The sequence below is a fragment of the Mycobacterium asiaticum DSM 44297 genome (genome assembly GCF_000613245.1).
Lineage (GTDB): Bacteria > Actinomycetota > Actinomycetes > Mycobacteriales > Mycobacteriaceae > Mycobacterium > Mycobacterium asiaticum.
This window is the reverse complement of sequence record NZ_HG964937.1, coordinates 1,550,523-1,665,865: the sequence shown is the minus strand read 5'-3', so window position 1 is coordinate 1,665,865 and position 115,343 is coordinate 1,550,523. Positions and strand designations below refer to the sequence as shown.

Genomic DNA, 115,343 nt, shown 5'->3' with positions numbered 1-115,343 from the left:
CATCACTGACGCCTTCAGCCGGATCGCCGGTGAGGAGTTCGGTATCAGCGAGATGCGTTGGAGCTCGCGCTTTCTCAGTGAGCGCCGGCAAGCCAAGCGCTACCGAGTCGGAAGGGTCTTCCTCGCCGGTGATGCCGCGCACGTGCATTCGCCGATCGGGGGACAGGGCATGAACACCGGCATCGGCGACGCCATGAACCTCGGCTGGAAACTGGCTTCCGTCGTGCGCGGCGTTCTGCGCGGCCCACACGCAGAGCTGCTGCTGGACAGTTATGAATCCGAGCGGCACCCGGTGGGTGCTGACGTGCTGGCCATGACCGACATGTTCAATCAGTTGGTGCTGGGCCGCTCGGCGGTCCGCCGATTCCTGCAACGCTTCGTCGTCCGCTCGATCCTGAACTTCCCGCGCAGCCGCCGGATCGCAGCCGAACGACTCAGCGGCATCGGCATCGCCTACCCCCGCTCCCGGGGGGACCACCCGCTGGTGGGCAGGCGGATGCCCGACGTCAACTGCAACGGCGGCAGGCTCTACAAATTGCTGCGCAGCGGCCGGTTCGTCCTGCTCACCACCGGACCCGTCGGCGAGGTCGGCGACCGCCCGGGCGTGCAGCACGAAACACATTGCGACAGTTCCCTTCCGGCGGTGGTCCTAGTCCGTCCCGACGGTTACGTCGCGTGGGCACAACAGCGGCTTCCCAGCGCCGCCGAGTTGGCCTGCGCGCTGGACCGGTGGTCCGGAGAACCCGCCCATCAAACGCCGCCTACAAAATCGGTGGTTTAGCCGCGGGATAGGCGGGGTACGCGGTGCGGAACCTCGGTGCAGAAGCTCGATGGGGAGCGCGGGACATTTCGGGCCGGGGTGTTTATCGGGAAAACACGTTTTGCACGTTAACTAGTCGAGCAGGCGGCTATGGAACGATTAAGCGGACTTGATGCTTTCTTTCTCTACATGGAGACTCCGACTCAGCCGCTGAACGTGTGCTGTGTCCTGGAACTCGACCCATCCACGATGCCCGGGGGTTATTCGTACCCGCGGTTGCGGGCGATGTTGGCCAGACATGTCAAGGCGGTCCCGGAGTTCCGGATGAAGCTGGCGGACACCCAATGGAACCCCGACCACCCGGTCTGGGTGGACGACGAGGGTTTCGAACTGCGTCGGCACCTGCACCGGGTTGCGGCGCCGGATCCGGGGGGCCGGCGCGAGATTTCCGAGATCTGCGGGCATATCGCCGGCTTGCCCCTGGACCGCGACCACCCCCTGTGGGAAATGTGGGTGATCGAGGGCGGCGCTCGTGACGACCGATTGACGGTGTTGCTCAAGGTGCACCACTCGGTGGTCGACGGTGTCGCCGGTGCCAACCTGCTCGCGCAGTTGTGCAGCGCGGTGCCGGACGCGCCCGCGCCGCGCCCGGTGCCCGGCGCCGGGCGGGCCAGCCTGCTGCAGATCGCAGCGAGCGGATTCCTCAATGTGGCGAAACGACCGCTGCGACTGGCGACGGTTTTACCGGCAACGGCGGTGACGGTCGCCCAGACGCTGATCCGGGCCCGGGACGGACGAACGATGGCAGCACCTTTTTCTGCGCCACCGACTCCGTTCAACGGCCCGCTGACCCGCTATCGCAACGTCGCGTACACCGAGCTGGACATGCGCGACGTGAAGCGGGTGAAGAACCAATTCGGGGTCACCGTGAACGACGTGGTGACGGCGTTGTGCGCGGGAGTGCTGCGGCGCTTCCTGCTCCAGCAGGGCGAGCTGCCCGATGTCCCGCTGGTGGCCACAGTCCCGGTTTCGGTGCGCGACAAGTCCGATCGCCCCGGACGCAACCAGACCACCTGGATGTTCTGTCGGCTGGAAACCCAGATCAGCGATCCGGTGGAACGCATCCGTCGGATGGCCGCCGGCAATTGCGCAGCTAAGGAACATACCGCGGCAATGGGGCCCACGCTGCTACATGACTGGACGGAGTTCGGCGGCCAGACGATGTTCGGCGCGGCAATGCGGATTCTGCCCCGAATCCCGTTGTCTACCAGCCCCGTCTACAACATGATTCTGTCCAATGTCCCGGGACCGCAGGGGCAGCTGTACTTCCTCGGATGCCGTCTGGAGTCGATGTACCCGCTCGGCCCGCTGCTCGGCGGCGCCGGGCTCAACATCACCGTGATGTCGCTCAACGGGACGCTGGGCATCGGCATCATCTCCTGCCCGGATCTGCTGCCGGACCTCTGGGATATGGCCGACGCGTTCCCGGACGCCCTCAAAGAACTGCTGGAGTGCGGCGCCCGGTTGGAACGAGACGAACGGCGGCATACGGAGGACTGAGCGCTCATGACGGGCGCGGTTGTTGATGCCGCCGCGTTTGTCAGGCAGGTTAATAGCCGTGAACCACTGGCGGGCGCGGCTGCGCGGCAGAAGGTGGCCCGTTGCATGGCGTACCCGCGCCATCCTCCTGGTAGCGATCCTGTCCCCAAATGTGTTGGGCGCTGCGGTAATCGCGGTAACCACCTTCTGGGCGTTGCCCACCGCCCACGCGATCAGTGAACGGCACGTCATGGTGCTCAACATGTTGGTCGCGGCCGTTTACGTCGGTGTCGCCACCCCGATCGCGGTCGTTTGCGGAGTGCTCGCGACGACGTACCGCGCCGGCGGCGACGAGGCCGAGGCGCGAAAGCGGCTGCTGTTGGCCATTCCGTTCCGCATGGCGCTGATCCAGGGTGTGATCTGGGCGGGGGCAGCGGTGGTCATGGTGGTGGTCAACCTCGGTGCGCCGTGGTTGGCGACCACGTTGGGAATCGCGATACTGCTGGGCGGTGTCGTCACCAGCCCGGTGGCGTACTGGTTGGGCACGAGGGTGCTGCGCTCGTCGGTGGCCGAGTTGCTCACCCACAGCCCGCCGTCTCGCGCCCGCGGACCCGGACTCCGGCTACGCGCGGTCGCGGCCTGGACGCTGGGCACCGGTGTACCGCTGCTGGAGCTGCTGCTCGTCGGTGCCAGCGCACTCGTCATTGACTATTCGGCGGAACGACTGGCGATCGTGGTGCTGACGCTCGGCGGGTGTGCGGCCCTCAGCGGATTGGCTATCACGGCGTTCACCGGCGCGGTGAGCGCCGATCCCATCGACGAGGTCCGCCAGGGGATGGCGCGGGTACAGCGCGGCGACTTCGATGTCACTGTCCCGGTTTTCGACGCTTCCGAACTCGGGCTGCTGCAGGCCGGGTTCAACACAATGGCGGCGGGTCTGCGCGAGCGCGAGCAGCTGCGCGAGCTGTTCGGCCGGCACGTCGGGCATGACGTGGCGCGGCTGGCCGAGCAGAGCGCTTCACGAGACGGGCTGCAAGCAACGCTCGGCGGTGTCAGCTGTGAAGCTGCGGCGTTGTTCGTGGATCTGGTGGGCTCGTCCCGGCTGGCCGAGCGGATGTCCGCCGAAGAGTTGGTCGCGCTACTCAACGACTTCTTCGCGGTGGTGGTCGACGTCGTCGAGCGGCACCAGGGGTTGATCAACAAATTCGAAGGAGACGCCGCACTGGCGATTTTCGGCGCTCCGGTGGAGTTAGCCGACTGTGCCGGGAAGGCCCTGGCGGCCGCCCGTGAATTGGGCTGCCGGCTCAACCATTCAGCCGTCACAGCGGGCATCGGGGTGTCGGCGGGCACGGTCGTCGCCGGCAACATCGGCGAATCGCGCCGTTACGAATACACCGTCATTGGTGACCCAGTCAACGAGGCGGCCCGGCTCACCGAGGTGGCGAAGCAAGAGAGCGGCGTGGCGGCATCCGGTGCCGCGCTGCGTCGCGCTTCGGCAGCCGAGGCCCGCCACTGGCGCACGCTGACCACCACCGTGCTGCGGGGTCGGGACAGTCCCACCGATATCGTGGTGCCCCGGTCGGATGTTGAATAACTATCGGGCGCAGTTGATTCGAAAAGATCAGTATTGATACCCGGTGCTGGTGCCGAGGATCTCGACGGCTGCGTTGATGTTCGGGATCACCGTGGCGCCGTACCGCGCGACGATCTGGCTGAGCGCACGGGTGATGTGCGGGCCTACCGCGTCGGCAAGCAGGATGTCCTCGGCGATCACGATGCCGTTCACGACGTGCCCGGCCAGCAGCCGGCCGTCGCGTGCTATCTCGTAACGCCAATCACCGATCTGGATGCGTTCAGGGCTGGAGGAGAACAGGCCACGCCGCGCCGGTGTATGGATGACTCCGGGCAACCCGGCGAACACGTTCACCACCAGCGCGACCCCGCCGGGCCCCGAGAGCGCACCCGCGATCGTTCGACTGACCCGCTCGGCGTCGAACTCGACCATCAGTTATCCATCGGCAGGACGAACGTCGGCTTGATCGTCTCGCCGCTACCGGTGCGGCGCACGGCCGTTCCTGCGGTGTAGAACTCCACCGTGTGGTGTCCCCAGGCGTAGTTCGAGATGGCGAAGTGCACGCCGACCACGCCGGTGGCGCCGTCGCGCTCGGCCTCGGTCTGCATGCGGGACATCGCCAGCTCTCGGGCCTGGTAGTTGCCCTGCGTCCACTGCGGCATCTCCATGTTGCGGCCCATCTGCTTGAGCGTCTGCATGAAGCCCTGCACCGCAATGTGAAACACGCAGTTGCCCATCACGAACGCCACCGGCGTGTGGCCCGACCGCAACAGCGTCACCATGTCCTGACCCGACAGGTGGCTGGAAAACGCCTGACCGTTGGGCCGGCGGAACGCACCCGGCTTCTCGGTGTAGCGCACCGCGGTGCCGACGGCCATGAACTCCAGGTGTTCGCCGCCCTCGCCGTGATGGCGCCAGCTGAGTCGGACACCCACGATGCCGTCGGCCTGCAGCGCATCGGCTTCGGCCTGCATGCGGGCCATCGCATTCCAGCGTGCGCGGTAGGTCGCCTCGGTCAGCACGCCCAGTTCCTGTTGCTGACGCATCCCGGTGAACTGATATCCGACGTGGTACACCGATACGCCCATCACCAGCTCGATCGGTTCGAAGCCGGCCCCGTGCAGCAGCGCGAACTCGTTGATCGACAGGTCAGACGTCCATGACTTCGCGGCATGCGACAAACGTTCGCTGGCTACTGGATCGAGTGCGCTTGGCTCCATGGGCGGACATCCCTTCTCGTGATTTGCGTCAGCGTACCTAGCGAACCAGCGCGAGCTCACGAAGTCAGGGTGATCGCCTCTTCCGGACAGTTCTGCGCACCCGCCACAGCGTGCTGCTCGAGTTCTCCGGACACCTCCTCGACGCGCAGGACCGAATGCCCCACCTCGTCGGCGTCGAAGACGTCTGGAGCCAGGGAATAGCAGCGTCCATGCCCGACACAACGGTCGGCGTCGATCGAAATACGGGTCATCGCAAGGCAACCGGGAACGTCAGCGGCAGGGATTCCACGGAGCGCAGTGCGGCGGTGTACTTCAATTCGGTGCCGGGCGGAATCTCGTAATCCGGGATGCGGCGATGGAATTCACGCAAGGCCACCCGCAGTTCCATGCGGGCCAGGTGAGAACCGAGGCAGCGGTGTGGTCCGCCGCCAAAGGCGCGGTGCCGGTTCGGGTTACGGGCGAAGTCGACGAGTTCGGGCTCGGGGAACTCCGCCGGATCCGTGTTGGCAGCGCCGAGCAGTGGGCTCACCCGGTCGCCCTTGTGGATCGGGCAGCCACCGACTTCGACCTCTTGCATGGCGACCCGGGCGACGCCGGGTACCGGTGTCTCCCAGCGCAGCAGCTCCTCGATGGCGTGCGGAAGGATGTCGGGTTGCTCGACGAGCTGGTGACGGTGCTCGGGGTGGCGGGCCAAAAACACGAAGAAGCAGTCAAGGGAGTCGGTCACCGTGTCCAGTCCAGCGATGAGGAACAGGAAACAGATGTCAAGTAGCTCCTCGCGGGTCAGCTTCTTCGGCGCACCGTCCTCGTCCTTGAGGTCCGCGGCGATCATCGCCGACAACACGTCGTCGCGCGGACTCGCGATGTGATCGTCGATGGCACGGTCGAAGTATTCGTAGATCTGCAACGCGACCGGCGCTGAAGCGGCGTGGCGGTCGTCCCAATCGGTGGCGCCGTCCGGACGGATCACCCCGTCCTTCCATTCCAGGAACTTGTCCAGATCCTGCAGCGGAAGACCCAGCAGCTGCAGAAAGACGGTACAAGGCAGGGGCACCGCGAACTCGGCGTGGAAGTCGCACTCGCCCCGATCGGCGAAGCGGTCGATCATCTCGTTCACCAGCGCAGTGACCTGCGGCTCCCGTCGAGCCATCTCCCGCGGGGTGAACAGCGGATCGAGAATGCGCCGGTATTTCGCATGGTCGGGCGGGTCGACCTGCAGCGGAATCAACGGCCGCAGATTGCCGAGGTCGACGGCGTCCATGTTCGAAGAGAAAAGGTCGGTCCGCTTGAGGGCCATCTCGATGTCGGAAAGCCGGCTCAACACCACCGCTTGCGGTGAGCGCAACACTGGCGCCGATTCGCGCAACGCCTTGTACATGGGCTGAGGCTCGGCCAGGCCCACCATGGCCTGGTCGACGAACCCTTGGGCTTCTGTCATGTGGTTAGCCTGGCACCGTGCCGACCCCCGGGCAATGCCTTCTCACCAGGATTTATAGTTGCTGGAAATAACTCGCCGACCGCGCGCGTTGGTTTTTTCCGCACTTGCTTTGAACTGAGGTTGCTCTGGCAGCGTGGCCAGAGCGGGGGGCCCGCTGCTCGACGCTTACGCCACGTCGGATCCATTCCGGCTGCCCGAACCACAGAGGTCTCGATGACATCCCCTCGCGCGACTCGTGTCGCAGTTCAACTATGTCCCGGCGGTACTCCGAGCTACGCAGCTTGGCGTCAAGCGGTCCTGGACGCCGAGGCCATGGGGGCCGACGTCGTATTCGGATACGACCACTTCCACAAGCCGTTCGTCGAGAACCAAGACGGTGTTCCACGACTGCTCCCCGAGCAACACGACGTCAACCACTTCGAAGGATGGACTGCCCTGGCCACCTGGGGTGAACTGACCACGCGGGTCGAGATCGGTCTGCTGGTATCCGGCATCGGCTATCGCAACCCCGACCTGCTGGCGGATATGGCCCGCACGGTCGACCACATCAGCGGCGGCAGGCTCATCCTTGGACTCGGATCTGGTTGGTATGAAAAGGATTACACCAGCTACGGATACGCCTACCCGACCGCCGGGGACCGCTTGCGGCTGTTCGTGGATGGTCTGGCCCGCATCGAGAACCGGCTCGCCCGCCTGATCCCGCCGCCGCTGCGCGAGATCCCGATACTCATCGGTGGTCCGGGCCTGGACAACTCCCTCCCGTTGGTCGCCGGGTTCGCCGACATCTGGCACACCGTCGAGCCGATCGACGAGTTCCGTCGCCGAGACGAGCAGCTCAAGTGGTACGCGGAGGCGGCCCAGCGTGACGACGCCGCCATCGAGCGCGCCGTGCCATGGACCGGCCCGAACGAGGCCGACCTGTACCGCAAGGAAGGCGTCACCCTGTTCACTGCGGAGATCCGGCCGACCGAAAAGGGTTATGACTTAAGCACTCTCGGTGAGATGATCGCCTGGCGCGACGGAGTGCCGCTCCGTAGCTAGCCCGTCACTGTCTGCCGCCCCGCCGGCGGATCATGGTCACGCTCGCACGTGCCACCCCGCGCAGCGCATAGACGGCGGTCACCACCGTCAGCAGGATCAGCAGGATGAACGTCGGCAGCCAGTTGCTGCGGCTGTGGCTGACATCCCACCAGACGATGGTGAACAGCACTGCGCACAGCAACAGCACTATGTCGCGCCAGTTGCCGCGGTAGGACACCGCGGCCTTGCGCATGGCTCGGCCCCGATCGGAGGCTTCGATCAGCTCGTCGATCCGGGCGTCGATCGTGCGCTGCAACTCGGCCCGTCTCTCGGCGGCCTCGGGAGGCAGCCTCTCCAGTAGGTCCATGTCCTGTTTGATCAAGCCGCGAAAGTCCGGCCCACGGAACTGTCCGGCGGCAATGGCCAGCATCACGCCGCCCAGTACCGGTGCGCTGTTCAGCGCGATCTGTCCCACACCCACGTCCGACCCTCCTCGTGTTTCCGCTCTTGTCGAGGATTGCCGAAAGTGGGTGAGTGGATCAACTATGGATCAGTTTTCGTGTTGCATCAAGATCAGCGGCAAGGATCGAATTCAATGGGAAGCGTTGTAGGGCCGATTATTTCGGTAGGAGGCCGCCATGGGGCCGGACCGGTGCGCCGTACGTTGGCCATACGGCGAGTGATGACGCGGAGCGCCTCGGCGAGTTCGACCCTCGCCAGGTGCGCACCCAGGCAATAGTGCACGCCGCCGCCGAGGGTCAGCATCGGTTTCGGCTCCGGACGGGTGATGTCCAGCCGATCGGGCTGGTGGTAGACGGTCTCGTCGCGGTTCGCCGACGCGGTGTTCGCCACAACGACGGTGCCGGCGGGGATGCTGATGCCCTCGAGTGCGACGTCCTCGCTCGCCACCCGGACCACCCCGACACTGATCGGTGTGTGACGGATCAGTTCCTCGACGGCCTGCGGCGCGAGTTCGGGGTGCTCAGCGAGTAGTCGCCACTGGTCCGGGTGTTCGGACAGGGTTTGCACTGCCGCGGCCAACTGGTGACGCGTCGTATCGGTTCCGGCGTTGAGCAGGATAGCGACCAGGTTCACCAATTCCTCATGCGTGAGCCCGTCGCCCTGTGCGCGAATGAGCTCGGAGATCAGGTCATCGGTGAGCGACCTTTGGCGGCTGGCGATCAGCGCCTCGATATAGGCCTCTAATTGTTCCCAAGCTCTCAGAATCGTTGACTCCGACCCAGCGACGTTGCCCCCGAACACTTTACTGATATCGGCCGCCCATGCCGAAAAGAGCCACCAATCCTCTCGAGGAGCACCCAGCATCTGGCAGATAATCGGAATGGGGTACGACCGGGCGATATCGGTGACGATGTCGCAGCGTCCGACGTCCGCGTACCGGTCGACAAGCGACGTGATCACCTCGATACAGGCGCCGCGCATCTGCGCCGCAGCTTTTGGAGTGAACGCCCGAGAGACCAAGCGACGCAAGCGGTGATGTTCGGCGCCGTCAAGACTGATCAGCAAGCGGCAGACCCGATCCCACAGTGGCCCGGAGCTGATGCCCTGTACCACCAACGCGATCCCGCGCGGCATAGCGAATCGCGAGTCGCGCAGCACTGAACGAACCAGGTCATAGGTCAGGATCTCAGGTCCGAACGGCCCCAAGGCGATTGGTGACTGCTGTCGGGCCTCCTTGATGAGTCGATGCATCTCTTCAGGATCGCGGGCGTCGTGATAGGCGATCGGCGGCAGGTCGATGTCGAACACGCTGGGGCGGTGGGTATCAACGGTCATGCTTTCCTCCTTGGATGGGATGGCTTCGACTATCCGGCGATGGCCGCCGCGGACCATCGGCCAACGTGCCAATTTGCGGGTACGCCGGACGCGTACATACGCGTGCTTGTGCGTGAACCATTAGCTATTTGGCTGATGTTTTGCGATCCGCGTCACCGCATGCTCGCTAGCATGAGCACATCGGAGTGGAGCGATCTTGGTGTGACTGTGAATGTGACTGGGCTGCCGACCGGAACGGTGACGCTGCTGCTTGCCGACGTCGAGGGATCGACCCGGCTATGGGAGACGCAGCCCGATGTCATGGCGGCGGCGGTGGCCCGGCTGGACGAGGCGCTGGCCGAGCTGGTGGTGACCCACGATGGCGTGCGGCCGGTCGAGCAGGGTGAGGGCGATAGTTTCGTCATCGCATTCGGCCGGGCCGCGGACGCCGTCGCGTGTGCTCTTGCGTTGCAGCGGGCGCCGCTGGCGCCGATCCGGCTGCGCATCGGGATACACACCGGTGATGTGCGATTGCGCGACGAGGGCAATTACGTGGGCCCGACGATCAATCGCACGGCCAGGCTGCGCGATCTGGCGCACGGCGGACAAACCGTGCTGTCGGGAACCACGGATGATCTGGTCGCCGAGTCATTACCGGAGGGTGCCTGGCTGATGGATCTGGGTGCGCACCCGCTGCGTGATCTGGCCCGGCCGCAGCGGGTGGTGCAGCTATGTCATGGCGATCTGCGTAATCATTTCCCGCCGCTGCGAAGTGTGAGTAGCGTTGCCGCGCATAACCTTCCGGTGCAGCTGACGAGCTTCGTGGGCCGTCGGGAGCAGATCGAGAACTTGCGAGATGCGTTGGCAGGCAATCGGTTGGTCACGTTGACCGGGGCCGGCGGCGTCGGCAAGACCCGGCTGGCGGTGCAGGTTGCGACCAGCACTGCCGGCGATTTCGACGGCGGCGTTTGGTATGTCGATCTGGCACCGATCACGGCGGCCGAGGTGGTGCCGGTGACGGTGGCCCGCGCGTTGGGTTTGCCGGATCAGCCGGGGCGATCGACGATGGACACGCTGCTTCGGTTCGTGCGCGATCGGCACATGCTGATCGTGTTGGACAACTGCGAGCACCTGCTGGATGCCTGCGCCACCCTGTTGGCGACGCTGTTGGCCGGTGCTGCGCGCCTGACCGTGCTGGCAACCAGCAGGGAGCCGGTGAACCTCCCCGGTGAGGTGACCTGGCTGGTGCCGTCACTGTCACTGGCCGACGAAGCGGTCGAACTGTTCGCCGAACGCGCCCGGCTAGCCAGACCAGAATTCACCGTCACCGAAGACAACAGCGCACAGGTCGCCGAAATCTGCCGTCGTCTGGACGGCATGCCGCTGGCGATCGAACTGGCCGCCGCGCGGGTGCGGGCACTGTCCCTGAACGAAATCGTCGACAGCCTGCACGACCGCTTCCGGTTGCTGACCGGCGGATCACGCACCGCTGTCCGGCGGCAGCAGACATTGCGGGCCTCGGTGGACTGGTCGCATGCGCTGCTGACCGAAACCGAGCGCATCCTGTTCCGACGGCTGGCCGTTTTCTACGGCGGATTCGATCTTGCGGCAGCGCAATTCGTGTGCGGAGGGGATGTGATCGAGCGGTATCAGGTGCTAGATCAACTGACGCTGCTTGTCGACAAGTCCCTCGTCGTCGCCGACGACAGTAGCGGTCGCACACGGTACCGATTGCTGGAAACGGTGCGCCAGTATGCATTGGAGAAACTCGGTGAGTCGGGCGAAGCCGACACCGTGCGGTCCCGGCATTGCGATCACTACACGGCAATCGCCGCACTACTCGACGCGCCGGCCCGGCCCGATTACGAAGAACAGCTCGATCAAGCCGAACTCGAGATGGACAACCTGCGCAATGCGCTGGGCTGGGATTTGGAGAATGGTGCCACTGAACGGGCGTCTGCGCTGGCGTCGTCCCTGCAACCGGTCTGGCTGACCCGGGGGCGAATCATGGAGGGCATGGCGTGGTTTCGCGTGATACCGGCTGCCGGAAACGATGTATCACCGGCGGTGCGGGCGCGTGCACTCGCCGATGAAGCCGTGCTGAAAGTATTCGCGGGTGGCCAGCATATGGAACTTGCGCAACGCTCGGTGCAGATTGCCCGCGAACTCGACGATCCCGCTCTACTCGCCCGAGCCCTCACCGCATCTGGTTTGTCCGCCGGTGCTCAATACGATTCTCAAACGGCCGCGACGTACTACTCAGAGGCGATCGGATTGGCCCGCGCTCTGAATGAGCGTTGGACCTTGAGCCAAATCCTGGCTTGGCAGAGCAACACCGGCTTGAACACTGGTGACCTCAATGCCGCACGACTGGCGGGCGAAGAGGGGCGCGACATCGCCGACGAGATCGGCGATCGAGGAAACTCGCGACAATGCCGACTGGCGATTGCTTGGTCATTTTTGGTGCAGGGCAACTTAGTTGAGGCTATTTCTCAGTTCCGGAACGTGACCGCGGAGTGCGATCAGACTCACGACCGCGTATCCGGGCCCATCGCCGCAATGGGTCTGGGCATATCGCTCGCGTATCACGGTGACCTGGAAGAGTCAGCCGCGGCGGGCGCCGCGGCGTTAACGGCGGCCGCTGATCTTGGCGAGTACTACCTGGGTATGGCGCACGCGCAGTTATCGCAAGCGAAAGTGGCTGCCGGTGATCTGGCGGGCGCATATGAGGCTGGTGAAGCCGCCTATCAGGGCATGTACCTACACCAACGACCGGTAGCCACTGCCCAGCGCGTGTTCAATACCAGTCAAGTCGCTCTGGCCCGTGGCGATTTGGCTGAGGCCCGTGAGCAGGTGGATGCGGCGATCGCCGTGGCAAAAGGCTGGCACCGGGTGGTAGCCCTGCTGCTTCGCGCACGCGTAGACATTGCCGAAAATATGCCCGTCGAAGCCGAGCGTGACGCTCATGATGCATTGAGCTGTGCCGTCGAGACTGACGTGTATCTTCATGTGCCGGATGCCTTGGAATGCCTCGCCGGTCTGTCGGTCCGCAGTGGCAGCCTCACCGAGGCGGCACGGTTGCTGGGCGCCGCGCAGAAGCTTCGGGAACGCATGGGCGTCGTGCGCTTCAAAATCCACGAAGGCGAATACCAGGAATTGGTGGCAGCGCTGCGAAAAGCAATGGAATTCAGCGATTTTGACGCCGCCTGGGTGGAGGGCGAGGCGCTTTCCATCGAGGAAGCGATCGCCTACGCGCAGCGAGGCCGCGGCCAGCGCAGGCGGCCGGACAGCGGCTGGGGGTCCTTGACGCCGGCCGAGCGTGACGTGGCCCGACTCGTCTGCGAAGGCATGGCGAACAAGGAGATCGCGACGCGGTTGTTCGTGTCGCCGCGCACGGTTCAGGCCCACCTCACGCACATCTACACCAAGTTGGGTATCGGCTCACGCGTGCAGCTGGTGCAGGAGGCAGCCCGGCAGGGCTGAGTACTCTTCATCGGACACCTGTCCAGCACTTGCGGCATCGACGCCGGTCTGCGCGGTGGCTGCGCCAGCGAATCACGAGCTACCGTGCTGTTCTCACCCTGATCGCACCGTTCTTGCCGTACCTGGAAGCGGTGGGCTAGAGTCGAGGCATAACCAGACACCTGTCCATAATTGACGATGAACGCAGCCCTGTTCGTCGGTGTCGTTACCAAATGGTCGGCCTAGCGGCGCTGCAGACCGGAGGATTTGTCCTATGCCCAGCAGGTACGCGGCCCTCACCCGCGATCAGCTCAGCACCCTCGTGCCGGAACTGCTGCTGATCGGTCAGATGATCGATCGATCCGGGATGGCTTGGTGCATCCAGCGGTTCGGCCGCGAGGAAATGCTGCAGATCGCTATCGAGGAGTGGGCGGCCGCGAGTCCGGTGTACACGAAACGCATGCAGCGGGCGCTTCGATATGAGGGTGTCGACGTCGTCACGATATTCAAGGGCCTGCAGCTCGACATCGGCGCTCCGCCGCAGTTCATGGATTTCCGCTACACAGTTCACGACCGTTGGCACGGAGAGTTCCAGCTCGACCACTGCGGTGCCCTGTTGGATGTCGAGCCGATGGGCGAGGACTACGTGCGCGGCATGTGCCACGACATCGAGGACCCGACGTTCGACGCCACCGCCCTGGCCACTAATCGTCGGGCTCAGGTGCGTCCGATCCACCGGCCGCCGCGAGTGCCTTCCGATCGGCAGCCGCACTGTGCGTGGACGGTGATCATCGACGATTCGAACCCCGAGGTGGGATTCATCCCGGCGTCGGAAATCATCGGCCGCAGTAACGCCGCCATGACCGAGCTCGACCCCATCGATGACAGCGAGCCCGGCCTGGCCGACTATTCGGGCCCACTGCTGTCCGATTTCGACTTCGGGGCGTTCTCTCACTCCGCGCTGGTGCGTATCGCCGACGAAGTCTGCCTGCAGATGCACCTGCTGTACCTGTCGTTCGCGTTGGCGGTGGGCAAGCGCGCGGGTGACGATGCCGCACTGGCGCATTCGATCGCCACCAAGCAGCTCATCGGTCTAGCCGGCTTGGCGGCGGAGCGAATTCACCGTGCGCTCGACCTTCCCGGCGGCCCCGAGGGTGCCGTTCGAGTGATGGAGCTGCATCCGCTGTTCAATCCTGCGGTCTATGTATTCGCCGACTTCGAGCGGGACGCGGTGCACCTGCGCGCCTCCCCGGCGCATGAAGACAACGCGTGGCCTGCGCTGGTGACACCGGATGCGTCCGAACCCCTGCAGGCGATCGCGAGCGCGGTGGACCCGCACCTGCGTGTCGAATCGGAGGGCACCGCAACGGAATGGACGGCGCATGTGTTCGAATCGAGCACCGCGGCAAAAGAATTCGATGAGGTCGCGGTGACGAAGTTCAGCGGCGGCTCGACCTTCGTCTTCCAGCCACGAAAGTCGTTGCCGCTCACGCCCGTTTAGACCCTCAACCGGGCTCGTCATCCTCGGCTGCGAACAGCTTCTCTGGGTGATGGAAGGTGTTGATGCGTGGTTGGCCGTGGTCGAGGTGGGCGGGTGGGAGCCATTCGGTGTCGCCGCGGGCATTTTTGCGGGTGGTCCAACCCTTCTCAGCCAGTCTGTTATCGGGCCCACAGGCCAGGGTGAGGTCGGTGACGTCTGTGCGGCCCGTGGTGGTCCAGCCGCTGACGTGGTGGACCTCGCTGTGGTAGCCGGATTGGTCGCAGCCCGGCCGGGTGCAACCACGCTCTAGGGCGTGCAGCATGAGCCGTTGGGCGGGGTTGGCCGAGCGCTGGGCGTGATAGAGCGCCAGCGGTTTGGCGTGGTCGAAGATCGCCAGATAGTGATGCGCGCCCTGGGCGGCCATGCGGATCAGGTCGGCCATCGGCAGCAGGGAGCCGCCGGCGGTGCGGGGTGCGGGCCGTGCCGGTGCCGGCTTCGAGGTCCTTCAGCGTCGTGGTCACGATGACGGTGACCGGCAGGCCGCGATGCTGGCCCAGTTTGCCGGAGGCGAACAGGGTGCGGATCGCGGTGGCCAGGGCGTCGTGATTGCGTTGGGTGGTGCTGCGCGGGTCGCGGCGCGCCGCCGCACTGTCTGCCGGTTCCCCGTACACGGCCGCGGCGTCGTCGTCGGGGTCGGCCATGCCGGGGGCAGCGAGCTTGGCCAACATGGCTTCAACCAATGCCCGCAGTTCGGGGGTGATCAACCCGGACAGCCGTGACATGCCATTCAAACTCTTGCTCGCCCAAGACGAGGCTGCGTTTGCGGGCCCGATCCTCCTCGGAGTAGTCGCCGTCGGGGTGCAGTAGGGCCATGAGTTGGTGGGCGTAGCGGGCCACCTGATCGGGCCGGTACTGGCGGGCTTTGCCGGCCAGGTCGGCTTCGGCGGCGGCGCGGGTGAACACATCGACATGGCTGGGCAGGTGGGTGAAGAAGTCGCGGATCACTTTGACGTGCCCATCACCGATCAGGCCGCGCCAGCGGTTCTCCGGTCAACGCCCGCCGCTCACCTAGATCCTCGGCGTCGGCGATGCGTCGGCTGGCTTCGGCTTTGGTGATCCGTAACCGCTCGGCCATCGCGCACGACAGGGTGCCACCCAGTTCCTCGGTGCTGGCGCGTGCCTGCAGTTGGTTGATCAACGCATGCCGCACGCTGCGTTTGCGGCGCTCCTCGCGTTCCAACCGGTCCAGCGCCCACATCAACTCAGGCGTTGTCAACGCCTCAAAGGACAACCCACACACCCGATCCAGCTCGGCATCGAACGCGTGGAAGACCTCCACGATCTCCTCACGCGAACTCGAAACCATACCGGAATTCTACGAAGACCCACTGACAAAAAACGAAGTAGCGCAGCAGATCTCAGCTACGGATCGAGCCCCTCGGATTGCGCGGTGGTGAACATCGCCGCCGGTATAAATCGGCGAATCGCACCAGCGGTAGGCGACATCGGCGGAAATGAATCCCGCGCTACGCGACCGATGCACCAAGTATCAAATTCACCGCTTCGTCGAGTTGCCCCGCGATCTCCGGGTAGGGCAGAAACCGAGCGGTCATCAACGCACCGGCGAACGTCATTTGCAGCGTCGACTTCACCGCCCGCGGCCACCCTGGACCGAGCGCGGCGCCGATCCGGCGGGCCACCTCGTCGGCGATCTCACTCCGCAGCGGGGTAACCGCGGGATCGTCGGCCATCAACGCCGCGCCGCATCCGGCGGTCAACTCGGGTTCGTCGGTGACGATGAGCGCCATGTCCCGCAGGGTCGCGCTCACTCGGGTCTTGGTGGTGTCGTTGACGTCGGTGTGCAACGGCAACTCACGGAGCAGCCGCAAGTAGACCGCCGCAACCAGAGCGCTTTTCGACGAGAAGTAGGTGTACGCGCTGGCCGGCGAAACCCCGGCGCGCTGGGCCACCGCCCGCATCGTCAAGTGCGCGTAAGACGATTCCCGCAATTCCTCGAGTCCCGCGTCGAGGACTTTGCGGATGGTCTGTCCGGGCCGCCGATCCGACCTGCGCGACGCGCCAGGAGACGGGACTTCTCTAGACACCCGTCCAGTGTATGAAGCAGCCACCTGTGCCACAACCGCGCGCCACGGGTAGCTGCCAAAAGCGTTATCGGTTGCGGTAGCGGAGACTGAGCCGTCCCAGCCGCTTGCCAGAACCAATCCAAGCTCAGAAACTGACGCCAGAAATACAGACATCTGTCCAGAAATAGCCGCCGGTAACCTTGGCTGTGTGACCGAACAGGACCGTCGCCGCTGGGATGAACGCTATGCCCAACTGGGACCCGCCGGTGCGGTCGCTCCACCCAGTTTCCTCGCCCCACACGCCGATCTGCTACCGACGACAGGTCTGGCACTGGATATCGCCTGTGGCCAGGGGACCGGATCCGTTTGGCTGGCCTGCCGTGGGTTGGATGTCCGGGGTATCGACATTTCCGCGGTCGCCGTCGAGCAGGCACGAGAGTTGGCGCGGCGCAACCATGTTGGCGATCGTTGCCGATTCGACATCGCCGACCTCGACCAGGGTCTGCCGCCCGGACCGCCCGCAGACATGATCCTGTGCAACAAATTTCGTGACAGCCGGCTCGACGGAGCACTGATCGAGCGCCTGGCACCGGGCGGGCTGCTGGCGATCGCCGTGCTCAGCGAGGTCGGTGCCGCGCCCGGGCCGTTTCGCGCGGCCCCCGGCGAGTTACCGAGCGCCTTCGCGGCTCTTCAGCTGCTCGCGGGCGACGAAGGCGACGGGCACGCATGGCTGCTCGCCCGGCGCTGACGAGGCAGGACTACCTGGCGCTGCCCTGTGGGCGGGCAGACCGACGACGGTGCTCGACGCGGCGCGCCGCAGTGGGGCCCCGATGTTGGACGGCCGGTTCGACGCGTGTGGATTCCGACGACGCCGATCGTGCGCCGGGACCACGACCACGTCCACGCCGGGCACCCGCGCCGCTCGGCCGGCGATGCTGCTGGGGAACAGCCACCGCGACCGGTGGTGCCTGATAAGGCGCGACCTCACCGACCAGCGTCTGCACCGCGGCGCAGGACGCAGTTACCTGCGCGGGCTTGACCTTGATGCCGGCCTTTCGTAACAAAACCTGCGTCTCCGCCTGCTGCTCGGGAAGCACCAACGTCACCACGTCACCCGCGCTGCCCGCGCGGGCCGTGCGCCCCGAACGGTGCAGATACGACTTGTGCTCGCTGGGCGGATCAATGTGCACCACAAGTTCGACGTCGTCGACGTGCACGCCGCGCGCCGCGATGTCAGTGGCTACCAGAACGCGGGCGTCCCCGGCGGCGAATCGGGCAAGGTTGCGGTCACGCGCCGGCTGGGAAAGGTTGCCGTGCAGATCCACCGCGGGAACGCCCGCCTCGGTGAGCTGCTTGGCCAGTTTGCGCGCCTGATGCTTGGTGCGCAGAAACAGAATCCGGCGACCGGTGCCGGACGCCAGCCGGTGCACCAGTTCCTTCTTCGCCTCGGTACTGGCGACATGGAAGACGTGATGGGTCATCGCGGCCACCGGGGAGTTGGCCTCGTCGACCGAATGCAGCACCTCGTTGCGCAGGAACCGCTTGACGAGTTTGTCGACCCCGTTGTCCAGCGTCGCGGAGAACAACAGGCGCTGGCCGGTAGCGGGCGTGGCGGTCAGAATGCGTGTGACGCCGGGCAGAAAGCCGAGATCGGCCATGTGATCCGCTTCGTCGATGACGGTGATCGCAACGGCATCGAGATTGATCAGCCGCTGTTTCATCAGGTCCTCGAGCCGGCCCGGACACGCCACCACCACGTCGACCCCGGATTGCAGCGCGGCCACCTGACGGTTTTGCGATACGCCACCAAAGATCGTCGTCACCTTCAAACCCTGTGCGGCAGCGAGCGGTTCCAGCGTGGCGGTGATTTGGGTCGCCAATTCACGAGTCGGGGCAAGCACCAAGCCCGAAGGCCGCGACGGACGCCTGTTGCGTCGGGAAATCCTGCTGATCAACGGAATCGAGAAGGCGAGCGTCTTTCCGCTGCCGGTCTTACCCCGCCCCAGTACATCGCGCCCGGCCAGCGCGTCGGGCAGCGTCGCAACCTGGATCGGAAACGGCTGGGTAATGCCGACCCTGTTCAGCGCACTGACGAGGTTCTCGGATACGCCGAGGTCGGCGAAACTTGTGTCGGTAGTCACTATTTCGGTGCCTTTCAGGCATCGGCGTGCGCGCATCGCGATACCGCGAATCCGAGCACGAGATGGCGAGATTGCCGGTGGGCAAAATCGATCGCCGCGAGAAAAGCTCGTGCTGCTTGCACGAATCATCTGGGATGGTGGATGACGATGCGTTCCACGACGTTGTCGGCAGGTGCGCCGACATTGCTGTCCAGCATAGCGCATGCGGCGCACAAACCATGACGGCGTTACGTCGCGGTCCGGTAATGTAACGCGGATGGAGCGGCGCGTCCTGGAAGCTGTCATCTACGAGCGCGAACCCCCGATCGCGCGGATCATCCTCAACCGCGTCGACAAGGCCAATACCAAGGACGCGGTTCTGGTGACCGAGGTCGACACGTGCCTGCACGAAGCCGACCGTGACAAGGAAATCAAAGTCGTCATCCTCAAGGGCAACGGCAAGGGGTTCTGCGGCGGCCACGTCGCTCGGTGGGGACCGGATGAAAATCCCTATCCCGACTTCGGTGACACCTTTGAGGATCTCTACAAGGGCACCGCAGATCTCTTCCTGTGGCCGACCCTGTACCTCTGGGAGTTTCCGAAGCCGACGATCTCCCAGATTCACGGCTACTGCATGGGCGGCGGGATCTACCTCGGTCTGCTCACCGATTTCTGCGTCGCGTCAGAGGACGCGTATTTCCAGATGCCGCTGGCGCAGAGCCTCGGTGAGCCAGGCGGTCACACGATGATCGAGCCGTGGTTGCTGATGAATTGGCACCGCACCATGGACTGGTTGCTGCTGGCGCCAACGCTTACCGCCGAGCAAGCCCTCGAATGGGGACTGCTCAACAAGGTGGTACCGCGCGAGGACCTCGAAGACACCGTCGAGGAGATGGCTCGCAAGATCGCCCAGATTCCGCTGACCACGCTGATGGCGGTGAAGAACAATGTGAAGCGAGCCTGGGAGCTGATGGGGATGCGGGTGCACCTACAGGTCAGTCACATCCTGACCAACATGGTCGGCGCGGCATCCGACGTGCAGGCCCGCCGCGCCGAACTCATGCAATCAGGCATGAAGCCGCGCGATTTCATCGGCCGCGCCCAGGAGGGCGAGCAGACGTAGAAGCTCCCGCGGACCCGGCGTGTCGCGGGCTTTACGTTCCCCCGCAAGCGGGAGGTGCCCCCAGCTCGCGGGAGGGAGGTGCCCCCAGCTCGCCAGGTAGCCGGCGCCTTGCCGCGTGGCGGGCGGCCACGTAGCCGAACACCATCGAACTCGCGATGCTCGCCCCGGCCCCCGGATAGGTTCGGCCCATGACCGTGGCCGTGGTGTTGCCGGTCGCGTAGAGACCCTCGATCACCCGATCCTGCTGATCGAGAACCTGCGCGTATTCGTTGGTGATCACCCCACCGCACGTTCCGACATCGGCCGGGAGCACCCGTGTCGCGTAGTAGGGCGCCCGGTCCAGCGGACCGACCGCGGCGTTGGGCCGGTAACCCGGATCGCCCAGGCAGTCGTTGTAAGCCGACTGACCACGTCCGAAGTCGGGATCCAGGCCCTTGGCCGCAAACTTGTTGAACCGCTGCACTGTTCGGACCAGTTCGTCGGCGGGCAGCTCGATCTGGGCGGCGAGTTCGCGCAGTGTTCCGGCCCGCTTGACGGCACCACTTTCGATCAAGGCGGGCGGAAGGTGCTGACGGTTGAGCGGGTTGGTGCCGGCGACGTAGCGGCGCACGTACCCGTCATCGAAGATCATCCAGCACGGCACCGCCTTGTTGGCATACATGGCTTTGCCGACCTCGACGTAGGAGTTCGACTCGTTGCAGAACCGTCGGCCGGTCGAGTCGACGTAGATGGCACCGGGGCGCTGGCGCCCCGAACCCAGCGACGCGGCGGCCGCGCCGCCGTTGGCAATGAAAACCGAAGGCAGCCACCAGGCTTCGTCAAGGAGATCGGTTTTGGCACCCAGCCGCATCGCGGTCTGCAGCACCTCGCCCGTGTCACCGGCGTTGGCGATCGACCACTGGCCGTCGTTGGGCTGGTCGCCGCTGTACTGGCGTCGCATTTCCGCATTGTGGCCAAAACCACCCGCGGCCAACAGGACTCCCTTGCGGGCCTCGACATTCACCGTCACCCCGTCGCGGGTGATGCGGGCGCCCGCGACGCGGCCATCCTCGACGATCAGGTCTGCCATGGCGGCATTGATCCACAGCGGAGGCCGGCCGTCACTGAGATCGATGAGCACCTTGAGCATCTGACCGATCAACGAGGCGCCGTTGGTCAAAAGGCGCCGGCGCGCGATCCGCGCCGCCCTGGTCCGCGCGAACACTCTGGCCGCCACCGCGAATGCCCGCGCCGAGCGGTTGTAGTACTGCACCGAACGCAGCTCGTTGGTGAGCACTACGTACCCGTAGTTTTTGGCCAGCGCCGGCTGCACCTTGTCGTGCCATGCCCCGAGTTCGGCAGCATCGAACGGGATTCCCTCGACGGCGCGACCGGATTCATTGCCGCCCTTGTGATTCGGGTAGTAGTCACTCCAGCCCGCACAGCGGATCAGCCGAACCCCTCTGCGCAGCAGGAAATTGATCATCTCGTAGCCCGCCGTAAGAAACATCTCCCGGCGCGCGGGGGAGGACGGCGCGCCAATGTCGCCGACCACGTCGGCCAGGTAGGCGAGACCGTCCTCGTGCGAGTCGGCGATGCCGTCGGCCCGCATCAGCGGATTGTTCGGCAGCCAGACGATCCCGCCGGACAGCCCGGTCGAACCGCCGACCAGTGGCTGCTTCTCCACGATCAGCGGTTCCAGCCCGGCGTCCAGCGCCGCCAGGCCGGCCACCATGCCGCCCCCGCCGCTGCCGGCGATCAGCAGGTCGACCGAGTGGTCCCAGTTGGTGCTCATCGCGCGATTCCCGGCGCGGTGAAGCCGAGGTCGGCGATCGGGACGTCGATGGTGGTGTTGGTCTTCTGGATCGCCGGCACCAGAGCCTCATACGGCAGGTCGGCGAGGAAACCGTCGATGACGCGCTCAAAGTTCGAGATGAGCCCTTCGATTTGACTGGACAGTCGCATGTACTCAAAACCCTTCGAGTGCAAGCCCTTCTGTTGCCTGGGCAGGTTGGAGAGGTCTTGGGCCGGGATCGGTGGCCAGCGTGGGTCGTCGGGGGCCATGGGTTCCGGCGGGTGGGTCTGCCGGTGAGCTGGTCCGGCGGGATGCGGGTGAGCGACCAGATCTCGAACAGGGTTTCCTCCGGTCCCACCGGCCGGATCCGGTATGACGACGCGCTGCTGTACTGCGGCAACAGGAAATAATGCGGAAAGCAAAACCCGATCGCGTCGACGATGCCGCGGCGCTGCAGTTCGTTGAGGTCGGGAATGTCGCAGCCCCTGGCCCGGTGCCAGCGCACCACCGCATCGTTCAGGGTCGCTTTCCACACCGCCATCGCCTCGGCCGGGTCGGCGGGCAACTCCATGTTCTGCAGGCCTTCCGCGATGCGGATGTCGTTCTCGTGGGTCATCCCGGCCATGCCCTCGCCGAGTGTGCGCATGAAATACAGGCTGGTTTGGATCAGTCCCGGCGGCTGGCCGGTGGCCGGCTGTGACGATGGAAGCAATTGCGGGTGGGTCTGAGGAACGTGGTAGCCCTCCATGAACGCCGCGGTCGCAAGCTTCCAATTCACCGGAAGCCGGCACGACTGCCACCATTCGGTCCGTAACGACTCGACCTTCCAGGCGTCGTAGATCGTCGCGAACGGTTCGAAGCAGTCCCGCAAACCCGGTGCGCCGTCGTCGAAATTGATCCATGCGCAGCCGCCCCAGAGTTCGCACCGCACCGGAACCAGGGCCAGGTCCTGCGGGTCCAGGTTCGACTCGTCGAACGCATCGGAACGCAGCACAAAAGTGTTGCGCCCGTCGATGCCCCAGCACCAGCCGTGGAACGGGCACACAAACGTGCGGCGAGAGCCGTTGCCCTCCACCAACTTCACGCCCCGGTGCCGACAGGCGTTGTGATAGGCCCGCACGTTCTCGGCGTCCAGCCGCACAACGATGACCGACTGGTCGAGGATCTCGTACTCGACGAAGTCGCCCGGCTTCGGGATTTCCTCGAGACGGCACGCCATCTGCCACACCCGGGGCCAGAACTTCTCGTTTTCCAGCGCGTAGAACTCGGGGTCGTAGTACCGCTGCTTGGGAATGCGGTCAGCGGCCTGTACCGCCCACGGCACCGGGAGCGGTGTCCAGTTCACGTCGGTACGCATCGGGTTCACCTCGTTCGTTGGATGTTTTACAGGATCCGAGACATCCGTCCCTGCCAGTACTTTTCGCGGATGCGCCGCTTGTAGAGCTTGCCGTTCGGATCCCGCGGCAGCTCTGGGTCGAAGTCGACGGTGCGCGGGCACTTATAGGTCGCCAGGTGTGCCCGGCAGTAATCGATGAGCTCGGCTGCCAGGACGCTGTCACCCACCACGCCGGCCGCCGGCTGCACGACGGCCTTCACCTCTTCGCCGAACTCGTCGTTCGGCACGCCGAAGACCGCCGCGTCAACCAGTTTGGGATGCATGACAAGGAGGTTCTCCACCTCCTGCGGGTAGATGTTCACCCCGCCGGAGACGATCATGAACGTGGAACGGTCCGTCAAGTACAAGTACCCGTCTTCGTCGACGCGGCCCACGTCTCCCAAGGTGCGCCAACCGCGGTCGTTGTAGACGGCGGCCGTCTTGGCCGGATCCTTGAAGTACTCGAAGTCGGGACCGCCCTCGAAATAGAGCTCGCCGGATTCACCGACCGGCAGCTCGTTACCGTCCTCACCGACCACGTGCACGGCAGTCATCGGGATGCCGACCGAACCCGGGTGTGCCAGCCACTCCTGCGGCCCGATCGTGGTGCCCGCGAAGCCTTCAGTGCCGCCGTAATATTCGTGAATGATCGGCCCGAACCAACTCATCATCCGGTGCTTGACGGCGACGGGACAGGGTGCGGCCGCATGGATCACGCACTGCAGACTCGAGACGTCGTACTTGTCGCGCACGTGCTCGGGCAGCTTGAGCATCCGTACAAACATGGTCGGCACGAACTGAGCGTGCGTCACCCGATGTGTCTCAATAAGTTGCAATACCGTCTCGGCATCGAACCTGGGCATCAGGATCGCCGCGGCCCCAACCCGATTGACCGCCATGGTGTAATTCACCCCGGCAGCGTGATACATCGGCGCGGGGGACAGGTACACGCTGGACGGGCTCATGCCGTACTTGCGGGTCAGGGCCATCTCTAGAACCGCCTGCGCCCACGACCCGTTGCCATCCTCGGGCAAGGGGCGTCGCACCGCTTTGGGCCTGCCGGTGGTGCCCGAGGAGTACAACATCTCCGAGCCGTCCGATAGTGCCGGCGGCGGGCCAGCGGTCGCCAGCGCATCCTCGTATGTCCGCCAGCCTGGCCGGCCAGCGCCGACCATGAGGTGAATGTCTACCCCCCGGTTGACATGTCGGATGTGGTCGGCCAGTTCCGGCATCGAACCGTCGACAAAGACCGCCCGAGCGTCCGAGTCGTCGATGACGTAGGCAACCTCGTCCGTGGTGAAGTGGGTGTTGACGGCGGTGTAGTACAGACCGGAAAGCTGGCAGCCCCAAGTGATTTCGAAGAACTCCGGCCGGTTCGGCAGGATCAGCGCCACCCCGTCGCCGCGCAGCAGCCCCGCGTCGTGCAACGCCGCGGCGACCTGCCGGCTCCGACCATAAAGCCTTGCATACGAGACCGCGTCGCCGTCGACGATCAAGGCCGGTGAGTCCGGTGCTGTCCTTGCGTGGTCGGCGATGTTCACGGACGAACTCCGGCCGGCCTAGTCGCTGGCGGCACCATCGTTCGATGCGGCCGCCGCGGCCGCCTGACGCCGGGCGTGTTCGGACGGCAAAACCTTGTCCCGGAACACCGTCTGGATCAGCTCTTGTACGTCCTTGCTGATCGAGGCGAGGGCGACCAGGTCATTGGAGCTCTGCCAGTGCACCCGCATGCCCATCAGCTCCCAGGCCCGCTTGAGATTCGCCTTGGTCGCCAAAAGGGTGGTCATGGGCGCCTGAGCGATGTGGCGGGCGATGGCATCGACGCGCGAATCGAGTTGGTCGCGCGGCACGACTTCGTTGACCAAACCGACTTCCAGTGCCTTCTTGGCGTCGATGACCTCGGCCAGGAACAGATAATACGCGGCGCGCCGCCAGTTCATGAAAACCCATGGCTCGATGGAACATTCGCCGGATGGCATGCCGAATCCCTGTAACGGCGGATAGGAGAAGTAGGCGTCCTCGGAGGCGATGACGATATCGGTCGTCAGACCCATGTGCGTGCCGCCGCCCACGCAGTAGCCATGCACCTGCGCGATCGTGGGCTTGGAGAACTCCCACAGGTTCAGCGTCGGCTTGACGAACAGATCCGTCTGCGGCTTCCACGGGTGACCCATTCTCATGGCGCCTTCGACGAAGGCCGGATAGTCGACGGCATTGTTCCCGATCGCATGCCCGGAGCAGAAGCCCTTCCCGTTGGCCTTGAGCACCAGCACCTTGATGTCGTAATCGCGGTCGGCGTCCAGCAGTGCGGCGTCCACCTCCTCGGCCAGTTTCTGGTCCTGGGCGTTGGCCTTCTCCGGCCAGTTCAGCGTCACACGCGCGATCGGGCCTTCCTTCTCGTAGATGATTCTTTCGCGGGTCTCGTTGAGATCCATGGCTCCGCCTTTCCGTTAAGAGGTGATGACGCCGATCTGAGTGCCGATGTCGTAGGTCGTGCCGGTCTGAGCCGTCCACTGCACGGTGCCGGATGCGCCGGCTTCGATTTCCTGCTCCACCTTCTCGGTGGCGATGACGTAGATGGGTGTGCCCTCCTCGACGTACTCGCCGCCGGCCACAAGTAATTCGGTCAACTCCGCTTCCGCGACCGCCACCGATACCCGAGGTATCCGAATGATGAAGTCAGCCACCGGCGCTCACCCGGTCCGCGGCATCCAGGGTGCGCCGCGCGGCGGCCACGACACGCGCCGGCGACGGGAACACCTGAGCCTCCAGCGCCGCCGCAGCAGGGTTGGGCACGAAGCGTGCGCCCACCCGCTGCACGGGTGCGACCAACTCACCGAACAGTTCGGACTGCAGGATCGCCGCGATCTCCGCGCCCGGACCGGCGAACTGCACCGCGTCGTGCACGACCACCGCCCGGCGGGTACGACGGACCGATTCGACAACGGTGTCGACGTCCAGGGGCACCAGCGTGCGCAGGTCGACGACTTCTGCGCTGACATCCTGCTCTTGCAGCGTGGCCGCCGCGGCCAGGGCGTCGTGCACGGCGCGGCCGTAGCTGATGAGTGTGACGTCGGTGCCGGCACGCTTGATGTCGGCTTGCCCCAACGGAATTGCAAATCCGGGGTCGAGCGGGACGAGTCCCTTTCTGCTCTGCAGCCGAATCGTCTCGACGAACAGGCAGGGGTCGGGATCGAAGATCGCCGAGGTCAGTAAACCCTTGCCGTCACGCGGGGTGGACGGCACGATCACCTTCATCCCGGGGATGTGCATGAACCATGCTTCGAGGGACTGTGAGTGGGTGGCACCGGTGGCCAGGCCTGCGTACACCTGGGTACGCACGGTGATCGGCGCGGACGTCCGCCCCGCGGTCATGAAGCGCAGTTTGGCGGCGTTGTTGATCAATTGATCGGCGGCGATCCCGATGAAGTCCATGATCATGATCTCGGCCACCGGCAACAGGCCGTCTATCGCGGCGCCGATGGCTGCGCCGAGAATGCCGGCCTCGGAGATCGGGGTGTCCAGCACGCGGTCGTGCCCGTACTTGGTCGAAAGTCCTGCTGTGGGACCGGATGCGCCGGGATCGGCGATGTCCTCACCGAGCAGGAACACCCGGTCGTCGGCCTCGAGTGCCTGATCCAGCGCGAGGTTCAGCGCCTCGCGCATGGTCATCTCTTTATCCGTCTCTTTTTTCGTCGCCATCGCCCCTACCCCGGGAAATTGATCGGAGTCGCGTACACGTCCCGCTCGAGTTCCTCGACCGATGGTGAACCGGCGTCGAGCACCGAGCGCAGCGCCGCCTCGACGGCTTCCCTCGCATCGGCGTCGATGCGGTCGAGTTCTTCGGCACTGCAGGTACCCTCGTCGGCCAGCTTGGTGCGGAAGCGTGGAACCGGGTCGGCCGCCAGCGCATCGGCGAGCTGATCCTTGGGGATGTAGGGCATCCGGTCACCGAAGTAGTGACCCCGGAAGCGGAACGTGACGCACTCGACGAAGGTCGGCCCGCCGCCGCTGCGCGCGCGCGTCAGCGCCTCCTCGAGTGCGGCCCGGACCGCCAGCGGGTCATTGCCGTCGACGCGGAAGCCGGGCATTCCGTACCCGGCCGCGCGGTCGGCCACGCGCTCGATCTTCATCGTGTCCGAGGTCGGCGTCATCTCGGCGTACAGATTGTTCTGGCACACGAACACCAACGGCAGATCCCACAATGCGGCCATGTTGGCGGCCTCGTGAAAGGAGCCGGTGTTGGTGGCGCCGTCACCGAAGCTGACCACCGTAACCCGGTCCAGCCCTTTACGTTTGCCGGCCATCGCCAGACCGACGGCCACCGGCGGCCCGGCACCGACGATGCCTGTGGACAGCATCACGCCCTTGTCGGGATTGGCGATGTGCATGGTGCCGCCCTTGCCGCGGCCGGCCCCGATGCTGCGGCCCATCATCTCGCCGTAGATCTCCTCGAGCGGCACTCCCTTTCCGATCAGGTCGTGCAACCCCCGGTAGGTCGTCACCAGCTGATCGTCGGGGCGCAGCGACACCCCCATGGCCGCGGCGATGGCCTCCTGGCCGCGCGACGGCCAGTACACGCACATGAACTCCCCGGTGGCGATGCCTTTGGACAGCCGGTCGTCGGCGGTCTTCATCAGCACCATCAGTTCGTAGATACGCCGCTGCCCGTACGAATCCCGCTGCGGTGCAGAGCCGTCGGCTGTCATGATCCCGACCACGGTTTGACCTTGAGGAAGCCACCGGCGTCGACCCGCAGTTGTTGTCCGGTGACGTAGCGGGCGGCGTCGGAAGCCAGGAACAACACGGCCTCACTGATATCTTCGGGTTCCACGTAGGGGATCGGCATCGCCTGCACCAACGGGAAGATCGGCTCGGCGTCCTCGCGGGTCGGATTCGGCAGGTCGGGCCGGAACGCCCGGTACATCGGCGCGCTGTGCAGCATGTCGGTGTTGACATTCGTGGGATGCACGGCGTTCATCCGGATGCAGAACGGTGCCAGCGCGCGGGCGAAGTCGTTGACATAATGCGACGCAGCGATTTTGGCAAACGCATACCCGGCGCCGCCGGGACCGCCGTCGATGCCGGTGGTGTTCATCGACGACATGAACGCGGCGTTGGATCCGATGACGATCACCGACGCGCCCGCTTGCAGATGCTTGAGGCTGCTGTGCACGAGATTGAGCACGCCGACCAGATCCACGTCGACGGCATCGGCGAACGCCTGCGGCGGCAGGCCGGCGGTCAGCGGGCAGATGCCGGCATTGGCAATGACGACGTCCAGACGGCCCAACTCGGCGACCCCGTCATCGAGCGCGGCGGACAGCGCGGCACGGTCACGGACGTCGACGATTGCGGAGAAGACCCGCTGACCCTCCTTCTCCACCAGGCGCACGGTCTCTTCCAGATCTTCGGGCCGCGCCAGCGGATACTCGTTGGTCTCGATGTCGGCACACAGGTCCAGTGCGATGATGTCGGCGCCCTCGGCAGCCAGCAACCGGGCGTGCGATCGACCCTGCCCCCGCGCCGCCCCGCTGATCACCGCCACCTTGCCGGCTACCCGGCCCCCTGGCCGGCTCACGCTGGGCCCTGCCGATTCAGCGAACTATGTTGTGTCACAGGGTTATTAGCAATCGGACCAATGGTCGGCTCCATAGCATCTCTTTCACGACAGCCGCGCCGGACGCCCCCGCGCATGGCTGCAGTCGCGCCATCAATATGGCCTACAGTAGCTAGAATATCTAAAATAGCAAGAAATGACGCGGGCGACCGGAAGGGCGGGCGATGACGGGAATGCTCAGCGGTGTTCGAGTGGTCGAGTTGGCGTCCTGGACATACGTTCCGTCGGCCGGAGTAGCTCTCTCGGATTGGGGCGCCGACGTCATCAAGGTCGAAGGTGTCACCTCGGGAGATCCCGGTCGGGCGTTGGTGGTCGGCGGTTTCACGCGCGACGCGGCGCGTGCGGACGCCGACTTCATTCTGGAGTTGAGTAACCGGGGTAAACGCAGCATCGCCATCGACATCAAGACCGACACCGGTCGGGAGTTATTCGGCCGCCTGCTGGCATCGGCGGACGTGTTCTTGACCAATTGGCTGCCCGGCGCTTTGCAGCGGGCCAGACTGACCGTGGAAGATCTGCGCTCGTTCAACCCGAACATCATCATCGCCCGGGGCACCGGCCTGGGTGTGCGCGGACCGGACCGCGACCGCGGCGGCTTCGACGCCGCCACCTACCTGGCCCGCGGTGGAGTCGCCTACACGCTGACCCCGTTCGGCACCGAGCACCCGGCGGTTCAGGGTCCCGCCTTCGGCGACCTGCAGGGTGGCGCGACCTTGGCCGGCGGGGTGTGTGCCGCGCTGTTTAACCGGGAACGGACCGGCGAGCCCGGCATCGTCGACTCCTCGCTACTGGCTCAGGCGATGTGGGCCATCGCGCCGTCGATTTCGGTTGCCGACTTGTTCAACATCGACGGAATCCCCGGAGCCCCACCCGGATTGACGATCAATCCGCTGGTGGCCAGGTACCAGACCAAGGACGACAGGTGGATTCAGCTCGTCTTCCTGCAACCCGACAAATTCTGGGCCGGCTTCTGCCGGCGCATGGGCCTGGCCGAGCTGGTCGACGACGAGCGGTTCGTGCCTTCGGCCAATCTGATCGCCAACGCCGCGGAGGCAACGGCGATCTTCGCCAAAGCCTTTGCGCGCCATGACCTTGCGCACTGGCGGGAGGTGCTGAAGGACGAGCCGGGAGTGTGGGGTGTCCTCGCGACGCCGAAGGAGACCCTCAACGACCCGCAGGTCGAACCCAACGGATACGTGATCACCAACGTCGATGACAACGGCGAGAAATATCGGACCGTCGCAGCCCCCGTGCAATTCGACGAAACCCCGCCCGGCCCAACGCGTGCGCCCGAGCACGGCCAGCACACCGAGGAGATCCTCCTCGAGCTCGGTGTCGACTGGGATGAAATCGCCCGGGCGAAGGACGTGCAAGCGATTCTGTGAACCGACCCGCACAAATACCGGGTTGGCCGCCGCGACCGGGATACCCTTTGCCCGAAATTGATGCCGCTGGCCCCTGACCGCGCCAGCGAGTGGCAGGAGGCAAAGTGTCGTATCTCATCGCGGCGCCGGAGTTTCTGTCGGCGGCGGCCTCGGACCTGGCCAATCTCGGCTCGTCGCTCTCAGCGGCCAACGTGGCCGCCGCGGCCCCCACCACAGCACTGATCGCGGCCGGCGCAGATGAGGTATCCGCTGCCATCGCAGCGCTGTTCGGTGCGCATGCACAGGCTTACCAGTCGTTGAGCGTCCAGGTGGCGACGTTCCACCGGCAATTCGTTCAAGCCCTTACCGTCGGCGCGGACGGCTATGCGTTGGCTGAGGCCGCCAACGCAACGCCGTTGGCCGCACAGTCTGTGGCAGAAGACCTCCTCGCGCTGATCAACGCGCCCACTCAAGTGCTATTCGGTCGGCCATTGATCGGTAACGGCGCAAACGGCGGCGTCGGACAGAGCGGCGGCGACGGCGGGATCCTGTTCGGCAACGGCGGCAACGGCGGTCCCGGCGGCCCGAATCAGGGCGGTGGCAACGGCGGGAATGCGGGGCTGTTCGGCAACGGAGGAAACGGCGGGCAGGCGGGCAACGCGACCGTGCCCGGAGCCGGTCCGAACGGCGGTGCCGGGGGTAGCGGCGGGTTGCTCTGGGGTAATGGTGGTACCGGCGGCGGCGGTGGAAACGCCTTCGGCGTGCCCGCGGCCGGCCTGGTGGGCTTCTCCGGCGGAAACGGCGGAATCGGCGGCGGGGCCGGATTGCTGTACGGATTCGGTGGAGCGGGCGGCGCGGGAGGCATCGGCGGCAACGGCGCCGCGTTCGGTGCCACCGGCGGCAATGGCGGCCTCGGCGGTCTCGGCGGCGACGGCGGACCCGGTGGTCTGCTCTTCGGCAGCGGGGGTGCTGCCGGCAATGGCGCACTCGGTGGTGACGGCGGCGTCGGCGTCATCACCGGCTACGCGGGATCCGGCGGTTTTGGCGGCACCGGCGGGCAGGCTTCGCTGTTCGGCGTGGGCGGTCAGGGGGGCAACGGCGGCGGCATCGGCACCGGCACCACGGTGGCCGCACCGCCCAGCCTGCAACCAGTTGGCGGTATGGGCGGCGCGGGCGGCCGCGGCGGGGTACTGATCGGGCTGGGTGGCAACGGCGGTAACGGCGGGGCGACCAGCGCCGGCAGTGTGCTGTATGCCAGCGGCGGCAATGGCGGCAACGGCGGCTGGGTGTTCGGCTTCGGCGGCAACGGTGGCAATGGTGGCGCCGGGGCGGGCAGTGTCGCCAACGGGGTGCGGGCGGTAACTCGGCGCTGCTGTTCGGCTTCGGTGGCGCGCACCGCGGGTGCCGGCGGCATCGGCACGGGCGGTAGTGGCGGTTTGGGCGGGCTGCTGTTGGGCAACGGCGGCGCCGGCGGCAACGGCGGGCCCGGTGGCGCGGGGGCCGGTGGGTCCGGCGGCAATGCGCAGCTGATCGGCAATGGCGGCAACGGCGGGGCCGGCACCGGTGGCGCGCCCGGCGGCGCTGGTGGGTCGCGCGGATTGCTGCTTGGCCAAAATGGCGCCACCGGGCCCAGCTGAGCACGAGGGAACAGGGCAAATTGCACAGTGTTCGGTGATCCGGACGGCGAACTGCACAGACTGGTATGCATCCGCGCCGAATGCGCGGCAATCGGGGAATTGTTCAGTAAGGTGACGGCGTGAATGCCGGTCGCGAGTCGGGGCATGTCAGGCTGGATCTGCAGGGCCGGCTGCAGCGTTACGAGCAGGCCTTCGCCGACCTCGATGCACCGTTCGCGTTCTTGGACCTCGACGCGCTGTGGAGCAACGCGACACAGCTGCTTGACCGGGCGGGCGACAAGCCGATCCGGGTCGCGTCGAAATCGTTGCGCTGCAGAGCGATCCAGCGGGAGATCCTCGATTCAAATCGTCGCTTCGACGGACTGATGACCTTCACTCTGGACGAGACACTGTGGCTGGCCGGACACGGCTTCGACAATCTGCTGCTGGCCTACCCGCCGACCGATCGGGCGGCCCTGCGCGAGCTCGGCGAGTTGACGGCCGAGAACCCCGACGGCGCACCGATCGTGATGGTGGACAGCGTCGAGCATCTCGACCTGATCGAGAGCGCCACGGATCAGCCGGTCCGGCTGTGCCTCGACCTGGACGCCGGTTACTGGCCCGCCGGTGGCCGGCTGAAGATCGGGCCGAAGCGTTCGCCGCTGCACACCCCCGAGCAGGCACGCGCACTGGCGGTCGAGATCGCCCGGCGCCCGGCTTTGCAGCTGGTGGCGCTCATGTCCTATGAGGGTCATATCGCCGGTTTCGGTGACCGGGTCGCCGGCAAGCATGCGCAGAACCTCATCGTCGGATGTATGCAGCGCCAGTCGATCGCCGAGTTGCGTGAACGGCGCGCGCGGGCTGTCGAACTCGTGCGCGAGGTGGCGGATCTGCAGATCGTCAACGCCGGCGGCACCGGGGATCTGCAGCTGGTCGCCCAGGAACCGGCGATGACCGAGGCGACCGCCGGCTCGGGGTTTTATGCGCCGACGCTGTTCGACAGCTATTCGTCGTTCACCCTTCAGCCCGCGGCGATTTTCGCGTTGCCGGTATCGCGTCGCCCCGATGCCCAGACGGTGACCGCCCTCGGTGGTGGTTATCTGGCCAGCGGTGTCGGCGCCAAAGACCGGATGCCGACCCCCTATCTGCCGACCGGCTTGAAGCTCAACCCGATGGAGGGCACCGGCGAGGTGCAGACCCCGTTGACCGGCGCGGCCGCCCGGCGGCTGAAGATCGGCGACAAGGTCTACTTCCGTCACACCAAGGCAGGCGAGCTGTGTGAGCGGTTCGATCGCCTGCATTTGGTGCGCGGCGCGGCGATCGTGGGCACCGTGCCTACGTATCGGGGCGAGGGGCGCACCTTCCTGTGATTGCCAACGAACGAAAGCTGGTGCGATGAGCGATAACTGGAACAACTGGGCTGGTGACCAAATCTGCGCGCCGTCGGCCATCAAGCGACCGACGTCGGAGGCCGAACTGGTCGAGATCGTTGCCAAAGCCGCGCAGCGGGGCGAGCGGGTGCGCGCGGTCGGCTCCGGGCACTCGTTCACCGATTGCGCCTGCACCGACGGCGTGATGATCGACATGACGGGCTTGCAGCGGGTTATCGATGTCGACCGGGCCAACGGACTGGCGACTGTCGAAGGTGGGGCCAAGCTGCACACGCTGTTCGCGGAGCTGGCTCGGCACGGGTTCGGCATCGAGAACCAGGGCGATATCGACAAGCAGTCGATCACCGGCGCCACCGCGACCGCCACACACGGTACCGGCGCGCGGTTCAAAAACGTCTCGGCGCAGATTGTTTCGGCGCGACTGGTCACCGCCGCCGGCGACGTGCTGACTGTGTCCGAGGACTCCGACAAGGACGAATACCTGGCCGCCCGGGTCTCCCTCGGTGCGCTGGGGGTGGTCTCCCAGGTCACCTTCAAGGTGGTGCCGCTGTTCACCCTGCACCGCACCGACGAGCTACGTCCCCTGATCACCACGCTCGAGCGCCTCGACGCCGACGTGGACGCGAACGACCATTTCGAGTTCTTCGTCTTCCCGTACGGCGACACGGCGCTGGCGCGCACGACCCGTCGCAGCAACGAAGAACCCCGCCCGGCGCCGGCGTGGAAGAAAAGACTGGGAGAGGAAGTCGAGAACGCCGGCCTGAACGTCATCTGCCGCACCGGCCGGCGATTCCCCCGCGCAGCACCGCAACTGAACCGCCTGATGACCAGCCTGATGTCGCCGTCGACCGTTCAGGATCACGGGTGGAAGGTCTACGCCAGCGCGCGCAACGTCAAGTTCACCGAGATGGAGTACGCGATCCCGCGTCAGCACGCGCGCGAGGCGGTGCAGCGGGTCATCGACCTGGTGCGGCGGCGAAAGCTGCCGATCATGTACCCGCTCGAGGTGCGTTTCAGCGCTCCGGATGACGCGTTCCTGTCGACCGCGCACGCCCGCGACACCTGTTACATCGCGGTGCACCAGTTCATCGGTATGGAATATGAGAACTACTTCCGCGCCGTGGAAGAGATCATGAACGAATATGCGGGACGACCGCATTGGGGCAAACGGCATTACCAAACCGCGGCCACCCTCAAGGATCGCTATCCCGAATGGGGGCGCTTCACCGCGGTGCGCGACCGCCTCGACCCCGACCGGGCTTTCCTCAACGATTACACCCGGCGCGTGCTGGGAGACTGATCGAACGCAATGTCCGGCAGCACGATTCGTCCGGTCTCAACACACTTACAGGTCCATATCGATCCGGGCGGCTCTCTGGCGCAGCGGGGGTGCAGCCACAAATCATGGCACGGTGCGCACAATGCGGCGCACCCCCAGCGAGATGTCTTCACCCGCAAGATGTTTGTTCCGCTGGTGGGCGTATCGGTAGGGGGTAAGAAAGGCATGACTGCAAGCTGGGTCCCTACCCAGATATCCGGCGACCCCAACTCGGGTCGCATTCTCGACACTGCCCGGGGCATCCTGATCGGCCTGCGCCGGTGCCGTTCGGCCACCGCATTCGACGAATTGCACGGCGCTGCACAACGTCACCGGGTTCCGGTGTATGCGATGGCATGGGCACTGGTTCATCTGGCCGGTTCGGGGGAGGAGACCCCCAGTTTCATCGAGGCACAGTCCGCCGCACGTCACGAGTGGGGCGAACTGCTCGCGGAATCAGCCGTTTGATTTGCTGAATCATCGTCGGCCGCGGCAGAGGGAAGTGCCGCGGCCGGCGGTTCAGCGCGTTGTCCACGCCGGCGATTGAGCCGCGGCGCGCAGTGCGGCGACGATTTGCTGCTCTTTCTCCACGAAGCGATCCGTGGGGGCGGGCACCGAGATCGCAATCACGTTGTCCCCGATGGACCGCTGGGCGATGGCCGCCGCGGAGATTCCCGGCGTGTGCTCGTCTCGGTCGAAAGCGATTCCGCTGGAACGGATCTCGCCGATCTCCCGGCGCAGAGAGTCGGCCTCCCGGCTTCCCAGCCGGGACAGCGCGGCGTCGACGTCTTCCTGGTCGAGGACTGCGAGTGCCGCCTTGCCGTTCGCGGTCCCGATGAGAGGGAAGCGGACCCCGACGGCAGAAACCGCTCGCAAACGATGTGAGGACTCGATCTGATCGACGAACCACATTCGCTGACCACGTAGCACCGACAGGTCGACGGTCTCGTCGGTCTCCGCCGCAACCCGCTCAATGGTCGGCCGGAACACCGCGGCGATGTGCGCGCCGGTGCCGCTGCCGAAGCCCAGCAACCGCTCGCCGAGGGAGAAGCGGCCGTTGGAATCCGCGCTCACCAAGCCGACTTCGACCAAGCTGACCAGCAGCCGCCGCACGGTCGACTTGGCCAGCCCCAGGCGCTCGCCCAGATCGACCAGACGCAGCTGTCCGGGCTCGGCGGCGATCTCGTCCAGCGCGGCCGCGGCGCGACGCAGCACCTGGATTCCCTCGTCGCGATTCGTCGGTGATTTCCGTTCCGTTGAGGCCACGTATCCAATATAGTGTTCCGCATCGCGGTCCGAAAGGGACCGCATAATGAATCAAAGGAGGCGTAGATGACTGATCTGCCGGCGGGGCGGCATTTCTTTCGCAGCGACGACGGTTATGAGGAAGTGCGCCGCGGCACGGTGTGGAACCAGCGTGTTCCCGAGCGCTACCCAGAGGTGATCGTTCAAGCCGCCGATACCGACGACGTCGTCGCCGCCCTCCGTTACGCGAAAGCCAACAAGCTCAGCGTGAGCATCCGATCGGGCGGACACAGCTGGGCGGCAAACCATTTGCGCGACGGCGCCCTGTTGCTCGACATGCACCGCATCGATCACGCCCGGATCGACGCCGAGAAAGGCATCGCGGTGGTCGGTCCGGGGAAGGGCGGCAGCATCTTGATGGGCGAGCTCGAGGCGCAGAATCTGTTCTTTCCGGCCGGTCATTGCAAAGGGGTCTGCGTCGGCGGCTACCTGCTGCAGGGCGGGTACGGCTGGAACAGCCGTGTCCAGGGCCTGGCGTGCGAGAACGTCATCGGCCTCGATGTGGTCACCGCCGACGGCGAGCAGATCCACTGCGACGCGGACAATCACCCCGACTTATATTGGGCGGCAAGAGGTTCCGGACCGGGATTCTTTGCGGTGGTCACCTCCTTCTATCTCAAGCTGTATCCGCGGCCGGGAGCCTGCGGCACCAGCGTGTACGTCTACCCGATCGACTATGCCGACGAGATCTACACCTGGGCCCGCAACGTCAGCGCCGAGGTGGACCGCCGCGTGGAGATGCAGATCGTGGCGGGCCGAAGCGTGCCCAGCATGGGCATCGAGACCCCGTCGATCACCTTCGCCTCACCGGCTTTCGCCGACTCCGAGAAGGAAGCCGAGCAGGCCCTGGCAATCTTCGGCACTGTCCCGGTGCTGGACAAGGCACTCGTCTCGGTTCCCTACATGCCTACCGACATGCCCACCTGGTACACCGCCGTGATGAGCAACTACTTGGAGGAGTACCGCTACACCGCCGACAACATGTGGACCTCGGCGTCGGCGGAGGACCTGCTGCCCGGCATCCGCAACATCATCGACACGATCCCGGATCACCCGTCGCACTTCCTGTGGCTCAACTGGGGGCCGTCACCGCAGCGCCCCGATATGGCGTACAGCATCGAAGACGAGGTTTATCTGGCGCTGTACGGGGCGTGGAAAGACCCCGCCGACGATGCCAAGTACGGCGATTGGGCACGGTCGAACATGGCTGCCATGTCCCATCTGGCCACCGGTATCCAACTTGCCGACGAGAACCTCGGCCAGCGCCCGGCGCGGTTCGCCAGCGATGCGGCCATGGCCAAGCTGGACCGGGTTCGCGCCGAATACGACCCCGACGGTCTCTTCAACAGCTGGATGGGAAGGCTCTGATGACCACTGACCTCTACCTCGGTTACCGCGGCGACGACGCAGACACGCCGTGGGGCAAATACTTCAAACCCGAAATGGCGGCGCTGCCAGGGCATGTCGTGGAGGCACTGGAACACGGCACCCAGGCCGAGCAGACGCTGCTGGCCTTCGCCGACGCGGCCCGGGTGGCCGACGAGGGCTACCAGTGGACGGAGAACGGGTTCGGGGTTCTTGCCGATGGCGGCTACCAGGTTTCAGTCCGTACGGACATGCCCGGCGTGACACCGCCGATGTGGTCGTGGTGGTTCGGCTGGCACGGCAGTGACAGCCGTCGCTACAAGTTGTGGCATCCACGCGCCCACCTGTCCGCGGCCTGGAAGGATGGGGATGACGCAGGCCGGAGCGGCGCGCAACGCTACATCGGCCGCTGGTCGATGATCAACGAGTACATCGGCTCCGCAATGCTGAGTGGCGCAATCCAATTCGTCGAACCCGCCACCATGGGACTGCCCCCCGACTCCGACGACGCGATCGCCATCTGTGCGCGGCTGGGCTCCGGCGACGCGCCCGTGGATGTCGGTTGGTTCATCCATCACGTCCGTTCGACGCCGAGCGGGTCGGAGATGCGGTCACGGTTCTGGATGGGCGGCTCGCACATTGCGGTTCGAAAAGCGCCCGGCGTGGCATCGAAGGCGGTGCGTCCGATCGCAGCCCGGATGCTGGGCAACGCGGAGTCCAGCGCCCGGAATCTGTTGGTGCACTGCGCGCAGGAGATGAACCACCTGGCCGGCTTCCTGCCGGAGCTGTACGAGAAGTTCGGCAACGAGTAGTCAGCTCAACGGCTTTCGGCGAACGCCGGAGCGACGAACCGTTGGACGAGGTCTCGTTCCATCAGCTCGTTCTCGACCGGCCAATACAGCAGGGCAAGCACGACGCGCACCACCCACTGGGCTGCGCGCTGGTCGTCGGCGGCCAATCCGGCGAGTTCACCGGCGAAGCGGCTCAGTAACGGCGATGCGGTGAGCGCCGACACGGCATCGGCGCCGCGCCCCGAACCGATCAGCAGCCGGCTCAACGGATCGGCCCGAATACGCTTGAGCGCCAGGGTGATCGCCGTGACCACCCGGTCCGGGCCGGTCAGTGCGCCGACTGCCGAACGAACCGTCTCGATGATGTCGGCGGCCGCCCGGGTCAGCACAGCGTCACGAATCTCGGCCTTGCCGCCCGCGTAGCGGTAAACCGTGGCCCGTGAGCAGTGCACCTGTGCCGCCAACCGGTCGACGTCCAGCGCCTCCAGGCCCTCGCGTGCCACCAGGTCGACGGCCGCGTCGTAGATGCGTTCTGCGGCGCGAGCACGGCGATCACCGCCGACCAGCCAATCGCCCTTGCTCATCCGCACCATCGAGATCCGAGTAGCATCAATTCTCACAACTGAGACGAAGTAGTGAAGGTATCTCAGCATAACCGCACGTCCCGCCGATCGGATGAGAAATCAGTCGGCTCACCTTCCGGGCGCAGCGTATCGACTTTGCATGGACTTTTGCCTGACCCGTTGACCTGCGGATTTCCGGCACTCAACCTTGAGCCATGACCGTCCTTCACGACCCCGTCGAGTTGTTCGACGACGGGTCCATCCAGGACCCCTATCCGCTCTACGAGCGCATGCGCGGCAGGGGACCGGTGCACCGGATCGGCGAGTCCGGGTTCTACGCCGTTTGCGGCTGGGACACCGTCACTGAGGCGATCTCGCGGACAGAGGACTTCTCCTCAAACCTGACCGCGACGATGCTTTACACCCCGCAGGGCACCGTCGTGCCCTTCGAGATGGATGGGCTCGGCGGACCGACCCACGTGCTGGCCACCGCCGACGATCCCGGCCACGCCCTGCACCGCAAGCTGCTGGTGCGTTATCTGGCCGCTAAGCGCGTCGCAGCCTTGGAACGCTTCGTGACCCAGACCGCCGAACGGTTATGGCAGGACGCGCTGAGCGACGGGCGCATCGAGTGGATGGGCGCCGTCGCCAACCGGCTGCCCATGATGGTGGTGGCGGAGCTGATCGGCCTGCCCGAGGCGGACGTGGACCAGTTGGTGCGTTGGGGGTACGCGGCGACCCAACTGCTCGAAGGACTGGCGGAGCCAGAACAGCTTGCCGCTGCGGGAGTTTCGGTGATGGAGCTCAGCAAATACATCAGCGACCAGTTCGCCCGGGCAGCCAGCGACCCGCAGGACAACCTGCTCGGCGAGTTGGCAAGCGCTTGCGCCGCCGGTGAACTGGACACCGTCACCGCGCAGGTCATGATGATCACGTTGTTCGCCGCCGGGGGCGAATCCACTGCGTCGCTACTCGGCAGTGCCGCCGCGATCCTGGCCGACCGGGCCGACATCGCCGACCGGCTGCGCCAGCAACCGGCGTTACTCGGGGCATTCATCGAAGAGACGCTGCGCTTCGAACCACCGTTCCGCGGCCACTACCGACACGTCCTGCGCGACACCACTCTGGCGGGCATGAACCTCGCCGCCGGCTCACGACTGGTGCTGCTATGGGGGGCGGCCAATCGGGATCCGGACCGCTTCAAGGCACCCGGTCAGTTCCAGCTCGACCGCGCCGAAGGCAGGAATCACCTGAGTTTCGGTAGGGGAGCGCATTTTTGCGTGGGTGCGGCGCTGGCCCGGCTGGAGGCACGCATCGTGTTGCGGCTGTTGCTGGACCGCAGCTCGTCGATCCGGGCGGTCGACGTGGGTCGCTGGGTGCCCAGCATCCTGGTGCGGCGCCTGGAACGCCTCGAACTAAGCGTCTCCTGAGCCGAAAGCCGTTGCAGCGCCGGTCATCAGACCGGAGTGGGCGGCAGAGCACCCATCGACACGATGAAGGCCTCGACAGCGGTGGCCTGTTCGAAACCTTCCACCTCGACTCGCCACTCGTAGATCCCGGGTTCGAGCGGGATGCCGCCGGGGATGTTGAGGGTCAGGGGCATCCGGACCGCGGTGCCGTGGATGGCGCCCGGGAGGCGGCCCGCCTCCGCCGCCGCTTCGAACAGGATGCGCTGCGGACCCTGCGGCCCCGGCACCGTCACCGATTGGCCGTCGGTATCGAGCAACTGGCAGGTGAGCTTGTGCTGCTTATTCGTCTCGTCCCAATCGATGTCCAAGAACATCACCAAAGCGAAAGGCGGCGTGGGTGTTTGACACTGGCGCCAGCCGAGGCCCAGGGTGTGTACCTTGCCGGACTGCGCATCGGCCTGGGCGGCGTCCGCGAGGAAAAGGCTGACTTTCATGCGGCGGTCAGCGTATCGGTCGACACTGCCGGTCTCACCGTGAGTTGGTGCCCTACGACTGCTGCCGTCACGAGATCCACGTCCTGTTCCGTATGCGATTGCGAGTCGCCGCCGACCTCGACTCTTGGACCGAGTCTGACCCTGTCGGCCCGATAATACTGCTCCGCGTTATCGGCCAGGAGGCAGCTCACGCGGCCCCTCGGGCGGCCGCAGCTCGCGCGGTCCCTCCCGGCCCGCCAGCTCGCGCCGGTCGTCGTGCTGGGACCCGACCGACAGGCCGGCCAGATCCTGCGGCGGCACGTGACCCAGCGACTGCTGTTGCGGGTAGTCGCCGACCTGCCGGTAGTCCGCCGGGTGATGCGGTTGCGCGGCATGCCCCCGTGCCGAGTCGATGCGATGGGCGCCGACAGACGTGGCAGCTTCCTCGTGCACCGGTTGCGCGGCCTGTTGTCGACTGCCGCCGTCCGAGCTCTCCGAACCCACCGTCACCTTGCGGGTGCGCTTGAGCGAGAACGCGATCTCCTCGACTTCCTCGAAAACCTGCCGCGCGCTGCGCCATGGCTGAGTCGTGTTATCGATGACGCGCGCGACGAAGGGCGGTACGAGCGGGCGGATCCACCGGGCCGCTGCTTTGGTGGCGTCCGGAATCGACGGGATCATCGGGGCGCGTTCCTCACTCTGCTGGGGTTCCTCGTAGTGCTCGACGGCCGCGGCGGCCGGCTCGGCGGGAGCCGGCAGGTGCCGGGGAGCCTCGGTGGCGGAACTCCTATCCCGCTCTGCGGCAGGCAATTCGGCGACGGCGCGGCTGGCCGCCTCGGCTTCGGCGGCGATCGGCAAGTACATGTCTTCCTCCTCGGGCTGGACGGCCGGCTCCAGCGCCGGCTCGAAGCTGCGCTCCGACGCGGCGCGCACCGGCGCGTCGAGGGCCTCGACCACTCGACGGCGTTGCTGCTCCCGGTCGATCTCGGCCTGGGCTTCGATGGCAAGGCGGGTCTGGGTGAGTTGATGCTCGGCCCACATGATTTCGGCGGCCCGGCGGACCTCGGCCCGCTTGATCGCGATCGCGGTATCGGCTTCCAGTTCGGCACGTTCGCGGTCGGCACGAGCCGTCTCGTGCCGATCGTGTGTGGTCTCACCCCGCCACCTGCGCAGAATCAACGGCAGCAGATACAGCAGCGCGAAGAACGCGACCGTCATGACCCGCAACATCAGCGCACCCGGGGTGGCGAGCGTGATTCCGTTCATCGCGACCCACCTCGCGCCCAGGCCGTGTCCGGCATCGGCGACGGCGGCGTGTTGCGCGGTGGCCAGCGCCCGCTCGTCGCGTGACACCGCGGCGTCCAGTTCGGGCGCCTGTCGGTCGCGGGCGACGAGCGCGTTGCCCAGCTCCCGCTGCGCGTCGGCGAGCAACTCGTTCGCCGTCCGGGTCTCCGGCCCGCGGCCTGGAACACCGGTGATGCGGGTCTGCGGACACGCGGGCGACGGGTTGTATTCGCAACGCGCCACCACCAGGGCGGCGTCTAACTGCGCGCGCGCCTGCTCTACCGAGTTGTCCAGCGCTGTGCGGGCCGCCTTGGACTGGCGCAGGGCGATGTCGGCCTGGGCGACCGCCGGTCCCGGTTCACGCAGGGCGCGTTCGCCGAGCCGGTGGTTGATCGCCCCGGAGAATATGACCAGGGCCGCGAGCTCGCCCACCAGCACACCGACGGCAACGGCGACAGCAGCGCGCCCCGCGGTGCCACCCGGTCCCGAACCGGGGCCAGCCGCGATTCCGCGGGTAACCGCACCGACCAGCAGACCGAAAACCAGCGTCAGCCCGATGACTGCCCAGATCGGCACGGTTGCCCCGACCGACGAGTTGACGGCCAGGGCGGCTACCAGCCAGGCCAGCACGGCCCCCAGCACCACCACCGCAGGCGAGATCATCGAGCGCCGCTCCAGTGTTTCGTGCGCGCGCATGAGAGTGAATCACCTCCAATTGCCTTCCAGCGTGGCAGGCCGCCGCCCGACACACCGAATCCAGGCGACCGCTTGTGGCGTTGTTCACAAAGTCGTCGGCGCCCGTTCTGACCCCGTTTGGACCCCGATCCCAGCCACCATTGTGGGCCTCTCTTGCCGCGACGCGAGCGGATCAGCGACCGTTAGCGCGGGCGGCATGAGACGGTATGACTCTATGGAAAATTACGACTTCCTCAGCTACGAAGAGTTCGGCCGCCGATTTTTCGAAGTTGCCGTCACGCCGGACCGGGTCGCCGCGGCGTTGGCTGACATCGCCGGCAGCGAATTCGCTATGGAACCGATCGCACAGGGGCCCGGTGGCATCGCCAAGGTCAGCGCGAAGGTCAAGATTCAGGAGCCGCGGGTGACCCGCAAGCTCGGTGACCTGATCACTTTCGTCATCCACATTCCGCTGTCCATCGACTTGCTGCTGGACCTGCGGCTCGACAAGCAGAGATTCCTGGTCTCCGGTGACATCGCGCTGCGGGCGACCGCACGCGCGGCCGAGCCGCTGCTCCTGATCGTCGATGTCTCCAAGCCACGGCCCTCCGACATCACCGTCAACGTGTCCTCGAAGTCCATTCGCGGCGAAGTATTGCGCATTCTGGCCGGCGTGGACGGGGAGATCCGGCGGTTCATCGCCCAGTACGTCAAGGAAGAGATCGACTCGCCCCAATCGCAGGCCGCTCAGGTCATCGACATAGCCACCCAGGTCGACAGCGCCTGGCCCGGGGGCTGACCAGCCGGCACTAGATCGTCTGATGCCGTCCGAAAAACTTGTGGTCTTCGCTGTACCCTCCGTAGCCGCTGCCGATTTCTTTGTAATGCGCCACGAACTCGATGCCCTTGATCCACTTCACCTGCTTGAAGCCGTGCTGTAATTCGTTGCGCAGCCGCAGCGGTTTGCCGTGCAGATAGGGCAGTGGCTCACCGTTCATGTCGTAAGCAAGCATGCTCATGTGGTGCGTCATTTGCTCGATCGGGTGCGCGTTGTAATAAATTCCGCCCGTTGCGCCCAGTCCCATCGAATAAAAAACCACCCACTTTGCCTCGGGTAATGGTTTGACGATGTCCATGATCGTCTGCATCGACACACCACCCCACTTGGCGACGCCCGACCAGGCCTGAATGCAGAAGTGCTGGGTGATCTGGTCGTGATAGGGCAGTGCCCGCAAATCTTCCAGCGAGAACGCCGTCGGGTTCTCCACCAGGCCGTAGACCCGCAGCCGCCAGTCCACGAAGTCGTTCTTCTCCAGCTCTTTGTATTCGACGGTCTCGGGGAGACGGCCGTTGCGCCAGTGGTAGGGCGAGATGTCCTTCTCGGTGAAGGCGCCGGGCTTGGGGTTGAGGCGTTCCAGGGCCCGCTGGAAGGGACCGACCAGCGCGTAACCCACCCGCTGCACCACCCGCGGATGCTTGATCGTGAACGGGGTCGCGGCCACCCAGCCGACGGCCACGATCACCATTGCGACGCAAAACACGCCGAATCCGACCCAACTGTTGTCGTCGCGCGCGGCGAACATGTGGTTCAGGTTGCGCAGGGCGTCGGTGGCAAAAACCATCGTGACGTGGGTGAGGATGAAGAACAGGAAGTACACCAGCACCAGAAAGTGCAGCGATCGCGCGTGCTGGATGCTCAACCGCTTGCTCAGCCAGTGAACCCGTTGCGACAGCGCCGGTGACATGCCGAGCCCGGTAATGATGGCGGCCGGCGCGGCGAGGAACACAGTGGTGAAGTACGCCAGCAACTGCATGTCGTTGTAGGCGACCCAGCCGTTGTCCGTCGGCCAGTTCAGCGACAGGTACTGAATAGCTACCGACGCGGCGTTGGGGAGGACGTCCCAGCTCGTCGGGACCAGATGCCGCCACTGCCCGGTGGCGAACAGCAGGACGTAGAACACCGCGCCGTTGACCATCCACAGCACGTCGACGCCGAGATGCCACCAGCGGGCCAGCCCGATCGAGTGACGGAATCCGGGCAGGCCGAACTGCGGCGGCAGGGCGACGGTGTCGGCGTTGGCGGTCCACAGCGGATCGTCGGGAACCGGTGGCCCAACGCGCAGCCACTCATCCTTGCCTGGAGTGGCGTTGCGGCTGAAGTACAGGCGCGGATGGTCGCACAGGATCTGAATCCCGGAACGGATGATGAACGTCATCATGAACAGGTTGAAGAAGTGTGTCCAGCCGATCCACGCGGGCCGCCCCGGGGGGCTGCTGGAGTGCGGATCGACGCCGGGATAGCGCTCGATGAATGACTGCACGGCGGGCATGTGGTGCAGGCCTTTGCCGATCGCCACACCGGCAACCAAGAGCGCGAAGCCGATCGGGATCAGCCAGAGCAGGTTGAACCACTTGTCGCGGCCCACGCGCAGTCGCGGCGCGGTGGCACGCCGGGTCAGATCGAAACCGCCGCCATACGCCTCGACGTCGACAACGTCCTCGGCGGTATGCACCTCGCTGGCGTAGTCCACTCCCAGCTGCCGATCGAGCGTATCGACCTGGTCGGTACTGGTTGCCAGGCCCTTGTCACTGGTTCTGCTCACGCTGAGCAAATTTACACTATGGCGACTGTATAAATAAGAAACTGTGACAGACAGACCTGATTACAAACGTCGAGGTGTTTACCGGACCGCTGCGGCCGGGTATGTAACTGCGACTCTGGATCGACCTGGATCCCCGCGGGAGGAGCAGAACTTGGCACGGGTTGACGTCTCGACGACATCGGAAGTCTCGCCGGAAGCCGCGTGGAAGCTCGCGTCCGACCTGAGCCGATTCGACGAGTGGATGACGATCTTCGCCGGCTGGCGCGGTGAGGTCCCGTCGACCATCGAGAAGGGCACCTGTGTCTCGTCGTGCATCAGGGTCAAGGGTTTCCGCAACGTCGTGCACTGGGAAGTGACGAAGTACGACGAGCCCAACGCGATCGAGTTGAAGGGCCGCGGCCGCGGCGGCATCCGGCTGACCGTGGCCATGTCGGTCAAGGACAAGAGTCCGGGCTCGGATTTTCATCTCACCGCCGACCTTTCCGGCGGCGTGCTGAGCGGTCCGGTCGGCCGGCTGGTGGCCCGGGTGTTGCGCTCCGACGTCGAGAAGTCGGTGAAGAACCTCGCCGAACTGCGCTGACCCGAGTCGTCAGCGCCGGTCTTGGTAGCGGCCCCAGCAGCGCAGGTCCCGCTCGACTTGGCGAACGCGCCTACGTTCCTCCGCGAGCCAGGCCAGACCACCACCGAACACCAGCATCCCGATGGACGCCGCGGCTATCCCGGCCCCGGCATGGCCCAGCGCGAATGTCACGGCGGATACCACGAACGCCAGGACGGCACCAGCGATGACAACCAGGCCGGGGGTGCGTTCGGCCTTGGTTTCAAATTCTGCGAGTTCGTGCGTCGGTTCGTTCGTCAAGAAACGTCTCCTCTGCTGCATTCACGTGCAGTCGACCGTCCCGATCGGCCGGTTTGGAGCCCTCCACTCAACTACCCGAATCACGTTCTGAACAAACAGGTTCGGCGCTCACGGCAACTATTCGTGACCCCGCAGCCGGCGTACCGGGCGGGTCTCGATGGCGTTGATGGTCAGCGTTCGCCGGCTGATGCGCCAACCCGCGTCGGTGTGTTCGTACTCGTCGTCATAACGCAGATGCCAGACCGCGTCGACCACGTCTTCGGCACGCTGACTCCAATGGTGCGCAACGCAAGTGATGCGGCCGCGGGCCAACCCGGGCCGCTCCGCCATGTCATACACCTCGCCGACGATGGCATGCTCGGTGCGCGTGACCTGGCCGACCGCGGCCACGGCCGCGGCGATCGCCGCCCGGCCGTGGTGGGTGTGCACCGCCTGCAGCGCGGTCGGCGGGTCGGGTACCGCCAACTCGGCTTCCTCGGTGAAAAATGTTGCTACCAAATCGAATTGGTGGTCATCGACACCGGCCGCATACCGGTGCACCAGATCGCTGAGTGCCGCCCGGTCCGCGGCGGAAACCTGAATGCGGCTCACGCGGGCTCGGGTGTGATCGCGGCCCGCACCGCGTCCAGCAGAGTTGCGGCACGCGGATCGGTGAAGACGTCTTCAAGGAACATCGGCTGTCCGTCCGGGCCGGCCAGCGGCACCCGCCAGTTCGGGTACTCGTCGGTGGTGCCGGGCTGGTTCTGGGTGCGCCGGTCGCCCACCGCGTCGGTCAGTGCCACGCCCAGCAGCCGCGACGGCGTGCGGCCCAGATAGCGGTGCAGCGCCAGGATCACCCGCTCGGGGTCCTCGGCGTCCCTCGGGTCCTCGGGGCCGTCGTCGAGCAGCCCGACCCGCCGCAGCTCGGCCAGCCAGCCCTCGCGTTCGGCCGCCGCGGACCGCAGCTCGTCCTCGACCGGGCGGGCCAGCAACCCCAAGGATTCCCGCAGCCGCACATGTTCGCCCGCGAGGTAACCCGCCGTCGGCGGCAGGTCGTGGGTGGTGACCGAAGACAGGCAGTACTCCCGCCACCGCTCCGCGGGCAGCGGCGCCATCGCACCGGCCGAACCCGAGTCCCGGTCCTGTTCGAACCACAGGATCGAGGTGCCCAGCAGTCCGCGGAGAAGTAAGTAGTCGCGCACCCAGGGTTCGACGGTGCCCAGGTCCTCGCCTACCACCACCGCGCCGGCCCGATGTGCTTCCAGCGCAACGATGCCGATCATCGCCTCGTGGTCGTAGCGGACGTAGGTGCCTTCGGTCGGTGGGGCGCCGCTGGGAATCCACCACAGCCGGAACAACCCGATGATGTGGTCGATGCGGACCCCGCCGGAGTGCCGCAGCACGGCGCGAATCAGAGCCCGGAACGGCCGGTACTCCAGTTCGTTCAGCCGGTCCGGCCGCCACGGCGGCTGGGACCAGTCCTGGCCGAGCTGGTTGAACTCGTCGGGGGGCGCCCCTGCGGTCACCCCAAGCGCGAGCACGTCCTGCAGCGCCCACGCGTCCGCGCCATTCGGATGCACGCCGACGGCCAGGTCGTGCATGATGCCGAGCGTCATCCCGGCGCGGGTGGCCTGCGATTGTGCGGCGGCGAGCTGCTCGTCCAGTTGCCACTGCATCCACCGGTGAAAGTCCACCGCGTTGGCGTTCTTGGCGACGAACTCCGCGACACCGGGGGCGTAGGGGTGCCGCAACGATTTCGGCCATCGTCGCCAATTGGCGCCGTGCTTCTCGGCCAATGCGCACCAGGTCGCGAAGTCATCCAGGGCGTGTCCCTCCCGTGCGCGGTAGGCCGCGTAGGCCAACTCGCGGCCCGCCGAGCGTGGTTGGCGGTGAATCATCTTCAGCGCCGCGCGTTTCGCGGCCCAGGCGCTGTCGCGGTCGATGCTGTCGCGGTGGGCGGCACGGTGTTGGACCTCGTCACGCAGCTGGCGCACCCGGCCGCGTTTGGGCAGCTCGGCGAACTCGGGAATGGCTTCCACGCGCAGGTAGAGCGGATTGGCGAATCGCCTCGAAGTGGGTAGGTACGGTGACGGCTCCATCGGTTTCAGCGGCTCTTGGCTGCCCGAGGGAGCGGCCGCATGCAGCGGGTTGACCAATACGTAGTCGGCCCCGTGCGCGGTGGCCGACCAGAGCGCAAGGTCCGCGAGGTCGACCAGGTCGCCCACGCCCCAGGAGTGCTGGGACCGCACGCTGTACAGCTGGGTCGCCAGACCCCAGGCGCGCCGGGTGGCCAGTTTCTCGGGCAGGCCCAGCCAATCCGGCGTCACGATGAGTGCGGTGCTGCTCTGGTAGTCGCCGGAGCGCAGGTGGACGCGGTGATAGCCGAGCGGCAGGTCCGTCGGTAACACGAAGCTGGCCTCGCCCACCCAACGACCGTCCAGGTCGAAGGGCGGGGTGAAGTTGTCGACTTGTTCCACACCGCCGCGTTCGGTCCCGTCCTCGAGCTGCAGCCACACCTCGGCCGGGTCGCCGTGGGTGACATGCACCCAGAAACGCGTCTGCCCGCCGGCACGTCCCACGATGGTGGGCGGCAGTGGTCGCGCCCAATGCGCGCGGAGGTCGGCGATCAGTGCGGCGTTGCGGTCCTGTTCGGAGCTTGCCCGGACACCGAGCGCGCCCAGCACGGCCACCAGGGTGGACTCGGCGACCACCACGTGCCGGCCGCTCCAGTCTTGGTAGCTGGTCGCGACGCCGAACCGCCGGGCGAGCTCGACAAGCGATGGCGCAAGCTCAGTCATGCCGCTCATCTTCCGTGCCATGCGGCCCCGCAGCTCAGTGGGGTCTCAGCGGGCGTCTGCGTGAGGTTGATTTAACAGTCGGTTACTTGACGCGCCTTGTCGGCGTTTCGCAGCTAACATGCCCAATGAAGATACGACGAATCCGTGGGGGATCCAGCGCTTTCGCCGACGCATGGCGGGGTCTGCGCGAGTGCCTTACGGTATCGATGTGCTTTAGCGCTTATTAGACACGAGGGCTATATATCAAGGCGCTTTGACATATTCAGACGTTATTGAAAGTTCAGACGACATGACAGACCGAGAGGTGATCGAGCGTGGCCGAACATAGCCGCGGGCAGCGCGGGTCGGGGTACGGCCTTGGGTTGTCCACGCGGACCCAGGTAACCGGGTATCAGTTCCTGGCGCGCCGGACCGCGATGGCGTTGACCCGCTGGCGGGTCCGCATGGAGATCGAGCCCGGTCGCCGCCAGACGCTGGCGGTTGTCGCTTCGGTCTCCGCGGCCCTGGTGATCTGCCTGGGCGCGTTGCTGTACTCCTTCATCAGCCCGGCCGGCCAGATCAACGACGCACCGATCATCGCCGACCGCGATTCGGGCGCACTCTATGTAAAGGTGGGCGACCGCCTCTACCCGGCGCTGAACCTGGCGTCGGCGCGGCTGATCACCGGGCGGGCGGACAACCCGCACCTGGTCCGCGGCAGCCAGATCGCCAGCATGCCGCACGGGCCGCTGGTCGGTATCCCGGGTGCGCCGACGGAATTCGCGCCCAAGAATCCACCCGCATCGTCGTGGCTGGTGTGCGACACCGTCGGCGGCTCCTCGGGTGGTGTCGCGTCCATGAGCGGCGTGACCGTGACCGTGATCGACGGCACTCCGGACATGAGCGGCCACCGCCGGGTTCTGACCGGGTCGGACGCGGTGGTGCTCAGCTACGGCGGTAACGCCTGGGTGATCCGGGAGGGCCGCCGGTCGAAGATCGATGCAACGGACCGTTCGGTGCTGCTGCCACTGGGATTGACGCCGGAACAGGTCAGCCAGGCGCGGCCGATGAGTCACGCCCTGTACGACGCGCTGCCGGTCGGACCCGAGCTCCTGGTACCCGAGGTGCCGAACGCGGGCGCGGCGGCCACCTTCCCCGGCGCCCCCGGCCCGGTTGGGACGATTCTCGTCACCCCGCAGATCAGCGGGCCGCAACAGTATTCGCTTGTCCTGACGGACGGAGTGCAGACGTTGCCGCCCCTGGTGGCCCAGATCCTGCAGAACGCCGGCCGACCGGGCAATACCAAGCCGGTCACTGTGGAGCCGTCGGCGCTGGCCAGGATGCCGGTGGTCAACCGGCTGGACCTGTCGGCCTACCCCAACGACCCGCTGAACGTCCTGGACATCCGGGAGAACCCGTCCACCTGCTGGTGGTGGGAACGGACCAACGGCGAGAACCGGGCCCGCGTCCAGGTGGTGTCCGGGCCCAGCATCCCGATCAAGCCGAGCGAGATGAAGCGAGTGGTCAACCTGGTCAAGGCCGACATGACCGGTCGCGAGGCCGACCAGGTCTACTTCGGCCCGAACTATGCGAACTTCGTCGCCGTCACCGGTAACAACCCGGGCGCCCAGACCGCCGAGTCGCTGTGGTGGCTGACCAACGCCGGCGCGCGGTTCGGTGTGGACGACACCAAGGAAGCTCGCGAAGCGCTCGGCCTCACCCTGCAGCCCAGCCTGGCGCCGTGGGTGGCGCTGCGCCTGCTGCCGCAGGGCCCCACGTTGTCCCGAGCGGACGCCCTCGTGGAGCACGACACGCTACCTATGGACATGACCCCTTCAGAGTTGGTGGTACCTAAGTGAAACGCGGTTTTGCACGACCCACACCGGAGAAGCCTCCAGTAATCAAGCCGGAGAACATCGTCCTCCCGACGCCGTTGAGCATTCCGCCGCCGGAGGGCAAGCCCTGGTGGCTGATCGTGGTCGGTGTCGTCGTCATCGGTCTGCTGGGCGGCATGGTCGCCATGACCTTCGCCAGCGGTTCGCACGTGTTCGGCGGCGTCGGCTCGATCTTCCCGATCTTCATGGTCGGCGGCATGATGATGATGATGTTCGGCGGCCGGTTCGGCGGGCAGCAGCAGATGAGCCGGCCCAAGCTGGACGCCATGCGGGCCCAGTTCATGCTGATGCTGGACATGCTGCGCGAGACCGCGCAGGAGTCGGCGGACAGCATGGACGCCAACTACCGGTGGTTCCACCCGGCCCCCAACACCCTTGCCGCCGCCGTCGGCTCGCAGCGGATGTGGGAGCGCAAGCCGGACGGCAAGGACCTCAACTTCGGAGTCGTTCGCGTCGGCGTCGGTATGACGCGCCCCGAGGTGACCTGGGGTGAGCCGCAGAACATGCCGACCGACATCGAGCTGGAGCCGGTAACAGGCAAGGCGCTGCAGGAGTTCGGCCGCTACCAGAGTGTGGTCTACAACCTGCCGAAGATGATCTCGGTGCTGGTCGAGCCGTGGTACGCCCTGGTCGGCGAGCGCGAGCAGGTACTGGGCCTGATGCGCGCCATCATCTGCCAGCTGACCTTCTCCCACGGCCCTGATCACGTCCGGCTGATCGTCGTCAGTTCCGACCTGGACGAGTGGGACTGGGTGAAATGGCTGCCGCACTTCGGCGACTCGCGCCGGACCGACGCCGCTGGCAGCGCGCGGATGGTCTACAGCTCGGTGCGGGAGTTCGCCGCCGAGCAGGCCGAGCTGTTCGCCGGCCGCGGATCGTTCACCCCGCGGCACGCCAGCTCGTCGGCCCAGACGCCGACGCCGCACCACGTGATCATCGCCGACGTCGACGACCCGCAGTGGGAGTACGTGATCAGCGCCGAGGGCGTCGACGGTGTCACCTTCTTCGACCTGACCGGCTCGCCCATGTGGACCGGGGTTCCCGAGCGCAAGCTCGAGTTCGACAAGGTCGGTGTCATCGAAGCCCTGCCCCGCGACCGCGACACCTGGATGGTGATCGACGACAAGGCGTGGTTCTTTGCCCTGACCGACCAGATGAGCACCGCCGAAGCTGAGGAGTTCGCTCAGAAGCTGGCGCAGTGGCGGCTGGCGGAGGCCTACGAAGAGATCGGTCAGCGGGTGGCCCACATCGGGGCCCGCGACATCCTGTCCTACTACGGCATCGACGATCCGGCCTCGATCGACTTCGAGGACCTGTGGGGTAGCCGCACCGACACGATGGGCCGCTCCCGGCTGCGGGTGCCGTTCGGCAATCGCTCCGACAACGGCGAGCTGCTGTTCCTGGACATGAAGTCCCTGGACGAAGGCGGCGACGGTCCGCACGGTGTCATGTCGGGTACCACCGGTTCCGGTAAGTCGACGCTGGTGCGCACCGTGATCGAGTCGCTGATGCTCGGCCACCCGCCGGAGGAGCTGCAGTTCGTGCTGGCCGACCTCAAGGGTGGATCGGCCGTCAAGCCGTTCGCCGGGGTTCCACACGTTTCACGCATCATCACCGACCTGGAAGAAGACCAGGCGCTGATGGAACGGTTCCTGGACGCGCTGTGGGGCGAGATCGCGCGACGCAAGGCGATCTGCGACAGCGCCGGCGTCGATGACGCCAAGGAGTACAACGCCGTCCGGGCCAGGATGCGCGCTCGTGGCCAGGACATGGCGCCGCTGCCGATGCTGGTCGTGGTGATCGACGAGTTCTACGAGTGGTTCCGCATCATGCCGACCGCCGTCGACGTGCTGGACTCGATCGGCCGGCAGGGCCGCGCGTACTGGATCCACCTCATGATGGCCTCGCAGACGATCGAGAGTCGCGCCGAAAAGCTCATGGAGAACATGGGTTACCGCCTGGTGCTGAAGGCTCGTACCGCCGGGGCTGCGCAGGCGGCCGGTGTGCCCAACGCGGTGAACCTGCCGGCCCAGGCCGGTCTCGGTTATTTCCGGAAGAGCCTCGAGGACATCATCCGGTTCCAGGCCGAGTTCCTCTGGCGGGATTACCTGCGGATCACCTCCGTCGACGGCGAGGAGGCACCGGTGCTGGTGCACAGCATCGACTACGTGCGCCCCCAGTTGTTCACCAACTCGTTCACCCCACTCGAGGTGAGCGTCGGCGGGCCCAGCGTGGAACCGCCGCCGGTGCCCAGCTACACCAACGGCGAAGTCAACGGCGCGGCGACCGAAGAGGACGAGGAAGAGGAAGCGATCCGGACGCCCAAGGTCGGCACCGTGATCATCGACCAGCTGCGCAGGATCAACTTCGAGCCGTACCGGTTGTGGCAGCCCCCGCTGACCGAACCGGTCGCCATCGACGAGCTGGTCAACCGTTTCCTCGGCCACCCCTGGCACAAGGACTACGGCTCGGCCCGCAACCTGGTGTTCCCGATCGGCATCATCGACCGGCCGTTCAAGCACGACCAGCCGCCGTGGACCGTCGACACCTCGGGCCCCGGCTCCAACGTGCTGATCCTGGGCGCCGGTGGTTCGGGCAAGACGACGGCGTTGCAGACACTGATCTGCTCGGCCGCCCTGACCCACACTCCCGAGCAGGTGCAGTTCTACTGCCTGGCGTACAGCAGCACGGCGTTGACCACGATCGCCCGGCTGCCGCACGTGGGCGAGGTGGCCGGCCCTACCGACCCGTACGGGGTGCGGCGGACGGTCGCCGAACTGCTCGCGCTGGTGCGAGAGCGCAAGCGCAGCTTCCTCGAGTACGGCATCGCGTCAATGGAGATGTTCCGCCGCCGCAAGTTCGGCGACGAAGCCGGACCTGTTCCCAACGACGGATTCGGCGACGTCTACCTCGTCATCGACAACTACCGGGCGCTGGCCGAGGAAAACGAGGTGTTGATCGACCAGGTCAACCTGATCATCAACCAGGGTCCTTCGTTCGGCGTGCACGTGATCGTCACCGCCGACCGGGAATCGGAGCTGCGGCCGCCCGTGCGTAGCGGTTTCGGCTCCCGCGTCGAGCTGCGGCTGGCCGCGGTGGAGGACGCCAAGCTGGTGCGTTCCCGGTTCGCCAAGGACGTCCCGGTCAAGCCGGGCCGCGGCATGGTGGCCGTGAACTATGTCCGACTGGACAGCGACCCGCAGGCCGGCCTGCACACCTTGGTGGCCCGGCCGGCGCTGAGCAGCACGCCCAACAACGTGTTCGAGAGCGACAGCGTCATCGCGGCGGTCAGCCGGCTCACCACCGCAGCGGCTCCGCCGGTGCGACGGCTGCCGGCGAAGTTCGGCGTGGAGCAGGTGCGCGAGCTGGCGGCGCGGGACACCCGTCAGGGTGTCGGTGCGGGCGGAATTGCTTGGGCCATATCGGAATTGGACTTGCAGCCGGTGTATCTCAACTTCGCCGAGAACGCACACCTGATGGTGACGGGCCGTCGCGAGTGCGGGCGCACCACGACGCTGGCGACCATCATGTCCGAGATCGGGCGGTTGTATGCGCCGGGCGCCACCAGCGCTCCGCCGCCACCGGCCGGCAAGAAGTCCGCTCAGGTGTGGCTGATCGACCCGCGCCGTCAGCTGCTGACCACGCTCGGATCCGACTATGTCGAAAGGTTCGCCTACAACCTCGACGGCGTGGTGGCGATGATGGGCGAGCTTTCGGCGGCGCTGGCCGGCCGTGAGCCGCCACCCGGCTTGTCCGCCGAAGAGCTGCTGTCGCGGTCCTGGTGGAGTGGGCCCGAGATCTTCTTGATCGTGGACGACATTCAGCAGCTGCCGCCGGGCTTCGATTCGCCGTTGCACAAGGCCGTCCCGTTCGTGAACCGGGCCGCCGACGTCGGGTTGCACGTGATCGTGACCCGTACCTTCGGTGGCTGGTCCTCGGCGGGCAGCGACCCGATGCTGCGGGCCCTGCACCAGGCCAACGCGCCGTTGCTGGTGATGGATGCCGACCCGGACGAGGGTTTCATCCGCGGCAAGATGAAGGGCGGTCCGCTGCCGCGTGGTCGAGGCCTGCTGATGGCGGAGGACACCGGCGTGTTTGTCCAGGTTGCCGCCACCGAGGTGCGCCGGTAGCACCGGACTACACACAGCTACTGCCGCCGCGCGGACTTCACGCGCGGCGGCAGTAGCTTTTTGGCGTTGCCAGCTGCTCGGATCCCGCTAGAGGCACCGCAGCTTGAAGCTGTTGCTATGAGCCTTCATAGAAACAGGTCTCTCAACCGCACGTTCATAGAAAAAACATATGGTCGCCTACTGCTGGCCGCGTGGCTGTGTTGGACTGCAAATTGACCTGTTTCCGCAGCGTGCACGGCATAAGCACAACCGCTGGTTTAACGAAAGCTGAACATCGGTGTGCAGGGAGTGAATTGTTGGCGTCGTGGCCATCGGGTTAGCAGTCCGCAATCTAATGTATTTCATATGCAACAGGTCGATAACAGGCCAGCAAACCGCTGACAATGCTATCGTTCTCGACTTTTCACACGGGCTTTAGCGAATTCCACTGGGGGAGAGGCACCCGGAACGTCGCGGTTCCGGTGAGCCCGATTCGCCGTTCGACCGATGCCGATGGCGTCCGGCCCGCGAGCCAGAGTGCGAACGCGGCCGGCTGAGGAGGGGTGGTGTTGGACTTCGGGGCGTTGCCGCCCGAAATCAATTCGGGCCGGATGTACGCCGGCCCGGGATCCGGGCCGATGCTGGCCGCCGCGGCAGGCTGGGATGGGCTGGCCGCAGAATTGGGCACAGCGGCCGCCGGGTACGGCGCCGTGGTCACCGAACTCACCAGCTCACCCTGGGTGGGGCCAGCCTCGGCGGCGATGATGGCCGCGGCGGCACCTTACGTGGCTTGGCTGGGCGCCACCGCCGACCAGGCTGAGCAGGCCGGGATGCAGGCGAGGGCGGCAGCGGCGGCATACGAGACCGCGTTCGCGATGACGGTGCCGCCCGCGGTAATAGCGGCAAACCGGGCATTGCTGGCGGTGCTGGTGGCAACGAACTTCTTCGGTCAGAACACGCCGGCGATAGCGGCCACCGAAGCCGAGTACGCCGAGATGTGGGCGCAGGACGCCGTCGCGATGTACGGCTACGCCGCCTCCTCGGCGACCGCCTCGGTATTGAACCCGTTCACCGAACCGCCGAAAACTGCCGACCCGAACGGAGTTCAGGAACAGGCGGCGGCGGTCGAGCGGGCCGCTGCCATCCCGGCGGGCAACGCCGCGGCCGCGACGTCGGTCCCGGCCCCGTCGCTGACGTCGGCCATTGACGGATTCCTGACCTATTGGGGATTCACCGTCGATTCGACGGGGCAGATAACGGGCTGGCCGTCCTGGCTGGTCGGCAACGGTGGGCTGATCTCCTCCCTGCTCGGCGGCGGGACGCTTGCCGTCGGTAACCAAGGGCTCGCGAACTCGACCACCAACTGGCCCTACTTCCCGATCGGCACAATGAATTTCACGACCGCGTGGGGAGCCGGCTTGGTGCCCGGCGCGCCCGCTCCCAGCCCGGCGCTGGGCGGGGCCCTGCCACCTCCCGGCGCGATCGGCGCCTGGGGGACTCCCGTCGCGGGTTGGGGTCAGGCAGGCCTGGTCGGGAAGTTGTCGGTGCCGCCGACGTGGGCCGCGAACACAGTTTCGAACGTCACCCCGCTCCCCGGCGCACCCGCGAGCTTCGACGGCGCCAACGCCGCCCCGCATGCCGGGACGTCAAGTTTGATCCAGGGCATGCCGACCGGCTCCGGCCGCCGCGGCAGCACCTACACCGCCAAGTACGGCTTCAAATACAACGTGCTGACCCGCTCACCATCCGCCGGGTAGCCGGCGACCGAACCCAACCGTCAACCGAACCGAGGAGAAACACATGTCGTACGTGACCACACAGCCGGAAGCCCTGACAGCGGCAGCCGCCAGCCTGCAAGGGATCGGCACGGCTCTGGATGCCCAGAACGCGGCATCGGCTGCCCCGACGACGGGCGTGGTGCCGGCCGCCGCTGACGAGGTGTCGGCGCTCACCGCGGCGCAGTTCGCCGCGCACGCCCAGCTCTACCAGGCGGTCAGCGCACAGGCGGCGGCCATCCACGAGCTGTTCGTCAACACCCTGAGCACCAGCGCGGGGTCGTATGCAGCCACCGAGGCCGCCAACGCGGCCGCGAGCCGTTAAGGGCGCTGACATGGATTTTGGGTCGTTACCGCCTGAGTTCACCTCCGCGATGATGTACACCGGGCCGGGTTCGGGACCGATGATGGCCGCCGCGTCCGCATGGAATGGCCTGGCCGCGGAGCTGTCGTCGACCGCGACGGCCTACGACGCCGTCATCACCTCGCTGACCGGCGAGGAGTGGCTGGGGCCGGCGTCGGCATCGATGGCCCAAGCAGCAACGCCGTATGTGGCCTGGATGAATCAAACGGCCGCGCAGGCACAGGAGGCCGCCAGCAAGGCCAGCGCGGCGGCGGGGGCATACGAGACGGCCTTCGCCTCGACAGTGCCGCCGGCCCTGATCGCTGAGAACCGGGCCCTGCTTTCCCAAGCGCTCGCCACCAATGTGCTCGGCCAGAACAACAACGTGATCGCGACGCTGGAGGCGCAGTACGCCGAGATGTGGGCGCAGAACGCCGCGACGATGTATCAGTACGCGAGCTCATCGGCCACCGCCGCCAAGGTGACGCCGTTCGCGCAGCCGCCGCAGGTGGCGAACCCGGCCGCATCGGCGGCGCAATCCGTCGCGGTAGCCCAGGCCGCCGCGGCGCCAGCCGAATCAGCCACCGACGCCCTGAACAACCTCGTCAATCAGATCAACACCGCGCTGACGGCGCTGGCTAACCCGGCAACCGACCCGATGTTCGCCCAGTGGTTCAACCTGCTGGGGCTGCCGACGTTGTCGTCGACCTCGGCGAATTTCATGACCTTCCCGGCCAATTCGATCGCCGGTTCGCTCGCCTCGGGCCTCGGTGGGAGCAACGCCATCAACCCCTCGTGGTTCGTGGGTGTATTCCGGAACTTCGCCGGCCCGGCGTACAACATCGAGGGACTGCCTTATTTCTCCACCGGTATGGCCAACACGCTGCTATCGCTCAGCAAGGGGCTGGCACCCGCGGCAGCGTCGGCCGCCGCGGGCGGCGCCGCCCACGGGCTGGGTGGTTTGGGCGGCCTGCTCGGGAGCGGGGGCATCGGCGCCGGCATGGGCCAGGCGGCCGCCGTCGGGAAGCTGTCCGTGCCGGCCACGATCGCCTCACTGGCGCCGCCGGTCAGCCACGCGGCGCCCTTGCCGGTCAGCACGATCAGCGCAGTCCCGGAATCGGCGGCCGGGAACCTGATGGGCGGCTTGCCGCTGGCCGGGGCGGGCGCGGGCGCCAGCGCGGCCGGTGCGGGTCAAAAATACGGCTTCCGGCCCACCGTGATGGCGCGACCGCCGTTCGCCGGATGACCGCCGTGCACGTCGGGCACATATATATAGTGCGCGGGCACCGATGACCCTCGGGACGCGCCGCGGTGTTGTTGCACGGCAGATTTTTTCCGCGCCGTCGCCTGCCGGCGGACATACGCGCAGGTCAGTGGGCTTTGGACGGCTCGTCACCGGAGCGTGGCCGCGCCGGTCCTGTGAAGTCTCTGTCAGGAGCCTACGGAGCAGGTCAGACGCTGTTAATGTGTCGTTACAGCAGGTGAATTCGTATTGCCGCCGAGTGAACAATTGCGAACTGGCGGCATCGAACGCGACCGTGCACCACACAGTCATCTACTCTCTGTGGCAGAGACTGGACGTTGGGGTGATTAAGGGAGGAAATAGCATGTCATTCGTCACCACACAGCCCGAGGCGCTGGCCGCTGCGGCCGGCAACCTGCAGGGCATCGGCACCACGATGAGTGCACAGAACGCCGCCGCTGCGGCGCCGACCACCGGTGTGGTCCCGGCCGCGGCTGACGAGGTGTCGGCCCTGACCGCTGCTCAGTTCGCCGCGCACGCGCAGATGTACCAGGCCGTCAGTGCGCAGGCCGCCGCGATCCACGAGATGTTCGTGAACACCTTGACCACCAGTTCGGGTTCGTACGCGGCGACCGAAGCCGCCAACGCGGCCGCGGCCGGCTGACGAGCGCCGACAGTTCGAGATCGCACAGACTTGGGATGGACAGCCACAGAAGTGAAGTTCTTGGCGCCCTCCCACCTGGCGGTGAGTCCGAAGTTTCCGGCCTGGTCGGGGCCCGTTGCTTCGGTTCACCTGCATTCGCCGTCACTCAGACAACGGAGTCTGGGATCGACAACCTTCCGACCGCTACGAAGCCCGGTGGCCACCGGCTGACGGAAAAGGAGGACAGTCCGATTTTCTCCGGTCGGTAGTTGCACCTTGCAGCCGATCGGCCATCGCGTCTTTCAAGACATCAAGGCATCAAGTAGCAGAAGAAGGAGTTATCACGTGACTACGCGTTTTATGACCGACCCGCACGCTATGCGGGACATGGCGGGCCGCTTCGAGACCCACGCTCAGACCGTCGAGGACGAAGCTCGCCGGATGTGGGCGTCCTCGCAGAACATCGCCGGTGCGGGCTGGAGCGGTATGGCCCAGGCCACCTCGCTGGACACCATGAGCCAGATGAACCAGGCCTTCCGCAACATTGTGAACATGCTGCACGGCGTGCGTGACGGACTGATCCGCGACGCGAACAACTACGAGCAGCAAGAGCAGGCCTCCCAGCAAATCCTGTCCAGCTAGCCATCCAGCTACTCGCTGCGTACGCTTTTTCACGTTAGGAGAAAACTTCAATGACCATCAATTACCAGTTCGGGGATGTTGACGCGCACGGTGCGCTCATCCGCGCCCAGGCCGCCAACTTGGAGGCCGAGCACCAGGCCATCGTTCGCGATGTGCTGGCTGCCGGTGACTTCTGGGGCGGCGCCGGTTCGGTGGCTTGCCAGGAGTTCATCGCCCAGTTGGGCCGCAACTTCCAGGTGATCTACGAGCAGGCCAACCAGCACGGCCAGAAGGTTCAGAGCGCCGGCAGCAACATGGCGCAGACGGACAGCGCCGTCGGCTCCAGCTGGGCCTAACAACTGAAACTGCGGGCGCGGCAGCACACCAAAGCAAGACGGTGTGCTGCTGTGCCTTGCAGTCAATTGGATATCGCATGACTGAGGACCACAGAGGGTAGGGATGGATCAACAGAGCACCCGCACCGACATCACCGTCAACGTAGACGGTTTCTGGATGCTTCAGGCATTGCTGGACATTCGGCACGTCGCACCCGAACTTCGGTGCCGGCCGTATGTTTCCACCGACAACAACGACTGGCTCAACGAGCACCCCGGTATGGCGGTGATGCGCGAGCAGGGCATCGTGGTCGGCGACCAGGTCAACGAGCATGTGGCGGCCAGGATGAAAGTGCTCGCCGCGCCTGATCTCGAAGTCGTCGCACTGCTGTCCCGCGGCAAACTGCTCTACGGCGTGGTCGAGGAGGAGAACCAGGTTCCCGGTTCCCGGGACATCCCCGACAACGAGTTCCGCGTGGTCCTGGCCCGGCGTGGCCAGCACTGGGTTTCCGCGGTCCGGGTAGGCAACGACATCACGGTGGACGACGTCACCGTCTCGGACAGCGCCTCCATCGCCGCCCTGGTGATGGACGGCCTCGAGTCCATTCACCACGCGGATCCGGCGGCGATCAACGCCGTCAACGTCCCGCTCGAGGAGATGCTCGAGGCCACCAAGTCGTGGCAGGAATCGGGCTTCAACGTCTTCTCCGGTGGCGATCTGCGGCGCATGGGCATCAGTGCCTCCACGGTGGCCGCGCTCGGTCAGGCCCTGTCCGACCCCGCGGCCGAGGTTGCGGTGTACGCCCGGCAGTACCGGGACGACGCGAAGGGTCCCAGCGCCTCGGTCCTGTCCCTCAAGGACGGGTCCGGCGGGCGCATCGCGCTCTACCAGCAGGCCCGCACGGCCGGCTCCGGCGAAGCGTGGCTGGCTATCTGCCCGGCCACTCCGCAACTCGTGCAAGTGGGTGTAAAGACAGTTTTGGACACTTTGCCGTATGGCGAGTGGAAAACGCATAGCAGGGTTTAACAGCGCTGTTACGAGACGCGCAGTGCGACAACATTTTTGAACATAAAATGCGAGCTGGATGCCAACACGGCATACTGCTGTGGAGCAAGCTGCCAAAACTGAAAAACCACACGTCAACCACAACTATTGACCGCGAGGCGAGGCAAATGAAATCGGAGTCAGTCCAGCCGCAACTCCAAAAGGGTTACGGCGCCTCGGTGAATACACCGATGCAGCCGCCCGCGTTACCGACACTCATTAGCACGATTGCAAAGGCAGGGGGTGCAGGACGATGACCGCAGTAGCTGATGCGCCACAGACTGACGTTGAGGGCGTTTCGTCGCCCAGGGCCGTCGTCATCGGCATCATGGCCGGCGAAGGTGTTCAGATCGGCGTATTGCTGGACGCCAACGCCCCAGTCTCGGTGATGACCGATCCGCTGCTCAAGGTGGTCAACAGCCGGCTTCGGGAGCTCGGCGAGACTCCGCTGGAAGCGACCGGCCGGGGCCGCTGGGCGCTGTGCCTGGTAGACGGCTCGCCGCTGCGCGCCACGCAATCGCTGACCGAGCAGGACGTCTACGACGGTGACCGCCTGTGGATCCGGTTCATTCCGGACGGCGAACACCGCTCGCAGGTCATCGAGCACATCTCGACGGCGGTCTCGGCCAACCTGAGCAAGCGTTTCGCCGCGATCGACCCCGTCGTCGCCGTCCAGGTGGGTGCCGCGATGGTGGCCACCGGCGTGGTGCTGGCCTCCGGTGTGCTCGGCTGGTGGCGCTGGCACCACAACTCGTGGTTGACCACGATCTTCACCTCGATCATCGCCGTGCTGGTGCTGGCGGTCAGCATGCTGCTGCTGATGCGCGCCAAGACGGACGCCGACCGCCGTGTGGCCGACATCCTGCTGATGAGCGGGCTGGTGCCGCTCACCGTGGCGGCCGCCGCGGCACCACCCGGCCCGGTCGGGTCCCCGAACGCGGTGCTGGGCTTCGGAGTCAGCGCGGTCGCTGCGACGCTGGCGTTGAAGTTCACCGGTCGCCGACTGGCGATCTACACCGCGGTCGTCACCATCACCGCACTGGCGACGATCGCCAGCGTGGCCCGCATGGTCGCGGGCACCAGCGCGGTGACCATGCTGGCCTGCCTGCTGCTGACCAGTGTCATCCTCTACCACGCCGCGCCGGCCCTGTCCCGCCGCCTGGCCGGGATCCGGCTACCGGTGTTCCCATCGGCCACCAGCCGATGGGTCTTCGAGGCCCGGCCCGACCTGCCGACCACCGTGGTGCGCTCGGAGGGCGGTCCGCCGACCCTGGAAGGACCTGCTTCGGTCCGCGACGTGCTGCTGCAGGCCGAGCGTGCCCGTTCCTTCTTGAGCGGTCTGCTGGTGGGCCTCGGCGTGCTGGTGGTCATCTGCCTGAGCGCGCTGTGCAACCCGCACGCCAGCGAGCGTTGGCTGCCGCTGATCCTGGCAAGCTTCACCGCCGGCTTCCTGTTGCTGCGCGGTCGCTCGTACGTAGACCGCTGGCAGGCCATCACGCTGGCCGCCACCGGCGTGATCATCATCGCCGCGGTGCTGGTGCGGTACGCGTTCGTGCTGGCCTCGCCGCTGGCGGTGTCGGTTTCGGCCGCGATTCTGGTGCTGCTTCCCGCGGCGGGGATGACGGCCGCAGCGGTGGTGCCGAACACGATCTACAGCCCGCTGTTCCGGAAGTTCGTAGAGTGGCTCGAGTACATCTGCTTGATCCCGATCTTCCCGCTGGCATTGTGGTTGATGAACGTCTATGCAGCCATTCGATACCGTTAGCAGCCGATCGTGGCGGGGTCGCGCGACCAGCGCGACCGTCGCCGCGATGCTGCTGACAGTTGGTGCACTGGCCGGCATGCCGCCGGCGCACGCGATCACGCCGCCGGCGATCGACCCGGGGGCGTTGCCGCCCGACAGCCCCCCGGGCCCAATCGCGCCGACCAAGCAGAACTCCTACTGCACCGAAGTAGGGGTCATGCCGGGCACGGACTTCAAGATTCCGCCGAAGTACATGGAGATGCTCAACCTCAACGAGGCGTGGCAGTTCGGCCGGGGCGAAGGTATCAAGGTCGCGGTCATCGACACCGGCGTGACGCCACACCCGCGGCTGCCGCGGCTGATCCCCGGCGGCGACTACGTGATGGCCGGCGGTGACGGGCTGTCGGACTGCGACGCGCACGGCACCCTGGTCGCCTCGATGATCGGCGCCGCGCCCGCCAGCGGGGGCCGCGCCGCCGCCGGCGTCGCCGCGCCGGCCGGTCACCGTGCCGACAACCGAGAAGCCGCCGCCACCGCAGACCGTGACGTTGTCACCGGTGCCCGGCCCAACGATCACGGTGATCCCGGCGCCCCCGCCCCCGAGCGAGGGTGCCGGACCCGGACCGGCACCAGGTCCGGGTCAGGCTCCGTCCGGCAATCGAGGCGGCGGCACAGTGACGATTCCGGGTTACTCGGGCGGCGCCCGGGTGCAACCCGTCGACCACCCGCGCCCGCTGGCACCAACGCCGTCAACCTCGCCGACGCCGTCAACTGCGCCTTCATCGTCAGCGCCCTCGACCTCGTCGTCAGCGCCGTCGACATCGTCGCCCGCGCCGCCACCCAGTCCCACGGCGGCGCCGGCACTGCCTGCCCCGCCCGGACCGGCACCCGATGCCTTCAGTGGGGTGGCCCCCGATGTCGAGCTGATCTCGATCCGCCAGTCGAGCCAGGCCTTCGGTCTCAAGGACGCCTACACCGGCGACGAAGATCCGCAGACGGCCGCCAAGATCGACAATGTGCAGACCATGGCGCGCGCGATCGTGCATGCTGCCAACATGGGCGCGTCGATCATCAACATCTCCGACGTGACCTGCATGAGTGCTCGCAACATCATCGACCAGCGCGCCCTGGGTGCCGCGGTGCACTACGCCGCGGTCGACAAGAACGCGTTGATCGTGGCCGCGGCCGGTGACAACAGCAAGAAGGACTGCAAGCAAAATCCGATCTTCGACCCGTTGTCGCCCAATGACCCGCGGGTGTGGAATTCCGTCACCACCGTCGTGACGCCGTCGTGGTTCAGTGACTACGTGCTGACCGTCGGCGCGGTCGACACCAACGGTCAACCGCTGTCGCAGATGAGCATCGCCGGGCCCTGGGTGTCGCTGTCGGCACCGGGAACCGACGTCATGGGACTTTCGCCCCGCGACGACGGCCTGATCAACGCGATCGACGGCCCGGACAACACGTTGCTGGTGCCGGCCGGGACCAGCTTCGCCACGGCGATCGTTTCGGGTGTGGCCGCGCTGGTGCGTGCGAAGTTCCCGGACTTGTCGGCTTACCAGGTCATGCAACGCCTGATCCACACCGCCAGGGCGCCCGCGCGGGGGGTGGACAATCAGGTCGGATACGGTGTGGTTGACCCCGTAGCCGCACTGACCTGGGATGTCCCGAAGGGACCGCCCGAAGCACCCAAGCAACTTTCGGCGCCGCTGTCGCTGCCGAAGGCGCCCGCACCGCGCAATATGACGCCGGTGTGGGTGGCCACCGGGGGCCTGACTGCGGCACTATTGATAGGCGGAGCAGTGTTCGGTACAGCGACTTTGATGCGACGATCGCGGAAACAGCAATGAAGGCACAGCGGAAGTTAGGGTTGGCGTTGTCATGGCCACGTCTGACCGCGGTATTCCTGGCTGACGTGCTGATCTTGGTGCTCGCCAGCCACGCTCCCGACTCGTGGCAGGGCGAGAACCGGATTGCATGGTGGATCGGCGTCGGTATCGCCGTCCTGGTGACGCTACTGTCGCTGGTCACCTATCACGGGATCACGGTCACCAGCGGCGTCGCCAACTGGCTGTGGGATTGGTCCGCCGACCCGGGTACCGCCCTGGGTGCCGGATGCACGCCGGCCGTCGACTACAAGCGACGGTTCGGGCGCGACACGGTCGGGGTCCGGGAGTACCTCGGTCAGCTCGTGACGGTTGTCGAGGTGGGCGGCGGCGATGCCGACCCGTCCGGCCGGCACCGGCATCGCACCGGGTCGGTCCCGATACTGCCGGTAGCGGCGGTCGCAGATGGGCTGCGGCAGTTCGACATTCACCTCGACGCCATCGACATCGTTTCGGTGCAGGTGCGCGGCGGCGCGGCCGCCGCGAAGGCGTCGGCCTCGCTGGAGGAGTGGGGGCCCGAAGAGTGGGGGATGGTCGGGGATCAACCCGGCGGCAACCGCAGGCGGACCTGGCTGGTGTTGCGGATGAATCCGCTGCGCAACGTGGAGGCCGTGGTGTGCCGCGATTCGCTGGCCTCGACGATAGTGGCGGCCACCGAGCGGTTGGTCCAGGATCTCGACGGGCAGAGCTGTGCCGCCCGTCCGTTGACCGCCGATGAGCTCGCCGAGGTGGACAGCGCGGTGCTTGCCGACCTGGAACCGACCTGGAGCCGGCCGGGGTGGCGACACCTCAAGCACTTCAACGGATTCGTCACAAGCTTCTGGGTGACGCCGACGGACATCGACTCGGCGACACTGGCCGACGTGTGGCTGTCGGACGCCCCCGAAGTGGGCGCGACCGTGCTCACCTTGCGCCTGGCGACGCACGACGGACGGCCGCGGCTGTCGGCGTGGGTGCGCTACCACAGCGAATCCAGGCTGCCCAGGCAACTTTCCACGGGCCTCAACCGGCTCACCGGACGCCAGCTGGCCGCGGTGCGGGCCAGTCTGCCGGCCCCCTCCACCCGTTCGCCCCTAGTCGTGCCGGGCCGCGACTTACGAGACCACGACGAGCTGGAATTACCAGTGGGTCCTGAGCCGGAGCACGCCATCAGCTCAGCAACGCAATGACGCGCACGCAGTCGACCGCCGAAGATGCCAGAAACGCCATGGTGGCCGGCCTGCTGGCATCCGGAATTTCCGTCAACGGCCTGCAGCCCAGCCACAATCCGCAGGTTGCGGCGCAGATGTTCACGACTGCCACCACGCTGGATCCCGGGATGTGCGACGCCTGGCTGGCGCGGATACTCGCCGGTGACCAGAGCCTCGAGGTGCTCGCGGGCGCGTGGGCGGCGGTACGGACGTTCGGATGGGAGACCCGTCGCCTCGGCGTGACGGATTTGCAGTTCCGGCCGGAGGTTTCCGACGGGCTGTTCCTGCGGCTGGCGGTGACCAGTGTGGACTCGCTGGCCTGTGCTTACGCGGCGGTGCTTGCCGAGAACAAGCGGTACAAAGAGGCCGCGGACCTGCTCGACGCGACCGAACCACGGCACCCGTTCGATTCGGAACTCGTGAGCTACGTGCGAGGGGTGCTCTACTTCCGCACCAAGCGGTGGCCGGATGTGCTGGCCCAGTTCCCCGAAGCCACTCCGTGGCGTCATCCGGAACTGAAGGCGGCGGGAGCCGCGATGGCCACTACGGCGCTGGCCTCCCTCGGGGTGTTCGAGGAGGCATTCCGACGGGGGCAGGAAGCCATCGAAGGCGACCGCGTGCCCGGCGCGGCGAACATCGCCCTGTACACCCAGGGCATGTGCCTGCGCCACGTGGGCCGTGAGGAGGAAGCCGTCGAACTGCTGCGTCGGGTGTATTCCCGCGACGCGAAGTTCACCCCTGCCCGCGAAGCGCTGGACAACCCCAATTTCCGGTTGGTGCTCACCGACCCGGAAACCATTGAGGCGCGCACGGATCCATGGGATCCGGACAGTGCACCCACGCGGGCGCAGGCCGAGGCCGCCCGGCACGCCGAAGAGGCCGCGAAGTACCTGGCCGAGGGCGACGCCGAGCTCAACGCGATGCTCGGCATGGAGCAGGCCAAGAAGGAAATCAAGCTCATCAAGTCGACGACGAAGGTGAACCTCGCGCGCGCCAAGATGGGGCTGCCGGTTCCGGTGACGTCGCGGCACACCCTGCTACTGGGCCCACCGGGAACCGGAAAGACCTCGGTGGCAAGGGCTTTCACCAAGCAGCTGTGCGGGCTGACGGTGCTGCGCAAGCCGCTGGTGGTGGAGACCAGTCGTACCAAGCTGCTGGGCCGCTACATGGCCGACGCGGAGAAGAACTGCGAAGAGATGCTCGAAGGAGCGCTCGGCGGTGCGGTGTTCTTCGACGAGATGCACACGCTGCACGAGAAGGGTTACTCGCAGGGTGACCCGTACGGTAACGCCATCATCAACACGCTGCTGCTCTACATGGAGAACCATCGCGACGAACTCGTGGTGTTCGGCGCCGGGTACGCCAAGGCGATGGAAAAGATGCTCGAGGTGAACCAGGGCCTGCGGCGGCGGTTTTCGACCGTCATCGAATTCTTCAGTTACACACCGGAAGAACTCGTCGCGTTGACCATCCTGATGGGCCGGGAGAACGAGGACGTCATCACCGAGCACGAGGCCGCCATCCTGTTGCCGTCGTACACCAAGTTCTACTCCGACGAGACTTACTCCGAGGACGGCGATTTGATCCGCGGGATCGACATGCTGGGCAATGCCGGCTTCGTCCGGAACGTGGTGGAGAAGGCGCGTGACCACCGCAGCTTCCGGCTCGACGACGAAGACCTCGACGCGGTGCTCAACAGCGATTCCATGGAATTCAGCGAAGCGCAGATGCGCCGATTCCGTGAGCTGACCCGCGAAGATCTCGCCGAAGGCCTCAGCGCCGCGGTCGCGGAGAAGAAGACCAAATAACGGCGTCAGGCGCCCGGCAAAACGCCCGCGCGGCACGCTTATCTGATCTGCCTAACAACCCCCCGCTACTGCTTTGGCCCGATACGCTGTGTGCAACTCGGACCAGGACGAGCACAAGTGCGATCACGGTGGCGCTCCCGTGTGCCCCGACGGTGACGGGAGGTGGGCCCCACTGAGCCGATCAACAGCGACTGTACGAATTCGATGACCATTCCTTCCCGATCCGGTCACGGCGCTTTCCCGTCGTCGGAATCGGCTGGCGCACCTATCCGACGCGCGGCACCCACGCTTTCGGAAGCACCCCGACACCACCACAGCGGCCAAGGCCCGTAGCTGGGTCGGACCATCCCTTAGGAGAGTCCGATGCCTTTCGCTCAATATCCATGCGTCAGAACACTATTCACCTCGCACCCCGACGCCGTGGACGGGAGGTGATTGCCGTGGATTTCGGCGCGCTACCACCTGAAGTCAACTCGTTGCGCATGTACACCGGGCCCGGTTCGGCGCCCTTGCTGGCCGCGGTTGCCGCCTGGGACCGGCTGGCCGCCGAACTCCATGCAACGGCCGCCGGGTATGACACGGTGATCTCCGTGCTGACCGGTGACGGCTGGCTGGGTCCGGCATCGGAGTCGATGCTGTCCGCGATCACCCCGTATCTGACCTGGCTGAGCCTCACCGGGGTGAAGGCCGAGGAGGCCGCCAGCCAGGCGGCGGCAGCGGCGGGGGCCTATGAGGCCGCGTACGCCATGACGGTGCCCCCCGCGGCCGTCGCCGCCAACCGCGCGCAGTTGCAGATGCTCGTCGCAACCAACCTGCTCGGCCAGAACACACCCGCGATCGCGGCGAACGAGGCCGCCTACGGCGAGATGTGGGCTCAGGACGCGGCGGCGATGTACGGCTACGCCACCAGCTCGGCGGCGGCCTCGACGCTGACACCATTCACCCAGCCGGCGCAGGTCACCGACCCGGCCGGGCAGGCGGCTCAGGCGGGGGCGGTCACCCAGGCGGTCGGCAGCGCCACGGGCACCGTGGCCCAGTCGCAGCTTCCGCAGCTCATGTCGTCGGTCCCGGCTACCCTGCAGGGGCTTTCCGCACCCGCGGCGACGGCCGAAGCCTTCCCGGGAGCCGATCTGCTTGCCAACATCTTGAATTTCCTGGACGGCAACGACGGTAATCCGTACGGGATCTTCCTGAATTCCAGCTTGGTCAACGGTTTTGTGTCGGCCGGGTATATCAGCCCGGCCATCGTTGCCCCCGCGGTCTTCGCCGGCCTGGCCGATATCAACGCAGTGGCCCTGGGCGCAGAGGAAGGAGCCGGGGTGCCACCGATGGGCTCCGGCTCAGGCAACCCATCCTGGATACCAGGCGCGTCACCGGCCAGTCCCACCAACATTCCACCGTTGATGGATGTGGCCGAGGCGTCCTTCACCACGGGCGGCGGCGGCGTGACCGCCGGCGTCAACCAGTCGGCGGTGGTCGGTCGGTTGTCGGTGCCGCAGACCTGGACCGCGGCCACCTCGGTGGTCAACCATGCCGGCGCAGCCACCGCCGGTGGTGGGTGGACCAGCACCGCCGTCGCCCCGGCAGCCGCCTCCGGCGTGCCCGGTTTCCCCGGCATGCCCGCTCCGGGCATGTACGGCCACAGCTTCGGCAATCCGCCGCGCTACGGCTTCCGTCCGACAATCATGGGGCGCCCACCGGCCGCCGGCTGACAGGAGGGAGAACCGCCGTCGGTTAAGGAGGTGCTGGTATTGGATTACGGAGCACTCCCGCCTGAAGTCAACTCGCTGCGCATGTACACCGGTCCCGGCGCAGCGCCGATGCTCGCCGCGATGACGGCGTGGGACGCCGTCGCCGCGGAAATGCGTTTGACCGCAACGGCTTACGAGTCGGTGATAGCGACCCTGATCGGTGACGGGTGGCTGGGTCCGGCGTCGGCGGCAATGGCCGCGGCGGCCGCGCCGTACGTGATGTGGCTCAGCGTCACCAGCTCGCAGGCCGAGCAGACCGCCGGTCAGGCCGCGGCTGCGGCGGCGGCCTTCGAGGCCGCGTTCGCTATGACGGTGCCCCCACCGGTGGTGGCCGCCAACCGGGCCCGGTTGCTGGCACTGATCGCCACCAATTTCCTGGGTATCAACACCCCTGCCATCGCGGCGACCGAAGCCGAATACGCAGAGATGTGGGCGCAGGATGCGACCGCCATGTACGCCTATGCCGTCAGCGCCGCCGATGCCGCAACGTTGACGCCCTTCACCGAACCCGAACTGGTCACCGACCCTTCCGGACCCGCCGGGCAAGCCGCTGCAGTGGCTCACGCCACCGGGTCCGGACTCACCCAGAGCGAACTACCGCAACTGATGTCCGCGGTGCCGGCCAGCTTGCAACAACTCGCCTCGCCGGCGGAGGCATCGCCCTTCGACTCCCTACCGCAGACGGGGCTACTCGCCGACATTCTGAACTTCCTGGACGGCAACGACGGCAACCCCTACGGGATATTCCTGAACTCCGATCTGCTGAACGGGTTCGTGTCAGCCCAGTACGTGTCGCCCGCGGTGATCAGTCCCGCCATCACCGACTCGATAGCCGACGTCGAGGCGGTGGCCGATGGCGGATCCGGGGCCGCCGCGCCCGCCGCCTCCGATGCCGCGTCCGTCAGCGCCGGACTGACCGGCGCGCAATCCGGTGCCGGGGGAGTGAGTGCCGCCACCAACCAGGCAGCCTTGGTCGGGCGGTTGTCGGTGCCGCCGACGTGGACGACGGCCGTCGAGGTGCCCGGCCGCGGCGGCATCGCGGTGCCCGCCGGGATTTCAGCACCTACCGGCGCGGCGCCGGCGGCGGCGGGCACGCCGGGGCTGCCCGGCGTGCCGGCCGCCAACGCGTACGCGCGGAGTTGGGGCAACGGTCCGCGCTACGGCTTCAAGCTGACCATCATGCCCCGTCCGGTCGCGGCCGGATAATTGTGCCGATAAATTCGTGCGTGCCCCGCGAAATAAAGTTTCGTGATTGTTTTGGGTCCGAGTCGGCTTTTGTAAGTGTGCCGAGTTGACTCTTACCGACTTCAGTGCCACCATGGCCTTTGCATGCACCTCGCTAGGTGAGGCGTCTGCACGGACACAGGCCACTGACCTCGAACGTCGAAAGACGCCCAGGGTCAGGACAGCTCTTCCCGGCTTAAGGGTTGAGCCCAAGTGGCTTCCGGTACCCGCCGGATACGCCGTGTGGTGCCAAAGCTCTGTCGAGAGAGGTGCTGGCGCAGCGGGTTTGCCGCTGTTGCCTCATCTCTATGTGGCGTGCGCATGGCATCCCCGTGTGCCCTGGCCCGAAGGAGGTGAGAGCGGAGTGAGTCCCGGCGATAGTTCCTATCCGAGATCGACGACCATTTCGTTTCGATCCGACCCGGGCGCTGTATTCGCAAGCTGAATCGGCTCTGGCGTTAATCGCCGTCTGCTTTCAATTCTGTCGCAGACGCGCGTAATTGCTGTGCGCGAATTCGTCGCGTGAATTTGCGATACCGGCTGCCCAAAATCGGATTGTGGCATTAGTGGGGGAGGCCACCGATGACCGCTGTGCTGGACTTTGCAGCCTTGCCGCCGGAAATCAACTCCGCGCGCATGTACGCCGGACCGGGTTCGGGGCCGATGCTGGCCGCGGCTTCGGCCTGGAAGGGGCTCGCCACGGAACTACAGGCTTCGGCGCTGTCCTATGGGGCCGTGCTGTCGGCGCTGACGGGCGAAGAATGGTTCGGCCCGGCATCCACGGCGATGGCCGCGGCGGCCGCTCCCTACGTCGCATGGATGAGCGCGACGGCCACCGCGACTGAACTGACGGCAGCGCAAGCCGAGGCCGCCGCGGCCGCGTATGAAGCAGCATTCGCCGCAACCGTGCCGCCGCCGCTGATCGCGGCAAATCGCGCCCAGCTCGCGGCGTTGGTCGCCACGAACATCTTGGGCCAGAACACCCCGGCGATCGCGGCGACGGAGGCCCAATATGCCGAAATGTGGGCACAGGACGCCGCCGCCATGTACGGCTATGCCGCCTCGTCGGCCGTAGCTACGGAGTTGAGCCCCTTCGTCGAGCCGACGCAGACGACCAGCCCGACCGGGCCGGCAGCGCAGGCTGCGGCGGTGAACCAGGCCGGCGCCTCGGCGGCCGGCCAGCAGAGCACGCTGTCTCAACTGATCTCGGCAGTACCGGGCGCACTGCAGACACTGGCGGGCACGAACAGCCCCGGGCCAGGCGGGCTGGAGGGATTTCTCAACACCTGGGGACCGAACGCAAACATCTGGAACACGATCACTTCTACCGGAGCATTCACGCCGGGCGCCACCGTGGGCACCCTGTCTAGCCTGTTGGGAACGTCAGCGACCTCCGATGCGGCCGGCGCTGCACAGAGTGTCGCCGCCCCCGGCGCCATGGCCGCCGTTGGCCAGATCGACGCCGCGGGCGGCGGATTGCGCGGCCTTGTCTTCGCCGGCACCGGCAATGCCGGCATTGTCGGCAAACTGTCGGTGCCGCCGTCCTGGACGGCGTCCGCCCCGCTCAACGGCCCGCTGCATTCCGCACTGGGCGGTACGCCGATGGTGGCGCCGCCACCGGCAGGACCGGCCGGCGTGCCCGGCGTCCCATTGGGCACCGCCGCGAGCCAGCCATTCGGCCGCGCGGTCCCGCAGTACGGGTTCAAGCCCACCTTCGTTACCCGGCCCCCGGCTGCAGGGTAGGCAGCTGACCTGCGGAAATACGGTTCTCAGCGAACATCCAGCAATGAGGCAGGCTGGTTACAGCGCTTCTGGCATACCGTTCCTTAACCTTTTGCATATGTTTGTTAACCACCGGTAGGAGAACTCGTCGTGACACTCCGTGCGAGCGTGGTGGCATCGGCGGTGTCCGGGCAACAGGCGACAGCATGTCTCCTGACTGCTTAGGCACGAGCGAGGAGGGATGGGGGTTCGCATATCTATAGTGATTCGGCACATTGGCACCTTCCGCGGTCTCGCTGAGACCCCGACACTGCCTTAATCGGCAGCATTCACGCTTAGTTCCAGCGAGTTTCACATTCGTCTAATTATGGCGTTAATTTTGCGCGCCTCGAATTAGCGGTCAACAAATTATCGCAAACCAGGCAGGTTTGTTGTTCAGCGGTTTGACCTGCCACTTTGCCACAATTGTCATCTATTAGCGCGGGATATCACGCGCTCTAGGGAGAAAGTGAGAGTTCTTGTTCACTTCGCGATTACACGGCAGAAACGCAATGAAAATAGGGCCGATGGAAAGTGTGAACAAATACACGGAAATCATCGGATCCGTGGGGGGCAACTTCACCACAGGGGCAGCGCTGCCGTCTGAGGCCGGACGGAACAAGGGGTAAACACGCATGGACTACGGGGCGCTACCGCCTGAGATCAACTCGGGTCGTATGTACACCGGCCCAGGCGCCGGCCCGATGTTGACAGCCGCAGTGGCATGGGACGCGCTGGCCGCCGAAATGCACTCCACGGCAGCGGCTTACGCCTCTACTTTAGAGGGGCTGACGTCCGGGTCGTGGCACGGTCCCACGGCGATTGCGATGTCGGCTGCGGTCGCGCCGTTCGTGTCGTGGATCTCGGCCACCGCCACTCGCGCCGACCAGACGGCCGCGCAAGCCAAGATCGCCGCGGCGGCCTACGAAACCGCCTTTGCCGCAACGGTTCCCCCTCCCGTGATCGCGGCGAACCGGGCGCAGCTGCTGGCCCTGATCGCCACGAATTTCCTTGGCCAGAACACGCCGGCGATCGCGGCGACCGAGGCGCTGTATGCGGAGATGTGGGCCCAGGATGCGGCCGCGATGTATGCCTACGCCGGATCATCGGCAACGGCAACGCAATTGACGCCGTTCACCGAACCACCCCAGACTACTAATGACGCCGGCACGGCCGCGCAGGCGGCCGCAGTGTCACAGGCCACCGGTGCCGCCACCGGTGGGGATGTCACCACACAGTTGGGTCAACTGATCAGCTCGCTGCCGACTGCGCTGCAAGGACTCGCGTCGACGATTGCAGCGTCACCGACCACCGGGTCGACGTCGTTCCTGCCTGGACTCGCGCTCCCGCAGATCGCTTCGGCGACGTTGCCGCCGGGATTGATGACCGACCTGACGAACTTCAACTCGATATTCAGCGTCCTTACCGGGCCCTACTCGTTGCAGGGCTTCACCTCCATCCCGGGCGGCCCGTTCCTGTCGTTCGGCCAGGTATACGCCTACGGCCAAAACGGACAAGGCTTGCAGGCCTTTTTGACTCCGGCAGCACCCATCTCCGGGACGCTGGCGCCGATCGCGCAATCGCTCGCCCCGCACCTGAGCAGCGCGACTTCGGTCGGCGGCGCAGCCTCCGGTGCCATGGGCCGGGCCGCCCTGGTCGGGGGTCTGTCCGTGCCGCAAGGTTGGACCACCGCCGCCCCCGCTATCCGGACGGTCGCCCAAACCCTGTCCGCCAATCTGGCGGCGGCAGCGGCTCCGACCGCGTCACTGGGCGAGACCGGTGTGTTCGGCCAGATGGCCCTGTCCAGCCTGGCCGGACGGGCCCTGGGTGCGACCGTAGCCACTTCCGGCGGCAGCAGCGGCGCTGTCGCGAGTTCACTTGGCGGTGTCGTCGCTGAGGCCGATCCCGCGGCGGCCATGATCTTCGTGCTTCCCGCACTCGAGGAGGAGTGACGGTCATGAATAGACGGAACAGTCCGTCGCACAGAGTCATTCGACGAACGCTCCGGTCAGGGGGTAAATAAAGGTGTTTTACGCAGCGTTTCCGCCGGAGGTCAACTCGGGCCGGATGTACACCGGCCCGGGAGCGGGCCCATTGCTCGATGCCGCTGCGGCCTGGGACGGGTTGGCGACCGAGTTGCAGTCCACGGCGGCCTCATACGAGTCCGTGATCGCGGGCCTCACCAGTGGGCCGTGGGTGGGTCCGTCCTCGGTAGCCATGGCTGCGGCCGCGGCACCGTACGTAACGTGGATGAGCGCCACGGCCGCCCAGGCCGCCCAGGCCGCAACGCAGGCCAACGCGGCCGCGGCGGCGTACGAGACCGCCTTCGCTTCGCACGTGCCGCCCGTCGAAATCGCCGCCAACCGCACCCAGCTGGCCTCGCTGGTGGCAACCAATCTGTTCGGTCAGAACACCGCCGCAATCGCGGCCACCGAAGCCCAGTACAGCGAGATGTGGGCACAGGATGCGCTGGCAATGGACAGCTATGCGGGTTCGGCTGCGGCCGCAAGCCAAGTGACACCGTTCACCGAGCCGCCGCAGATCGTCAACAGCGGGGGACTGGCCAACCAGGCGCTGGCGGCCAGCCAATCCGGTGCCACCGCGGCCGGCAATGCCGTCCAATCCATCCTGGCAGCGGGAAATCCGGTGTCGGAGATGTTGCAGGTGCTGGCCAACTTGAGCACCGACTACACCGCCACCATCAACGGAATGCTGAACGGCTTGTTCGGACCGGCCGGGGCGTCGACCTTCACCGCGCTCTATTCGGCTGTCAAAGTGCCGCTTGGCTTCACCACCCAGTTCAACGACATCGGGCTGCTGATCAACTTCCCGGTATCGCAGGTCCTCAAGTTCGGCGTCAAACCGGGTTCGATACTCGGCGAGCTCCCCAAAGATGCACTGGGCGGTGGGTTGCTGGCCCCGAACTGGGGCCGTGGCTGGTTGACCGGGGCCGGGACGGCGGGCACGTCGGCCAACTTCGGCCGGGGCATGTTGGTGGGATCGCTTACCGTTCCCCCGAGTTGGACCGCCAACACTCCGGCCATCCAGACTGTGGCGGCGGCTTTGTCGGCAGCCGGACCGGAAGCGGTGCCGGCGGCCGAACTCGGCGCGGGCAGCCTACTGAGCTCGATGTCGCTAGCTGGCATGGCCGGAAGTGCCTTGGGCGCAGGGGCACCCGGCGCCTTGGCCGGCACCGGCGTGCGGGGCCGCCTCACTCCGGTCAAGGACCTCAAAGACCTCAAGTCGCCCGAGAAGCTCAAGCGACTGGTCGCGCAGATCTCTGAGAAACCGGAAAGCGTTCAGCACCACACGGTCGACCAAGAGGGTCTGGACAGCCTGCTCGAACAGCTTGCGAAGAAACCCGGTATCCATGCGGTACACCTGGCGAAGCCCGAGAAGGCGAGAGTCGTGCCACCGGACGCGCAGTTGGGCTAGTGCCTGAAATACGTTGCAGTAGAACATGAGAGGAGTGTCATGAGACTGCTACTTGTGCTGATCGGCGCCGCCGCCGTGATCGGTCTCGCCGCGCCGGCATACGCCGACCCCGACGATGGCCCGGGCGGTGACGACCCAGGGTTCCTCGCGGCCCTGCATGGCGCCGACATCGGCTACAGCAACCCAGCGGCGGCCATCGGCTCGGCCCACGCGGTGTGCACGTGCTTGAGCAACGGCGAGTCCGGCCTGGAACTGATCAACGACGTCAAAACACACAACCCGGCGTTCAATATGGACGCCGCAGCGCAGTTCGCCGTGATAGCGGCGAAATACTACTGCCCACAACACCTCTCCAAAAGCTGACGCCGGCAGGCGTCAATTAACGGTCCGGCCCGGTGCGCCCGACCGTTTTGTGACCGTGCGGTAAAGCGGTCCTCACACTTTGCTGTGAGGACCGCTTTCGCATTGCCTGGCTCAAACCGTAATTGAGTCAATTTGCACTTTTCTCGTGATCAACTTTTGCTTGGCTAAGCGGCCGTCCATCCGATTGATAAATCGGCAAAATTGTCCTGGTAAAGGCCGACGTTTCATCCAATACCGGCAGAAGTCCTGATCAGAGGATATCGGTCGGCGCTCCGCGGTTCCGCATGGCGAATTTTGCGGAGCGCCATTGGGATACCTGGTGAGTTTCATATGAGCTCCGTCAGCAATGCGGACGGAACTGTCAACCCGTGATTACGATGGCGGCCACAAGGGGACCGGAGGGGAGTAGATGGACTTCGGGGCGTTACCTCCAGAGATCAACTCTGGACGCATGTATATGGGGGCTGGCTCCGGACCCATGCTCGCCGCCGCGGCGGCGTGGGACGCCCTGGCGGCGGAACTGCATTCCAGCGCGGCGTCCTACGGCTCGACGGTGCAGGGCTTGACCGTCGGGTCGTGGCACGGGCCGGCCGCAATGGCAATGGCCACCGCCGCGACGCCTTATGTCGCCTGGCTGACCAACACCGCGACGCAGGCCGAACAGGCGGCTATGCAGGCCAAAGCGGCTGCGGCGGCTTATGAGACGGCGTTCGCAGCCACCGTGCCGCCACCCGCCGTGGCGGCCAACCGGGCCCTGCTACTGGCCCTGATCGCGACCAACATCTTCGGCCAGAACACCCCCGCCATCGCCGCCACCGAGGCGGAGTACGCCGAGATGTGGGCCCAGGACGCCGCGGCAATGTACGGCTACGCCGCCTCCTCGGCGGCGGCCACCGAACTGACGCCGTTCACCGAACCGCCGGAGACCACCGACCCGTCGGGTGTGGCCAGACAAACCGCGGCAGTCAGCGAGGCCGTCGGCGCCGCCGAAATGCAGTCGGGCCTGTCCCAGCTGATGACCGCGATTCCGAACGCGCTGCAGACGGTCGGTCCGGCCGCGGCCGCCGCACCGGCCGCGTCCACGCCGGTGGGCTCGGTGATCGAGGCCATCGCGCCGTACGCCATCGGGATTCGTCCCTTCTTCGCTGCCATCACCGGCGCCTACAGTCCCATCGTCGGGTTCGTGCTGTTCGGCGGCTGGTGGCTGTTCGCCCTGCAGATCCTTGGCCTTTCACAGAACGGGCCGGGGGTGGCCTCACTACTGAGCACCGGCGGGAAGCCGGCGGCCGGCCTGGCGCCGCTGCGGGGTGGGTATGTCGGAGCCGTGGCGCCGAGCAGCGGCGTTGCCGGATCGATGGGACATTCCACCCTGGTCGGGTCGCTGTCGGTGCCACAGGGCTGGGTGACCGCCGCTCCGGTGATGAGGACGATGGCGTCGATGCTGCCCGGCGTGAGCGCGGGCGCTGTCCCGGCGGTTCCGGCCGCCGCCGAGGGCGGCCTGTTCGGCGAGATGGCCATGGCGAGCCTGGCCGGACGCGCGCTGGCCGGCGCCAGCATCCGCACCACCAGCAGCGGGACGGCCGGCACCGGTGGCGGCGCCTCCGCTGACGAAGTCGCCACCACGGCGACCATCATCGTGATACCGGCGGACTGACCGATGACGTCAGCACAGGGAAGGCGCGGCCGATGAGTTTCGCGGTACGACCGCCGGAGATCATCTCCTGGCAGATCTACACCGGACCGGGCGCGGCGCCGATGATCGCAGCAGCCACGGCCTGGGATGCGCTCGCCGCCGAGCTGCAGTCGACCGCGGCTTCCTACGGCCTGGTCGTCGATGGATTGGCCAACGAATCGTGGACCGGCCCGTCAGCAGCGGCGATGGCGGCCGCCGCCGCTCCGTACGTGTCCTGGATGGCCGCGACCGCGGCGCAGGCCAAGGCAGCTGCAGACCAGGCGAAGGCGGCGGTGAGCGCTTACGAGGCGGTTTTCGCCGCCGTGGTGCCGCCGGCGGAAATCGCGATCAACCGCAGCCAGCTGGCCTTGCTGGTGGCCACCAACATTTTCGGGCAGAACACCGCCGCGATCGCCGCCCTCGAGGCCCAGTATGCGGAGATGTGGGCCCAGGACACGTCGGCCATGTTCACTTACACGAGCGCGTCGGCGGCCGCCGCCAGACTGACTCCGTACACCGAACCACCGCAGATCACGAACCCGGCCGGGCTCGCCGGCCAGCAAGCAGCGGTGGGGCAGGCCAGCGCCTTGGCAGCCGGCACCGCCGCTGCAACGGCCGCGCCGACCGCGGCGCCGATCTTCCCGTTCGACATCGTCCTGCAGGTCTTCGAGGCGCTCGGCAGCGGCGGCACCGCCTACATGCAGGCCATGGGCCAGCTCTTGAACGCCCTGACCGGGACCCCTGTGGCCGCCGCGACGTGGGAGAACACGTTCGGGATCTTCGCCGACATCGGCCGGTTCAGCACCGTCGCGAACGACACCATGAGCATCCCGAACCTCGCCATGACCGAATTCAAGCTGTTCTGGAAGCCCCCACTCGAGGACATCCCGAAATCAGCCTTGGGAGCGGGGCTGGGAATGGCGCCGTCTGCCGGTTTGACCAGCGCGGGATCCGCGACATCGGCAAGCGTCGGCGAAGCCAACGTGGTGGGCAAGCTGTCGGTGCCGCCCAGTTGGGCCTCGGCGACACCCGCGATCCGGATGGCCTCCACCGCGCTACCGGCCACCAGTCTGTCCGCCGCCCCTTCGGCGGCCATCCCGAGCAATTTGGTCAACGAAATGGCGTTGGGCGCCGCGACGGGCGGCGCGCTGGGCGCCGTCGGCCCCCAGGTGCTCAGCGGCAGTGGCGCCCGCGCCCGCGCCAACGGCGGAAAAGGACCCGTCGAGCCGGTCAAGCTGGACAGCGTCATTGCGAAGCTGCAAAAGGAACCCGACTCGGTCAAGCACTGGAACGTGGACAAAGAAGGCCTGGACGCCCTGCTCGACAAGTTGTCCAAGGAACCGGGCATCCACGCGGTGCATGTATCGAACAAGGACAAGCACAAGGTGACCCTGCCCGACGCGCAACTAGGCGGGAAATGAGACTGCGGCCGGCATTGCTTGCCATCGCCGCGATGGTCGGTTTCGCGGCCCCCGCGCACGGCGACCCCACCGGGGACGACGCGGCGTTTCTTGCTGCCCTGGCCAATGCCGGGATCACGGTTCCCAATCCGGCACAAGCCATCGCCTCCGCGCAGGCGGTGTGCGGATTGATGCGCAACGGTGAGACCGGTCTGCAGGTGCTGACGGATGTGAAGAACCAGAATCCCGCGCTGACGCTGGACGGAGCCGCCCTGTTCACCGCCATCGCGTCGAACACTTACTGCCCCGAGCACCTCGGACAGCCGGAGGGCGGATACTTCTAGCGGAATCCCAGGTTCTCCTGGGCTCCACCTGGTGTTCACCCGGATCTGATTGGCTGCCGTAGCCGTTTCCGTCGAGAAGAGGGGTAGCCCGGTGCAGTCACTGACCGTCGCCGATTTCGCGCTCCGGTTGGGCGTGGGCGTAGGTTGTGGCGCGCTGATCGGGATCGAGCGACAATGGCGGGCCCGGATGGCCGGCCTGCGCACCAACGCACTGGTGGCCACGGGTGCCACCCTGTTCGTTCTGTATGCCGCTGCCACCGAAGACAGCAGCCCCACTCGGGTCGCCTCCTATGTCGTCTCGGGGATTGGGTTCCTCGGCGGCGGGGTGATCCTGCGCGAAGGCTTCAACGTCCGCGGCCTCAACACCGCCGCCACACTTTGGTGCTCCGCCGCGGTCGGCGTGCTGGCCGCGTCCGGGCACCTGGTGTTCGCGCTCATCGGCACCGCAACCGTCGTCGCCATCCATCTGCTGGGCCGCCCGCTGGGAAGGTTCATCGACCACGACAATTCCGCCGACGAGGACGAGAGTCTTGAGCCCTACCAGGTGCAAGTGATCTGTCGGCCCAAGTCCGCCAAGTACGCGCGCGCCCAAATCGTGCAACACACCCGCAGCAACGACATCATCCTGCGCGGCATTCACACCGGGCACACCGAGGACAACGTCGCGCTCACCGCCCACGTGCTGATCGACGGGCATTCGCCGGCTCGGCTGGAACGCCTGGTGGCCGAATTGTCGCTGCAACCAGGCATTTACGCGGTGCACTGGTATGCCGGCGAGCCGAGCAGTCCGATCCTGCCCGCCGCTCCGGCCGACTAGGGTCGCGCCTGCAACTCCGGCGCGGCCGCGGCCAGCAGGTCGTCGCGACTGCCCGACAACGGGGGATATATCCGCCGGGTGTTGATCGTCTCCTTGGTCGCCTTGGCTTGGGCGCCCTGGGCCACCACCACCCGATCCCACCCCTCGGTGTATACCGCGTCCGCCGGGCCGAGATCGAGAACCGTTACATACCAAGGGATTCGAAGTGCCAGCAGCGGCTCGGAGAACAACTCGCTGATCACGTTGTAACCCGCGTACCGGCCCATCGGTCGCCCATGCTGGCACGACATGACCGACACGTGCTCGTCGTCCATGCGCGCCGCGGCCACATCGCCGGCGGCGAACACCGACGGCACTCCGATCACCCGCAGGTAGTCGTCGACCGCGACCCGGCCGCACCGGTCGCGAGCCACCGGCAGTTGCTCGGTCAGCACGCTGGCTCGCATGCCGGCACACCACAGCACCGTCGCGGCCTCGAGCTGCTCACCCGATGACAGCGACACCCATTCGTGGCTCACCGCCGTCACGCTGACCCCGGTTCTGACTTCAATGCCGTTGTGCGCGAGCGCCTTTTCGATCACCGGGCGCGCCGAGGAGCCCATGTCCGAGCCGACCAGGCGGTTGCGGTCGACGAGCACCACTCGGGGCGTGAGGCCGAGTTCGCGCAGCCGGGCCGGCAGCTCGGTGGCGGCCTCGATTCCGGTGAGCCCCGCCCCAACCACGACCACGGTGGCCGCCGCGCGGCTCGGTGGCCCCTCGGCCAGCCGGCGCAAATGGTGCTGCAACCGCAGTGCGCCGTCGTAGGTGTCGACGTCGAAAGCGAAGTCGAGCAGCCCCGGCAGGTCCGGTTTGCACACGCTGCTGCCGGACGCCAGCACCAGCCGGTCGTACCCAAAAGTCAGCCCGGTCGACGTGGTGAGGCGGCGGGCCTCGACATCGATACCCACCACGTCGGCGGTGACATGCCGGACACCGACGGGATCAAGCACGTCGGCGAGCGGGATCCGGCAATCGCTCAGATCGGTCTCGTAGTTGCGGACCCGGATGTCGTGGAACGGCTTCTGGCTCAGCACCGTGATCTCGACCTGCGCCGACACGGCCAGCTCGTCGGCCCGGCGGGCGGCACCCAGGGCAGCCCACAACCCAGCGAACCCCGAGCCGATCACCACCACACGCTTCACCCGGACAGCACCTGGCGGATCTGCTCCAGCGTCACCTTGGCCTTATGGCCGGGCAGCAACATCCAGGTGTGCATGCCGCCTTCGAGCTCGTACCACCCGATCTCGATGCCTTCGGCCGTCGCACGCTTGTAGAAGGCGCGGCGTCGGGGTTGAGCACGTCGTGGGTGCCGGTGAACACCGTCAACCGCGGCAACCCGTCCAGCGGGCCCACGCTCGGGCTCAGCAGGGGAGTGTCGAGCGGATCACCACCGGCGTAGCGCAGACCGGCGGCGCGCAGATCGTCGAGGTTGAGGAACGGGTCTTTCTTGGCGACCGCCAGCACTTCGGGATCCGGTAACCCGAGGTGCATCCACGGGGAGAGCAGCACCGCGTCCGTCGGTTGCGGCAAGCCGGCGTCGCGCACCGCATGGCACAGCGCGAAGGCCATTCCGCCGCCCGCCGAATCGCCCATGAAGGCAAGGGAATTGGGGTCGCGCTCAGCCAGGATTCGCCGGTAGAGCTGAAGCAAGAAGGGGAACACCTCGCGGTAGGTGTGCTCGGGGGCGATCGGGTAGATCGGCACCGTAATGGTGCGCCGAAGCAGGTTCGCCAGCTTCGCGATGGCCGGCCAGTGAAAATGTGGCAGCAGATCCAGCACGTACGCACCACCGTGCAGATAGATCAGATGGCCGGACAGCTCGCTGGGCGGCACGTGGCGGGGGTGACCTGATAGACCGGCCGGCCGTTGACGTCGTCCCGGGCGACATCGATCTTCTTCAGCAAATGCTTGGACGGGCGCCCGCAATACGGCGGGCGGGGATTGGCCTCCCAACTCGCCAGCTTCGCGGGTGGGAACAGCCGATTGCGGACACCGGAGGCACGCAGTAACCGCTGCGTCACGTGGGGCCGGTGCACCGGGCGTTTCATCGGTCTCACCAGGTTAGGCTGTGTGCTGTGAGCGGTGTGACAGGCTTCTTCTCGGCGCTGCCGGCCGAGATGCGGGATCCGGTGTTGTTTGCCATCCCCTTCTTCCTCTTCCTGTTGACCCTGGAGTGGGCGGCGGCCCGCAAGCTGGAGAAGTTCGATGCCGCCGCGGCGACCGACGATTCGCCCACGCCCAGGCCGTCATCGGGTGCGTACCTCACCCGCGATTCCATGGCGAGCATTTCGATGGGTCTGGTCTCGATCGCCACCACGGCCGCTTGGAAGGCCCTTGCGTTGTTCGGGTATGCCGCAATCTATGCCTACCTGGCTCCGTGGCACCTCCCTGCGACCAAGTGGTACACCTGGGTCATCGCGATCCTCGGTGTAGACCTGCTCTACTACACCTACCACCGCGTCGCCCACCGTATCCGGCTCATCTGGGCTACCCACCAGGCTCATCACTCAAGCCAGTACTTCAACTTCGCCACCGCGTTGCGCCAGAAGTGGAACAACAGCGGAGAGATCCTGATGTGGATCCCGTTGCCGCTGTTGGGACTTCCGCCATGGCTGGTGTTCTTCAGCTGGTCGCTGAATCTGATCTACCAATTCTGGGTTCACACCGAGCGCATCGACAAGCTGCCACGGTGGTTCGAGTTCATCTTCAACACCCCGTCGCATCACCGCGTCCACCACGGCATGGACCAGCTGTACCTGGACAAGAATTACGGCGGCATCTTCATCATCTGGGACCGGATGTTCGGCAGCTTCCAGAAGGAACTGTTTAGGCCGCACTACGGGTTGACCAAGCAGGTCGACACGTTCAACATCTGGAAACTGCAGACCCACGAGTACCTGGCCATCGCCCGGGATTGGCGCTCCGCGCGTCGGTTCCGAGACCGGCTCGGCTACGTTTTCGGCCCGCCGGGCTGGACGCCGCGCACGTCAGAGCAGGTCGACGGCACCACCCCGCTGGTCACGTCTCGGTAACGCTTCGGCAGCTGGCGGCGAAAGCTCTAATGTCGAAGTGATAACGCCGTAACCGACGGGAGCCATCGTGAGCCGCCTGGCACTGCGCACTTTCATTGCACCTGCACTTCTCGCGGCGTCGGCGTGGGGCCTGACGCCTGCGACCGGTCACGCCGACCCAATCGCCGTCTACCCCGGGATGGAGATCCACCAGGACAACCACGTCTGCACGCTGGGCTTCGTCGACCCGCGGTCGCGCGTCGCGGTGACCGCCGGGCACTGCCGCGGTAGCGGGCTGGTCTACGACAAGGACAACAACGTCATCGGGCGCATGACCACCTTCCGGGACAACACCCCCACCGGCTCGACCGTGGCGACCGACCAGGTAATCGCCGACTATGAGGCGATCGCCCTGGCCGAAGGCGTCGCCGCGAGCGACATCCTGCCGGGCGGACGTGCGCTGCGCGCCGGCGGCGGTGCGCCCACGGCCGGCCAGCCGGTGTGCCACTTCGGCATCACCACGGGCGAGACCTGCGGCACGATCGAGAGCGTCAACAACGGCTGGTTCACCATGACCAACGGTGTCCAGACGTCACAGGGCGACTCCGGCGGACCGGTCTTCTCGCCGTCGAGCGGTCAACTCGTCGGCATCTTCAACAGTGTCTGGGGAACGCTGCCCGCCGCGGTCTCCTGGCAGGCCACCTCGCAGCAGATGCGCGAGGACGGGGGAGTGAACCCCAGCTAGGCCGCGCCCAGTGCGAACACGGGTATCCGATCGGACGCGGCGCGCAGTTCGTCGTCCCCGGACTCCGGTGTCAGTCCCCCGACGAACCCCTTGACCTGCCAGTACCACCGCGCCAAGTAACGCCGCAGGATTTCGGGCTTGGCATCGTCGCCGACCTCATGGATGGTGGCGCGTCGTGATCGCCAGCGCGGGCCGGTGTCGACGACGCCCGCCGCGCGAACGTTGCGCACCCACTGGGTGTTGCCGCGCGGTGAGACGACGTAGTCCACGCCGTCCACGGTCAGCAGGTTGATCACCACGCTGCGTTGTTTCCCACTGGTGCGTCCGCGGACCCGCAACGCGCTGGTGCCGGCGATGCTGATACCGGATTCGGCCAGCCAGCGAACGACCGTATTGGCAGCGCGCATGGCCCGATTCGGTTCCTGATAGTGCGTGTTCATTACGCCTCCCGGAGGATATCCAGAGAGCACCGCTCTCGCTTGGCAATACCGTGTCACAACCGTGACCTAAAAGCAAGAGCGGTGATCTCTGAACTGCAAGACTCCGTCGTGTGGGCAAACGTCAGGAATCACGGGAGCAAATCGAGGCGAAGATCGTTGAACTAGGCCGTCGCCACCTCGTGGATCACGGCGCGGCCGGCCTGTCGCTGCGCGCGATAGCTCGGGACCTGGGCATGGTCTCCTCGGCCGTCTACCGATACGTGGCCAGTCGCGACGAGTTGTTGACACTGCTGCTCGTCGACGCCTATTCCGACCTGGCCGACGCGGTGAAGCGCGCCCGCGACGATGCCGACACGGATTCCTGGAGTGAAGACGTGCTGACCATTACCCACGCGGTGCGGGAGTGGGCGGTGGCACACCCGGCTGGGTGGGCGCTGCTCTACGGCAGCCCGGTGCCCGGGTACCACGCTCCCGCGGAGCGCACCGTCGGCGTCGGCACCCGCGTGGTCGCGGATTTGTTCGATGCCCTGGCGGCGGGGATCACCACCGGCGAGATCATGCTGACCAGTGACGCAGCGCCCCAACCGATGGCGTCGGATTTCGAGCGGATCCGGCACGATTTCGGTTTCCCCGGCGACGACCGGGTGATGGCTAAATGTTTCCTCCTATGGGCGGGCGTGCTGGGCGCGATCAGCCTCGAGGTGTTCGGGCAGTATGGCGCGGACACACTGACCGACCCGCGCAGCGTCTTCGATACCCAGGTGCGGTTGCTGATCGGCATGCTTGGGTCGAATTAGAACGTGTTCATCCGCGCGGCAAGACCCGGACTGCGGCCATCACGGCAAATTAATGCGCGGGCCTTTCTGCCCGCCGTCGCGCTGGGATATCCTGCGAGGCGATGAACCTGCTAGTTCAGTCACCCATCCAGATCGCGTGGGTGACAACGGACCTCGACGCCACCGAAACCGCTCTCACCGGGCTTTTAGGCGTCCGCAAGTGGATACGGATGCCGGAGGTGCACTTCGCGCCCGACAGCTGCACCTATCGCGGCCGGCCCGCGGACTTCGTTGCGGGCGTCTCGTTGAGCTATCTCGGCGACACGCAACTGGAGCTGCTAGCGCCGGTGCGCGGGGAGAATATCTATAGTGACTTTCTCCGCGACCACGGCCCAGGTTTGCACCACATCTGCCTGGAGGCCGAAAGCCCGGAGCGGTTCGACGCCGCGATTGCCGACGCCGCCGGCCACGGTGCGAATGTGGTGCAGGAAGGCACCATGCCCGGCGGACTGCGATTTGCCTACGTCGCGGCGCCGCAGTCAGGAGTGCCGTTTCTGGAGATCGCCTATCTGTCACCCGAGATCAGAGCGTTTTACGACTACATCAAACAGGAGCAGCGGTGAGCACCGACATCCCAGCAACAGTCCAGGCCGACACGGTGCAGTCCTGGTCGGATGAAGTCGACGTGCTGGTGCTCGGTTTCGGGATCGCCGGGGGCTGCGCGGCAGTTTCGGCAGCGGCGGGCGGCGCCCGAGTTTTGGTGGCCGAACGTGCCGCCGCGGCCGGCGGCACCACCTCGATGGCGGGGGGCCACTTTTATCTGGGCGGTGGGACGGCGGTGCAGGAGGCAACCGGTCATCCCGATTCGCCCGACGAGATGTTCAAGTACCTGGTCGCGGTGTCCCGCGAACCCGAACTCGACAAGATCCGCGCGTACTGCGACGGCAGCGTCGAGCATTTCAATTGGCTTGAGGCTCTTGGCTTTCAGTTCGAGCGCAGCTTCTACCCCGGCAAAGTGGTGGTCCCGCCGGGCACCGAGGGCCTCAGCTACACGGGCAACGAGAAGGTGTGGCCCTACTGTGAGCAGGCGGTGCCCGCGCCGCGCGGTCACTCTGTGCCGGTGCCCGGCGAATTGGGCGGTGCCGCAATGGTGGTCGACCTGTTGGTGAAGCGCGCCGCCGAGCTCGGTGTCGAAATTCGCTACGAAACCGGGGCGACCAACCTGATCGTGGCGGATGGCGCCGTGGTCGGCGTCGCCTGGAAGCACTTCGGCGAAACCGGTGCGATCAAGGCCAAAGCCGTGATCATAGCCGCGGGCGGGTTCGCGATGAACCCGGACATGGTGTCCGAGCACACGCCCGCGTTGGGACAGCCGCGGCGCACCAAACACCACGGCCTGGTGGCGCCCTACATTCTTGGCAATCCGAACGACGACGGGCTGGGCATCCGGATGGGCGTCTCGGCCGGTGGGGCCACCAAGAACATGGACGAATTGTTCATCACCGCGGCCGCATATCCGCCGGAGATTCTGTTGACCGGGGTGATCGTCAACAAGGACGGCAAGCGGTTCGTCGCCGAAGACTCCTATCATTCCCGTACCTCGGCTTTCGTGCTGGAACAGCCGGAGCAGACGGCCTATCTGATCGTCGACGAAGCGCACATGCAGATGCCCGAGATGCCGCTGATCAAATTCCTCGACGGGTACGAGACCATCGCTGAACTGGAAACCGCGCTGGGCATTCCGGCAGGCAACGTCGCCGCCACGCTTGACCGCTACAACGAGTATGCCGCCAAGGGCGAGGACCCGGACTTCCACAAGCAGCCGGAATACGTTGCCCCGCAAGACAATGGACCTTGGGCGGTATTCGATCTGTCACTGGGCCGGGCCATGTACTCGGGATTCACCATCGGCGGCTTGGCGGTGTCAGTGGACGGCGAAGTGCTGCGCGAGGACGGTTCGGTGGTCCCAGGCCTGTACGCCGCTGGGGCCTGTGCGTCCAACATCGCCCAGGACGGCAAGGGGTACGCCAGCGGGACGCAGCTGGGCGAAGGTTCGTTCTTCGGGCGCCGCGCCGGAACGCACGCGGCCGCAGCCGCTGGCGGGTAGGCGCGGAAAATCAAGCACAGCGCCGGAACGCACGCGGCTGCGGCCGCGGGCGGGTAGGCGCGGAAAATCAGCTGTCCTCACCAGACGCGGACGCGGTCCTCGGGTTTGAGGAACAGCGAGTCGCCGGGCTGCACATTGAACGCGGTGTACCACTCGTCCATGTTGCGGACGATCCCGTTCACCCGGAACTTTGCCGGGCTGTGAACGTCCGTCAGCAGTTGGTTGCGTTCGGTTTCGGGCCGGCAGATCTCCTTCCAGCTCGCCGCGAAGGCGAGGAAGAACCGCTGATCTCCGCTGAGGCCGTCGATGACAGGCGCCTCTTTCCCACCGAGGGAAAGCTTGTAGGCGTCATAAGCGATGCGCAGGCCCGCGAGATCGGCAATGTTCTCGCCGAGTGTCACCGCTCCATTGATGCGATTGCCCGGTAACGGCTCGTATCCGTTGAACTGGGCGACAAGCTTGTCCGCCTCACGTGTGTAACGGTCGGCGTCGGCCGGTGTCCACCAATCGCGTTGCAACCCAGTGCCGTCGCTCTTGCGGCCCTGGTCGTCGAACGCGTGGCTCATCTCGTGACCGATGGTGGCCCCGATCGCGCCGTAGTTCGCCGCGGCATCGGCTGCTGGATCGAAGTTCGGCGGCTGAAGGATCGCCGCGGGAAACACGATGTCGTTGAGTCGAGGAGAGTAATAGGCGTTGTTGGTCTGCGGCGTCATGCTCCATTCGCCGCGGTCGATGGGCTTGCCCAGCTTGCTGCGGTCGTCGTTCCACGACCACATCGCCAGGGCGTCGCCGTTGGCGACCAGTTCGGCCGCCGCGATCTTGACCGTCGCATACGACTTCCATCGGTCGGGGTAACCGATCTTGGCCACTAGCGCGGCGAGCTTGGCCTGAGCTTCTCTCTTCGTCTCCGGCGCCATCCAGCTGGCCGCGTCGATGCGCTTGCTGTAAGCGGAGCGGAGATTCTCGACCAGCGCCCGCGCCTTGTCTCGGGTCTGCTGACTGAAGTGGGCGTCGACATATAACTGTCCGACCGGGTCGCCGAGTCCCTTACTCACCCGAGAGACCCCGCGCTCCACCCGCGGCGCGCGCTCCTTGGCGCCGCCCAGCGTTCGGCCGTAGAAGTCGAACAGCTCATCGGCGAATGGCGTCGAAAGATCGCCGCCGTAGGCGGAGAGGACCTGGTAACGCATATACGACTTCCACGAGTCCAGCGGCTCGTTGGCGAAAAGCGCTGCGGTGCGGCTCAATACGTTGGGCATGCCGACCTGGAAGTCGGTCTGCGCCGGCAACTTCAGCTCGTCGAATATTTCATGCAACGGTGCGCCCTGCCCGAGCTGCTCGACTGCAGCTCGCGGCATGATGTTGTTCGTCTTGACGACGTCGCGCTCGTCCTCCCGCGGCACCTGCACCTCTGCCAGCTTGGTTTCCAGGGCCAGCAATCGTTCGGCCTGCTGCTGCGAATCGGCGAAACCGCCGAGACCGAGCAACCGAGCGGCATGCGCGACGAATTTGGTGCGCAGCTCAACCGATTCGGGATCGGTTTCCAGGTAGTAGTCGCGCTCACCGAGTGAGAGGCCGCCCTGCCAGATGATAGGCAAGTAACGCGTCGGGTTGTTCGGGTCCATCCCCACCGAAACGGGGAAGGGGTCGCTCACCCGAGTCCTGCCGTTGAACGACACCAGGACCCCATTGAGGGCCGCCCTGTCATTGGCAGCGTCGATCGACGCCAGCAGCGGCCGCACGGGCTCGACGCCTTTCCTGTTCAGCAGCGCCTCGTCCATGTAGGACGCGAACAGGTCGCCGATTTGCTGTGAGATGTCGCCCTCGGGCGCGTGTTTGGCGGCGGCACTCTCGACGATCGCCTTCAGGTCCGCGTTGAGCTGGTTCTGAATGTCGAGATTGACGCCAGCGCACACTTTGTCGGCCGGGATCTTCGCGTTCTTCACCCACGTGCCGACCGCGTACACGAAGAAGTCGTTACCGGGCCGGACCGACGTGTCCATCTCGGTTAAGTCGACACCCCAAGCGCCAAACTTGGGTTTGGAGCGGTGTTCGGCCGAGCTGCCACAGCCCACGAGCACCAAGGCAGTGGCAAGTAGCACTGCCACCGCACGAACCAATACGCACACCGCAGACCTCCAGTCGCCGGGCCAAGGGCAGCTTAGCTGTGCGCGCCGGCTGCAACGGTTCAGCGAGCCCTCCGCCCCATATGGCTGGTCCTTACGCGCTGGGTCCGGATCGGGTTGTGCACTAAACGGTTGCCGGTTCCTGCTGCACCGGACCCAACCGCCATCGGCCCCCGCCGAGCAATTCGAGCTGGCGGTCGTGATGCTGTTCAACCGTGGGCCGGTGACTGACGCTGACCACGACGCAATCCGGAAGTTCGTTGCGCACCAGCTGATAGAGGGCATATTCCAGGCCTGGGTCCAAGGCCGAGGTGGACTCGTCCAGGAATACCGCCTTCGGTTTGGTCAGCAGTATGCGTGCGAAGGCCACGCGCTGTTGTTCGCCCGGCGACAGCACCTTGGCCCAGTCCTGCTCTTCATCTAAATGCGCAATGTGCGGCGCGAGCGCCACCTTCGTCATCACTTCGTGCAACTCGGCATCGGTGACCCCGTCCGACGAGTTCGGGTAACACACCACTGCGCGCAGCGTCCCCAGCGGGACGTAGGGCAACTGCGACAGGAACAGCGTCTCGTTCTCGCCACCCGGCCGACGAAGGGTTCCTGAGGCGTAGGGCCACAGTTCGGCCAGGCTGCGCAACAAGGTGGTTTTACCCGCACCTGATTGTCCCGTGATGACCAGCGAGTGGCCGGCTTCGAGCCGAACGTCGAGCGGATCGATCAACCGATCGCCGTCCGGCTTGCGCACCTCGACGTTTTCTATCTCGACCGATCCGTCCTGGCTGGGTGTGGTCAGCACCGCCGGCAGCGCACGTCCGCGATCGTTGGCATCGACCAGGCCGTGCAAGCGGATGATCGCGGCCCGCAGATATGCGAAGGCGTCATATTGATTGCGGAAGAACGACAGCGAGTCTGAAATGCGGCCGAATGCGGCGGCGGTCTGGGTCACGTCACCGAACTTGATTTGGCCGACAAACAATCGTGGGGCCTGGATCAACCACGGCAACGGGACGATTACCTGAGACATCGACCAGTTCCAGCCGTTGAAGATTATGGAACGACGAACGAACGTGCGGTAGTTGTCGATGATGGGAGTGAAGCGCCGCCATAGTTGTGTCCGTTCGGCGCGCTCACCGCGATAGAACCCCACTGCCTCCGCGGCATCGCGCAGTCGCACCAATGCGTAACGGAAGGCGGCGTTGAGTTTCTCGTTGTTGAAGCTGAGCCAGATCAATGGACGGCCCAATCGGAAAGCGACCACTGAGGCGATCAGCACGAAAACCAGCACGGTCCAAAACATTGCGCGTGGCAAAACATAACCAAACACGTCCAGCGGTCCGGACAGGTTCCACAGGATCGCGGCGAACGAGATCACCGACGCGACCGCGTTGACAGCCCCGAACAACAACGTCTGTGTGGTCCCATTGGCGGGCGTGTTAGGGGTGCCCTCGGTATTGGCAGCGGTGAAGATGTCGATGTCCTGCTGAATCCGCTGGTCGGGGTTGTCGATCGTATGGTCGATGAACAGGTCTCGGTAGTAAGCCCGGCCATCCAGCCAGTCATCGGTGAGGTGGCGGGTCAGCCACATGCGCCACGAAATCACGAACCGCTGCAGCAGGTAGATATCAACGAGATAGCGAGCGATGAAAACCAGCGCTAACACGCTGAAAATTCCCATCGAAACGTAAAACCCGTGCACCCCAGATTGTTTGATGACGGCGTCGTGCTCGGCCATGCCCTCCACGGCTGTCTGCACGGAGGTGTACATGTCGTTGCTGAAGAAGCTGAACAACACATCCAAGCGCACGGACATCAGTACGGAGAGCAGCAGCACGCCCAGCATCAGCCACACTCGGACGCTATTGCGTCCGACGAAGTACCCGCGGGTTATCCGCCAGAACTGGCGGCCCCATGGGGTGAAAAACCTCATTAAGACCAGCGCAAGCAACAGACAAATGGCGCTGACCACCCACGCTATGGCGAGCCAGCGCACCGAATCCGGAAGAGCTTGCGACCAATCAATTTTCGGCGTGAACGGCTTGGGGCCCAAGGTCGTCGTCTCCTCACAGGCGTGCGGCTGCTGCGCAACGAAATACTTCGGCGAAGGTACCTGAACCGGGTGGATAGGCTGCCCCTATGAGCACCGAAGCAGCCCCCACCCAGACCGTGCACGCGGGCAGGCTCGTAGCCCGCCGCCTCAAGGCCAGCGGTATCGACACCGTATTCACGCTGTCGGGTGGCCACTTGTTTTCGATCTACGACGGCTGCCGCGACGAAGATGTCCGGCTGATCGACACCCGCCACGAGCAGACCGCAGCCTTCGCCGCGGAAGGATGGTCGAAGGTCACCAGGGTGCCGGGCGTGGCCGCACTCACCGCGGGCCCAGGCGTCACCAACGGGATGAGCGCGATGGCCGCCGCCCAGCAGAACCAGTCGCCGTTGGTGGTGCTCGGTGGCCGGGCCCCGGCCGCGCGCTGGGGGATGGGCTCGCTCCAGGAGATCGACCACGTGCCGTTCGTGGCGCCGCTTACGCGTTTCGCCGCCACCGCCCAGTCCGCCGAGGACGCGGGCCGGCTCGTCGACCAGGCACTGCAGGCGGCGGTCGGCGCGCCGTCGGGAGTCGGGTTCGTCGACTTTCCAATGGATCACGTTTTTTCGGTGTCCGACGACGACGGCCGACCCGGCGCGCTGGCCACCCGGCCCGCCGCGCCCGCCGCGGATGCCGACGCGCTGGATCGGGTGGCCGACCTGCTGGCCAAGGCGCAGCGGCCGGTGATCATGGCCGGCACCAACGTGTGGTGGGGGCGGGGGGAGACCGCGCTGCTGCGGCTTGCCGAACAGCTACGGATACCCGTGCTGATGAACGGGATGGCTCGTGGCGCGGTGCCCGCCGACCACCCGCTGGCGTTCTCCCGGGCGCGTTCAAAGGCGCTGGGCGGCGCCGACGTCGCGCTGATCGTCGGCGTGCCCATGGATTTCCGTCTCGGCTTCGGTGGGGTGTTCGGTGCGCAGACACAGCTCGTCGTGGCTGATCGGGCGCGGCCCGAACGCAACCATCCGCGCCCAGTCTCCGCCGAGCTCTACGGCGACCTGTCCGCGACGCTCTCCGCGCTCGCCGGTTCGCGCGCGGCCGACCATCAGGACTGGATCGACGAGCTGCGCGCGGTCGAAGACAGCGCCCGCGATCAGGAGAAGGCCGAGCTCGCCGAGGACCGGATCCCGCTGCATCCGATGCGCGTCTACGCCGAGCTGGCCCCACTGCTGGACCGGGACGCGATCGTCGTCATCGACGCCGGAGACTTCGGTTCCTACGCCGGCCGGGTCATCGACAGCTATCAGCCGGGCTGCTGGCTGGACAGTGGGCCGTTCGGCTGCCTGGGTTCGGGGCCCGGTTACGCCCTGGCGGCCAAGCTGGCGCGGCCCGACCGACAGGTGGTGCTGCTGCAGGGCGACGGTGCCTTCGGGTTCAGCGGGATGGAGTGGGACACCCTGGTGCGCCACAACGTGCCGGTCGTGTCGGTGGTGGGCAACAACGGAATCTGGGGCCTGGAAAAGCACCCCATGGAGGCGTTGTACGGCTATTCGGTGGTAGCCGAACTGCGCCCCGGCACCCGCTACGACGAGGTGGTGCGTGCCCTCGGTGGGCACGGTGAACTGGTTTCGGCGCCGGTCGAGCTGCGCCCGGCCCTGGAACGCGCCTTCGCCAGCGGTCTGCCGGCCGTCGTGAACGTCCTGACCGATCCGAGCGTGGCCTACCCGCGTCGATCGAACTTGGCCTGACGGCTCCCTTTCCGCTCGCGAGCGCGCGTGAAATGCCAGCTGTGGCGGCGTGTCGGTGGCACGACACGCACGCTCGCCCCGGTGTTGTGTTCGCGTACCGTGGGGCTGTGCCAAAGACCACCCGCTCTCAGCCCGGCCGGCTGAGCAGCCGATTCTGGCGGCTGCTCGGGGCCACCACCGAAAAGAACCGCAGCCGCTCGATGGCCGATGTGACCGCGGCCGAAGAGTACGAGAAGGAAGCCGCCGACCTCAGCGACGAGAAGCTGCGTAAGGCATCCGGGCTGCTCAACCTGGACGACCTGGCGGACTCCGCCGATATTCCGCAGTTTTTGGCGATTGCGCGGGAGGCCGCCGAGCGGGCGACCGGGCTGCGCCCGTTCGACGTGCAGTTGCTGGGCGCGTTGCGCATGCTGGCCGGCGACGTGATCGAGATGGCCACCGGCGAGGGCAAGACGCTGGCCGGCGCGATTGCCGCCGCCGGCTACGCGCTGGCCGGACGGCACGTGCATGTGGTGACGATCAACGACTACCTGGCCCGCCGCGACGCGGAATGGATGGGGCCGCTGCTCGAAGCAATGGGGTTGACGGTCGGCTGGATCACCGCCGAATCGACCAAAGCGGACCGCAAAGCGGCTTACGACTGCGACGTCACCTACGCGTCGGTCAACGAGATCGGCTTCGACGTGCTACGCGACCAGCTGGTCACCGACGTCGACGACCTGGTCTCACCCAACCCCGACGTCGCACTCATCGACGAAGCCGACTCGGTGCTGGTTGACGAGGCGCTGGTGCCGCTGGTGTTGGCGGGCACCACACACCGGGAGACGCCTCGGCTGGAGATCATCAAGCTGGTCGGCAACCTGGCCGCTGAGAAGGATTACGACACCGACGCCGACAGCCGCAATGTCCACCTGACCGAGGCGGGGGCGCGCAAGGTCGAGAAGGCGCTCGGCGGCATCGACCTCTACTCCGAAGAGCACGTCGGCACCACGCTGACCGAGGTCAACGTCGCTTTGCACGCGCACGTGCTGCTGCAGCGCGACGTGCACTACATCGTGCGGGACGACGCGGTGCACCTGATCAACTCCTCACGCGGGCGCATCGCGCAACTGCAACGCTGGCCGGACGGTTTGCAGGCGGCCGTGGAAGCCAAGGAGGGCATCGAGACCACCGAGACCGGTGAAGTGCTCGACACCATTACGGTGCAGGCGCTGATCAACCGCTACTCCACGGTGTGCGGCATGACCGGCACGGCGCTGGCCGCGGGCGAACAGCTGCGCCAGTTCTACAAGCTGGGGGTGTCGCCGATCCCGCCGAACACCCCCAACATCCGGGAAGACGAGCCCGACCGGGTCTACATCACCGCGGCCGCCAAGAACGACGCGATCGTCGACCACATCGCCCAGGTGCACGAGACGGGGCAGCCGGTGCTCGTCGGTACCCGCGATGTCGCGGAATCCGAGGACCTCCACGAGCGCCTGGTGCGGCGCAACGTCCCGGCCGTACTGCTGAACGCAAAGAATGACGCCGAAGAGGCGCAGGTGATCGCCGAAGCCGGCACCTACGGCTCGGTCACGGTGTCGACGCAGATGGCCGGGCGCGGCACCGACATCCGGCTCGGCGGTTCCGACGAGTCCGACCACGACCGGGTCGCCGAACTGGGCGGACTGCACGTGGTCGGCACCGGCCGGCACAACACCGAGCGGCTGGACAATCAGCTGCGCGGCCGGGCGGGACGTCAGGGGGACCCGGGGTCCTCGGTGTTCTTCTCGAGTTGGGAGGACGAGGTGGTGGCGGCCAACCTGGACAGCAACAAGCTGCCCACCGAGACCGACGAGGACGGCCGCATCCTGAGTCCCAAGGCCAGTGGCCTGCTCGACCATGCGCAGCGGGTCGCCGAGGGTCGGTTGCTGGATGTGCACGCCAACACCTGGCGCTACAACCAACTGATCGCCCAGCAACGCGCCATCATCGTGGAACGGCGAAACACGTTGCTGCGCACCCCGACCGCCCGCGAGGAGCTCGAGGATTTGGCGCCGAAGCGGTACAAGGAGTTGGCCGAGGACGTCAGCGAGGAGCGGCTGGAGAAGATCTGCCGGCTGATCATGCTGTACCACCTGGACCGCGGCTGGGCCGACCACCTGGCCTACCTGGCCGACATCCGCGAGAGCATCCACTTGCGTGCGCTGGGCCGGCAGAACCCGCTGGACGAATTCCACCGGATGGCAGTGGACGCGTTCGCATCACTGGCCGCCGACGCGATCGAGGCTGCCCAGCAGACCTTTGAAACGGCCAACATCCTCGAGGACGAGCCGGGGCCGGACCTGTCCAAGCTGGCGCGCCCGACGTCGACGTGGACCTACATGGTCAACGACAACCCGTTGTCCGACGACACGCTGTCCACGCTGAGCCTGCCCGGCGTCTTCCGCTGACGCATCGGTCCGCCGTGCGGACCGCATCGTCACCGGGCGCCACCTCAATCGCCCGGCTCCTCCTCGGTCCGCCGTGCGGACCGCATCGTCACCGGGCGCCACCTCAATCGCCCGGCTCCTCCTCGGTCCGCCGTGCGGACCGCATCGTCACCGGGCTAAGGTCACGGCTCATGGAGCCAGTGCTCGCCCAGAATCGGGTGCTGACGGTGCCCAACGTGCTGAGTGTCATCCGCCTGGCACTCATCCCGGTCTTCGTCTACCTGATGCTGGGCACCCACGCCTACGGCTGGGCCGTCGCAATCCTGATGTTCAGCGGTGTCTCGGACTGGGCCGACGGGAAGATCGCCCGGCTGCTCGACCAGTCGTCGCGCCTGGGCATGCTGCTCGACCCGGCAGTCGATCGGCTCTACATGGTCACCGTGCCGATCGTGTTCGCGATCAGTGGGATCGCCCCCTGGTGGTTCGTGCTGACGCTGCTGGCCCGCGACGCAATCCTGGCCGGGACGCTGCCGTTGTTGTGGAGCCGCGGCCTCTCGGCGCTGCCGGTGTCCTACGTCGGCAAGGCGGCAACCTTCGCGCTGATGTCCGGATTCCCGCTGGTGCTGCTCGGCCGCTGGGACGCGTTGTGGAGCCGCGTGGTCGGCGCCTGCGGATGGGCATTTCTAGGCTGGGGCCTGTACATGTATCTGTGGGCCTTCGTGCTCTACCTGGTGCAGATGGTCCTGGTGATGCGCCAACTGCCCAAGCTCAACAGACAGTCGTCGGCCCCGAAGGCGGGCGATCATGGCTGACCGGGACCACCTGCTCGGCGGGTACGACCCCAACGCCGGCTACCGCGCAGATGCCCCTCGGCCGCAACACATTCCAGTGCCGTCGCTGCTGCGCGCCCTGCTGTCCGAACATCTCGACCCCGGCTACGCGGCGGCAGCCGCCCAACGAGAGCGCCGCGCGGAACCCGAAACCGCCCGTACCCGCGCCTTCGGGTGGATGTGGCAGGCGTTGGCGGCGGCCCTGGTCGCCACCGTGTTCGCCGCCGCCGTCGCGCAGGCCCGCTCGGTGGCGCCCGGGGTGCGGACCGCACAGCAGGTCCTGGCGACCAATGTCCGCTCGACGCAGTCCGCGGCCGGTCGGCTGGCCAAGCAGCGCAGCGCGCTGGCGGCCAGGGTCGACGAAGTGCAGCGCGTCGCGCTGGCCGACGATGCGGAGGGGCAACGTCTGCTGAGCCGACTCGATGCGCTCAGCCTGGCGGCGGCCAGCACCGCGGTGACGGGCCCGGGTCTGACGGTCACGGTGACCGACCCGGGTGCCAGCCCGAATCTCTCGGACGCGTCCAAACAGCGGGTGAACGGCAGTCGGCAGATCATCCTGGACCGCGACCTGCAACTTGTCGTCAATTCCCTCTGGGCCAGTGGCGCGGAAGCGATTTCGGTCGACGGCGCCCGCATCGGCCCCAACGTCACCATCCGCCAGGCCGGCGGCGCCATCCTGGTCGACAACAACCCCACCACGAGCCCGTACGTCATCCTCGCGATTGGTCCCGCGCAGACGATGCGGGATAGCTTCGAGCGGAGTCCCGGGTTGCGGCGGCTGCGACTGCTGGAGGTCTCCTACAGCGTCGGCGTCAGCGTCAACGTCGGCGAAAAGCTGGCGCTGCCCGCTGGATCGAGCCGGGAGGTCAAGTTCGCCAACGAGATTGGGCCCAAGTGACATGATTGGAATCGCGGCGCTTGCCATCGGCATCGTGCTGGGATTGATTTTTCACCCCAGCGTCCCGGAGGTGATCCAGCCGTATCTGCCGATCGCGGTAGTCGCGGCGCTCGACGCGGTGTTCGGCGGTTTGCGGGCCTACCTGGAGCGCATCTTCGACCCCAAGGTCTTTGTGGTCTCGTTCGTGTTCAACGTCCTGGTGGCCGCGCTGATCGTCTACGTCGGCGACCAATTAGGGGTCGGCACCCAGTTGTCCACCGCGATCATCGTCGTGCTGGGAATCCGAATCTTCGGCAACGCGGCCGCGCTGCGGCGCCGGCTGTTCGGAGCGTGACCCATGAGCCAGGAACCACCGAACCCCGCCCGGCACGGCCGGCACGAACTGCCACCAGACCGCTCGCGGCCCGAAACCGAGGCAGGGGCCGGACGCGGCCGGTCCCGGTTGGCGTTCGGGACCCTGGCCGCGCTGCTGTGCCTGGTGCTGGGGGTCGCGATCGTCACCCAGGTCCGCCAGAACGATTCCGGCGACTCCCTGGAAACCGCGCGCCCGGCCGACCTGCTGGTGCTGTTGGACTCGTTGCGGCAACGAGAGGCGACGCTCAGCACCGAGGTGGCCGACCTGCAGAACACCCTCAATACGTTGCAGGCCTCGGGCAATACCGACCAGGTCGCCATCGAGAACGCCCAGGCCAGGCTGGCGGCGCTGTCCATCCTGGTCGGCGCGGTCGGAGCTAGCGGCCCAGGCGTCACGGTGAAGATCGACGACCCAGGCCCGGGAATCTCGGCGGAGGTGATGCTCGACGTGATCAACGAACTGCGCGCGGCCGGTGCCGAGGCCATCCAGATCAATGACGCACACCAGTCGGTGCGGGTCGGGGTGGACACCTGGGTCACCGGTTCGGCAGGTTCGCTGACCATCGACACCAAGGGGTTCTCGCCGCCGTATTCGATTCTGGCCATTGGGGATCCGCCCACCCTCGCGGCGGCCATGAACATTCCGGGCGGAGCGGACGACAGCGTCAAACGGGTCGGGGGACGGATGTCAGTGCAGCAGGCCGACCGGGTCGAGGTGACCACCTTGCGACAACCAAAACCACACCAATACGCTCAGCCCGGCAAGTGAACCGCCAGCGAAACCGACCAGAACAGGATCACCGTGAGCGATATCCCGTCCGATCTGCACTACACCGCCGAACACGAGTGGGTTCGCCGCAGCGCAGATGACACCGTGCGGGTCGGAATCACCGATTTCGCGCAGTCGGCCCTCGGTGACGTCGTCTTCGTGCAACTGCCCGACGTGGGCACCGAGCTCTCGGCCGGCGAGTCTTTCGGCGAGGTGGAGTCGACGAAATCGGTGTCGGATCTGTACGCCCCGGTATCGGGCAAAGTGTCTGCGGTCAACGGCGATCTAGACGGCAGTCCCCAGTTGCTGAACTCCGATCCCTACGGCGCCGGCTGGCTGCTGGAAATCCAGGTCGACGGTTCCGAGGTCAGCGCACTGGACTCGGCGATCGCCGGGCTTCTCGACGCCGAGGCCTACCGCGGCACATTGACCGAATGACGATTGCTAAGGTCCCGAAAGCGTTTCGGAACAGAACGCACCGCAGCATGGGGGATCTAGAAGAAGCCGGGGTGTGGGGCTTACGATCCTGGCAGTGGTCGGCATATACCGGACCGGAACGCGGTACGGTCGAGATATCAAATACTTGATGCGTTAGACAGCAGTAACGGCAGTACAGACGATAAATCCGAGGAGAAAGCCGGCCGACCGGCCCGGTCAGACAACGCCACAGCGGCCAGTGAGGAGCACGGGTGACGGACAAGGACGACGACCAGAACGAAGTCACCGTGGAGACGACCTCCGTCTTCCGCGCCGACTTCCTCAACGAACTGGACGCGCCCGCTCAAGCGGGTCCCGAGAGCTCGGTATCCGGGGTGGAAGGCCTTCCGGCCGGCTCGGCTTTGCTGGTCGTCAAACGCGGGCCCAATGCCGGTTCTCGCTTCCTGCTGGACCAGGCCATCACGTCGGCCGGTCGGCACCCCGACAGTGACATCTTCCTCGACGACGTCACGGTGAGCCGCCGGCACGCCGAATTCCGTTTGGAAAGCGGCGAGTTCAACGTTGTCGACGTCGGCAGCCTGAACGGAACGTACGTCAACCGCGAGCCGGTGGACTCGGCGGTGCTGGCCAATGGTGACGAGGTCCAGATCGGCAAGTTCCGCCTGGTCTTCCTGACGGGGCCCAAGGGCGATGACGACGGGGGATCCGGGGGCCAGTGACCGCACCCGATAGTCCCGGCCTGGCGGGGATGTCGATCGGGGCGGTACTGGACCTGCTGCGACCGGACTTTCCCGACGTCACCATCTCCAAGATCCGCTTCCTGGAGGCGGAGGGGCTGGTCACGCCGCAACGTGCGGCGTCGGGCTATCGGAGGTTCACCGCGTACGACTGTGCGCGGCTGCGTTTCATTCTGACCGCTCAGCGCGATCATTATCTGCCGCTGAAGGTGATCCGGGCACAGCTGGACGCCCATCCCGACGGCGAGCTGCCGGCCATCGGATCGCCTTACGGCGTACCGCGATTGGTGTCGGTGGACGGCTCGGAAGCCGCCACTGGCTCCGGGGCCGCCGCCGACCCGGGCGCCGTGGCACCCACCCAGGTCCGGCTCAGCCGCGAAGACCTGCTGAACCGTTCGGGGGTGGATGACGCGTTACTGACCGCGCTCGTGAAGGCGGGCGTGATCACCACCGGGCCGGGTGGTTTCTTCGACGAACACGCAGTGGTAATCCTCCAATGTGCGCGGGCGCTGGCCGATTACGGCGTCGAGCCGCGGCATCTGCGCGCATTTCGTTCTGCGGCCGATCGCCAGTCGGACCTGATCGCCCAGATCGCCGGCCCGCTGGTCAAGGCGGATAAGGCCGGTGCGCGCGATCGAGCTGACGACTTGGCCCGGGAGGTCGCGGCACTGGCAATTACTTTGCACACCTCGCTGATCAAGTCCGCCGTTCGCGACGTTCTGCACCGCTGAGGACTAGACTTCGTTCGAAGCTGGTGTTCGGCGAAGTGAGTCCAAGCGGCACATGCGGAGGGCAGACACAGATGGGTGAAGTTCGTGTTGTCGGCATTCGCGTAGAGCAGCCGCAGAACCAGCCGGTGCTGCTGCTGCGCGAGGCCAACGGTGACCGCTACCTGCCGATCTGGATCGGGCAGTCGGAGGCCGCCGCGATCGCGCTCGAGCAGCAAGGCGTCGAGCCGCCGCGGCCGTTGACCCATGACCTGATCCGGGATCTGATTGCCGCGCTTGGCCATTCACTCAAAGAGGTGCGCATCGTCGACCTGCAGGAAGGCACGTTCTACGCGGATCTGATCTTCGATCGCGACATCAAGGTGTCGGCCCGGCCGTCGGACTCGGTGGCGATCGCGCTGCGGGTGGGCGTGCCCATCTACGTCGAGGAGGCGGTGCTGGCCCAGGCCGGCCTGCTGATCCCCGACGAGGGCGACGAGGAGGCCAGCAGCGCCGTGCGTGAGGACGAGGTGGAGAAGTTCAAGGAGTTCCTCGACAGCGTCTCACCTGACGACTTCAAGGCGACCTAGGCCCCGCGAACGCAGGGGAGGGCATGTACCCGCTCCAGGTAACAGATGCGTCTCATATCACACAACGGATTGTCGACACGCCTGGCGGATATCACCGACTGATCGCGAAGGCGGCCATACTTTGATGACTGGTTGATGATCGACCCAGAGCACGACAGCCACCGAACAGCGTATGCTCTCAAGCACTCGGGCCTGAGCTAACGTGGCTGTCGGGGGCAGCCAAATGCCGCAGCTACCGACAATGCGCTATCGGCGAGAGGAAGCACCGTGAGCGAGCAGCCACGCCAAGAACAGCTTGATCTTGCCGAACACGCGTCCGCCACCGGCGGTCAGAGCCCAGCGGCGGTCAGCGAGCCCGTACAGCCCGGCCTGTTCCCCGACGACTCGGTGCCCGACGAATTGGTGGGTTACCGCGGACCAAGCGCCTGCCAGATCGCCGGCATCACCTACCGGCAGCTCGACTACTGGGCCCGTACCTCGCTGGTGGTGCCCTCCATTCGCAGCGCGGCCGGCTCCGGCAGCCAGCGGCTGTACTCGTTCAAAGACATCCTGGTTCTCAAGATCGTCAAACGGCTGCTCGACACCGGAATCTCGCTGCACAACATCCGGGTCGCGGTCGACCATCTCCGCCAGCGCGGCGTGCAGGACCTGGCCAACATCACGCTGTTCTCCGACGGCACCAGCGTGTACGAATGCACCTCCGCCGAAGAGGTCGTCGACCTGCTGCAGGGCGGCCAGGGGGTGTTCGGCATCGCGGTGTCCGGGGCCATGCGGGAGCTGACCGGCGTGATCGCCGACTTCCCGGGCGAGCGCGCCGACGGCGGCGAGTCGATCGCGGCTCCCGAAGACGAGCTGGCCTCGCGCCGTAAGCACCGCGACCGCAAGATCGGCTGACCCGGTCCCGGAGTAAACTGGATCCCGCATCGCACTCGCGCGGGAGAGTTCTGTAGCTGCCAGCTACAGACGCCGAAGGAGCAATACCTCTCCATCAACCTCTCAGGCACCCGGACCGCGCCGGACAACGATGCCTCTGGAAAGTGGTGACGACCGATGCGGTCGTCGCCCGCCGATGGGGAAAGGCGCCTCGGCGCGCCGAATCTCTCAGGCGCCTGACACGCAGGTGAGGACAGAGGGGGAGGGCCGCTGATCCGCTCGTCCTCTGCCCCGTCAGGAGTTTCACCGTGACCACTCAGCCCGCGTTCGCCGACCGCCACATCGGGCCGGACAGTCAGGCCATCGCGACCATGCTCGCCGTCATCGGGGTCGACTCGCTGGACGACCTCGCCGCCAAGGCCGTCCCGACCGGGATCCTGGACAAGTTGACCGCCGGCGCGGCGCCGGGGCTGGATGCCCTGCCGCCGGCCGCGACCGAGGCCGAGGCCCTGGCCGAGTTGCGCGCCCTGGCCGACAGCAACACCGTCGCCGTCTCGATGATCGGGCAGGGCTACTACGACACGCTCACCCCGCCGGTGCTGCTGCGCAACATCATGGAGAACCCGGCCTGGTACACCGCCTACACCCCGTACCAGCCCGAGATCAGCCAGGGCCGGCTCGAAGCGCTGCTCAATTTCCAGACGATGGTCATCGACCTGACCGGCCTGGAGATCGCCAATGCGTCAATGCTCGACGAGGGCACCGCCGCCCACGAGGCCATGACCCTGATGCACCGCGCGTACCGCGGGCCCGCCAACCGGTTGGCGGTCGACGTCGACGTGTTCGGCCAGACCGCCGCGATCCTGGCGACCCGGGCGCGGCCGCTGGGCATCGAGATCGTCACCGCAGATCTGCGCAACGGGCTGCCCGACGGAGATTTCTTCGGGGTCATCGCCCAGCTGCCGGGAGCCAGCGGCCGGATCACCGACTGGACGGCGCTGGTGCAACAGGCTCACGACCGCGGCGCATTGGTGGCCGTCGGTGCGGACCTGCTGGCGCTGACCCTGATCACACCGCCGGGGGAGATCGGCGCGGATGTCGCGTTCGGCACCACCCAGCGGTTCGGCGTCCCGATGGGATTCGGCGGACCGCACGCCGGATACCTGGCGGTGCACGCCAAGCACGCCCGGCAACTGCCCGGCCGGCTCGTGGGAGTGTCGGTCGACAGTGACGGCACCCCCGCCTACCGGTTGGCGCTGCAGACGCGCGAACAGCACATCCGCCGCGACAAGGCCACCAGCAACATCTGCACGGCGCAGGTGTTGCTGGCGGTGATGGCCGCCATGTATGCCAGCTACCACGGCGCCGAGGGGTTGGCCGGCATCGCGCGACGCATCCATGCCCACGCCGACGCCATCGCCGGCGCCCTGGGCGAGGCGCTGGTGCACGACCGGTACTTCGACACGGTGCTGGCCCGGGTCCCCGGCCGTGCCGACGAGGTGGTCGCCGCGGCGAAGGCCGGCGGGGTGAACCTGTGGCGCGTCGACGCCGACCACGTGTCTGTTTCCTGCGACGAGGCGACCACCGACGCGCACGTGGCGACGGTGCTGGGAGCCTTCGGTGTCGCCGCCGCGCCGGCCAGCACTGACATCGCAACGCGCACATCGGAATTCCTCACCCACCCGGCGTTCAACCAGTACCGCACCGAGACGTCGATGATGCGCTACCTGCGGACATTGGCAGACAAGGACATCGCGCTCGACCGCAGCATGATCCCGCTGGGCTCGTGCACGATGAAGCTCAACGCCGCCGCCGAGATGGAGTCGATCACCTGGCCGGAGTTCGGGCGTCAGCACCCGTTCGCGCCGGCCTCGGACACCCCGGGCCTAAGACGGCTGATCAGCGACCTGGAAAACTGGCTGGTCGCGATCACCGGCTACGACGCGGTTTCGTTGCAGCCAAACGCCGGTTCGCAGGGCGAATACGCCGGCCTGCTGGCCATCCACGGCTACCACGCCAGCCGTGGTGAGCCGCATCGCGACATCTGCCTGATCCCGTCCAGCGCACACGGCACCAACGCGGCGTCGGCCGCGCTGGCCGGGATGCGGGTGGTCGTGGTGGGCTGCCTGGAAAACGGCGACGTCGACCTGACCGATCTGCGCGCAAAGGTCAGCGAGCACGCCGACCGGCTCTCCACGCTCATGATCACCTACCCGTCCACCCACGGCGTCTACGAGCACGACATCGCTGAGATCTGCGCCGCCGTGCATGACGCCGGCGGTCAGGTCTACGTCGACGGCGCCAACCTCAACGCGCTGGTCGGTTTGGCCCGCCCGGGCAAGTTCGGCGGCGACGTCAGCCACCTGAACCTGCACAAGACGTTCTGCATCCCGCACGGCGGCGGCGGTCCGGGTGTCGGGCCGGTGGCGGTGCGCGCGCACCTGGCCCAGTTCCTGCCGGGCCACCCGTACGCGCCGGAGCTTCCCGGCGGGCATCCGGTTTCGGCGGCGCCCTACGGGTCCGCCTCGATCCTGCCGATCAGCTGGGCCTACATCCGGATGATGGGCGGTGACGGCCTACGGGCGGCGTCGCTGACCGCGATCGCGTCGGCCAACTACATCGCCCGTCGACTCGACGAGTACTTCCCGGTGCTCTACACCGGCGAGAACGGCATGGTCGCCCACGAATGCATCCTGGATCTGCGCGGCATCACCAAGGCCACCGGTGTCACCGTCGACGATGTGGCGAAGCGCTTGGCAGACTACGGCTTTCACGCTCCGACGATGAGCTTCCCGGTGGCTGGCACGCTGATGGTGGAGCCGACCGAAAGCGAGAGCCTGGCGGAGGTGGACGCGTTCTGCGAGGCCATGATCGGGATCCGCGCCGAAATCGACCGCGTCGGGTCCGGACAGTGGCCGGTGGACGACAACCCGCTGCGCGGCGCACCGCACACCGCCGAGTGCCTGCTGACGTCGGAGTGGGATCACCCTTACACCCGCGAGGAGGCCGCCTACCCGCTGGGGAAGGTGTTTCGTCCCAAGGTATGGCCGCCGGTGCGGCGCATCGACGGCGCCTACGGCGACCGCAATCTGGTCTGCTCGTGCCCGCCGGTCGAGGCGTTCGCATAACGGCCCTCAGCCGAAGCGGTCGATGATGGCCTGGGCGATGCGCTGCGGCGCGTCCTCCTGAATGAAGTGCTTGGCGGTGGGCAGTTCAACCACCACCAGATCGCGAAATGTCGCGCGCAGCCGGGGGATCGCCGGTCCGGGCCGGAACGCCACGTCCCGCATGCCCCACACCGCCAACGCGGGCTTGCCGCCGAGCAGCGCGGGCACCTCCCGGGCCAACCGGTCCAGGAGCGGACGCGCCGCCAGCAGCTCCTTGGGCAGCACCGCCACTCCCACCCGGGCCGCGGCGTCGGGCTGCACCCGGCGGTAATGGTCCAGCACCGCTTCCTTCGGCAGGATCTCGGTGCCGGCCGGAATGAGCCTCTCCACGAAAAAGTTTCGTTGCAGGATCGCCCACTGCATGAGTCGGCTGGACATCACCTTGCTGAACAGTCTGGTGCTCAATTCCTCGGTGGGCCAGAACCAGGTATTGCCCAGGACGACGCCGCGGACCCGGTCGGCCCGCTCGACCGCGACCGCCAGGCCGATCGGGCCACCCCAGTCCTGGCCCATGGTCACGTAGCCGTCCAGACCAAGGTGGTCGACGAATTCGCCTACTACCGCGGCATGTTCGGCGACGGTGTACCCGAAGCCCGCCGGCCGCTCCGAGAGGCCGAAGCCCAAGTAGTCCACGGCGATGCAGCGGAAGCGGTGCCGCAGCGCCACGACGATGTCGCGGTACAAAAAGCTCCACGTCGGATTGCCATGGCAGAACAGGATCGGCGGGCCCTCGCCCTCGTCGATGTAGTGCACCCGGCCCCGCGAGCTGTCGAACCACCGCGACTCGAATGGATAGAGCTGCGGGTCGGGCGTGAATCGCGGGCTCATCGCCTAGCTCAGAAAGGTGTTCACCGCGGTGGTGAGGTCAGGAGTCGCCGACGTGGGCAGATTCTGGTAGCTGCCGCCGCTGAGCCGGGCGACGGCCTCCCAGGTCGCCCGATCCGGATCGCCGCCGAAGTCGATGACGTTGACCGCGATCGGCTTGGCCGGGTCGGCCGCGCTCTTGATGAACTCCTGCAGTCCCGGACCGTCCAGCGTCTGGTCGGTGTGTGGCCCGGCGGTGATGACCAGGATCGAATTGTTCTGGCCGGCACGGTAATTGGCCAGCATTTCCTGGTAGATCATCCGCAGCGTGGTGAACGACACCGCCCCGCCGCCGGACGAATACTGCTTGTCCAGCGCGGCCTGCAACGCCGCCGAGCGCGGCTGGCCGTTGACTTGGTCGGCAAGCGGTCCGATCGGCACTTCCGCCCGGCCCTCGTGGCCGTCGAATGTCCATAGCCCGACGGCGGCGCTGGGCGGCAATGCCTTGATCCGGCCATTAAGCGCCGCAATGACGTTGGCGAGCCGCGTCTTGCCGCCGTCGTCGTTGGGCAGCGACTGGTCAAGCATGACGGTTGCGGCCAAGCCGGTCGACGGCGCCGCCAGGGTGTCGGCCAGGGTCACCCGGGTGGCCTCGTCGCCGACCGACAAGGTGGCGGGTAGAGCTGGGAAGCTGGTGACTGGGCTGCTTGGCGGCTTGACTCCCTCGGCCCGGAACCCCGCCTTGGCCAGCCGCTCGAGTTGCTCCGGCTTGTGCATGTACCGGGAGAAGGCGCTGGCGGCCGTTGTCTGTTCCCGCGACAACCAGGAACCGCTGAGCAGCACGGTCGGGTAATCGGCCACCGCGGCAGGCCCGGGCGGAAGCCAGGAGACCAGTTTGCCCTTGGCGTCGGAGGTCGACTGGCCGCGCTGGAACAACTGCTGTTCGGTGGTGACCACCGCGTGCACCGGCGCGGCTGCCGGGTCTCCCGGTTTGAGCAGCGCGTTCATCGCCTCGGTCAGCGAGTCGTCGGAAAGCTTGGGCTGCCCGCTCACCAGGGTGCGCACGGCGCCGATGCCCGCGGTCGGGGGAGAGCCGCCGGGTGCCGACGCGGAAGCGATCGCCTCGCCGGCCAGAAAGGAGGCGTCGCCGTTGCCGGTCTGTGGCACGGTTAGCCGCAGGGAACCCCACGCGGGGGCGTTCAGCCCGGCCATCGAGTTCGGATTCGACTGCAGCCCCGGCAGCGCCGCCCAGTTCTGCTTCGAGAGCACCTGCTCGAACTCCGGCCGGATCGCGAGCACAACCGGCGACGTCACGAGCGAACGGCTGTCGCTGATCGTCTTCTGGCCCGTCGCGCTGGACAGCCTGGCAGCCGAGATCGAGCTGCCCGGGATCCACAACCCTGGCTGGTTGCCCAGCTCGGCCGGCCACTTTCCGATGAAACCACCAATGACGGCGTCGGAATTGGCCGGCTTGACCGTGACCTCGACGCAGCGGTCACCGATCGGGCCGGCCGACGCGTTGTAGCTGTCGGCGAACTGCTTGACCTGGTCGGCGATCGTCGGGTCGGCGAGCACCGCGACCGAGTCCTTGCCGCCCACGCAACGGGCGGCGGCCGTGTGCGAGCGGTGGGACAGCGCGTCGCCGAAGAAGCGCCAAACGATAACGCCCGCCACTACTACGACGACGGCGACCAGCGCAACGATCACGCCGATGCTGACGCCACGGCGGCCACCGGCGCTGCGGTGCCCGCCCAGCCGCTCGCCGAGCCCCCGGTGCCCACCGCGAAATGGCGGAGGCGGGGGAGTTGCGGCCGACTCCACGGCGGGCGGCTCGAATTCCGACGGCCGCTGCCCGAAGTCTGGGTACTCGTCGTCGGGGTAGTCGTCATCGCGGGCAGCGGGGCCGTCGGGTTCCTCCGGACCTGCGGACCCGCTATCGGGGACATCGAAGCGCCCTTCGGCCGGCTCCCGGAGCCCGAAGTCCTCCGGGTAATCCGCGTCCTCGAACTCATTGGAAGGATCAGCGACCGGTTCCGGTTCGAAATCGGGGACCGATTCTTCCGGGTCGGGCTTGCTGTGCCTACCCACTCGCGCGTGCCTTAAATTCCCGTCGGCGGCGGTGCAGGATCGGTTCGGTGTACCCGTTAGGCTGCTGTCCGCCTTCCAGGATCAGGTCTTGGGCGGCCAGGAAGGCGATGCTGTCGTCGAAGTTGGGCGCCATCGGCCGGTAGGCGCGGTCACCTTCGTTCTGCTTGTCCACCAGCGGGGCCATCCGCTCCAGGCTGGCCCGGACATCCTCGCGGGTGATCACCCCGTGCCGCAGCCAGTTGGCCAACAACTGGCTGGAGATGCGCAGGGTGGCGCGGTCCTCCATCAGCGCGGTGTTGTGGATGTCGGGCACCTTCGAGCAGCCGACGCCCTGTTCGACCCAGCGCACCACGTAACCGAGGATGGATTGGCAGTTGTTGTCAACCTCCTCGCGAACCTCCTCGGGGGCCCAGGCCAGTTCCTTGGCCAGCGGGATCGTCAGCAGCTCGTCAATAGTGGTGCGCTTCTTGCCTTGCAACTCTTCCTGCACGGCGCCGACGTCCACCTGGTGGTAGTGCATGGCGTGCAGGGTCGCCGCCGTCGGGGACGGCACCCACGCGGTGGTGGCGCCGGCCTTGGGCTGGCCGATCTTCTGCTCAACCATGTCGGCCATCAGCTCGGTCATGGCCCACATGCCCTTGCCGATCTGGGCCTTGCCCTTGAAGCCGGCGGCCAGTCCGGTGTCGACGTTGGCGTCCTCGTAGGCCTTGATCCACGTGGTGCTCTTCATGGCACCCTTGCGGATCATCGGGCCCGCTTCCATCGAGGTGTGGATCTCGTCGCCGGTGCGGTCGAGGAACCCGGTATTGATGAACACCACCCGGTCGGCGGCCGCCTTGATGCACGCCTTCAGGTTGACCGTGGTGCGGCGCTCCTCGTCCATGATGCCGACCTTCAACGTGGCCTGCGGCAGTCCCAGCACGTCCTCGACGCGGCTGAACAGCTCGCAGGTGAACGCCACCTCTTCGGGCCCGTGCATCTTGGGCTTGACGATGTACACCGAGCCGGTGCGGCTGTTGAGCAGCGGGCCATTCTGATCGCCGGCCTTGAGCCCGTGAATCGCGGCCAGGCCGGTGAACAACGCGTCCTGAATGCCCTCCGGCACCTCTGCTTCTTCGCCGTTGGCCTCGGTTCTCACGATGGCGTCGTTGGTCATCAGGTGGCCCACGTTGCGAACGAACAGCAGGCTGCGCCCGGGCAGCGTCAGCTCGCCGCCGTCGGGCGTGGTGTAGGTGCGATCCTCGTTGAGACGGCGAGTGAAGGTCTTGCCGCCCTTGGCGACCTCCTCGGCCAGGTCGCCCTTGTTCAGGCCCAGCCAGTTGCGGTAGCCGAGCACCTTGTCGTCGGCGTCGACCGCGGTGACCGAGTCCTCGAAGTCCATGATCGTGGTGACCGCCGACTCGAGCACCACGTCCTTGATGCCGGCGGCGTCGGTCTTGCCGATCGGTGAGTCGGGGTCGATCAGGATCTCAATGTGCAGGCCGTGGTTGAGCAGCAGCACCGACCAGTCGGGGGAGCCCAGCTCGCCGCGGTACCCGACGAACTTTTCCGGGCTGGCCAGGGTAGTGGCGTCGCCATCGAGGGCGATTTGCAGCTGCCCGTCCTCGATGCTGAGGCCGGTCACATCCGCCCAGGATCCCGACGCCAGCGGGACCGCCCCGTCCAGGAACTCACGGGCGTAGGCGATGACCTTGTCACCACGCACCTTGTTGTAGCTGTCGCCCTTCTCGGCGCCGCCGTCTTCGGGGATGACGTCGGTGCCGTACAGGGCGTCGTACAGCGAGCCCCACCGCGCGTTGGACGCGTTCAGCGCGAACCGGGCGTTGAGGACGGGCACCACCAGCTGCGGGCCGGCGGTGCTGGTGATCTCGTCGTCGACGCCTGAGGTGGTGATGGTGAAGTCGTCCGGCTCGGGCAGCAGGTAGCCGATGTCGGTGAGGAACTGGCGGTAGGCGTCCGGGTCCAGCGGCTCCAGCACCCGGTGCCGGTGCCACTTGTCGATCTGGGCCTGCAGCTCGTCGCGCTTGGCCAGCAGCTCCTGGTTACGCGGGGTGAGGTCGGTGACCACCTTGTCGACGCCGGCCCAGAAGCTGTCCGGGTCGATACCGGTGCCGGGCAGCGCCTCGTTGTTCACGAAGTCGTAAAGCACCTGGGCGACGCGCAGATTGCCTTGGGTTACCCGATCAGTCATTATTCTCCTCCGTAACGGCCTTTCCGGCCCCTCAACCAGCCCGGGACCAGGCCCGACTAGCTACCATCACCCTACCGAGCAACAGCCTGACGAGCGTAGCCCGACCGGCACGCAATGCCAGGTCACGGCACGCTGACAGGCTCGCCCGCAGCAACGCGACGGGCGTCCTTGAAATCGCTTTTTGGCAACGCGGGCACGAGAAATTTCGTTCCCTGCATCAGCTTCACTGATACCCGCGGCCGCTCAGATCATACGGTCAATCGCCGGCACCATCGTCGCGCATACTGCCGACAAGGTCCTCCACCAGATCCTCCAGCGCCACCACAGCAACGATCTCGCCCTGAACGGTGCCATTGTCGGCGGTCACCAACGCCAGGTGGCTGTTGCTGCGTCGCATCCGGGACAGGGCGTCGGGTAATCCGAGCGACTGGGGCACTCGCGGCAACGCACGCACCAGGGACAGGTCGATCACCGTTTCCGGGTCGTCGCCCAGCGCCAGCACGTCCTTGATGTGCAGGTAACCCAGGAAGCTGCCATCGCGGCCCACCACCGGGAAGCGCGAATAACCGGTCTGGGCCAAAGCTTCTTCCACGGCCCCGATGGTGGGCCCGGAGCCGGGAGCTGCGACGGAAACGGCGTGCACCCGGGCCAGCGGTACCGCGACATCACCGACCACCCGGGTGCGGACGCGCAGCGCGCGAGTCAGGCGGATCTGCTCCTCGTTGTCGAGCAAACCTTCCGAAGAGGATTGGGCGATCATCTCCGACAGCTCGGCGGTGGACACCGTGATGTCAAGCTCGTCCTTGGGTTCGACGCCCACAGCCCGCAGGACCCCGTTGGCGCACCTGTTGTAGAAGGCAATGATGGGCCGCGCTGCCTGCACGTAGGGCAGATACGCCGGGACCAACAGCATCGCGGTGCGCTCCGGGCCGGCCAGTGCGATGTTCTTCGGCACCATCTCGCCCAGCAGCACGTGCAGGATCACCACCACGGCCAGCGCGATCGCGAACGCCAGCGTGTGCAGCAGCGCGGGATGCATGCCGGTAAGCCCCAGCAACGACTGCAGCAGACCGGCGACGGCAGGCTCGGCGATGCGGCCGAGCAGCAGGGAGGCGACGGTGACACCCAGTTGGGCACCGGCCAGCATCGCGGGCAGCTGTTCACCGGCCCGGATGACCGTCACCGCTCTCGTCCGGCCCTGTTCGGCCAGCGCCTCCAGCCGGTCCCGCCGCGCTGAGATCATGGCGAACTCCGCCCCGACGAAGAACGCGTTCAGGGCGATCAGCAGGACCGCCAGCAGGATCGCCACCACCGGGTTCATCGCTCGGCCCCGTCGGCAGCGCTGTCCGAGTTTTCGACGGGAGTAGCCCACTCGGACAGCTCGAGCAGGTCGAGCCGGCGGCCGTCCAGCTGGACCACCTTGGCCCGCCACCGCGTCGCCTCGTCGGGGAGCCCATCGCGGTCCAACGCGGGCAGGTCCACCGTCTCCCCGGGCTCCGGAATGTGTCCTAGCTCGCGCAACACCAAGCCGCCGATGGTCTCGTACGGCCCTTCCGGGGCCCGGTAGCCGATCGCGGTCGCCACCTCGTCAATGCGCAGTAGGCCCGACACCCGCCAACCGTTCTCGGACGCCACCACGTCCGGTGTCGCGTCGTCGTGCTCGTCGCGGACGTCGCCGACGATCTCCTCGATCAGGTCCTCGACAGTCACCATGCCGGCGGTGCCGCCATACTCGTCGACCACCATCGCGGTTTGCAGCGAGTTCGCCCGGATCTGCGCCATCACGGCATCGCCGTCCAGCGTCGACGGCACCACCGCGATCGGCTTGGCGATCGTCGTCAGCAGAGTCTTTGCGCGGTCGGCCCGGGGCACCGCGTAAACCTGCTTGACGTGCACGATCCCGACCGTCTCGTCGAGGTCGCCGCGCACCACGGGGAAGCGGGAGAACCCGGTCGCGGCGACGGTGGCAATAAGGTCGCTGATCGTGTCGTCGGTCTGCAGGGCAACGATCTTCGAGCGGGGCGTCATCAACTCCTCGGCGGTCAGTGAGCCGAATTGCAGCGAGCGGTGCATCAGCGACGCGGTGACGTCGTCCAGCGCGCCGCGGCGCGCCGAGCGGCGTACCAGCGACACAAGTTCCTGCGGGGTGCGCGCGGACCGCAACTCCTCGGCGGGCTCGATGCCGAGCCGGCGCACGATCCAGTTCGCGGCGCCGTTCGTCATCCGGATAGCAGGAGTGAACAGCACGGAGAAGAACCACTGGGGCAGTACGACTGCGCGGGCGGTCCGCAGCGGCCGGGCCACGGCGAGGTACTTGGGCACCAGTTCGCCGAACACCATGGACACCGATGTCACGACCGCCAGCGCGGCGAAACCGGTGATCGCGTCGGCCAGCCGGTCGGGCGTGCCAATGCGGTCCAGCCAGCCGTGCGGCAGGTTGGCCACCAGCGGATCGATCAGATAGCCGGTGGCCAACGTGGTGATGGAGATCCCCAGCTGCGCGCCCGACAATTGAAATGACAACCGGCGGTGGGCCCGCAGGATGAACCCGTCGCGGCTCGCGCCGCTGCGCGCGTTGGCCTCCACGGTGCTGCGGTCCAATGCCGTGAGGGAGAACTCCGCCGCGACAAACACCGCGGTGCCGAAGATCAAGGCCAGGATGGCCAGCACGCTGAACACGGTGCCGGAGTGATTCATGAGCCTTTCACCAGCCGGTGGGCAGCGGGTGCCCTTCGGCGAAGCCCGCCGTCGACTGCACGCCGACGATCGCCTGTTCGTGCAGCTCTTCCAGGTTCGCCGCACCCACATAGGTGCAGGTGCTGCGCACGCCCGCGGTGATGTGGTCGATCAGGTCCTCGACACCGCCGCGGTCGGGGTCCAGCCCCATCCGCGATGTCGAGATCCCTTCCTCGAACAACGCCTTACGGGCCCGGTCGAACGGGCTGTCCGCGCCGCTGCGCGCGACCACCGCGCGCTTGGAGGCCATGCCGTAGCTCTCTTTGTACGGCCGGTCCTCTCGGTCCCGCATCAGGTCGCCGGGGGATTCATAGGTGCCGGCGAACCAGGAGCCGATCATCACGTTGGATGCGCCGGCCGTCAGCGCCAACGCCACATCGCGCGGATGCCGGATCCCGCCGTCCGCCCACACGTGGCCGCCCAGTTCCCTTGCCGCGGAAGCACATTCGAGCACAGCGGAGAACTGCGGCCGGCCGACGCCGGTCATCATCCGGGTGGTGCACATGGCTCCGGGGCCCACGCCCACCTTGACGACGTTCGCCCCGGCTTCCAGCAAATCGCGTGTACCCGCCGCCGAGACCACATTCCCGGCCACCAGCGGCACACCGAGGCCAAGGGATGCGACAGTCTGGATTGCTTCGATGGTCTTGAGCTGGTGGCCGTGCGCGGTGTCGATCACCAGCACGTCCACACCCAATTCGGCGAGTGCCTGGGCGCGTGAGCCGACGTCGCCGTTGATGCCCACGGCCGCGCCAATCCGCAAGCGGCCCTTGGTGTCGACGGCGGGGCTGTACAGGCCGGCGCGCAGGGCTCCGGTGCGCGTGAGCACTCCGGCCAGCGACCCATCCGCACCGGTCACCACCGCGACGTCGATCGGGGCGTGTTCGAGCAGGTCGAAGATCTTGCGTGGTTCGGTGCCGACCGGGGCGGTGACGAAGTCGGTGGCGGCAATGTCACGGACCCGGGTGAAGCGGTCCACCCCCACGCAGGCCGACTCGCGCACCAGGCCGATCGGGCGCCCCTCGAAGACCACCACCGCGACGCCGTGCGCCCGCTTGTGGATCAGCGCCGTCGCGTCCGACACCGAGTCATCGGGCGCCAGCGTCACGGGGGTGTCCAGCACCAGGTCGCGGCTCTTGACGAACTCGACCGTTTCTTGCACCGCCGGGATGGGCAGGTCCTGCGGCAGTATCACCACACCGCCGCGACGCGCCACCGTCTCGGCCATCCGGCGACCGGCCACCGCGGTCATGTTGGCGACCACCACCGGGATGGTGGTCCCCGAACCGTCGACGGTGGACAGGTCCACGTCGAACCGAGACGCGACGTCGGACCGGTTCGGCACGATGAACACGTCGTTGTAGGTCAGGTCGAACCCTGGGCGGTGCCCGTCCAGAAATTTCATCTAGTGCAACTCGCTAAGCAGGTACTTCGCTCCGGTCTCCGCTCCACAGGGTGTGGAACTTCTTGCTCGGGTCCTCGTCGGTACGCCCGTAGGTGTGCGCGCCGAAGAAGTCCCGCAGGCCTTGGGTCAGGGCGGCCGGCAGGCGCTCGGTGCGCAGCGCGTCGTAGTAGGACAGCGCCGACGAGAACCCCGGAATGGGGATACCCAACTGCGTGGCGGTCACCACCACCCGGCGCCAGCCGTCGATCGCGGCCTCGATCGCGCTGCGGAAATAAGGCGCCACGATCAGCGTCGCCAGGTCCGGGTCATCGTCGTAGGCCTCTTTGATCCGGTTGAGGAACTTGGCCCGGATGATGCAACCCCCGCGCCAAATGGTGGCCAAATCGCCGGGGGTGATGCCCCAGTCGTATTCGGCGCTGCCGGCCTGGATCTGGTTGAAGCCCTGCGCGTAGGCGATGATCTTGGACGCGTAAAGGGCCTGGCGGACGTCCTCGATGAACTGTCCCGCGTTGTCCGGCTTGGTGCCCAGGTCGCCCGAGGCGAGTCCGGTGGTGGCCTTGCGCTGAGCCACCGAGCCCGACAGCGCGCGGGCGAACACCGCCTCCGCGATCCCGGTCACCGGCACGCCGAGATCCAGCGCCGACTTCACCGTCCAGCGGCCGGTGCCCTTCTGCTCGGCCTCGTCCAGGATGACGTCGACCAGCGGCTTGCCGGTCTTTGCATCGTTCTGCCGCAGCACCTGGGCGGTGATCTCGACCAGGAAGCTGTCCAGGTCGCCCTTGTTCCACTCGTCGAAGACGTCGGCAATCTCTCCGGCCGTCTTGCCGAGTCCGTCGCGCAGCAGTTGGTACGCCTCGCCGATGAGCTGCATGTCGGAGTATTCGATGCCGTTGTGCACCATCTTCACGAAGTGTCCGGCACCGTCGGGCCCGATGTGGGTGCAGCACGGCACCCCGTCGACGTGCGCGGAGATCTCCTCGAGCAGCGGCCCGAGGGAGGTATAGGACTCGGCGGGCCCGCCGGGCATGATCGACGGACCGTTCAGCGCGCCTTCCTCACCGCCGGAGATCCCGGCGCCGACGAAGTGCAGCCCGCGCTCGCGGATCGCCTTCTCCCGCCGGATGGTGTCGGTATAGAGGGCGTTGCCGCCGTCGATGATGATGTCGCCTTCTTCCATGGCGTCGGCGAGCTCGTTGATCACGGCGTCGGTGGGGTCGCCGGCTTTGACCATGATGATCACCCGACGCGGTTTTTCCAGAGCGGCAAGGAATTCGGGGATCGTTTCACTGCGCACGAAGTTGCCCTCGGAGCCGTGCTCTTTCAGCAGCGCATCGGTCTTGGCCACCGACCGGTTGTGCAGCGCCACGGTGTAGCCGTGCCGGGCGAAGTTCCGGGCCAGGTTAGAGCCATGACGGCCAGGCCGGTGACGCCGATCTGGGCTGTCGCAGTCTTCGAATCCGACGAACTCATCTGTTGCCTTTCGATCGGGCCTTCGTTGGATGGACACACTGTGGCACAACGGACTTCTGGCGGTCCAAAGGGTTTGGCTTGGCGTCAGGCGGAGACCAACCGGTGCAACTCCGTCAGCCACGGTACGGCCAGCGCGATGGTCGGCACCACCAACACCGCCGCCGCGGCCAGGTAGACCACCGCGGACAGCAGCGGGCTGTTGCCGCTGCCGTTGAGCCGTCGTACCCGCAGCACGGTGCTGGCGCCGCCAGCGGCCAGGGCACCCGACGGCGCGCGGCCGGCGGCACACGCGACCAGCGCCCGTAATAACTTCG

Annotated in this window: 92 protein-coding genes, 5 pseudogenes and 3 riboswitches (1 of these 100 only partly in view); of the genes and pseudogenes, 58 read left to right on the top strand and 39 right to left on the bottom strand. The window is 66.5% G+C overall.

All coding sequences use genetic code 11. The features are described from left to right. The 3 genes from BN972_RS18125 to BN972_RS18115 all read left to right on the top strand — a co-directional run. Positions 1-781: the 3' portion of an FAD-dependent oxidoreductase gene (locus tag BN972_RS18125; RefSeq protein WP_080696899.1), read on the top strand. The gene continues 713 nt to the left of window position 1, outside the view; the window shows 781 of its 1,494 coding nt (coding positions 714-1,494); its start codon lies off the left edge, out of view; it ends in the stop codon at positions 779-781. Positions 782-910: 129 nt separating this feature from the next. Continuing rightward, on the top strand, positions 911-2,320 hold the full coding sequence (locus BN972_RS18120; protein WP_036360402.1) for a WS/DGAT/MGAT family O-acyltransferase: 1,410 nt from the start codon (positions 911-913) through the stop codon (positions 2,318-2,320). A gap of 58 nt (positions 2,321-2,378) precedes the next feature. Further along, a complete protein-coding gene (locus BN972_RS18115; protein ID WP_200869739.1) occupies positions 2,379-3,893 on the top strand; it encodes an adenylate/guanylate cyclase domain-containing protein in 1,515 nt (504 codons plus the stop codon). Between the two features lie 27 nt (positions 3,894-3,920). Here BN972_RS18115 and BN972_RS18110 read toward each other — a convergent pair whose 3' ends face one another. From BN972_RS18110 to BN972_RS18095, 4 genes are read right to left on the bottom strand one after another with little or no spacing between them, the layout of a single operon-like run. Next, positions 3,921-4,304 (bottom strand): DUF5073 family protein, encoded by a 384-nt coding sequence (locus BN972_RS18110; protein ID WP_036360400.1) that lies wholly within the window; start codon positions 4,302-4,304, stop codon positions 3,921-3,923. Beyond that, positions 4,304-5,092: a heavy metal-binding domain-containing protein gene (locus tag BN972_RS18105; RefSeq protein ID WP_036360398.1), complete on the bottom strand. Its 789-nt coding sequence runs from the start codon at positions 5,090-5,092 to the stop codon at positions 4,304-4,306. Before BN972_RS18105 ends, BN972_RS18110 begins: the two co-directional genes overlap by 1 nt. Positions 5,093-5,148: 56 nt before the next feature. Next, positions 5,149-5,343, bottom strand: a complete 195-nt coding sequence (locus BN972_RS18100; RefSeq protein WP_036360397.1) for a ferredoxin — start codon at positions 5,341-5,343, stop codon at positions 5,149-5,151. Beyond that, complete coding sequence (locus BN972_RS18095) at positions 5,340-6,530, bottom strand: cytochrome P450 (RefSeq protein ID WP_036360395.1); 1,191 nt, start codon at positions 6,528-6,530, stop codon at positions 5,340-5,342. The genes BN972_RS18100 and BN972_RS18095 overlap by 4 nt, the downstream gene beginning before the upstream one ends. Before the next feature lie 213 nt (positions 6,531-6,743). Between BN972_RS18095 and BN972_RS18090 the strand changes: the two genes are divergently transcribed. Next, a complete protein-coding gene (locus tag BN972_RS18090) occupies positions 6,744-7,571 on the top strand; it encodes an LLM class F420-dependent oxidoreductase (protein ID WP_036360393.1) in 828 nt (275 codons plus the stop codon). Positions 7,572-7,575: 4 nt separating this feature from the next. On the opposite strand, the gene BN972_RS18085 is transcribed toward BN972_RS18090, so the two are convergent. Further along, positions 7,576-7,980, bottom strand: a complete 405-nt coding sequence (locus BN972_RS18085) for a hypothetical protein (RefSeq protein ID WP_051545664.1) — start codon at positions 7,978-7,980, stop codon at positions 7,576-7,578. A gap of 143 nt (positions 7,981-8,123) precedes the next feature. Next, a complete protein-coding gene (locus tag BN972_RS18080; protein ID WP_036361226.1) occupies positions 8,124-9,347 on the bottom strand; it encodes a cytochrome P450 in 1,224 nt (407 codons plus the stop codon). A gap of 171 nt (positions 9,348-9,518) precedes the next feature. On the opposite strand from BN972_RS18080, the gene BN972_RS18075 reads away from it, so the two are divergent. Together BN972_RS18075 and BN972_RS18070 are read left to right on the top strand one after the other, a co-directional pair. Further along, positions 9,519-12,809: a LuxR family transcriptional regulator gene (locus BN972_RS18075; protein WP_051545564.1), complete on the top strand. Its 3,291-nt coding sequence runs from the start codon at positions 9,519-9,521 to the stop codon at positions 12,807-12,809. Positions 12,810-13,062: 253 nt separating this feature from the next. After that, positions 13,063-14,289: a hypothetical protein gene (locus BN972_RS18070; RefSeq protein ID WP_036360389.1), complete on the top strand. Its 1,227-nt coding sequence runs from the start codon at positions 13,063-13,065 to the stop codon at positions 14,287-14,289. Positions 14,290-14,293: 4 nt separating this feature from the next. Here the strand turns inward: BN972_RS18070 and BN972_RS18065 are convergent. Both BN972_RS18065 and BN972_RS18060 read right to left on the bottom strand, forming a co-directional pair. Further along, positions 14,294-15,634 (bottom strand): annotated as a pseudogene (locus BN972_RS18065) (HNH endonuclease signature motif containing protein). Between the two features lie 160 nt (positions 15,635-15,794). Further along, positions 15,795-16,373, bottom strand: coding sequence for a TetR/AcrR family transcriptional regulator (locus tag BN972_RS18060; RefSeq protein ID WP_036361221.1), 579 nt, complete (start codon positions 16,371-16,373; stop codon positions 15,795-15,797). Positions 16,374-16,560: 187 nt separating this feature from the next. On the opposite strand from BN972_RS18060, the gene BN972_RS18055 reads away from it, so the two are divergent. Then, positions 16,561-17,100, top strand: a complete 540-nt coding sequence (locus tag BN972_RS18055) for a class I SAM-dependent methyltransferase (RefSeq protein ID WP_036360386.1) — start codon at positions 16,561-16,563, stop codon at positions 17,098-17,100. 10 nt (positions 17,101-17,110) lie between these two features. On the opposite strand, the gene BN972_RS18050 is transcribed toward BN972_RS18055, so the two are convergent. Beyond that, a complete protein-coding gene (locus BN972_RS18050; protein WP_036361219.1) occupies positions 17,111-18,493 on the bottom strand; it encodes a DEAD/DEAH box helicase in 1,383 nt (460 codons plus the stop codon). Positions 18,494-18,749: 256 nt separating this feature from the next. Here BN972_RS18050 and BN972_RS18045 point away from each other — a divergent pair, with 256 nt between their 5' ends. Continuing rightward, complete coding sequence (locus tag BN972_RS18045) at positions 18,750-19,595, top strand: enoyl-CoA hydratase-related protein (protein WP_036360384.1); 846 nt, start codon at positions 18,750-18,752, stop codon at positions 19,593-19,595. 31 nt (positions 19,596-19,626) lie between these two features. On the opposite strand, the gene BN972_RS18040 is transcribed toward BN972_RS18045, so the two are convergent. The 8 genes and pseudogenes from BN972_RS18040 to BN972_RS18000 form a co-directional block, all read right to left on the bottom strand. Further along, a complete protein-coding gene (locus BN972_RS18040) occupies positions 19,627-21,369 on the bottom strand; it encodes an FAD-binding protein (protein WP_051545562.1) in 1,743 nt (580 codons plus the stop codon). Next, a pseudogene (locus tag BN972_RS28385) lies at positions 21,366-22,726 on the bottom strand (aromatic ring-hydroxylating oxygenase subunit alpha). Before BN972_RS28385 ends, BN972_RS18040 begins: the two are co-directional and overlap by 4 nt. 26 nt (positions 22,727-22,752) lie before the next feature. Further along, complete coding sequence (locus BN972_RS18025) at positions 22,753-24,285, bottom strand: acyl-CoA synthetase (RefSeq protein ID WP_036360378.1); 1,533 nt, start codon at positions 24,283-24,285, stop codon at positions 22,753-22,755. A gap of 18 nt (positions 24,286-24,303) precedes the next feature. After that, positions 24,304-25,179 carry an enoyl-CoA hydratase/isomerase family protein gene (locus BN972_RS18020; RefSeq protein WP_036360376.1) on the bottom strand — a complete coding sequence of 292 codons (876 nt, stop codon included), beginning with the start codon at positions 25,177-25,179 and terminating at the stop codon, positions 24,304-24,306. 15 nt (positions 25,180-25,194) lie between these two features. Then, a complete protein-coding gene (locus tag BN972_RS18015; protein ID WP_036360374.1) occupies positions 25,195-25,431 on the bottom strand; it encodes a lipoyl domain-containing protein in 237 nt (78 codons plus the stop codon). Continuing rightward, complete coding sequence (locus BN972_RS18010) at positions 25,424-26,446, bottom strand: alpha-ketoacid dehydrogenase subunit beta (RefSeq protein ID WP_036360372.1); 1,023 nt, start codon at positions 26,444-26,446, stop codon at positions 25,424-25,426. Before BN972_RS18010 ends, BN972_RS18015 begins: the two co-directional genes overlap by 8 nt. 5 nt (positions 26,447-26,451) lie before the next feature. Beyond that, on the bottom strand, positions 26,452-27,453 hold the full coding sequence (locus tag BN972_RS18005) for a thiamine pyrophosphate-dependent dehydrogenase E1 component subunit alpha (RefSeq protein ID WP_099051153.1): 1,002 nt from the start codon (positions 27,451-27,453) through the stop codon (positions 26,452-26,454). Next, positions 27,450-28,292 (bottom strand): mycofactocin-coupled SDR family oxidoreductase, encoded by an 843-nt coding sequence (locus BN972_RS18000; protein WP_036361214.1) that lies wholly within the window; start codon positions 28,290-28,292, stop codon positions 27,450-27,452. Before BN972_RS18000 ends, BN972_RS18005 begins: the two co-directional genes overlap by 4 nt. 236 nt (positions 28,293-28,528) lie before the next feature. Between BN972_RS18000 and BN972_RS17995 the strand changes: the two genes are divergently transcribed. From BN972_RS17995 to BN972_RS17975, 5 genes are all read left to right on the top strand, one after another. Then, entirely contained in the window at positions 28,529-29,749 is a 1,221-nt protein-coding gene (locus tag BN972_RS17995) for a CaiB/BaiF CoA transferase family protein (protein WP_036360370.1), read from the top strand. Positions 29,750-29,853: 104 nt separating this feature from the next. Then, entirely contained in the window at positions 29,854-31,365 is a 1,512-nt protein-coding gene (locus BN972_RS17990; RefSeq protein ID WP_036361212.1) for a PE family protein, read from the top strand. Between the two features lie 119 nt (positions 31,366-31,484). After that, positions 31,485-32,714, top strand: coding sequence for an amino acid deaminase/aldolase (locus BN972_RS17985; RefSeq protein ID WP_036360368.1), 1,230 nt, complete (start codon positions 31,485-31,487; stop codon positions 32,712-32,714). Between the two features lie 25 nt (positions 32,715-32,739). Then, positions 32,740-34,035, top strand: a complete 1,296-nt coding sequence (locus tag BN972_RS17980; protein ID WP_036360366.1) for a D-arabinono-1,4-lactone oxidase — start codon at positions 32,740-32,742, stop codon at positions 34,033-34,035. A gap of 204 nt (positions 34,036-34,239) precedes the next feature. Further along, positions 34,240-34,521 (top strand): ANTAR domain-containing protein, encoded by a 282-nt coding sequence (locus tag BN972_RS17975; protein ID WP_036360364.1) that lies wholly within the window; start codon positions 34,240-34,242, stop codon positions 34,519-34,521. Between the two features lie 51 nt (positions 34,522-34,572). On the opposite strand, the gene BN972_RS17970 is transcribed toward BN972_RS17975, so the two are convergent. Further along, on the bottom strand, positions 34,573-35,319 hold the full coding sequence (locus BN972_RS17970) for an IclR family transcriptional regulator (protein WP_036361205.1): 747 nt from the start codon (positions 35,317-35,319) through the stop codon (positions 34,573-34,575). A 66-nt stretch (positions 35,320-35,385) separates the two neighbouring features. On the opposite strand from BN972_RS17970, the gene BN972_RS17965 reads away from it, so the two are divergent. Both BN972_RS17965 and BN972_RS17960 read left to right on the top strand, forming a co-directional pair. Continuing rightward, entirely contained in the window at positions 35,386-36,726 is a 1,341-nt protein-coding gene (locus BN972_RS17965; RefSeq protein WP_036360363.1) for an FAD-binding oxidoreductase, read from the top strand. Then, complete coding sequence (locus BN972_RS17960; protein WP_036360361.1) at positions 36,726-37,535, top strand: DAPG hydrolase family protein; 810 nt, start codon at positions 36,726-36,728, stop codon at positions 37,533-37,535. Before BN972_RS17965 ends, BN972_RS17960 begins: the two co-directional genes overlap by 1 nt. A gap of 5 nt (positions 37,536-37,540) precedes the next feature. On the opposite strand, the gene BN972_RS17955 is transcribed toward BN972_RS17960, so the two are convergent. Continuing rightward, a complete protein-coding gene (locus tag BN972_RS17955; RefSeq protein WP_036361203.1) occupies positions 37,541-38,098 on the bottom strand; it encodes a TetR/AcrR family transcriptional regulator in 558 nt (185 codons plus the stop codon). 194 nt (positions 38,099-38,292) lie between these two features. On the opposite strand from BN972_RS17955, the gene BN972_RS17950 reads away from it, so the two are divergent. Further along, the gene (locus BN972_RS17950) at positions 38,293-39,507 is read left to right on the top strand and encodes a cytochrome P450 (protein ID WP_036360359.1); all 1,215 of its coding nucleotides are present in this window, start codon (positions 38,293-38,295) and stop codon (positions 39,505-39,507) included. A 26-nt stretch (positions 39,508-39,533) separates the two neighbouring features. Here BN972_RS17950 and BN972_RS17945 read toward each other — a convergent pair whose 3' ends face one another. Further along, positions 39,534-39,980 (bottom strand): DUF6941 family protein, encoded by a 447-nt coding sequence (locus BN972_RS17945; RefSeq protein WP_036360357.1) that lies wholly within the window; start codon positions 39,978-39,980, stop codon positions 39,534-39,536. Positions 39,981-40,148: 168 nt separating this feature from the next. After that, on the bottom strand, positions 40,149-41,939 hold the full coding sequence (locus BN972_RS17940) for a DUF4407 domain-containing protein (RefSeq protein WP_080696892.1): 1,791 nt from the start codon (positions 41,937-41,939) through the stop codon (positions 40,149-40,151). Positions 41,940-42,153: 214 nt separating this feature from the next. On the opposite strand from BN972_RS17940, the gene BN972_RS17935 reads away from it, so the two are divergent. Beyond that, positions 42,154-42,717 carry a hypothetical protein gene (locus BN972_RS17935; RefSeq protein ID WP_036360355.1) on the top strand — a complete coding sequence of 188 codons (564 nt, stop codon included), beginning with the start codon at positions 42,154-42,156 and terminating at the stop codon, positions 42,715-42,717. A gap of 10 nt (positions 42,718-42,727) precedes the next feature. On the opposite strand, the gene BN972_RS17930 is transcribed toward BN972_RS17935, so the two are convergent. Beyond that, complete coding sequence (locus BN972_RS17930; protein WP_036361199.1) at positions 42,728-44,455, bottom strand: molybdopterin-dependent oxidoreductase; 1,728 nt, start codon at positions 44,453-44,455, stop codon at positions 42,728-42,730. 217 nt (positions 44,456-44,672) lie between these two features. Here BN972_RS17930 and BN972_RS17925 point away from each other — a divergent pair, with 217 nt between their 5' ends. After that, entirely contained in the window at positions 44,673-45,101 is a 429-nt protein-coding gene (locus BN972_RS17925; RefSeq protein ID WP_036360353.1) for a type II toxin-antitoxin system Rv0910 family toxin, read from the top strand. Positions 45,102-45,110: 9 nt separating this feature from the next. Here BN972_RS17925 and BN972_RS17920 read toward each other — a convergent pair whose 3' ends face one another. The 3 genes from BN972_RS17920 to malQ all read right to left on the bottom strand — a co-directional run bounded on the left by BN972_RS17920 (position 45,111) and on the right by malQ (position 48,157). Next, the gene (locus BN972_RS17920) at positions 45,111-45,380 is read right to left on the bottom strand and encodes a hypothetical protein (protein ID WP_036360351.1); all 270 of its coding nucleotides are present in this window, start codon (positions 45,378-45,380) and stop codon (positions 45,111-45,113) included. Positions 45,381-45,497: 117 nt separating this feature from the next. Beyond that, positions 45,498-45,962, bottom strand: a complete 465-nt coding sequence (locus BN972_RS17915) for a nuclear transport factor 2 family protein (protein WP_036361192.1) — start codon at positions 45,960-45,962, stop codon at positions 45,498-45,500. A 5-nt stretch (positions 45,963-45,967) separates the two neighbouring features. Then, complete coding sequence (gene malQ, locus BN972_RS17910; protein WP_036360349.1) at positions 45,968-48,157, bottom strand: 4-alpha-glucanotransferase; 2,190 nt, start codon at positions 48,155-48,157, stop codon at positions 45,968-45,970. A 314-nt stretch (positions 48,158-48,471) separates the two neighbouring features. Between malQ and eccB the strand changes: the two genes are divergently transcribed. The 23 genes and pseudogenes from eccB to BN972_RS17795 all read left to right on the top strand — a co-directional run bounded on the left by eccB (position 48,472) and on the right by BN972_RS17795 (position 79,540). Then, positions 48,472-49,995 (top strand): type VII secretion protein EccB, encoded by a 1,524-nt coding sequence (gene eccB, locus BN972_RS17905; RefSeq protein ID WP_036360347.1) that lies wholly within the window; start codon positions 48,472-48,474, stop codon positions 49,993-49,995. Continuing rightward, a complete protein-coding gene (locus tag BN972_RS17900) occupies positions 49,992-54,161 on the top strand; it encodes a type VII secretion protein EccC (protein ID WP_036360345.1) in 4,170 nt (1,389 codons plus the stop codon). The genes eccB and BN972_RS17900 overlap by 4 nt, the downstream gene beginning before the upstream one ends. A gap of 545 nt (positions 54,162-54,706) precedes the next feature. Beyond that, positions 54,707-55,897 (top strand): PPE family protein, encoded by a 1,191-nt coding sequence (locus tag BN972_RS17895; protein WP_036361190.1) that lies wholly within the window; start codon positions 54,707-54,709, stop codon positions 55,895-55,897. A 43-nt stretch (positions 55,898-55,940) separates the two neighbouring features. Next, positions 55,941-56,240 (top strand): PE family protein, encoded by a 300-nt coding sequence (locus tag BN972_RS17890; RefSeq protein WP_036360343.1) that lies wholly within the window; start codon positions 55,941-55,943, stop codon positions 56,238-56,240. Positions 56,241-56,250: 10 nt separating this feature from the next. Further along, positions 56,251-57,504, top strand: a complete 1,254-nt coding sequence (locus BN972_RS17885; RefSeq protein WP_036360341.1) for a PPE family protein — start codon at positions 56,251-56,253, stop codon at positions 57,502-57,504. A 361-nt stretch (positions 57,505-57,865) separates the two neighbouring features. After that, a complete protein-coding gene (locus tag BN972_RS17880; protein WP_036361188.1) occupies positions 57,866-58,165 on the top strand; it encodes a type VII secretion system ESX-5 target PE19 in 300 nt (99 codons plus the stop codon). Positions 58,166-58,489: 324 nt separating this feature from the next. Beyond that, the gene (locus BN972_RS17875) at positions 58,490-58,786 is read left to right on the top strand and encodes a WXG100 family type VII secretion target (RefSeq protein WP_065034164.1); all 297 of its coding nucleotides are present in this window, start codon (positions 58,490-58,492) and stop codon (positions 58,784-58,786) included. Positions 58,787-58,836: 50 nt separating this feature from the next. Continuing rightward, complete coding sequence (locus BN972_RS17870) at positions 58,837-59,121, top strand: WXG100 family type VII secretion target (protein ID WP_036360337.1); 285 nt, start codon at positions 58,837-58,839, stop codon at positions 59,119-59,121. A gap of 103 nt (positions 59,122-59,224) precedes the next feature. Then, a complete protein-coding gene (locus BN972_RS17865; protein ID WP_036360335.1) occupies positions 59,225-60,127 on the top strand; it encodes an ESX secretion-associated protein EspG in 903 nt (300 codons plus the stop codon). Positions 60,128-60,398: 271 nt separating this feature from the next. Continuing rightward, entirely contained in the window at positions 60,399-61,910 is a 1,512-nt protein-coding gene (gene eccD / locus BN972_RS17860) for a type VII secretion integral membrane protein EccD (RefSeq protein ID WP_036360333.1), read from the top strand. After that, positions 61,888-63,739, top strand: a pseudogene (gene mycP, locus BN972_RS17855) (type VII secretion-associated serine protease mycosin). The gene eccD and the pseudogene mycP overlap by 23 nt, the downstream one beginning before the upstream one ends. After that, entirely contained in the window at positions 63,736-64,944 is a 1,209-nt protein-coding gene (gene eccE / locus BN972_RS17850) for a type VII secretion protein EccE (RefSeq protein ID WP_036360331.1), read from the top strand. Before mycP ends, eccE begins: the two are co-directional and overlap by 4 nt. Continuing rightward, positions 64,941-66,773, top strand: coding sequence for a type VII secretion AAA-ATPase EccA (gene eccA, locus BN972_RS17845; protein ID WP_036360329.1), 1,833 nt, complete (start codon positions 64,941-64,943; stop codon positions 66,771-66,773). Before eccE ends, eccA begins: the two co-directional genes overlap by 4 nt. A gap of 440 nt (positions 66,774-67,213) precedes the next feature. Next, positions 67,214-68,485, top strand: coding sequence for a PPE family protein (locus BN972_RS17840; RefSeq protein ID WP_036361186.1), 1,272 nt, complete (start codon positions 67,214-67,216; stop codon positions 68,483-68,485). A gap of 39 nt (positions 68,486-68,524) precedes the next feature. Next, positions 68,525-69,730 carry a PPE family protein gene (locus BN972_RS17835; protein ID WP_036361184.1) on the top strand — a complete coding sequence of 402 codons (1,206 nt, stop codon included), beginning with the start codon at positions 68,525-68,527 and terminating at the stop codon, positions 69,728-69,730. 122 nt (positions 69,731-69,852) lie between these two features. Then, a riboswitch (M-box (ykoK) riboswitch) is annotated at positions 69,853-70,024 on the top strand. A gap of 306 nt (positions 70,025-70,330) precedes the next feature. Then, positions 70,331-71,491 (top strand): PPE family protein, encoded by a 1,161-nt coding sequence (locus tag BN972_RS17830; protein ID WP_036360327.1) that lies wholly within the window; start codon positions 70,331-70,333, stop codon positions 71,489-71,491. A gap of 653 nt (positions 71,492-72,144) precedes the next feature. Then, positions 72,145-73,461 (top strand): PPE family protein, encoded by a 1,317-nt coding sequence (locus BN972_RS17825; RefSeq protein ID WP_036360325.1) that lies wholly within the window; start codon positions 72,145-72,147, stop codon positions 73,459-73,461. Between the two features lie 73 nt (positions 73,462-73,534). Next, positions 73,535-74,944, top strand: coding sequence for a PPE family protein (locus BN972_RS17820; RefSeq protein ID WP_036360322.1), 1,410 nt, complete (start codon positions 73,535-73,537; stop codon positions 74,942-74,944). Positions 74,945-74,983: 39 nt separating this feature from the next. After that, positions 74,984-75,307: a DUF732 domain-containing protein gene (locus tag BN972_RS17815; protein ID WP_036360320.1), complete on the top strand. Its 324-nt coding sequence runs from the start codon at positions 74,984-74,986 to the stop codon at positions 75,305-75,307. 409 nt (positions 75,308-75,716) lie between these two features. Further along, positions 75,717-76,961: a PPE family protein gene (locus BN972_RS17810; RefSeq protein WP_036360318.1), complete on the top strand. Its 1,245-nt coding sequence runs from the start codon at positions 75,717-75,719 to the stop codon at positions 76,959-76,961. 32 nt (positions 76,962-76,993) lie between these two features. Continuing rightward, a complete protein-coding gene (locus tag BN972_RS17805) occupies positions 76,994-78,400 on the top strand; it encodes a PPE family protein (protein ID WP_036360316.1) in 1,407 nt (468 codons plus the stop codon). Next, positions 78,397-78,723 (top strand): DUF732 domain-containing protein, encoded by a 327-nt coding sequence (locus tag BN972_RS17800; protein ID WP_036360315.1) that lies wholly within the window; start codon positions 78,397-78,399, stop codon positions 78,721-78,723. Before BN972_RS17805 ends, BN972_RS17800 begins: the two co-directional genes overlap by 4 nt. A 91-nt stretch (positions 78,724-78,814) precedes the next feature. Next, the gene (locus BN972_RS17795) at positions 78,815-79,540 is read left to right on the top strand and encodes an MgtC/SapB family protein (protein WP_036360313.1); all 726 of its coding nucleotides are present in this window, start codon (positions 78,815-78,817) and stop codon (positions 79,538-79,540) included. Here BN972_RS17795 and BN972_RS17790 read toward each other — a convergent pair. Genes BN972_RS17790 through BN972_RS28880 form a run of 3 tightly spaced genes read right to left on the bottom strand, consistent with a single transcriptional unit; the run spans position 79,537 to position 81,636 of the window. After that, on the bottom strand, positions 79,537-80,721 hold the full coding sequence (locus tag BN972_RS17790; protein WP_036360310.1) for an NAD(P)/FAD-dependent oxidoreductase: 1,185 nt from the start codon (positions 80,719-80,721) through the stop codon (positions 79,537-79,539). The two genes, BN972_RS17795 and BN972_RS17790, sit on opposite strands and share 4 nt — an antisense overlap. Before the next feature lie 31 nt (positions 80,722-80,752). Continuing rightward, the gene (locus BN972_RS28375) at positions 80,753-81,412 is read right to left on the bottom strand and encodes an alpha/beta hydrolase fold domain-containing protein (protein ID WP_099051111.1); all 660 of its coding nucleotides are present in this window, start codon (positions 81,410-81,412) and stop codon (positions 80,753-80,755) included. Beyond that, complete coding sequence (locus tag BN972_RS28880; protein WP_148305401.1) at positions 81,382-81,636, bottom strand: hypothetical protein; 255 nt, start codon at positions 81,634-81,636, stop codon at positions 81,382-81,384. Before BN972_RS28880 ends, BN972_RS28375 begins: the two co-directional genes overlap by 31 nt. An 18-nt stretch (positions 81,637-81,654) precedes the next feature. Here BN972_RS28880 and BN972_RS17775 point away from each other — a divergent pair, with 18 nt between their 5' ends. After that, entirely contained in the window at positions 81,655-82,611 is a 957-nt protein-coding gene (locus BN972_RS17775; RefSeq protein WP_036360306.1) for a sterol desaturase family protein, read from the top strand. A gap of 64 nt (positions 82,612-82,675) precedes the next feature. After that, positions 82,676-83,335, top strand: a complete 660-nt coding sequence (locus tag BN972_RS17770; RefSeq protein ID WP_036360303.1) for an Rv1815 family serine proteinase — start codon at positions 82,676-82,678, stop codon at positions 83,333-83,335. On the opposite strand, the gene BN972_RS17765 is transcribed toward BN972_RS17770, so the two are convergent. Further along, entirely contained in the window at positions 83,332-83,775 is a 444-nt protein-coding gene (locus tag BN972_RS17765; protein ID WP_036360301.1) for a nitroreductase/quinone reductase family protein, read from the bottom strand. The two genes, BN972_RS17770 and BN972_RS17765, sit on opposite strands and share 4 nt — an antisense overlap. Positions 83,776-83,885: 110 nt before the next feature. Between BN972_RS17765 and BN972_RS17760 the strand changes: the two genes are divergently transcribed. The 3 genes from BN972_RS17760 (at position 83,886) to BN972_RS17750 (ending at position 86,658) form a co-directional block, all read left to right on the top strand. Beyond that, positions 83,886-84,572 (top strand): TetR/AcrR family transcriptional regulator, encoded by a 687-nt coding sequence (locus BN972_RS17760; RefSeq protein ID WP_036360300.1) that lies wholly within the window; start codon positions 83,886-83,888, stop codon positions 84,570-84,572. 101 nt (positions 84,573-84,673) lie between these two features. After that, positions 84,674-85,174, top strand: a complete 501-nt coding sequence (locus BN972_RS17755) for a VOC family protein (protein ID WP_036360298.1) — start codon at positions 84,674-84,676, stop codon at positions 85,172-85,174. Beyond that, positions 85,171-86,658 carry an FAD-binding protein gene (locus tag BN972_RS17750; protein ID WP_036360296.1) on the top strand — a complete coding sequence of 496 codons (1,488 nt, stop codon included), beginning with the start codon at positions 85,171-85,173 and terminating at the stop codon, positions 86,656-86,658. The genes BN972_RS17755 and BN972_RS17750 overlap by 4 nt, the downstream gene beginning before the upstream one ends. A 77-nt stretch (positions 86,659-86,735) precedes the next feature. On the opposite strand, the gene BN972_RS17745 is transcribed toward BN972_RS17750, so the two are convergent. Then, complete coding sequence (locus BN972_RS17745; protein ID WP_142277117.1) at positions 86,736-88,766, bottom strand: M13 family metallopeptidase; 2,031 nt, start codon at positions 88,764-88,766, stop codon at positions 86,736-86,738. A gap of 142 nt (positions 88,767-88,908) precedes the next feature. Then, positions 88,909-90,831, bottom strand: a complete 1,923-nt coding sequence (locus tag BN972_RS17740; RefSeq protein WP_036360291.1) for an ABC transporter ATP-binding protein/permease — start codon at positions 90,829-90,831, stop codon at positions 88,909-88,911. A gap of 86 nt (positions 90,832-90,917) precedes the next feature. On the opposite strand from BN972_RS17740, the gene BN972_RS17735 reads away from it, so the two are divergent. The 12 genes from BN972_RS17735 to gcvP all read left to right on the top strand — a co-directional run bounded on the left by BN972_RS17735 (position 90,918) and on the right by gcvP (position 104,296). Further along, positions 90,918-92,561: an acetolactate synthase gene (locus tag BN972_RS17735; protein ID WP_036360290.1), complete on the top strand. Its 1,644-nt coding sequence runs from the start codon at positions 90,918-90,920 to the stop codon at positions 92,559-92,561. Positions 92,562-92,668: 107 nt separating this feature from the next. Next, positions 92,669-94,993, top strand: coding sequence for an accessory Sec system translocase SecA2 (gene secA2 / locus BN972_RS17730; RefSeq protein WP_036361182.1), 2,325 nt, complete (start codon positions 92,669-92,671; stop codon positions 94,991-94,993). Positions 94,994-95,163: 170 nt separating this feature from the next. Next, positions 95,164-95,784: a CDP-alcohol phosphatidyltransferase family protein gene (locus BN972_RS17725; RefSeq protein ID WP_036360288.1), complete on the top strand. Its 621-nt coding sequence runs from the start codon at positions 95,164-95,166 to the stop codon at positions 95,782-95,784. Beyond that, positions 95,777-96,700, top strand: a complete 924-nt coding sequence (locus BN972_RS17720; RefSeq protein ID WP_036360286.1) for a DUF881 domain-containing protein — start codon at positions 95,777-95,779, stop codon at positions 96,698-96,700. The genes BN972_RS17725 and BN972_RS17720 overlap by 8 nt, the downstream gene beginning before the upstream one ends. A gap of 1 nt (position 96,701) precedes the next feature. Next, a complete protein-coding gene (locus BN972_RS17715) occupies positions 96,702-97,034 on the top strand; it encodes a small basic family protein (RefSeq protein WP_036360283.1) in 333 nt (110 codons plus the stop codon). A gap of 3 nt (positions 97,035-97,037) precedes the next feature. After that, a complete protein-coding gene (locus BN972_RS17710) occupies positions 97,038-97,823 on the top strand; it encodes a DUF881 domain-containing protein (RefSeq protein ID WP_036360281.1) in 786 nt (261 codons plus the stop codon). Between the two features lie 33 nt (positions 97,824-97,856). Beyond that, on the top strand, positions 97,857-98,261 hold the full coding sequence (gene gcvH / locus BN972_RS17705; protein ID WP_036360280.1) for a glycine cleavage system protein GcvH: 405 nt from the start codon (positions 97,857-97,859) through the stop codon (positions 98,259-98,261). 251 nt (positions 98,262-98,512) lie between these two features. Next, a complete protein-coding gene (garA, locus tag BN972_RS17700; RefSeq protein WP_036360277.1) occupies positions 98,513-98,980 on the top strand; it encodes a glycogen accumulation regulator GarA in 468 nt (155 codons plus the stop codon). Next, positions 98,977-99,729, top strand: coding sequence for a transcriptional regulator FtsR (gene ftsR / locus BN972_RS17695; protein WP_036360275.1), 753 nt, complete (start codon positions 98,977-98,979; stop codon positions 99,727-99,729). The genes garA and ftsR overlap by 4 nt, the downstream gene beginning before the upstream one ends. Positions 99,730-99,800: 71 nt before the next feature. Then, positions 99,801-100,295: a bifunctional nuclease family protein gene (locus tag BN972_RS17690; protein ID WP_036360273.1), complete on the top strand. Its 495-nt coding sequence runs from the start codon at positions 99,801-99,803 to the stop codon at positions 100,293-100,295. A 267-nt stretch (positions 100,296-100,562) separates the two neighbouring features. Next, a complete protein-coding gene (locus BN972_RS17685; protein WP_036360271.1) occupies positions 100,563-101,189 on the top strand; it encodes a MerR family transcriptional regulator in 627 nt (208 codons plus the stop codon). Positions 101,190-101,219: 30 nt separating this feature from the next. After that, positions 101,220-101,317: riboswitch (glycine riboswitch) on the top strand. Beyond that, positions 101,318-101,435, top strand: a riboswitch (glycine riboswitch). It begins immediately after the preceding riboswitch. Positions 101,436-101,476: 41 nt separating this feature from the next. Continuing rightward, on the top strand, positions 101,477-104,296 hold the full coding sequence (gene gcvP, locus BN972_RS17680; protein ID WP_036360269.1) for an aminomethyl-transferring glycine dehydrogenase: 2,820 nt from the start codon (positions 101,477-101,479) through the stop codon (positions 104,294-104,296). A gap of 6 nt (positions 104,297-104,302) precedes the next feature. On the opposite strand, the gene BN972_RS17675 is transcribed toward gcvP, so the two are convergent. The 8 genes and pseudogenes from BN972_RS17675 to BN972_RS30520 form a co-directional block, all read right to left on the bottom strand. Then, positions 104,303-105,163 carry a haloalkane dehalogenase gene (locus tag BN972_RS17675; RefSeq protein ID WP_036360267.1) on the bottom strand — a complete coding sequence of 287 codons (861 nt, stop codon included), beginning with the start codon at positions 105,161-105,163 and terminating at the stop codon, positions 104,303-104,305. A 3-nt stretch (positions 105,164-105,166) separates the two neighbouring features. Continuing rightward, complete coding sequence (locus BN972_RS17670; protein ID WP_036360265.1) at positions 105,167-107,227, bottom strand: substrate-binding domain-containing protein; 2,061 nt, start codon at positions 107,225-107,227, stop codon at positions 105,167-105,169. Beyond that, on the bottom strand, positions 107,220-109,418 hold the full coding sequence (locus BN972_RS17665; RefSeq protein ID WP_036360263.1) for a malate synthase G: 2,199 nt from the start codon (positions 109,416-109,418) through the stop codon (positions 107,220-107,222). Before BN972_RS17665 ends, BN972_RS17670 begins: the two co-directional genes overlap by 8 nt. A 256-nt stretch (positions 109,419-109,674) precedes the next feature. Next, entirely contained in the window at positions 109,675-110,739 is a 1,065-nt protein-coding gene (locus BN972_RS17660; RefSeq protein ID WP_036360260.1) for a hemolysin family protein, read from the bottom strand. Continuing rightward, positions 110,736-112,115 carry a hemolysin family protein gene (locus tag BN972_RS17655; RefSeq protein ID WP_051545556.1) on the bottom strand — a complete coding sequence of 460 codons (1,380 nt, stop codon included), beginning with the start codon at positions 112,113-112,115 and terminating at the stop codon, positions 110,736-110,738. Before BN972_RS17655 ends, BN972_RS17660 begins: the two co-directional genes overlap by 4 nt. Before the next feature lie 7 nt (positions 112,116-112,122). After that, a complete protein-coding gene (locus BN972_RS17650) occupies positions 112,123-113,559 on the bottom strand; it encodes a GuaB1 family IMP dehydrogenase-related protein (RefSeq protein WP_036360259.1) in 1,437 nt (478 codons plus the stop codon). A 13-nt stretch (positions 113,560-113,572) separates the two neighbouring features. Further along, a pseudogene (gene gndA / locus BN972_RS17645) lies at positions 113,573-115,029 on the bottom strand (NADP-dependent phosphogluconate dehydrogenase). A gap of 84 nt (positions 115,030-115,113) precedes the next feature. Then, positions 115,114-115,343: pseudogene (locus BN972_RS30520) on the bottom strand (M56 family metallopeptidase); the annotation flags it as partial.

What these genes read in the sequence shown, in the direction of transcription:
- BN972_RS18010 (WP_036360372.1), bottom strand. Translation starts at nt 26,446, where the DNA reads ATGGCGACGAAAAAAGAGACGGATAAAGAGATGACCATGCGCGAGGCG.
- BN972_RS17660 (WP_036360260.1), bottom strand. Translation starts at nt 110,739, where the DNA reads ATGAACCCGGTGGTGGCGATCCTGCTGGCGGTCCTGCTGATCGCCCTG.
- BN972_RS18095 (WP_036360395.1), bottom strand. Translation starts at nt 6,530, where the DNA reads ATGACAGAAGCCCAAGGGTTCGTCGACCAGGCCATGGTGGGCCTGGCC.
- BN972_RS18120 (WP_036360402.1), top strand. Translation starts at nt 911, where the DNA reads ATGGAACGATTAAGCGGACTTGATGCTTTCTTTCTCTACATGGAGACT.
- BN972_RS17755 (WP_036360298.1), top strand. Translation starts at nt 84,674, where the DNA reads ATGAACCTGCTAGTTCAGTCACCCATCCAGATCGCGTGGGTGACAACG.
- BN972_RS18005 (WP_099051153.1), bottom strand. Translation starts at nt 27,453, where the DNA reads ATGACAGCCGACGGCTCTGCACCGCAGCGGGATTCGTACGGGCAGCGG.
- BN972_RS17690 (WP_036360273.1), top strand. Translation starts at nt 99,801, where the DNA reads ATGGGTGAAGTTCGTGTTGTCGGCATTCGCGTAGAGCAGCCGCAGAAC.
- BN972_RS17955 (WP_036361203.1), bottom strand. Translation starts at nt 38,098, where the DNA reads ATGAGCAAGGGCGATTGGCTGGTCGGCGGTGATCGCCGTGCTCGCGCC.
- BN972_RS18070 (WP_036360389.1), top strand. Translation starts at nt 13,063, where the DNA reads ATGCCCAGCAGGTACGCGGCCCTCACCCGCGATCAGCTCAGCACCCTC.
- eccD (WP_036360333.1), top strand. Translation starts at nt 60,399, where the DNA reads ATGACCGCAGTAGCTGATGCGCCACAGACTGACGTTGAGGGCGTTTCG.
- BN972_RS17825 (WP_036360325.1), top strand. Translation starts at nt 72,145, where the DNA reads ATGGACTACGGGGCGCTACCGCCTGAGATCAACTCGGGTCGTATGTAC.
- BN972_RS17870 (WP_036360337.1), top strand. Translation starts at nt 58,837, where the DNA reads ATGACCATCAATTACCAGTTCGGGGATGTTGACGCGCACGGTGCGCTC.
- BN972_RS17800 (WP_036360315.1), top strand. Translation starts at nt 78,397, where the DNA reads ATGAGACTGCGGCCGGCATTGCTTGCCATCGCCGCGATGGTCGGTTTC.
- BN972_RS17735 (WP_036360290.1), top strand. Translation starts at nt 90,918, where the DNA reads ATGAGCACCGAAGCAGCCCCCACCCAGACCGTGCACGCGGGCAGGCTC.
- BN972_RS17675 (WP_036360267.1), bottom strand. Translation starts at nt 105,163, where the DNA reads ATGAGCCCGCGATTCACGCCCGACCCGCAGCTCTATCCATTCGAGTCG.
- BN972_RS17940 (WP_080696892.1), bottom strand. Translation starts at nt 41,939, where the DNA reads ATGCGCGCGCACGAAACACTGGAGCGGCGCTCGATGATCTCGCCTGCG.
- BN972_RS17715 (WP_036360283.1), top strand. Translation starts at nt 96,702, where the DNA reads ATGATTGGAATCGCGGCGCTTGCCATCGGCATCGTGCTGGGATTGATT.
- BN972_RS17650 (WP_036360259.1), bottom strand. Translation starts at nt 113,559, where the DNA reads ATGAAATTTCTGGACGGGCACCGCCCAGGGTTCGACCTGACCTACAAC.
- BN972_RS17720 (WP_036360286.1), top strand. Translation starts at nt 95,777, where the DNA reads ATGGCTGACCGGGACCACCTGCTCGGCGGGTACGACCCCAACGCCGGC.
- BN972_RS17810 (WP_036360318.1), top strand. Translation starts at nt 75,717, where the DNA reads ATGGACTTCGGGGCGTTACCTCCAGAGATCAACTCTGGACGCATGTAT.
- BN972_RS17880 (WP_036361188.1), top strand. Translation starts at nt 57,866, where the DNA reads ATGTCATTCGTCACCACACAGCCCGAGGCGCTGGCCGCTGCGGCCGGC.
- BN972_RS18090 (WP_036360393.1), top strand. Translation starts at nt 6,744, where the DNA reads ATGACATCCCCTCGCGCGACTCGTGTCGCAGTTCAACTATGTCCCGGC.
- BN972_RS17865 (WP_036360335.1), top strand. Translation starts at nt 59,225, where the DNA reads ATGGATCAACAGAGCACCCGCACCGACATCACCGTCAACGTAGACGGT.
- BN972_RS17975 (WP_036360364.1), top strand. Translation starts at nt 34,240, where the DNA reads ATGACTGCAAGCTGGGTCCCTACCCAGATATCCGGCGACCCCAACTCG.
- BN972_RS18045 (WP_036360384.1), top strand. Translation starts at nt 18,750, where the DNA reads ATGGAGCGGCGCGTCCTGGAAGCTGTCATCTACGAGCGCGAACCCCCG.
- malQ (WP_036360349.1), bottom strand. Translation starts at nt 48,157, where the DNA reads ATGACTGAGCTTGCGCCATCGCTTGTCGAGCTCGCCCGGCGGTTCGGC.
- BN972_RS18040 (WP_051545562.1), bottom strand. Translation starts at nt 21,369, where the DNA reads ATGAGCACCAACTGGGACCACTCGGTCGACCTGCTGATCGCCGGCAGC.
- BN972_RS17935 (WP_036360355.1), top strand. Translation starts at nt 42,154, where the DNA reads ATGGAAAATTACGACTTCCTCAGCTACGAAGAGTTCGGCCGCCGATTT.
- BN972_RS17830 (WP_036360327.1), top strand. Translation starts at nt 70,331, where the DNA reads ATGACCGCTGTGCTGGACTTTGCAGCCTTGCCGCCGGAAATCAACTCC.
- BN972_RS18080 (WP_036361226.1), bottom strand. Translation starts at nt 9,347, where the DNA reads ATGACCGTTGATACCCACCGCCCCAGCGTGTTCGACATCGACCTGCCG.
- BN972_RS17995 (WP_036360370.1), top strand. Translation starts at nt 28,529, where the DNA reads ATGACGGGAATGCTCAGCGGTGTTCGAGTGGTCGAGTTGGCGTCCTGG.
- BN972_RS18075 (WP_051545564.1), top strand. Translation starts at nt 9,519, where the DNA reads ATGAGCACATCGGAGTGGAGCGATCTTGGTGTGACTGTGAATGTGACT.
- BN972_RS18020 (WP_036360376.1), bottom strand. Translation starts at nt 25,179, where the DNA reads ATGGATCTCAACGAGACCCGCGAAAGAATCATCTACGAGAAGGAAGGC.
- BN972_RS17960 (WP_036360361.1), top strand. Translation starts at nt 36,726, where the DNA reads ATGACCACTGACCTCTACCTCGGTTACCGCGGCGACGACGCAGACACG.
- BN972_RS18085 (WP_051545664.1), bottom strand. Translation starts at nt 7,980, where the DNA reads ATGCTGGCCATTGCCGCCGGACAGTTCCGTGGGCCGGACTTTCGCGGC.
- eccE (WP_036360331.1), top strand. Translation starts at nt 63,736, where the DNA reads ATGAAGGCACAGCGGAAGTTAGGGTTGGCGTTGTCATGGCCACGTCTG.
- BN972_RS17945 (WP_036360357.1), bottom strand. Translation starts at nt 39,980, where the DNA reads ATGAAAGTCAGCCTTTTCCTCGCGGACGCCGCCCAGGCCGATGCGCAG.
- BN972_RS17890 (WP_036360343.1), top strand. Translation starts at nt 55,941, where the DNA reads ATGTCGTACGTGACCACACAGCCGGAAGCCCTGACAGCGGCAGCCGCC.
- BN972_RS17725 (WP_036360288.1), top strand. Translation starts at nt 95,164, where the DNA reads ATGGAGCCAGTGCTCGCCCAGAATCGGGTGCTGACGGTGCCCAACGTG.
- BN972_RS17665 (WP_036360263.1), bottom strand. Translation starts at nt 109,418, where the DNA reads ATGACTGATCGGGTAACCCAAGGCAATCTGCGCGTCGCCCAGGTGCTT.
- BN972_RS17965 (WP_036360363.1), top strand. Translation starts at nt 35,386, where the DNA reads ATGACTGATCTGCCGGCGGGGCGGCATTTCTTTCGCAGCGACGACGGT.
- eccA (WP_036360329.1), top strand. Translation starts at nt 64,941, where the DNA reads ATGACGCGCACGCAGTCGACCGCCGAAGATGCCAGAAACGCCATGGTG.
- BN972_RS17980 (WP_036360366.1), top strand. Translation starts at nt 32,740, where the DNA reads ATGAGCGATAACTGGAACAACTGGGCTGGTGACCAAATCTGCGCGCCG.
- BN972_RS17815 (WP_036360320.1), top strand. Translation starts at nt 74,984, where the DNA reads ATGAGACTGCTACTTGTGCTGATCGGCGCCGCCGCCGTGATCGGTCTC.
- BN972_RS17765 (WP_036360301.1), bottom strand. Translation starts at nt 83,775, where the DNA reads ATGAACACGCACTATCAGGAACCGAATCGGGCCATGCGCGCTGCCAAT.
- BN972_RS17655 (WP_051545556.1), bottom strand. Translation starts at nt 112,115, where the DNA reads ATGAATCACTCCGGCACCGTGTTCAGCGTGCTGGCCATCCTGGCCTTG.
- BN972_RS18105 (WP_036360398.1), bottom strand. Translation starts at nt 5,092, where the DNA reads ATGGAGCCAAGCGCACTCGATCCAGTAGCCAGCGAACGTTTGTCGCAT.
- BN972_RS18100 (WP_036360397.1), bottom strand. Translation starts at nt 5,343, where the DNA reads ATGACCCGTATTTCGATCGACGCCGACCGTTGTGTCGGGCATGGACGC.
- BN972_RS17885 (WP_036360341.1), top strand. Translation starts at nt 56,251, where the DNA reads ATGGATTTTGGGTCGTTACCGCCTGAGTTCACCTCCGCGATGATGTAC.
- BN972_RS18110 (WP_036360400.1), bottom strand. Translation starts at nt 4,304, where the DNA reads ATGGTCGAGTTCGACGCCGAGCGGGTCAGTCGAACGATCGCGGGTGCG.
- BN972_RS17950 (WP_036360359.1), top strand. Translation starts at nt 38,293, where the DNA reads ATGACCGTCCTTCACGACCCCGTCGAGTTGTTCGACGACGGGTCCATC.
- BN972_RS17805 (WP_036360316.1), top strand. Translation starts at nt 76,994, where the DNA reads ATGAGTTTCGCGGTACGACCGCCGGAGATCATCTCCTGGCAGATCTAC.
- BN972_RS17710 (WP_036360281.1), top strand. Translation starts at nt 97,038, where the DNA reads ATGAGCCAGGAACCACCGAACCCCGCCCGGCACGGCCGGCACGAACTG.